The sequence below is a fragment of the Nocardia sp. NPDC003183 genome (assembly GCF_053590715.1).
Map to the genome: position 1 here is coordinate 343,871 of NZ_JBSFTG010000001.1, position 110,823 is coordinate 454,693.

Annotated in this window: 117 protein-coding genes (2 of these 117 only partly in view); 59 read left to right on the plus strand and 58 right to left on the minus strand. The window is 66.6% G+C overall.

Annotated elements, in window-relative coordinates:
- The 3 genes in view from mmsB to ACWDXS_RS01490 are tightly spaced (at most 17 nt apart) and all read left to right on the plus strand, a layout consistent with a single transcriptional unit that may run on beyond the window.
- Positions 1–166, plus strand: the 3' end of a protein-coding gene (gene mmsB, locus ACWDXS_RS01480) for a 3-hydroxyisobutyrate dehydrogenase (RefSeq protein ID WP_449960870.1). Its footprint begins 731 nt before the window's first position; only the last 166 of its 897 coding nucleotides appear in the window; its start codon lies off the left edge, out of view; its stop codon occupies positions 164–166.
- 17 nt (positions 167–183) lie between these two features.
- Positions 184–837 (plus strand): TetR/AcrR family transcriptional regulator, encoded by a 654-nt coding sequence (locus ACWDXS_RS01485; RefSeq protein WP_379314285.1) that lies wholly within the window; start codon positions 184–186, stop codon positions 835–837.
- Positions 816–1,331, plus strand: a complete 516-nt coding sequence (locus ACWDXS_RS01490) for an SRPBCC family protein (protein WP_449960873.1) — start codon at positions 816–818, stop codon at positions 1,329–1,331. The genes ACWDXS_RS01485 and ACWDXS_RS01490 overlap by 22 nt, the downstream gene beginning before the upstream one ends.
- An 18-nt stretch (positions 1,332–1,349) precedes the next feature.
- Here ACWDXS_RS01490 and ACWDXS_RS01495 read toward each other — a convergent pair whose 3' ends face one another.
- Together ACWDXS_RS01495 and ACWDXS_RS01500 are read right to left on the minus strand one after the other, a co-directional pair.
- A complete protein-coding gene (locus ACWDXS_RS01495; RefSeq protein WP_387447028.1) occupies positions 1,350–1,991 on the minus strand; it encodes a LuxR C-terminal-related transcriptional regulator in 642 nt (213 codons plus the stop codon).
- A gap of 23 nt (positions 1,992–2,014) precedes the next feature.
- Positions 2,015–3,412: a sensor histidine kinase gene (locus tag ACWDXS_RS01500; protein WP_449960877.1), complete on the minus strand. Its 1,398-nt coding sequence runs from the start codon at positions 3,410–3,412 to the stop codon at positions 2,015–2,017.
- Between the two features lie 168 nt (positions 3,413–3,580).
- Between ACWDXS_RS01500 and ACWDXS_RS01505 the strand changes: the two genes are divergently transcribed.
- Positions 3,581–4,672 carry an alpha/beta fold hydrolase gene (locus ACWDXS_RS01505; RefSeq protein WP_449960880.1) on the plus strand — a complete coding sequence of 364 codons (1,092 nt, stop codon included), beginning with the start codon at positions 3,581–3,583 and terminating at the stop codon, positions 4,670–4,672.
- Positions 4,673–5,330: 658 nt separating this feature from the next.
- Positions 5,331–5,870 (plus strand): DUF6328 family protein, encoded by a 540-nt coding sequence (locus ACWDXS_RS01510; protein WP_449960883.1) that lies wholly within the window; start codon positions 5,331–5,333, stop codon positions 5,868–5,870.
- 210 nt (positions 5,871–6,080) lie between these two features.
- Here ACWDXS_RS01510 and ACWDXS_RS01515 read toward each other — a convergent pair whose 3' ends face one another.
- A complete protein-coding gene (locus tag ACWDXS_RS01515; protein ID WP_449960886.1) occupies positions 6,081–6,647 on the minus strand; it encodes a hemerythrin domain-containing protein in 567 nt (188 codons plus the stop codon).
- Positions 6,648–6,741: 94 nt separating this feature from the next.
- Entirely contained in the window at positions 6,742–7,161 is a 420-nt protein-coding gene (locus ACWDXS_RS01520; protein ID WP_378989749.1) for a hypothetical protein, read from the minus strand.
- Between the two features lie 299 nt (positions 7,162–7,460).
- Between ACWDXS_RS01520 and ACWDXS_RS01525 the strand changes: the two genes are divergently transcribed.
- The 3 genes from ACWDXS_RS01525 to ACWDXS_RS01535 all read left to right on the plus strand — a co-directional run bounded on the left by ACWDXS_RS01525 (position 7,461) and on the right by ACWDXS_RS01535 (position 8,437).
- On the plus strand, positions 7,461–7,736 hold the full coding sequence (locus tag ACWDXS_RS01525) for a hypothetical protein (RefSeq protein ID WP_449960889.1): 276 nt from the start codon (positions 7,461–7,463) through the stop codon (positions 7,734–7,736).
- Positions 7,733–8,116: a DUF1304 domain-containing protein gene (locus ACWDXS_RS01530; protein ID WP_379316801.1), complete on the plus strand. Its 384-nt coding sequence runs from the start codon at positions 7,733–7,735 to the stop codon at positions 8,114–8,116. The genes ACWDXS_RS01525 and ACWDXS_RS01530 overlap by 4 nt, the downstream gene beginning before the upstream one ends.
- A 120-nt stretch (positions 8,117–8,236) precedes the next feature.
- Positions 8,237–8,437, plus strand: a complete 201-nt coding sequence (locus ACWDXS_RS01535) for a hypothetical protein (RefSeq protein WP_378989752.1) — start codon at positions 8,237–8,239, stop codon at positions 8,435–8,437.
- A 37-nt stretch (positions 8,438–8,474) separates the two neighbouring features.
- Here ACWDXS_RS01535 and ACWDXS_RS01540 read toward each other — a convergent pair whose 3' ends face one another.
- The 4 genes from ACWDXS_RS01540 to ACWDXS_RS01555 form a co-directional block, all read right to left on the minus strand.
- The gene (locus ACWDXS_RS01540; RefSeq protein ID WP_449960894.1) at positions 8,475–9,953 is read right to left on the minus strand and encodes an FAD-dependent oxidoreductase; all 1,479 of its coding nucleotides are present in this window, start codon (positions 9,951–9,953) and stop codon (positions 8,475–8,477) included.
- 105 nt (positions 9,954–10,058) lie between these two features.
- Entirely contained in the window at positions 10,059–10,613 is a 555-nt protein-coding gene (locus tag ACWDXS_RS01545) for a type 1 glutamine amidotransferase domain-containing protein (protein ID WP_449960897.1), read from the minus strand.
- A 46-nt stretch (positions 10,614–10,659) separates the two neighbouring features.
- A complete protein-coding gene (locus ACWDXS_RS01550; protein WP_449960899.1) occupies positions 10,660–11,127 on the minus strand; it encodes an SRPBCC family protein in 468 nt (155 codons plus the stop codon).
- Between the two features lie 225 nt (positions 11,128–11,352).
- Positions 11,353–11,712, minus strand: coding sequence for an Rv2640c family ArsR-like transcriptional regulator (locus ACWDXS_RS01555; RefSeq protein ID WP_378989757.1), 360 nt, complete (start codon positions 11,710–11,712; stop codon positions 11,353–11,355).
- Positions 11,713–11,811: 99 nt separating this feature from the next.
- On the opposite strand from ACWDXS_RS01555, the gene ACWDXS_RS01560 reads away from it, so the two are divergent.
- The 5 genes from ACWDXS_RS01560 to ACWDXS_RS01580 all read left to right on the plus strand — a co-directional run bounded on the left by ACWDXS_RS01560 (position 11,812) and on the right by ACWDXS_RS01580 (position 14,979).
- A complete protein-coding gene (locus ACWDXS_RS01560; RefSeq protein ID WP_378989758.1) occupies positions 11,812–12,330 on the plus strand; it encodes an ArsI/CadI family heavy metal resistance metalloenzyme in 519 nt (172 codons plus the stop codon).
- Between the two features lie 73 nt (positions 12,331–12,403).
- On the plus strand, positions 12,404–12,775 hold the full coding sequence (locus tag ACWDXS_RS01565; protein WP_378989760.1) for an ArsR/SmtB family transcription factor: 372 nt from the start codon (positions 12,404–12,406) through the stop codon (positions 12,773–12,775).
- Positions 12,772–13,860 (plus strand): ACR3 family arsenite efflux transporter, encoded by a 1,089-nt coding sequence (gene arsB, locus ACWDXS_RS01570; protein ID WP_449960903.1) that lies wholly within the window; start codon positions 12,772–12,774, stop codon positions 13,858–13,860. The genes ACWDXS_RS01565 and arsB overlap by 4 nt, the downstream gene beginning before the upstream one ends.
- A 12-nt stretch (positions 13,861–13,872) precedes the next feature.
- The gene (locus ACWDXS_RS01575) at positions 13,873–14,286 is read left to right on the plus strand and encodes an arsenate reductase ArsC (RefSeq protein ID WP_378989762.1); all 414 of its coding nucleotides are present in this window, start codon (positions 13,873–13,875) and stop codon (positions 14,284–14,286) included.
- A 75-nt stretch (positions 14,287–14,361) separates the two neighbouring features.
- On the plus strand, positions 14,362–14,979 hold the full coding sequence (locus tag ACWDXS_RS01580; protein ID WP_449960906.1) for a hypothetical protein: 618 nt from the start codon (positions 14,362–14,364) through the stop codon (positions 14,977–14,979).
- A 4-nt stretch (positions 14,980–14,983) separates the two neighbouring features.
- On the opposite strand, the gene ACWDXS_RS01585 is transcribed toward ACWDXS_RS01580, so the two are convergent.
- Positions 14,984–15,244: a hypothetical protein gene (locus ACWDXS_RS01585; protein ID WP_378989764.1), complete on the minus strand. Its 261-nt coding sequence runs from the start codon at positions 15,242–15,244 to the stop codon at positions 14,984–14,986.
- Positions 15,245–15,502: 258 nt separating this feature from the next.
- Here ACWDXS_RS01585 and ACWDXS_RS01590 point away from each other — a divergent pair, with 258 nt between their 5' ends.
- Positions 15,503–16,585, plus strand: coding sequence for a fatty acid desaturase family protein (locus ACWDXS_RS01590; protein WP_449960909.1), 1,083 nt, complete (start codon positions 15,503–15,505; stop codon positions 16,583–16,585).
- Between the two features lie 46 nt (positions 16,586–16,631).
- On the opposite strand, the gene ACWDXS_RS01595 is transcribed toward ACWDXS_RS01590, so the two are convergent.
- Complete coding sequence (locus ACWDXS_RS01595) at positions 16,632–17,093, minus strand: PaaI family thioesterase (protein ID WP_378630826.1); 462 nt, start codon at positions 17,091–17,093, stop codon at positions 16,632–16,634.
- Between the two features lie 89 nt (positions 17,094–17,182).
- Here ACWDXS_RS01595 and ACWDXS_RS01600 point away from each other — a divergent pair, with 89 nt between their 5' ends.
- Entirely contained in the window at positions 17,183–17,746 is a 564-nt protein-coding gene (locus tag ACWDXS_RS01600; protein WP_449960913.1) for a TetR/AcrR family transcriptional regulator, read from the plus strand.
- Between the two features lie 45 nt (positions 17,747–17,791).
- Here the strand turns inward: ACWDXS_RS01600 and ACWDXS_RS01605 are convergent, their stop codons facing one another.
- Both ACWDXS_RS01605 and ACWDXS_RS01610 read right to left on the minus strand, forming a co-directional pair.
- Positions 17,792–19,033 carry a PE-PPE domain-containing protein gene (locus ACWDXS_RS01605; protein WP_449960916.1) on the minus strand — a complete coding sequence of 414 codons (1,242 nt, stop codon included), beginning with the start codon at positions 19,031–19,033 and terminating at the stop codon, positions 17,792–17,794.
- 175 nt (positions 19,034–19,208) lie between these two features.
- Positions 19,209–19,904, minus strand: a complete 696-nt coding sequence (locus ACWDXS_RS01610) for an LmeA family phospholipid-binding protein (RefSeq protein WP_449960918.1) — start codon at positions 19,902–19,904, stop codon at positions 19,209–19,211.
- Between the two features lie 119 nt (positions 19,905–20,023).
- On the opposite strand from ACWDXS_RS01610, the gene ACWDXS_RS01615 reads away from it, so the two are divergent.
- Together ACWDXS_RS01615 and ACWDXS_RS01620 are read left to right on the plus strand one after the other, a co-directional pair.
- Entirely contained in the window at positions 20,024–20,872 is an 849-nt protein-coding gene (locus ACWDXS_RS01615) for an alpha/beta fold hydrolase (RefSeq protein ID WP_449960921.1), read from the plus strand.
- Positions 20,873–20,934: 62 nt separating this feature from the next.
- The gene (locus ACWDXS_RS01620; protein WP_449960924.1) at positions 20,935–22,062 is read left to right on the plus strand and encodes a metallophosphoesterase; all 1,128 of its coding nucleotides are present in this window, start codon (positions 20,935–20,937) and stop codon (positions 22,060–22,062) included.
- 30 nt (positions 22,063–22,092) lie between these two features.
- Here ACWDXS_RS01620 and ACWDXS_RS01625 read toward each other — a convergent pair whose 3' ends face one another.
- Positions 22,093–23,157, minus strand: coding sequence for a PQQ-dependent sugar dehydrogenase (locus tag ACWDXS_RS01625; RefSeq protein ID WP_449960927.1), 1,065 nt, complete (start codon positions 23,155–23,157; stop codon positions 22,093–22,095).
- Between the two features lie 69 nt (positions 23,158–23,226).
- A complete protein-coding gene (locus ACWDXS_RS01630) occupies positions 23,227–23,853 on the minus strand; it encodes a winged helix-turn-helix transcriptional regulator (RefSeq protein WP_378989773.1) in 627 nt (208 codons plus the stop codon).
- Between the two features lie 83 nt (positions 23,854–23,936).
- Here ACWDXS_RS01630 and ACWDXS_RS01635 point away from each other — a divergent pair, with 83 nt between their 5' ends.
- A complete protein-coding gene (locus ACWDXS_RS01635; RefSeq protein WP_449960930.1) occupies positions 23,937–24,830 on the plus strand; it encodes an alpha/beta fold hydrolase in 894 nt (297 codons plus the stop codon).
- On the opposite strand, the gene ACWDXS_RS01640 is transcribed toward ACWDXS_RS01635, so the two are convergent.
- Entirely contained in the window at positions 24,815–25,237 is a 423-nt protein-coding gene (locus tag ACWDXS_RS01640) for a PaaI family thioesterase (protein WP_379312983.1), read from the minus strand. The genes ACWDXS_RS01635 and ACWDXS_RS01640 overlap by 16 nt on opposite strands.
- A gap of 55 nt (positions 25,238–25,292) precedes the next feature.
- Between ACWDXS_RS01640 and ACWDXS_RS01645 the strand changes: the two genes are divergently transcribed.
- The gene (locus tag ACWDXS_RS01645; protein ID WP_387446981.1) at positions 25,293–25,910 is read left to right on the plus strand and encodes a TetR/AcrR family transcriptional regulator; all 618 of its coding nucleotides are present in this window, start codon (positions 25,293–25,295) and stop codon (positions 25,908–25,910) included.
- Entirely contained in the window at positions 25,900–26,616 is a 717-nt protein-coding gene (locus ACWDXS_RS01650; protein ID WP_449960934.1) for an HD domain-containing protein, read from the plus strand. Before ACWDXS_RS01645 ends, ACWDXS_RS01650 begins: the two co-directional genes overlap by 11 nt.
- 39 nt (positions 26,617–26,655) lie before the next feature.
- Here the strand turns inward: ACWDXS_RS01650 and ACWDXS_RS01655 are convergent, their stop codons facing one another.
- Positions 26,656–28,116 (minus strand): phospholipase D-like domain-containing protein, encoded by a 1,461-nt coding sequence (locus tag ACWDXS_RS01655; protein ID WP_449960937.1) that lies wholly within the window; start codon positions 28,114–28,116, stop codon positions 26,656–26,658.
- Between the two features lie 52 nt (positions 28,117–28,168).
- The gene (gene ald, locus ACWDXS_RS01660; protein ID WP_378989780.1) at positions 28,169–29,272 is read right to left on the minus strand and encodes an alanine dehydrogenase; all 1,104 of its coding nucleotides are present in this window, start codon (positions 29,270–29,272) and stop codon (positions 28,169–28,171) included.
- Positions 29,273–29,392: 120 nt separating this feature from the next.
- Between ald and ACWDXS_RS01665 the strand changes: the two genes are divergently transcribed.
- The 3 genes from ACWDXS_RS01665 (at position 29,393) to ACWDXS_RS01675 (ending at position 32,157) form a co-directional block, all read left to right on the plus strand.
- The gene (locus tag ACWDXS_RS01665) at positions 29,393–29,905 is read left to right on the plus strand and encodes an Lrp/AsnC family transcriptional regulator (protein ID WP_378989781.1); all 513 of its coding nucleotides are present in this window, start codon (positions 29,393–29,395) and stop codon (positions 29,903–29,905) included.
- Between the two features lie 60 nt (positions 29,906–29,965).
- Positions 29,966–31,243: an MFS transporter gene (locus ACWDXS_RS01670; protein WP_449960940.1), complete on the plus strand. Its 1,278-nt coding sequence runs from the start codon at positions 29,966–29,968 to the stop codon at positions 31,241–31,243.
- Positions 31,244–31,341: 98 nt separating this feature from the next.
- On the plus strand, positions 31,342–32,157 hold the full coding sequence (locus ACWDXS_RS01675) for a cyclase family protein (protein ID WP_449960943.1): 816 nt from the start codon (positions 31,342–31,344) through the stop codon (positions 32,155–32,157).
- A gap of 6 nt (positions 32,158–32,163) precedes the next feature.
- On the opposite strand, the gene ACWDXS_RS01680 is transcribed toward ACWDXS_RS01675, so the two are convergent.
- Both ACWDXS_RS01680 and ACWDXS_RS01685 read right to left on the minus strand, forming a co-directional pair.
- Positions 32,164–33,720, minus strand: a complete 1,557-nt coding sequence (locus ACWDXS_RS01680) for an FAD-binding oxidoreductase (RefSeq protein WP_449960946.1) — start codon at positions 33,718–33,720, stop codon at positions 32,164–32,166.
- 121 nt (positions 33,721–33,841) lie between these two features.
- The gene (locus ACWDXS_RS01685) at positions 33,842–34,633 is read right to left on the minus strand and encodes a GTP pyrophosphokinase (protein ID WP_379312973.1); all 792 of its coding nucleotides are present in this window, start codon (positions 34,631–34,633) and stop codon (positions 33,842–33,844) included.
- Between the two features lie 254 nt (positions 34,634–34,887).
- Here ACWDXS_RS01685 and ACWDXS_RS01690 point away from each other — a divergent pair, with 254 nt between their 5' ends.
- Entirely contained in the window at positions 34,888–36,948 is a 2,061-nt protein-coding gene (locus tag ACWDXS_RS01690; RefSeq protein WP_387446989.1) for an AMP-binding protein, read from the plus strand.
- Positions 36,949–36,979: 31 nt separating this feature from the next.
- On the opposite strand, the gene ACWDXS_RS01695 is transcribed toward ACWDXS_RS01690, so the two are convergent.
- The 5 genes from ACWDXS_RS01695 to ACWDXS_RS01715 all read right to left on the minus strand — a co-directional run bounded on the left by ACWDXS_RS01695 (position 36,980) and on the right by ACWDXS_RS01715 (position 42,688).
- Entirely contained in the window at positions 36,980–37,849 is an 870-nt protein-coding gene (locus tag ACWDXS_RS01695; RefSeq protein ID WP_449960950.1) for an alpha/beta hydrolase family esterase, read from the minus strand.
- 113 nt (positions 37,850–37,962) lie between these two features.
- Entirely contained in the window at positions 37,963–39,069 is a 1,107-nt protein-coding gene (locus ACWDXS_RS01700) for a PDR/VanB family oxidoreductase (RefSeq protein ID WP_449960952.1), read from the minus strand.
- Positions 39,066–39,965, minus strand: coding sequence for a metal-dependent hydrolase (locus ACWDXS_RS01705; RefSeq protein ID WP_449960955.1), 900 nt, complete (start codon positions 39,963–39,965; stop codon positions 39,066–39,068). Before ACWDXS_RS01705 ends, ACWDXS_RS01700 begins: the two co-directional genes overlap by 4 nt.
- Positions 39,962–41,740 (minus strand): N-acyl-D-amino-acid deacylase family protein, encoded by a 1,779-nt coding sequence (locus ACWDXS_RS01710; protein ID WP_387447029.1) that lies wholly within the window; start codon positions 41,738–41,740, stop codon positions 39,962–39,964. The genes ACWDXS_RS01705 and ACWDXS_RS01710 overlap by 4 nt, the downstream gene beginning before the upstream one ends.
- Positions 41,741–41,761: 21 nt before the next feature.
- A complete protein-coding gene (locus tag ACWDXS_RS01715; protein ID WP_449960959.1) occupies positions 41,762–42,688 on the minus strand; it encodes an alpha/beta fold hydrolase in 927 nt (308 codons plus the stop codon).
- A 212-nt stretch (positions 42,689–42,900) separates the two neighbouring features.
- On the opposite strand from ACWDXS_RS01715, the gene ACWDXS_RS01720 reads away from it, so the two are divergent.
- Positions 42,901–43,608, plus strand: a complete 708-nt coding sequence (locus ACWDXS_RS01720; RefSeq protein WP_449960962.1) for a TetR/AcrR family transcriptional regulator — start codon at positions 42,901–42,903, stop codon at positions 43,606–43,608.
- 47 nt (positions 43,609–43,655) lie between these two features.
- Here the strand turns inward: ACWDXS_RS01720 and ACWDXS_RS01725 are convergent, their stop codons facing one another.
- Positions 43,656–45,578: an acyl-CoA dehydrogenase family protein gene (locus tag ACWDXS_RS01725; protein WP_378989797.1), complete on the minus strand. Its 1,923-nt coding sequence runs from the start codon at positions 45,576–45,578 to the stop codon at positions 43,656–43,658.
- 106 nt (positions 45,579–45,684) lie between these two features.
- Between ACWDXS_RS01725 and ACWDXS_RS01730 the strand changes: the two genes are divergently transcribed.
- Positions 45,685–46,311, plus strand: coding sequence for a TetR family transcriptional regulator (locus ACWDXS_RS01730; protein ID WP_378989799.1), 627 nt, complete (start codon positions 45,685–45,687; stop codon positions 46,309–46,311).
- A 57-nt stretch (positions 46,312–46,368) separates the two neighbouring features.
- On the opposite strand, the gene ACWDXS_RS01735 is transcribed toward ACWDXS_RS01730, so the two are convergent.
- Positions 46,369–47,436: an alpha/beta fold hydrolase gene (locus ACWDXS_RS01735; protein WP_387446997.1), complete on the minus strand. Its 1,068-nt coding sequence runs from the start codon at positions 47,434–47,436 to the stop codon at positions 46,369–46,371.
- Between the two features lie 169 nt (positions 47,437–47,605).
- Positions 47,606–48,403 (minus strand): SAM-dependent methyltransferase, encoded by a 798-nt coding sequence (locus tag ACWDXS_RS01740; RefSeq protein ID WP_378989801.1) that lies wholly within the window; start codon positions 48,401–48,403, stop codon positions 47,606–47,608.
- Positions 48,404–48,574: 171 nt separating this feature from the next.
- Between ACWDXS_RS01740 and ACWDXS_RS01745 the strand changes: the two genes are divergently transcribed.
- Both ACWDXS_RS01745 and ACWDXS_RS01750 read left to right on the plus strand, forming a co-directional pair.
- Positions 48,575–48,706 carry a hypothetical protein gene (locus ACWDXS_RS01745; protein ID WP_378989802.1) on the plus strand — a complete coding sequence of 44 codons (132 nt, stop codon included), beginning with the start codon at positions 48,575–48,577 and terminating at the stop codon, positions 48,704–48,706.
- A gap of 207 nt (positions 48,707–48,913) precedes the next feature.
- Positions 48,914–50,143, plus strand: a complete 1,230-nt coding sequence (locus ACWDXS_RS01750) for a cytochrome P450 family protein (protein WP_449960967.1) — start codon at positions 48,914–48,916, stop codon at positions 50,141–50,143.
- A gap of 48 nt (positions 50,144–50,191) precedes the next feature.
- Here ACWDXS_RS01750 and ACWDXS_RS01755 read toward each other — a convergent pair whose 3' ends face one another.
- From ACWDXS_RS01755 to ACWDXS_RS01765, 3 genes are read right to left on the minus strand one after another with little or no spacing between them, the layout of a single operon-like run.
- Positions 50,192–51,415 carry a cytochrome P450 gene (locus ACWDXS_RS01755; RefSeq protein WP_378990013.1) on the minus strand — a complete coding sequence of 408 codons (1,224 nt, stop codon included), beginning with the start codon at positions 51,413–51,415 and terminating at the stop codon, positions 50,192–50,194.
- Positions 51,416–51,417: 2 nt separating this feature from the next.
- Positions 51,418–51,846 carry a roadblock/LC7 domain-containing protein gene (locus ACWDXS_RS01760; RefSeq protein WP_378989804.1) on the minus strand — a complete coding sequence of 143 codons (429 nt, stop codon included), beginning with the start codon at positions 51,844–51,846 and terminating at the stop codon, positions 51,418–51,420.
- Positions 51,846–53,096, minus strand: coding sequence for a sensor histidine kinase (locus tag ACWDXS_RS01765; RefSeq protein WP_378989805.1), 1,251 nt, complete (start codon positions 53,094–53,096; stop codon positions 51,846–51,848). Before ACWDXS_RS01765 ends, ACWDXS_RS01760 begins: the two co-directional genes overlap by 1 nt.
- Positions 53,097–53,521: 425 nt before the next feature.
- On the opposite strand from ACWDXS_RS01765, the gene ACWDXS_RS01770 reads away from it, so the two are divergent.
- The 11 genes from ACWDXS_RS01770 to ACWDXS_RS01820 all read left to right on the plus strand — a co-directional run bounded on the left by ACWDXS_RS01770 (position 53,522) and on the right by ACWDXS_RS01820 (position 65,006).
- Positions 53,522–53,680: a hypothetical protein gene (locus tag ACWDXS_RS01770; RefSeq protein ID WP_378989807.1), complete on the plus strand. Its 159-nt coding sequence runs from the start codon at positions 53,522–53,524 to the stop codon at positions 53,678–53,680.
- A gap of 160 nt (positions 53,681–53,840) precedes the next feature.
- Positions 53,841–55,031 (plus strand): lipid-transfer protein, encoded by a 1,191-nt coding sequence (locus tag ACWDXS_RS01775; RefSeq protein WP_378989808.1) that lies wholly within the window; start codon positions 53,841–53,843, stop codon positions 55,029–55,031.
- 33 nt (positions 55,032–55,064) lie between these two features.
- A complete protein-coding gene (locus tag ACWDXS_RS01780; protein WP_101462898.1) occupies positions 55,065–55,505 on the plus strand; it encodes a type II toxin-antitoxin system Rv0910 family toxin in 441 nt (146 codons plus the stop codon).
- A complete protein-coding gene (locus tag ACWDXS_RS01785) occupies positions 55,502–56,374 on the plus strand; it encodes a MaoC/PaaZ C-terminal domain-containing protein (RefSeq protein WP_449960973.1) in 873 nt (290 codons plus the stop codon). The genes ACWDXS_RS01780 and ACWDXS_RS01785 overlap by 4 nt, the downstream gene beginning before the upstream one ends.
- A 12-nt stretch (positions 56,375–56,386) precedes the next feature.
- Entirely contained in the window at positions 56,387–57,265 is an 879-nt protein-coding gene (locus tag ACWDXS_RS01790) for an SDR family oxidoreductase (protein WP_378630878.1), read from the plus strand.
- Between the two features lie 2 nt (positions 57,266–57,267).
- Positions 57,268–59,496: an acyl-CoA dehydrogenase gene (locus ACWDXS_RS01795; RefSeq protein ID WP_449960976.1), complete on the plus strand. Its 2,229-nt coding sequence runs from the start codon at positions 57,268–57,270 to the stop codon at positions 59,494–59,496.
- Between the two features lie 172 nt (positions 59,497–59,668).
- Entirely contained in the window at positions 59,669–60,352 is a 684-nt protein-coding gene (locus ACWDXS_RS01800) for a TetR/AcrR family transcriptional regulator (protein WP_378630881.1), read from the plus strand.
- Between the two features lie 84 nt (positions 60,353–60,436).
- Entirely contained in the window at positions 60,437–61,396 is a 960-nt protein-coding gene (locus ACWDXS_RS01805; protein ID WP_449960979.1) for an AurF N-oxygenase family protein, read from the plus strand.
- Positions 61,393–62,721, plus strand: a complete 1,329-nt coding sequence (locus tag ACWDXS_RS01810; RefSeq protein ID WP_449960982.1) for a lipase family protein — start codon at positions 61,393–61,395, stop codon at positions 62,719–62,721. The genes ACWDXS_RS01805 and ACWDXS_RS01810 overlap by 4 nt, the downstream gene beginning before the upstream one ends.
- An 80-nt stretch (positions 62,722–62,801) precedes the next feature.
- A complete protein-coding gene (locus ACWDXS_RS01815) occupies positions 62,802–63,836 on the plus strand; it encodes an alpha/beta fold hydrolase (RefSeq protein WP_449960985.1) in 1,035 nt (344 codons plus the stop codon).
- Positions 63,837–64,025: 189 nt separating this feature from the next.
- The gene (locus tag ACWDXS_RS01820; protein WP_449963372.1) at positions 64,026–65,006 is read left to right on the plus strand and encodes an alpha/beta hydrolase; all 981 of its coding nucleotides are present in this window, start codon (positions 64,026–64,028) and stop codon (positions 65,004–65,006) included.
- 109 nt (positions 65,007–65,115) lie between these two features.
- On the opposite strand, the gene ACWDXS_RS01825 is transcribed toward ACWDXS_RS01820, so the two are convergent.
- The 4 genes from ACWDXS_RS01825 to ACWDXS_RS01840 form a co-directional block, all read right to left on the minus strand.
- The gene (locus ACWDXS_RS01825) at positions 65,116–65,769 is read right to left on the minus strand and encodes a class I SAM-dependent methyltransferase (protein WP_379318251.1); all 654 of its coding nucleotides are present in this window, start codon (positions 65,767–65,769) and stop codon (positions 65,116–65,118) included.
- 277 nt (positions 65,770–66,046) lie between these two features.
- On the minus strand, positions 66,047–66,313 hold the full coding sequence (locus tag ACWDXS_RS01830) for a hypothetical protein (protein ID WP_378989817.1): 267 nt from the start codon (positions 66,311–66,313) through the stop codon (positions 66,047–66,049).
- Between the two features lie 67 nt (positions 66,314–66,380).
- Positions 66,381–66,659, minus strand: coding sequence for a hypothetical protein (locus tag ACWDXS_RS01835; protein WP_378989819.1), 279 nt, complete (start codon positions 66,657–66,659; stop codon positions 66,381–66,383).
- A gap of 66 nt (positions 66,660–66,725) precedes the next feature.
- Complete coding sequence (locus ACWDXS_RS01840; protein WP_449960989.1) at positions 66,726–67,967, minus strand: oxygenase MpaB family protein; 1,242 nt, start codon at positions 67,965–67,967, stop codon at positions 66,726–66,728.
- Positions 67,968–68,772: 805 nt separating this feature from the next.
- On the opposite strand from ACWDXS_RS01840, the gene ACWDXS_RS01845 reads away from it, so the two are divergent.
- Both ACWDXS_RS01845 and ACWDXS_RS01850 read left to right on the plus strand, forming a co-directional pair.
- Positions 68,773–69,516, plus strand: a complete 744-nt coding sequence (locus ACWDXS_RS01845) for an SDR family NAD(P)-dependent oxidoreductase (protein WP_449960992.1) — start codon at positions 68,773–68,775, stop codon at positions 69,514–69,516.
- Between the two features lie 46 nt (positions 69,517–69,562).
- On the plus strand, positions 69,563–70,195 hold the full coding sequence (locus ACWDXS_RS01850; RefSeq protein ID WP_378989823.1) for a TetR/AcrR family transcriptional regulator: 633 nt from the start codon (positions 69,563–69,565) through the stop codon (positions 70,193–70,195).
- An 86-nt stretch (positions 70,196–70,281) separates the two neighbouring features.
- Here ACWDXS_RS01850 and ACWDXS_RS01855 read toward each other — a convergent pair whose 3' ends face one another.
- Positions 70,282–71,139, minus strand: a complete 858-nt coding sequence (locus tag ACWDXS_RS01855; RefSeq protein WP_378989824.1) for an oxygenase MpaB family protein — start codon at positions 71,137–71,139, stop codon at positions 70,282–70,284.
- A gap of 187 nt (positions 71,140–71,326) precedes the next feature.
- Between ACWDXS_RS01855 and ACWDXS_RS01860 the strand changes: the two genes are divergently transcribed.
- Complete coding sequence (locus ACWDXS_RS01860; protein WP_449963374.1) at positions 71,327–72,973, plus strand: acyl-CoA synthetase; 1,647 nt, start codon at positions 71,327–71,329, stop codon at positions 72,971–72,973.
- Positions 72,974–73,010: 37 nt separating this feature from the next.
- On the opposite strand, the gene ACWDXS_RS01865 is transcribed toward ACWDXS_RS01860, so the two are convergent.
- Positions 73,011–73,451: a group I truncated hemoglobin gene (locus ACWDXS_RS01865; RefSeq protein WP_387447293.1), complete on the minus strand. Its 441-nt coding sequence runs from the start codon at positions 73,449–73,451 to the stop codon at positions 73,011–73,013.
- 385 nt (positions 73,452–73,836) lie between these two features.
- On the opposite strand from ACWDXS_RS01865, the gene ACWDXS_RS01870 reads away from it, so the two are divergent.
- Both ACWDXS_RS01870 and tatA read left to right on the plus strand, forming a co-directional pair.
- Positions 73,837–75,042: a PucR family transcriptional regulator gene (locus ACWDXS_RS01870; protein ID WP_378989827.1), complete on the plus strand. Its 1,206-nt coding sequence runs from the start codon at positions 73,837–73,839 to the stop codon at positions 75,040–75,042.
- Positions 75,043–75,418: 376 nt separating this feature from the next.
- Positions 75,419–75,682 (plus strand): Sec-independent protein translocase subunit TatA, encoded by a 264-nt coding sequence (gene tatA, locus ACWDXS_RS01875; protein WP_449960998.1) that lies wholly within the window; start codon positions 75,419–75,421, stop codon positions 75,680–75,682.
- Between the two features lie 123 nt (positions 75,683–75,805).
- Here tatA and ACWDXS_RS01880 read toward each other — a convergent pair whose 3' ends face one another.
- A complete protein-coding gene (locus tag ACWDXS_RS01880; RefSeq protein WP_387447295.1) occupies positions 75,806–76,612 on the minus strand; it encodes a PucR family transcriptional regulator in 807 nt (268 codons plus the stop codon).
- Here ACWDXS_RS01880 and ACWDXS_RS01885 point away from each other — a divergent pair.
- Complete coding sequence (locus ACWDXS_RS01885) at positions 76,574–77,092, plus strand: hypothetical protein (protein ID WP_449961002.1); 519 nt, start codon at positions 76,574–76,576, stop codon at positions 77,090–77,092. The genes ACWDXS_RS01880 and ACWDXS_RS01885 overlap by 39 nt on opposite strands.
- Positions 77,093–77,436: 344 nt before the next feature.
- On the opposite strand, the gene fadD5 is transcribed toward ACWDXS_RS01885, so the two are convergent.
- Genes fadD5 through ACWDXS_RS01900 form a run of 3 tightly spaced genes read right to left on the minus strand, consistent with a single transcriptional unit; the run spans position 77,437 to position 80,832 of the window.
- Positions 77,437–79,014, minus strand: a complete 1,578-nt coding sequence (gene fadD5 / locus ACWDXS_RS01890; RefSeq protein WP_378989829.1) for a fatty-acid--CoA ligase FadD5 — start codon at positions 79,012–79,014, stop codon at positions 77,437–77,439.
- Between the two features lie 28 nt (positions 79,015–79,042).
- Entirely contained in the window at positions 79,043–79,849 is an 807-nt protein-coding gene (locus tag ACWDXS_RS01895) for an enoyl-CoA hydratase-related protein (RefSeq protein WP_449961005.1), read from the minus strand.
- Positions 79,846–80,832 (minus strand): NAD(P)H-dependent flavin oxidoreductase, encoded by a 987-nt coding sequence (locus ACWDXS_RS01900; protein ID WP_379316900.1) that lies wholly within the window; start codon positions 80,830–80,832, stop codon positions 79,846–79,848. The genes ACWDXS_RS01895 and ACWDXS_RS01900 overlap by 4 nt, the downstream gene beginning before the upstream one ends.
- 232 nt (positions 80,833–81,064) lie before the next feature.
- Between ACWDXS_RS01900 and ACWDXS_RS01905 the strand changes: the two genes are divergently transcribed.
- Both ACWDXS_RS01905 and ACWDXS_RS01910 read left to right on the plus strand, forming a co-directional pair.
- The gene (locus ACWDXS_RS01905) at positions 81,065–81,319 is read left to right on the plus strand and encodes a hypothetical protein (protein WP_449961009.1); all 255 of its coding nucleotides are present in this window, start codon (positions 81,065–81,067) and stop codon (positions 81,317–81,319) included.
- Between the two features lie 74 nt (positions 81,320–81,393).
- Positions 81,394–82,539 (plus strand): acyl-CoA dehydrogenase family protein, encoded by a 1,146-nt coding sequence (locus ACWDXS_RS01910; RefSeq protein ID WP_378989833.1) that lies wholly within the window; start codon positions 81,394–81,396, stop codon positions 82,537–82,539.
- A 74-nt stretch (positions 82,540–82,613) separates the two neighbouring features.
- On the opposite strand, the gene ACWDXS_RS01915 is transcribed toward ACWDXS_RS01910, so the two are convergent.
- Genes ACWDXS_RS01915 through ACWDXS_RS01970 form a run of 12 tightly spaced genes read right to left on the minus strand, consistent with a single transcriptional unit; the run spans position 82,614 to position 93,605 of the window.
- Entirely contained in the window at positions 82,614–83,903 is a 1,290-nt protein-coding gene (locus ACWDXS_RS01915) for a TetR/AcrR family transcriptional regulator (protein ID WP_378989834.1), read from the minus strand.
- A gap of 40 nt (positions 83,904–83,943) precedes the next feature.
- The gene (locus ACWDXS_RS01920) at positions 83,944–84,546 is read right to left on the minus strand and encodes a hypothetical protein (RefSeq protein ID WP_378989835.1); all 603 of its coding nucleotides are present in this window, start codon (positions 84,544–84,546) and stop codon (positions 83,944–83,946) included.
- A gap of 15 nt (positions 84,547–84,561) precedes the next feature.
- Positions 84,562–85,746 (minus strand): MCE family protein, encoded by a 1,185-nt coding sequence (locus ACWDXS_RS01925; RefSeq protein WP_387447299.1) that lies wholly within the window; start codon positions 85,744–85,746, stop codon positions 84,562–84,564.
- A complete protein-coding gene (locus tag ACWDXS_RS01930; protein WP_378989837.1) occupies positions 85,743–86,855 on the minus strand; it encodes an MCE family protein in 1,113 nt (370 codons plus the stop codon). Before ACWDXS_RS01930 ends, ACWDXS_RS01925 begins: the two co-directional genes overlap by 4 nt.
- On the minus strand, positions 86,852–87,952 hold the full coding sequence (locus ACWDXS_RS01935; RefSeq protein ID WP_387447300.1) for an MCE family protein: 1,101 nt from the start codon (positions 87,950–87,952) through the stop codon (positions 86,852–86,854). Before ACWDXS_RS01935 ends, ACWDXS_RS01930 begins: the two co-directional genes overlap by 4 nt.
- Positions 87,952–88,965 carry an MlaD family protein gene (locus ACWDXS_RS01940; protein WP_387447301.1) on the minus strand — a complete coding sequence of 338 codons (1,014 nt, stop codon included), beginning with the start codon at positions 88,963–88,965 and terminating at the stop codon, positions 87,952–87,954. Before ACWDXS_RS01940 ends, ACWDXS_RS01935 begins: the two co-directional genes overlap by 1 nt.
- On the minus strand, positions 88,962–89,984 hold the full coding sequence (locus ACWDXS_RS01945) for an MCE family protein (RefSeq protein ID WP_378989840.1): 1,023 nt from the start codon (positions 89,982–89,984) through the stop codon (positions 88,962–88,964). Before ACWDXS_RS01945 ends, ACWDXS_RS01940 begins: the two co-directional genes overlap by 4 nt.
- On the minus strand, positions 89,981–91,423 hold the full coding sequence (locus tag ACWDXS_RS01950) for an MCE family protein (RefSeq protein WP_449961017.1): 1,443 nt from the start codon (positions 91,421–91,423) through the stop codon (positions 89,981–89,983). Before ACWDXS_RS01950 ends, ACWDXS_RS01945 begins: the two co-directional genes overlap by 4 nt.
- 9 nt (positions 91,424–91,432) lie before the next feature.
- A complete protein-coding gene (locus ACWDXS_RS01955; RefSeq protein WP_378989842.1) occupies positions 91,433–92,296 on the minus strand; it encodes an ABC transporter permease in 864 nt (287 codons plus the stop codon).
- 1 nt (position 92,297) lies between these two features.
- Entirely contained in the window at positions 92,298–93,149 is an 852-nt protein-coding gene (locus ACWDXS_RS01960) for an MlaE family ABC transporter permease (protein WP_378989843.1), read from the minus strand.
- Positions 93,150–93,195: 46 nt separating this feature from the next.
- On the minus strand, positions 93,196–93,381 hold the full coding sequence (locus ACWDXS_RS01965) for a hypothetical protein (RefSeq protein WP_378630924.1): 186 nt from the start codon (positions 93,379–93,381) through the stop codon (positions 93,196–93,198).
- Positions 93,381–93,605, minus strand: a complete 225-nt coding sequence (locus ACWDXS_RS01970; protein ID WP_378989844.1) for a hypothetical protein — start codon at positions 93,603–93,605, stop codon at positions 93,381–93,383. Before ACWDXS_RS01970 ends, ACWDXS_RS01965 begins: the two co-directional genes overlap by 1 nt.
- A gap of 582 nt (positions 93,606–94,187) precedes the next feature.
- Between ACWDXS_RS01970 and ACWDXS_RS01975 the strand changes: the two genes are divergently transcribed.
- Both ACWDXS_RS01975 and ACWDXS_RS01980 read left to right on the plus strand, forming a co-directional pair.
- The gene (locus ACWDXS_RS01975; protein ID WP_449961023.1) at positions 94,188–95,351 is read left to right on the plus strand and encodes a thiolase family protein; all 1,164 of its coding nucleotides are present in this window, start codon (positions 94,188–94,190) and stop codon (positions 95,349–95,351) included.
- 509 nt (positions 95,352–95,860) lie between these two features.
- Positions 95,861–96,859, plus strand: coding sequence for an oxygenase MpaB family protein (locus tag ACWDXS_RS01980; RefSeq protein WP_449961026.1), 999 nt, complete (start codon positions 95,861–95,863; stop codon positions 96,857–96,859).
- A 27-nt stretch (positions 96,860–96,886) separates the two neighbouring features.
- Here the strand turns inward: ACWDXS_RS01980 and ACWDXS_RS01985 are convergent, their stop codons facing one another.
- The gene (locus tag ACWDXS_RS01985; RefSeq protein ID WP_449961029.1) at positions 96,887–98,170 is read right to left on the minus strand and encodes an MFS transporter; all 1,284 of its coding nucleotides are present in this window, start codon (positions 98,168–98,170) and stop codon (positions 96,887–96,889) included.
- Between the two features lie 68 nt (positions 98,171–98,238).
- Here ACWDXS_RS01985 and ACWDXS_RS01990 point away from each other — a divergent pair, with 68 nt between their 5' ends.
- The 4 genes from ACWDXS_RS01990 (at position 98,239) to ACWDXS_RS02005 (ending at position 100,372) form a co-directional block, all read left to right on the plus strand.
- Complete coding sequence (locus ACWDXS_RS01990) at positions 98,239–98,646, plus strand: winged helix-turn-helix transcriptional regulator (protein WP_387447306.1); 408 nt, start codon at positions 98,239–98,241, stop codon at positions 98,644–98,646.
- Between the two features lie 173 nt (positions 98,647–98,819).
- Entirely contained in the window at positions 98,820–99,086 is a 267-nt protein-coding gene (locus ACWDXS_RS01995) for a hypothetical protein (protein WP_449961031.1), read from the plus strand.
- 233 nt (positions 99,087–99,319) lie between these two features.
- A complete protein-coding gene (locus ACWDXS_RS02000; RefSeq protein WP_378989850.1) occupies positions 99,320–99,826 on the plus strand; it encodes a hypothetical protein in 507 nt (168 codons plus the stop codon).
- Between the two features lie 57 nt (positions 99,827–99,883).
- Positions 99,884–100,372, plus strand: coding sequence for a hypothetical protein (locus ACWDXS_RS02005; RefSeq protein WP_449961034.1), 489 nt, complete (start codon positions 99,884–99,886; stop codon positions 100,370–100,372).
- 30 nt (positions 100,373–100,402) lie between these two features.
- On the opposite strand, the gene rox is transcribed toward ACWDXS_RS02005, so the two are convergent.
- On the minus strand, positions 100,403–101,842 hold the full coding sequence (rox, locus tag ACWDXS_RS02010; RefSeq protein WP_378989852.1) for a rifampin monooxygenase: 1,440 nt from the start codon (positions 101,840–101,842) through the stop codon (positions 100,403–100,405).
- A gap of 205 nt (positions 101,843–102,047) precedes the next feature.
- Complete coding sequence (locus ACWDXS_RS02015) at positions 102,048–102,461, minus strand: winged helix-turn-helix transcriptional regulator (protein WP_449961038.1); 414 nt, start codon at positions 102,459–102,461, stop codon at positions 102,048–102,050.
- Positions 102,462–102,558: 97 nt separating this feature from the next.
- Between ACWDXS_RS02015 and ACWDXS_RS02020 the strand changes: the two genes are divergently transcribed.
- The 4 genes from ACWDXS_RS02020 (at position 102,559) to ACWDXS_RS02035 (ending at position 106,378) form a co-directional block, all read left to right on the plus strand.
- Complete coding sequence (locus ACWDXS_RS02020) at positions 102,559–103,431, plus strand: alpha/beta fold hydrolase (RefSeq protein WP_378989855.1); 873 nt, start codon at positions 102,559–102,561, stop codon at positions 103,429–103,431.
- A 114-nt stretch (positions 103,432–103,545) separates the two neighbouring features.
- A complete protein-coding gene (locus ACWDXS_RS02025) occupies positions 103,546–104,319 on the plus strand; it encodes a MerR family transcriptional regulator (protein ID WP_449961042.1) in 774 nt (257 codons plus the stop codon).
- A 350-nt stretch (positions 104,320–104,669) separates the two neighbouring features.
- Positions 104,670–105,896 carry a lipase family protein gene (locus ACWDXS_RS02030; protein WP_449961045.1) on the plus strand — a complete coding sequence of 409 codons (1,227 nt, stop codon included), beginning with the start codon at positions 104,670–104,672 and terminating at the stop codon, positions 105,894–105,896.
- A 131-nt stretch (positions 105,897–106,027) separates the two neighbouring features.
- Positions 106,028–106,378: an HNH endonuclease gene (locus tag ACWDXS_RS02035; protein ID WP_449961047.1), complete on the plus strand. Its 351-nt coding sequence runs from the start codon at positions 106,028–106,030 to the stop codon at positions 106,376–106,378.
- Between the two features lie 33 nt (positions 106,379–106,411).
- Here the strand turns inward: ACWDXS_RS02035 and ACWDXS_RS02040 are convergent, their stop codons facing one another.
- Positions 106,412–107,392 (minus strand): zinc-binding dehydrogenase, encoded by a 981-nt coding sequence (locus ACWDXS_RS02040; RefSeq protein ID WP_449961049.1) that lies wholly within the window; start codon positions 107,390–107,392, stop codon positions 106,412–106,414.
- 83 nt (positions 107,393–107,475) lie between these two features.
- Here ACWDXS_RS02040 and ACWDXS_RS02045 point away from each other — a divergent pair, with 83 nt between their 5' ends.
- Positions 107,476–108,135: a TetR/AcrR family transcriptional regulator gene (locus ACWDXS_RS02045; protein WP_387447314.1), complete on the plus strand. Its 660-nt coding sequence runs from the start codon at positions 107,476–107,478 to the stop codon at positions 108,133–108,135.
- Positions 108,136–108,231: 96 nt separating this feature from the next.
- Here the strand turns inward: ACWDXS_RS02045 and ACWDXS_RS02050 are convergent, their stop codons facing one another.
- Positions 108,232–109,284, minus strand: a complete 1,053-nt coding sequence (locus ACWDXS_RS02050) for a hypothetical protein (RefSeq protein ID WP_378989863.1) — start codon at positions 109,282–109,284, stop codon at positions 108,232–108,234.
- A gap of 116 nt (positions 109,285–109,400) precedes the next feature.
- The gene (locus ACWDXS_RS02055) at positions 109,401–110,339 is read right to left on the minus strand and encodes an SDR family NAD(P)-dependent oxidoreductase (protein WP_387447316.1); all 939 of its coding nucleotides are present in this window, start codon (positions 110,337–110,339) and stop codon (positions 109,401–109,403) included.
- Between the two features lie 187 nt (positions 110,340–110,526).
- Here ACWDXS_RS02055 and arfB point away from each other — a divergent pair, with 187 nt between their 5' ends.
- Positions 110,527–110,823, plus strand: partial view of an alternative ribosome rescue aminoacyl-tRNA hydrolase ArfB gene (gene arfB / locus ACWDXS_RS02060; RefSeq protein ID WP_379313894.1) — the 5' portion only. It continues 132 nt past the right edge of the window; 297 of the gene's 429 nt are visible here — the first part of the coding sequence; its start codon is at positions 110,527–110,529; the stop codon falls past the right edge of the window.

Genomic DNA, 110,823 nt, shown 5'->3' on the forward strand with positions numbered 1-110,823 from the left:
AGACCTCACCCTGGCCGCGAACGCGTTGCAGGCCAACGGGGTCGACGGCCGGCTCGGCGAACTCGCCGCCGCGATCTACGCGCGGTTCAACCAGACCGACGCCGGGCGCGACTTCTCCGCCATCGTCACCGACATCCGGGACCGTTCCGCGGAGGCCGACCGGTGACCGAGGCAGACAGCTAGGTGCGAACCGACACGTCACCGCTCGGTCTGCGGGGGCCCGCCGCGCGGGCCCGCCGCAGACAGGCGGTGTTGGTCGCCGCGCAAGACGTGTTCGTCGCGCACGGCTACCACGGCGCCCGGATGGAGGAGATCAGCGCGCGGTCCGGGATCAGCAAACCGGTGCTCTACGACCACTTCGCGGGCAAACTCGACCTGTATCTCGCTGTGCTGCAGCACAATCTGGATCGGATGGTCGACGGCGTCCGGGCCGCCGTCGCCCGCGACACCGACCCACGGCAGCGGGTGCGCCGGGCGGTGATGTCCTACTTCGATTTCGTCGAACACGACGTCGGCGGGTATGTGCTGGTGTTCGAATCGCCGGTGCCCAGCGAGCCGTCGGTCGAGTGGCGGGTGCGCACCGCGATGCGCGACTGCGCCGCCCTGGTGAGCGTGGAACTGCGCGCGGGCGGGGTGGACGAGGCCAGGGCCGAGATCCACGCCTGGGCGCTGGTGGGTATCAGCCGCCTCACGGCCGGCCACTGGCTCGAGGCAGGGCGGCCGATCTCCAAAAGCGACGCGGTCGACACCGCGGCCGCCCTGTGCTGGAACGGATTATCGACAGTCGATCGACAACAGGAAGAACAAGGACAGTCATGGCTCAGGCTTTCGCATTGACCGAATCCGACGACGCGTTCCTCGCGAGCGCGGCGAACCGCTACGTCCACGTCATCGACATTGCCGCGCCGCCCTCGGCGGTGTGGGCGGCCCTGGTCGCCGATGACGCGCTGGTGTCGTGGTCCGGGCTGGTCACCGGCATGCGGTGGACCACACCGCGCCCGTTCGGCGTCGGCACCTGCCGCGTCGTCACCCTCGGGCGCATCGCCGCGCTGACCGAACGCTTCTACCGCTGGGATGACCAGCGGCGCATGACCTTTACCGTCGACTTCGCCTCGATCCCCGGCCTGCGCCGCTTCGCCGAGGACATCGAGCTGACGCCGACCGCCACGGGAACCCGGCTGACGTGGACCTTCGCCGTGGAGGGCAAGCCCGCGCTGCAACTGCTGCTGCGCTCGACGAGCGCGGTGACCGAGCGGATCACCGGCTCCATCGCCAAGGGCATCGCGGGCAGTGTCGCCGCGACAGCGCCGAACAGCGGCCCTGCCGTATGACGGTGTGTCGTCTGCGGCTCATCCCTTGAGCCGCAGCACCGCCAGCACTCTGCGATGGCGGGTATCCGACGGTGGCAGATCGAGTTTGGTGAAGATATTGCCGATGTGCTTCTCGACGGCCCGCTCGGTGACGGTGAGCGAGGTGGCGATGGCGTTGTTGGTGAGCCCCTGCGCCATCAGCTCGAGCACCTCCCGCTCGCGCGGGGTGAGCCGGGCGAGCGAATCCTGTTGCCGGGACGCGCCCATCAGCTGACTCACCACTTCGGGATCGAGTGCGGTGCCGCCGGTGGCGACCCGGTGCAGCGCGTCGACGAAGTCACCGACGTCGGCGACGCGATCCTTGAGCAGGTAGCCGACGCCGCTGGCTCCGGCGGCGAGAAGCTCTGTGGCGTACCGGGTTTCGATCCACTGCGAGAACACGAGCACGCCGGTATCCGGATATTTCCTGCGCAGTTCGATGGCGGCCAGCAGACCCTCGTCGGTGAAGCTGGGCGGCATCCGCACATCCACCACCGCGACATCGGGCCGGTGGGTGCCGACGACCTCGCTCAGCGACGTCGCGTCGCCGACCATCGCCACCACCTCGTGACCGCGTTCGGTGAGCAGCCCGGCCAGCCCGTCGCGCAGGATCGCGCTGTCCTCGGCGATCACCACCCGCAACGGTCCGTGCGCACCGCCCGCGGTCACTGCGGGCCCTCGTTCGGCAGGATCATGGTCACCACGGTAGGCCCACCGGCGGGACTGTCGACGGTGAGCGTGCCGTCGACAGCGAGAGCGCGGGCGGCGAGCCCGGCCAGCCCACTGCCGGTGACGGTCTGCGTGCCGGGACGGGGCGCACCACCGATTCCGTTGTCCCGCACGGTGACCGCGATGGACCGCACACTGTCGGGCAGCACCGACACCGCCACCCGGTTCGCGTGCGCGTGTTTGACCACATTGGTCAGTAGTTCGGCGACGGAGAAGTAGGCGATCGCCTCGATGGCCGGGCTCGGTCGCCGCAGGATCTGCACACGCAGGTCGACCGGCACCGCGCAGCGGGCAGTGAGCGTCTCCAGCGCCGGGCCGAGACCGAGTTCGAGCGCGGGTGGATGGATGCCGCGCACCAGTTCGCGCAGTTCGGTGAGCGCCTCCTTGGAGTTGGCGCGCGCCTCGGCGATGAGGTCACGGGCGTCGCCACCCGCGGCCAGTCGTTCTTCGGCCCTGCCCAACGCCATGGCGATGGTGACCAGCCGCGCCTGCGTGCCGTCGTGCAGGTCGCGCTCGACCCGGCTCAAGGTGGCGGTCGCGTCGTCCACCGCGGCGCGTCTGCTGGCCCGCAATTGCGCCAGTTGCCGGTCGCGCGGTGTCGCCGCCAACAGGTGCACGATCAGCATCCGATGCACCCAGCAGATTGCCCGGATCAGCCACGGCAGCGCGAAGCACAGCAGAATGCCGATCCCCGCCATGGCGAGCGCCCGCGGCCAGGTATCGATGTAGAACGTTCCGAACTGCGCGAGACTGTGGTGCTCCACGCCGTTGTCGTCCACCTGCACCGGATCGAGCAGCGCCCACGGCACGGGGGAGATCGCCGTGAACCCGACCATCGCGATCGTCACGAGGACGACCCAGCCCACCGCGACACCGAGCACCGACTGCGCGAGCAGGAACAACACCGCCCGCCAGCTCGGCCGATCGGTGAACGCGCTCTTCAGGAAACCGAACAAGCCGCTCGACCTGGTGAAATCCGGTGGTGATTCGACGTGGGCGCCGAGCAGCCCGCGCCCGAGGAACCGGTAGATCCGGCCCCACACCCGCCCGCCGAGCAGCACCCCCGCCAGCAACGGGATACCGATGAGCACGATCGACGCGTACAGCCCGCCGCCGAACCCGAAGAACAGGTAGCACACAGCCACACAGCCCAGAACGAACGACAGGACCAGATAGGCGAGCTCCTTCCACGTCCTGGCCTCGAACGGTGCGCGCAGGATCGCCCCCAGCGGGCCCGTCCGGCGCTGCGGTGTCTCCTGCGTGGCATCGAGCGCCACGGTGGGTTCGCCGGCGATGTCGACCACGAGTGTCTGCTCGGCTGGTGTCTCGGTCATGACTCCATGGTTGTCGTCGCGGGCTGGAAATACGATCGAGCTGTCCACCGAGTCGATGGTGTAGCGAGCTACACCATCGACTCGGTCGAGGAGAACGACCGCTGGCCGGATTGTCCGCGTCCGTGTTTGAATGCGGCGCAACCACATTCGTGGGTGGAGGAGGGCGCTATGGGTCAGGATGTCGACTTTCCGGGGCTGGCGGAGGGGGTGAGGTCTCGTTTCGTCGACGACGTCAACGGGTTGCGTGTGCACGTTCTCGAAGCCGGCCACAGCCGTTCCGGTCGTCCGCTGGTGGTGCTGCTGCACGGTTTTCCCGAACTGGCGTACTCGTGGCGCAAGGTCTTGGCGCCGCTGGCCGACGCCGGATTTCATGTGGTCGCCCCTGATCAACGCGGCTACGGCCGAACGACGGGCAGCGATGTCACCGACCTGGCGTCCTTCCGAACCGACAACCTGGCCCGCGACGCGCTGAGTCTGGTTCGCGCACTCGGCTATGACCGGGCGCATCTGGTCGGGCACGACTTCGGCTCTGTTGTCGCGGGATGGGCCACGCTCGGCGGCGAACACGTCATCAGCTCGTTGACGATGATGAGCGCGCCGTTCGCCGGTGCGGGAATCCCCAAGTCCTCGACCGAACTCGACGACGCCCTGCGCGCGCTGTCACCACCGCGCAGGCACTACCAGCATTATTTCGCGGGAACCTCGAGCGCCGCAGACATTTACCATGCCCCGCAAGGGATCGCCGACTTTCTGCGCGCGTATTTCCATATGAAGAGCGCTGACTGGCCGGGCAATGCGGACGCCGGAGAACTCCCGGGACCGACCGCGGCCGATTTGGCACTCCTGCCGCGGTACTACGTCATGGACGCGGGCGTCGGCATGCCGGAAACAGTAGCGCCGCACTTACCCTCACCGCAGGAGCGGGCCGGCTGTTCCTGGCTGACCGACGAAGAACTGAATTTCTACGCTCGAGAATTCGGTCGCACGGAATTCCAGGGCCCACTCAACTGGTACAGAGCTCTCACCCTGCCGCTCACAGCAACGCCGACCGTCCCACGTATCGAAGTGCCCACCCAATTCATTGCCGGCCGATGCGATTGGGGTATTTGGCAATCGCCCGGCGCGCTGCGCACCATGGCGGAAGACGTGTGCGCGCAGTTCACCGGTACCTATTTGGTACCCGATGCCGGGCACTGGGTCCAGCAGGAGCAGCCACTCGCCGTCATCGAACAGCTCTCGAGATTCCTCGACCACACCTGAGCCGGACGGCGCTGACTCCCTCGTCGGTCTCGCATTGCCCGGTCTCGAGCACGTCGACCTCGACGTCGGTGTGTGCCTGGTCGGTGTCGATCTGGCTATCGGGGCCGGCACGATCACGGCATAGCTCTGTTCCTGATCCCGCCCATGATCTCGGTCCACCATGACTGCAACGGACTGGGTTCGGGCCAGTGGACGAATGGTGCTTCAGGTTCCGATTCGGGCACGGGATCAACGAAGTCGAGTGCGAGATGGTCGGAATAGCGCATGACAACTTCCTCGGTCTTTCTGGAACTGTGCTTTCGCCGACGCTGCGGGGACTGTGGCCGGTGATCCGGTAGGACTACTACACCCGAGCGGGATTTCCTCGGCACCGGCAGGATTCGCGGTGTCCCGGCTGTTCCTGCGTTCTCACGAGCGGTTGGTAGTACCCATTTGAGCACGCGAGTATTCGTCTGTCAGGCGTTGTGACCGTCCTGTTGTAATAGCCCATGGGGTACGGATTCGACCGAGTATCCGACGTACTTTCTGTCGTGGAGGTGAATACTGGGGTGATCACTTCGGTGGAGGACGGCGGCGCGTTCTCGAGTCACCACCGCAAACTGGGTTCTCGGCTCGGCGATGGACCGTATTCGGAGCGCCGAGGCAGGAGGGTCTGGTGATGGATGACTCTTCCTGGAATCAGCGCGTTCGTGGCGAGACCGAGATCCAGCGGCTCGACCGGAACTGGGCAGCACTGCTGCAGGAATTGCGCGTGGTGCAGACCGGCGTTCAACTGCTCACCGGGTTTCTGATGGTGCTGCCGTTCCAGCCTCGATTCGAATCGTTGAGCACGTCGATGCGGGTGCTGTACCTGGTCGTTCTCACCGCCTCGATCTGCGCTACCGCGCTGCTGGTCGCCCCCGTGGCCGCGCATCGGCTGCTGTTTCGCCGGCATCAGCTCGCGTGGCTGGTCTCGGCGTCGAATCAACTCGCGCTCACCGGAGTGATACTGCTCGGCGTGGCACTTGTCGGAGTGGCGGTGCTGCTCTTCGATGTCGTGGCGGGCCCTGTCGCGGCGGCGGTAGCGGGGGTGGTGTTCGGTGCACTGTTCATCGGGACCTGGCTGGTTCGACCCTGGCTCGCACATCGCCGATCAGCGCAGGGCGCCTTCGACGACCAGCAACTCGGTGTCGAACGGGCCGACCCACCCGAACACTGACTCCTCCGGCGCCGGAGTGGTTGGCGGTTGCCGGGGCCGTCGTGTGGGACAGCGCCCGAACGGGACGCGCTGACCCCGGCAACCGCCCGCCCGCCGGTCAGGAGGTCGGCCATCCTGTTCCCGGCGGCGGTCTGTGGTTCGATCTACAACCGCGCGATACCCGAGCGCATCAGGTCGAAACAGGGGCGCCGATTTCCCCGACGTCTCGAATCAGTTCTGCTTCAGACTGCCCACGGCGAGCGATCCGTTCGCCAGGGGCTCCTGCTCCTCCACGGCGCGGACATAGCTGCCGGGATCCTTGTCGACCGGCCGGACACCGGCGTAGTGGCGCGCCTCGTAGGCGGCGAACGTGACAGCCAGCCGGTGGCGTTGCAATACCGGGGCCAACCGGCGGAATTCGGTGAGGCCTTCGCGTTCTTCCTCTGCCATGTGGTCGCTGTTGGCGAGGTTGGCCGCTGCGACGGCGGCATACCAGTCATCGGTGCCCACGTGGTGACGCGCGACGTCGGCCACCGCGTCTCTGATCTCGTTGTGATCGTGGATGGCATCGAGCGTCTCGTCCTCCACCGCGCTCGTGCGCCTGGCCGCGATCCCCGTCTCGAGCAGCGCGGGGTAGAAGATCTCCTCTTCGGCCTGCGCGTGTAGCTCGAGGAAAGCCGCGAGTCTGTCCCAGATCGATGACAGCGCACCGGTGTCGGTGCGATCGATCTGTTCCACGATCGCGAACAGCCGCCGCTGCTCGTGGTGGTCATCAAGGATCAGCTGGGTAATGTCCACGATTCCTCCCTGATTGTCAGGTCAGCATGGATGGTCGGGGCAGCTTGCTTCGTCGCCGGTAGCCGACGATAACGCACCGCCGCTGCCTTCCTGGTCAGCGCCGTTGTTGTCCCCGCGCGACGGTGCGCGGCGCGGGCCAGTCCAGCGGGATCCCCAGGATGGAGCCCACACCGCGGACCGCCGAGATCACCGCGCGCACCTCGTCGATCCCCTGTCCGAACGCTTCGGTGCGATCGTCGATCCGGAAGGGGCAGAGAAACGTGTGCGGTCGATCGGGGTCTTGGCGGGGTCGTCCGAGCGTGATCACCACCGGACCCCCGGTGGTGTGCACGGCCTTGGCCGCCAGCGGCGGACCGAACTCGCGGGCCTTCGCGGCGGATGCCGAGGTGCCGACTACCGGCAGGGGAGGATGCACGGGTACTCGCGAGTGGTCCGAGTCGTCAGGGCGGCCCGACGAGCTGACGAGCGTCGCGGCGTGCGAAATGTCGATCAACGCGGCATAGATGGCAGCCAACCTGTCCGGTCCGCGAGCTTCGCGAACGGGACTGCCGACAACGCGGTACGTGCACCGCCATCCCTGTGTCGCATGGTCTTGGCGAGGATCGCCGACCTGTACACGCAGTGCACGGTGTCCGGCCTTCACGGTGCTCGCGATGGCTATCTCGTCGAGTTCAGTCTTCACAGATCCTCCAATGGTTGTGCGCAATCGCGACGGACTTCGCTGCGCGCAGACCCGCGGATGGGTGTTACCGCCTATAGGCTGGATCGGTTCATCTCCGACGTACCACTTCCACGACGAGAAGGGGATACACGTTGTCGACTCACAGAATCGCGTCCGCCCTGGCGATCGGCGTCACCATCGCTTTCGTGGCGGCCGGAACAGCGGCCGCTGCGCCCCGATCACTTCCCTCGACGCAGTTGCACCACGATGAGAGCGGCCAGATCGGCAAACGCGCAGCCGAAGCCATCGGCGACAGCGACGAAGGCGGTAAGCCGGACAGCGACGCCGGCGGTAAAGGGAAGGGCAAGGGGAAAGGCAAGGGCCAAGGCAAAGGCAAAGCCGGAGGCCCGGGAGAGGCGGATCGATGACCGCGATCGGGTTGATCTTCACCGGAGTCGCTGTGCTGCTGCACGGCTACATCTTCGTGATGGAGTCACTGCAGTGGACGTCGGCGCGGACGCGAGCGACCTTCGGAATATCCGCCGCGGAGGCCGAGGCCACCAAGGAAATGGCCTTCAACCAGGGGTTCTACAACCTCTTCCTGGCCGTCGTGGCGGCGATCGGCATGGGGTTCACCGCGTTCGGGGACAAGGGAATCGGGCTCGCGCTCGTGCTGGCCGGGGCCGGTTCGATGGTGGCTGCCGGCGTGGTGCTGCTCGCATCCTCGCCGGACAAGGCGCGTCCGGCCCTGATCCAGCTGGTACCACCACTGATCGGTTGTGCCGCCTTGGTGATCGCCCGGCTGTGAGCGCGTCATCCACGGCCCGACATCGGCGCGGCTGTTTGGGACGCGGATTTCGAGGTAACACGACGATGCGGCCGTAGGCCGCGCGAGCAGGTCATCACATCGTCGGAGGAGGAGAAGTTCATGGATCCCCTGGACATCATCGCTCAGTGGCGTCGCGACATCGAGCTCGCCGATAGCGGTGGCGAGGAAGCCGCGATCCAGCGGTTGCGTGGCGAGTGGTCCGTGTCGGCAGGCCTCGACCCGCAGGACGCACTGACCCTGACTCCCGAGAGCGACGAGTTCGGTCGGCGTACCGGAACCACCGACGACGATCGGACCTGATCGGCTCGGCGTAGCCGGTCGGCAGCGCGCGGGACGATCAGTGGGGAAGCGGTGCGGTCGCTGGGCCCTCCAGCACCGCGCCGTCCGGTGCGAAACGGGACCCGTGCAGCGGACAGTCCCAGGTCTTCTCCGCGTCGTTCCAGTTGAGAATGCCTCGCAGGTGTGTGCAGACCGCCGACACCGTGTGGGTCGCACCGGCGACGGTGCACAGCGCGGTCGGGTGCAGGCCGCGACGCTCCACCCTGCCCTCTCCCTCGGGCGGCGTCGTTCCCGCGTCGGTGCCGAGCAGGTGCAGCCATCCGGTCGACAGGTGCCGTGCCACTGCGGTATTGGCCTGCACGCCCGCGACCAGGGACTTCACCGCACCGGAACGCCAGCCGTCGTAGGCTCGCGACCACGCGGGCTGCCGCTCGGTCAGCCTGCCGGCCAACACCAGTGCGGCGGCGACGCCGTTGGTCATGCCCCACTTGGCGAAACCGGTCGCGCACTGCACCTCGTCGGCACCGTGCTGCACCGCGCCGACATAGGGCAGTTCGGAGATCGGGTGGTAGTCCTGCGCGGACCAACGGGCGATGAGCCGCGCGCCGGGGAACCAGCGATTCGTCCAGTCCAGCAAGTCCCGGACATGATCGGCCTCGGAATCGACGCGGCCGACGTCGTGGCCGCTACCACCGACCAGCAGGACGTCGTCGGCCTCGGTGGGGCACCAGCGCAGCGAACGGATCGGCCGGCCTGCGCTGATGAACATCTCTTGCGGAATCGGTCCGGGAACCTGGAACGCGGCCAGGTAGGACCGCTGGGCCGTGAGTTGTGCCGCGAGGCCGAGCCGGTCGAACACCGGTGATCCGGTCGCCACGATCGCGTTCGCCGCCGAGACCTCGCCCTGGTCGGTGCCGATCACCACGCGACCTTCGCGTCGGCGAAGTCGCCGTGCGCGCGTCGATTCGAAGATCCAGCCGCCGCTCGCCTCGATGTCGGCCGCGAGCGCGGTGAGAACCGCGACCGGATCGACCTGCGCTTGCTCCCTGAGCCGGACACCGCCGTGCGTGGGGAAAGGGACGTCGAACTCGTCGATCAGCTGGGTGGGCAGTCCTACCGCTCGGGTGGCCTCGTACTCGGCGCGGACCGCCGCGAACTCGCCGGCATTCTGTGCGTAGGTGGCCGCGGGAACGCGCTGAGTCGCGATCTGGTGGTCGATACAGAAGTCGAGCAACCAGTCGAAGCCCGCCTGATTCGCGGCCAGATACGTCGACAGAGCGTCGGTGCCGTGCCGGCGGGCGATCGCCTGCGCGCGGGTTCCCTGCAGCAGGGAGATCTTCGCGGTGGACGCGCCGGTTGTCACGGCGCCGATCTGGCGTGCCTCGAGGACGGCGACCTGGCGGCCCTGCTCGGCCAGGAGCAAGGCGGTGGTCAGTCCGACGATCCCGGCACCGATCACCACCGTGTCGACCTCGATGTCACCGGCGAGCGGAAGCCGGGCCGGCGTCGGCGTACCTGCGAACCACAACGATGTCATGCGGGCCGCATACCCCGATACGCCGAACGAAACGACGCAATTCGACAGCGATACCAGCGCCAGGCAACCGCCGCGAAGCGGAAGTGCCGCTTACCCGGGCCGAGTTCAGTGTCTGCCCTCGGCGAATTCCTCGACGATCTTGGCGCAGAAGGCGGGCAGGTCGGCGGGATTTCGGCTCGACACCAAGCCGTTGTCGGTCACGACTTCCTGGTCGACCACGGTGCCGCCGGCGTTGCGGATGTCGGTGCGCACGCTGGGGTAGGAGGTGAGGGTACGGCCGCGGACGGCGTCGGCCTCGACGAGGATCCACGGTCCGTGGCAGATGACGCCGATCGGTTTGCCGGTGGCGGCGAACCCCTTGACGAAGGCGACCGCCGCGGGGTCCTGGCGGAGCTTGTCAGGGTTGGTGGTGCCCCCGGGGAGCAGGAGCGCGTCGAAGTCGTCGACGGCTGCTTCGGCGACGCGTCGGTCCACCGGGAAGGTGTCGCCCTTCTCGACGTCGTGGTTCATGGCCTGGATGGCGCCGTTGGCCAAGGAGAGCAATGCGGTGGTGGCGCCCGCGTCCTCGACGGCGTCGCGTGGCTGGACGAGTTCGACCTGTTCGACTCCGTCGGTGGCCAGGATGGCGACGTGCTTTCCGGTCAGTGGTTGCTGAGGCACCGTGCACTCCTTCGGATCAATGGGGTTGCGTTCGTGGGCATGGCCGTCACTCGTCCCGGCCCTCGGCTCTCGAATCCGGGTACCCGCCCTCGGCGAGGTCGGCGAGCCGCGACAACGACTCGCGATTACGTGGCACGAGCGGCAGCGCCTGGACCGCGTGCGGCAACAACCGGCTCGGTCCGCGAACGGCGCGTTCGGTCATCACGGCCTCACACGACGTGGGATCGATGGCGCGTAGCTCCACCCGGACTACCGCGGCGCCGATCGGCCAGAGCCTGGCGTCGAGTTCGATGCTGTGCGGCGAATCGATGGCGCGGACCGACGTCGTGTCCTGGACGGTGCACGGCCACGGTCCGACACTGTGATGAATGCGAGCTCCCACCTCCGGCCATGTGTCGTCCACGTCGCGGATGTGGGAGGCGCCGACGACCCAACTCGCATAGGACCATCCATCGGCGAGCACCGCGAACACCTCTTCCACCGGGGCATGGATCGTGCGCGTCACCTGGACCATGTCGTGGATCGCCTCCTCGGCCGCGTTGTTCTCGCTCGGTCACATCGACGCGTACCTGCTCCTGCCTGCACGCTCGAACGGAAAGCGTCAGCTCGTAGCCGGCGGCGGTGCGCGATACCGGGCTATACCCGGTTATCGGCCACCCACACCGGAGTTGATCCACCGGCCGTGGTGATCGTCAACCGTCCAGCCGGACGTGCCCGTGGCGGTGCGCTGCGCGGCGAACTAGGTGCAGCAGTTCGGATCCAGGACCGTGCACAGCGCGGACAGTGCGTCGCGGCGGGCACGGTGAATCGTGTTCATCCCGCGCCGCTCGGACTCCACCAGGCCGGCCTTGCGTAACTGGCCGAGATGATGCGAGACCGTGGACTCGCTCAGGCCGACCGCGGCGGCGAGATCGCCGCCGTTCTCCTCGCCGAGCGGGCTGGTCAGCAGCAGCGACAGCAATTTGACCCTGGCCGGGTCGGCGATCGCCTTGAGTCGCAACGCCACCTCCAGCGCGGCGGCGTCATCGACGGGCCCCGCCGCGACAGGGGCGCAGCAGACGGGGGTGGACATGTCGATCACGGGGAGTGCCTTGGGCATGAAACCGACCCTACCCGCGGTATTGACATATGTCGAAAAGGTGAGCAGACTCGGCACTACAAGTTCTTCGATATATGTCACACAAGTGGAGGTTCGATCATGTCTCGTATCCAGCTGGCCCTCAACGTCGACGACCTCGACACCGCCGTGCGGTTCTACTCGACCCTGTTCGGCACCGAACCTGCCAAGCGCAAGCCCGGCTACGCCAACTTCGCGATCGCCGAGCCCCCGCTCAAGCTCGTACTGATCGAGAACGCGGGTCAGGGCGGGTCCATCAACCACCTCGGCGTCGAGGTCGACACCTCCGAGCAGGTGCGCGGCGAGATCGCCCGGCTCTCCGCCGCGGGCCTGTTCACCGAGGAGCAGATCGCGACCACCTGTTGCTTCGCCACCCAGGACAAGGTGTGGGTGACCGGGCCGGGCGCTGAGCGGTGGGAGGTCTACACGGTGCTGGCCGACAGTGAAACCTTCGGCACCGCGCCCGAACTCGGCCTTACCGACGCCGAAGCAGTCGACGTCTGCTGTGGAACCGCCGCCGAAGCCGAAGCTGACGGTGCCTGCTGCGGAACCGAGGCCAAAACGAAGGCCGTGGCCTCCGGGGCGAGCTGCTGCGGCTGACCCGATCCGAGAGCGAGCGAGTTCACTCGACGTTCGCTTGCTTTCTTGATTCGATATCGATCAATATCGACATATGTCGAATCAAGACTTGCCGCTGAGTGTGGCCTCACCCTCGTGTGAGGCCACACCTCGCACCCGCCCACCGATGAGCGGCGAGACCGCCGCCGAACTGGCCGTGCTGTTCAAGGCGCTCGCCGACCCGGTCCGGCTGCGGCTGCTCTCGGCGATCGCGTCCCGAGCAGGCGGTGAGGCCTGTGTGTGCGACCTGTCGACCGGTATCGACGTCACCCAGCCGACCATCTCCCACCACCTGAAGGTGCTGCGCGAGGCCGGATTGCTCACCAGCGAACGCCGTGCGTCCTGGGTGTACTACCGGGTCGTCCCGCACGCGCTGGCGCGGCTGTCGGACGTGCTCGCGACCGAGGCCGGAGCGGTGACCGCGTGAGCACCACCACCGACCACCCGGCCGTCGTGGGAAAACTCTCGACGCTGGACCGGTTCCTACCGGTCTGGATCGGCGTCGCGATGGCTGCCGGACTGCTGTTCGGACACATGATTCCCGGTCTGGGCGACACGCTGAGCGCCGTGGAGATCGACGGCATCTCGTTGCCGATCGCGATCGGGCTGTTGATCATGATGTATCCGGTGCTGGCGAAGGTCCGCTACGACCGCCTCGACGCCGTCACCGGCGACCGCAAACTCCTGATCAGCTCCCTGGTGCTGAACTGGATCCTGGGCCCAGCGCTGATGTTCGCCCTGGCCTGGCTGTTCCTGCCCGACCTGCCCGAATACCGCACCGGCTTGATCATCGTCGGCCTGGCCCGCTGCATCGCCATGGTCATCATCTGGAACGACCTCGCCTGCGGCGATCGCGAAGCCGCCGCCGTCCTCGTCGCGCTGAACTCGGTCTTCCAGGTCTTCATGTTCGCCGTGCTCGGCTGGTTCTACCTCGCGGTCCTACCCGGCTGGCTCGGCCTGGAACAAACCACCATCGACGTCTCCCCATGGCAGATCGCGAAATCGGTGCTGATCTTCCTGGGCATCCCGCTACTGGCCGGGTTCCTCACCCGCCGTCTCGGCGAACGAGCCAAGGGCCGCGACTGGTACGAGTCGACATTCCTGCCCAAGATCGGGCCCTGGGCGCTCTATGGGCTGCTGTTCACCATCGTGATCCTGTTCGCTCTGCAGGGCGACCAGATCACCTCCCATCCACTCGACGTCGTCCGCATCGCGATCCCCCTGCTGGCCTACTTCGCGATCATGTGGGGCGGCGGCTATGCCATGGGCGCGGCCCTCGGCCTCGGCTATGAACGCACCACCACCCTCGCCTTCACCGCCGCGGGCAACAACTTCGAACTGGCCATCGCCGTCGCGATCGCCACCTACGGCGTCACCTCCGGCCAGGCGCTCGCCGGGGTCGTCGGTCCGCTGATCGAGGTCCCTGTCCTGGTCGGCTTGGTCTATGTCTCCCTGGCCTTGCGCAAACGGTTCGAGCCCACCACCCACACTTCGCCGGCCTCGGCCGGCTGAAAGGCACCACCCATGACTACCAAGCCCAGCGTGTTGTTCGTCTGCGTGCACAACGCGGGTCGCTCCCAGATGGCCGCCGGATTCCTCGCCCATCTCGCCGGTGACGCGATCGAGGTCCGGTCGGCGGGTAGCGCGCCCGCCGACACGATCAATCCGTCCGCGGTCGCCGCGATGGCCGAACTCGGCATCGATATCGCCGAGCAGACCCCGAAGATCCTGACCTCCGACGCGGTGGAAACCTCCGACGTCGTGATCACCATGGGCTGCGGCGACACCTGCCCTTGGTACCCCGGCGTGAGCTACCGGGATTGGGTCCTGGACGACCCCGCGGGCAAGGGCGTCGATGCGGTCCGCCCGATTCGCGACGAGATCAAGTCCCGCGTGCAAGCCCTGATCGGGGAGTTGTTGCCACAGACCATGCGGTGATTTCGGCGCCGGTGCGTATTCGGTCCGGGTCGGGGTAAGCGCTTCGTACTTCTGTTCTCGATGATCGGAGGCGTCATGGTGGATCACGACGAGAAAGTGCCGACCGGGACCGTCGGGCGACTGCGTATTCCGCGTAGCCGGGGCGCGCTGGGCGGGCTCGCGGTGCTGCTCCTCGGCATCTGGGGCGCACTCATCCCGTTCGTCGGGCCGTACTTCGATTTCGCGTACACCCCCGACGAGCCGTGGGTTTGGACCTCGGCGCGCGGCTGGCTGCAGGTCCTGCCGGGCGTTGTCGCGATCGTCGGCGGACTGCTCATGCTGATGAGCAGGAACCGGGTGGTCGCGAGTTTCGGTGGCTGGCTGTCGGTCGCGGCAGGCGCGTGGTTCGTGATCGGGCCGTTCCTGGCCGATCTGCTGCGTCTCGGGGACATCGGCGAACCGGTCGCCACCTCGGATCTGAAGCGCGCGCTGCTGCAGCTGACGTTCTTCTACGGACTCGGCGCGCTGATCCTGTTCTTCGCCGCGAGCTCGCTGGGCCGGCTATCGGTGCTCAGCACCAGAGACATCGCGTTCGCTGAACGCGCGCGCAGTGTCGAGCAGCGTCGTGTGATCGAGAAAGAGGGACCCGCCACCGGCGGTTACGCCGCGCCTCGACAGCCCTACCCCGCCGATGTGCGGCATCGGCCGGTCTGACGGGCTAGGCCGTTTTGACGGTGACCATCGTGTCGGCGCTCGGGAAGTCGAGCACGCGCAGGCGTCCGGTGACCAGGTCGACGGTGTCGGCGACCACTCGGCCTGCGCGACGGGCGTCGTCGGCGAAGCTGGTGCTGACCACCCGGTAGCTGCGCTTGGCGGTGAGCACGATGTCGCCCGCCCGTAGCGACCCGGCCGCGGTCGGGGGCTCGGTCGGGACCGTCGCCTGTGCCGGTTTCCGTATGAGCTCGATCAATTTCAGCAAGCTGTTCTCCACCCTGTGAACGTCCGCCAGGACGCCCCGTTCGCCGGATTCGCGAACGGTGTCGAGCTTTCTTTACCCGCAGGCGTCACGGTTGAACCCTCGAATCCGCGCCGTCCGCTCGGGCGGCGCGGATGCGTCCGTGGGTCACCGTTCGGTCGCGTCGGCCCGTGGGCGCGTCCGGAATATCACCCCGCAGTCCGATTCGATGTCATACCAAGGGATTACGGCCGACGAGAATTCGGTCGATAGCTTCGGGAGATGACGACACCTGCTCTGGTTCCCGAGTCACCTCCACGGTCGCCGCGGCGCCGCGCCGACGGCGATTACGCCCGCCTGTTGCGCAGAATCTCCGACGCGGGGCTGCTGCGCCGCCGCCCTGTCTACTACGCGACGCGGCTGAGCCTCGTCGGGACCGCGTTCGTGGGCGGCTGGGCGGCGTTCGTCCTCGTCGGCGACTCGTGGTGGACCCTGCTGGTCGCGGCGTTCATGGCCGTGACGTTCGCGCAGGTCGCGCTGGTGATGCACGATGTCGCCCACCGGCAAGTGTTCCGGCTGCGTCAGCCCACCGAGCTCGTGGGAAGGATCGCGGGCAACGCCGGAATCGGCCTCGGCTACGGCTGGTGGCAGGACAAGCACACCCGCCATCACGCCAATCCGAACCACGAGGAACTCGACCCCGATGTCGCACCCGACATCCTGGTCTGGTCACAACAGCAGGCACGTTCCAGCCGCGGTCTGCCGCGTCTCATCGGACGGGCGCAGGCGTTCCTGTTCTTCCCCCTGCTGTTGCTGGAGGGCCTCAACCTGCACCTGGCCGGTGTGCGGGCGCTAAAGAATCGTTCGGTCAAACATCGCGGCTGGGAGGGCGCGCTGCTGTTGGGTCACTTCGCCCTCTACCTGACCGCACTGTTCGCGGTCCTGCCCGCCGACAAAGCTCTTGTGTTCCTCGCCGTCCACCAGGGCCTGTTCGGCCTGTACATGGGCTGCATCTTCGCCCCCAACCACAAGGGCATGCCGACCTTGACCGGTGACGACCGCCCCGACTACCTCCGTCGACAGGTGCTGACCTCCCGCAATGTGCGCGGCGGTGTGGTGACCGACCTCGCCCTCGGCGGGCTCAACTATCAGATCGAACACCATCTGTTCCCGAGCATGCCGACGCCGAATCTGCGTCATGCCCAGGTGATCGTCCGCGACTACTGCGCCGAAATCGGCGTGCCGTACCACGAGACCGGCCTGATCGCCTCGTACCGCGAGGCGCTGACCCACCTGCACCACGTCGGCGCGCCCCTTCGTGCCCCCGAGCCCCCGGATGCCGACGTGCTCCGCCGCGATCGCTGAATCCGGCCCCGGTCACGCTGGTGATCGGGGTTCGCCCCGGCTGAGGTCAGCGATGAATGATGCAGGTGGTGGTGGCGTGGGCGACGAGTTTGCCTGCCTCGTCGAACACCTTGCCTTCGGCTGTGGCCGTGGTGCGGCCGACATGCAACGTCGTGCCGGTGCCGATGAGGCGGCGCCCGTCGGTCGGGACAGATCGGATGTAGTTGACCTTCAGCTCCAGCGTGCCGTATCCGACCCCGGCATCCAGTGCGGAATGAACCGCGCAACCCATCACCGAGTCCAGCAGGGTCGCGCAGATACCGCCGTGGGTGGTGCCGAGTGGGTTGGCGAAATCGGGCCGCGTGACGAGGCTGAACGACACCCGCCCGAACTCGAGTTCCTCGACCGTCATGCCGAGCAGCGTGCCGATTCCGGCTCGATCGGGCATCGCGGTCGCCGCGCGCAGCAGTTCGAGTCCGCTCATGGTGGCGAAATCCGGGGTTTCGGGGTTGTGCGTTGCGGTAGTCATCGTGCCCTCTCTGTGGATAGACCAATCGTTCTATCGTCGACGACGATACCGTAGGATGAACTGATCGGTCTATTGCGGAAGGGTTGCCGATGAACACAGTGGCGGGGCCACGAGAACGCCTCATCCGCAGCGCGATAATCATGATGCGGGAACACGGAGTCGCCGCGACCGGGCTGACCGAGCTCCTCGCCCACAGCAAGACCGCCCGAGGCTCGATATACCTGCACTTCCCCGGCGGCAAGAACGAACTCATGGAGCAAGCGACCCTGCATGCCGGGCAACAGATCAGTGCGACGATCGACGCGCTGGTCGCTGCGTCGTCACCGGCGCAGGTCGTTCTCGGACTGGTGGAAGTCTGGAAGCGGGTACTCGACACGTCGTCGTTCACCGCAGGCTGCCCGATCGTAGCCGCCGCGCAGAGCGGCGCCGACTCGCCGGCCGTGCAAGCGGCGTCGGCCACTGTTTTCGCCGACTGGACCCGCCGACTGGCCGATATGCTGATCTCGACGGGCATGGACTCCGCCGCGGCAGCGTCGGTCGGTAGCGTCATCGTCAGCACGATCCAAGGCGCGATCATTCGAGGTCGCAGCGAGAAATCTCTTCAGCCGCTCGACGACGCGGGGATCAACCTCGTCAAACTTCTCGAACTCTGAAAGTTCGCCGCACACCCGATCGGCGTCGACCTGAGACCGGTGGCGCTAGCCCGTCGGTGTGAAGAGAGCGCGGACGAGAGGCGTCGCTGGGTTCGGAGGTAGCAGATCCTCGGCATTGGCCAGTACCGATTCCAGCGGCAGCGTTCGGTCGGCGTGGTGTGCCGGGTTCTCCATCACCGCGTCGGCGTCGGCGATGCCCTGCTCGATGGCGAGCCGAAGATCGGCCGGCAGCTGAGCGGTCTTCTCCGGGTTCACCGGCTGGTCGAACCGCAGTGGCGTAGGCGTCGAGTAGTCCGCGCGGTCGTATCCCGTTTCGATCAGTACCCGCAGTGCCGGCTCCATCAGGGCGGCCGCGGGTTCTGTCACCGCCGAGTGGTCGGTGTGCTTCCCGAGTGCACGCAGCGGATACAGCAGCGGCAGCGTTCCCTGCGGGTTGGGCAGCGAAATGTAGGTCGTATCGCCGTGGTGCTGGCAGTTCCCGGGATGCGCGGCGCAGTTCTGTTGCGCGATGTAGTCGGAGCGGTCCGGGTATCCGTAGACGGCCGCGCCCGCCTTGGGTTGGCTGCCCGCGCCGTTGCCCTTGGGTTGCAGATACGACGGGTGGATCAGGACAGTGCCCAGCACGGCATTCGCGTCGGCGAGCACATTGAGTGGATACGCCGGAAAGTCCGAGATGCCGTCGTACTGCATCGCGATATCCGTTGTCCGGATGCCGGTATCGGTGGGGGTGGGTGGGCCGAAGCTGATGTCGGCGATCGGGAGCCGACCGAAACGCACCGGCCGTTCGATGATCCCCCCGTTGGGCCGGTTCGGATTCGCGATGAGTACGAACGACAAGCGGTCCTTGTCCGTCTGCGACAGTTCGGCCGAGGCAGCCTTCTCCGCGCTGGCCACTGTCGCGCCCTGTGAGTATCCGAAGATGACAACGGCGCCGCCCGGATTCGAATCCATGACTCGCGTCGCGATCGCGTCGAGGTTCGCCACACCGTCGGCCACCGAGGTGTCCCACTTCGCCGACGACGCGTCCGGGCCTTTCGACGAGATGACCGGCCACAGCGCCGCGTCGTACGGGACGGGAACGAAGGCGACGCCGGGACACTCGTTGTCGGTGCAGCCGCGAGCGCCGGGATCGATGAAGTTCTGGTACGCGTTGCTTTCGAAGTTGTGCGCCACCGCGGGGTCGCTGGTACCGGTTCCCGGAACGATCAGCGCCGTCGTCGCCAAGGCCACCGTGCCGAAAGCCTGTGCCTTGACCCAACTCACGCCCAGCGCCGTCAGCACTGCCACGGACGCGCCGTCGCGGATCATCGACCGCCGTCGACGGTCACCACCGAATCCGGTCGCGACGGGCGGTGTATCGGCAACTCGCGCTCTCGACGCCTGCATCATTGACTATCCCTTCGATGGGAGGAAGTGCGAGGTCAGGGCAATTCTGGCGGACCGTGCTACCGGGCAAGGAGTGTTACGGAAGATCGTCGAAACGCACGTCGTGGGCTACGGCGGTCGCGTGTAGACCGTCGGCGCCCGGTTGGATGGCGGTCAGGCGGGCACCGAGCGGCAGTGCTTGCAGCGGCACGACGAAGGTCAGCGATTGGCGCAGCAATGCCAGGGAGATCGTCGGTCCGCCTGCCGCCGCCTGGACCGAGACCGGGGTGACCTCGATGCCCGCCTCGGTCGGTGCGACGGTGACGAAAACCGTCGCGGGCACCGAGATCCCCGCCACCGAGAACGACCCGGTGGCGCGCAGCCCTTGCGGACTGTCGGAGATCGACTCCACGCCCGCCGGCGCGAAACCCAGCACGACGTCGTAGGGGACCACCGCGGTCGCGGTCGCTGTAGCCGCGACAAGTTCGGACGTGCGGTTGTTGATCAGGTCGCCCAGCGGTGCGGAGACGTCGGTCAGTGCGACGTCGAGATCGTGGACGGAAATGTTGTGCCCACTCCAGTCGCCGATCCGGATGTCGATGTCGGAATAGGTACCGGCGACCGCCTGGGTCAGGAACGGAAACCCGGCGATCTCGACATCCGGTCGCTCCGCAAGGTCGTACTCGGCGGCAACCTGGCGTCCGATCTCGTTCTGCGCCACTACAACTGCGACCCGATCGCCCACAACCAGCCCGATCGCCAGCACAACGATCAGGATCAGCAGGGCACGCATACATTCACCATCTCGGCCATCCCCCCATCATGCTGTGGATCGCGACCGAATGCTGCCCTCGACCCGCCAGATATTCCTCTACCGTGGGTGGTTGCCGCGTTCACCGAAGGAGAGCCGAGTTGCTGAGCCCGTGGGATGGCCGACCGACATTCGTGTTCGTGCACGGCGCGCACGGCAACGCCGGATACTGGACACCTCTCCTGCGTGAACTCGGACTGTGTGGACACAGAGCGATCGCCGTCGACCTCCCGGGCCACGGCGCCGACGCCTACTTCCCGATGTCCTACCAGGCCCCGCAGGACCTCGCCGCATTCACGGAACTGCCGGCGCCGACGGCTGCGGTGACACTGCAGGACAACGTTTCTCACGTCGAAACCATCGTTCGCAGAGCCGGGGTGTTCGGGCCGGTCGTGCTCGTGGGGACCAGCGGTGGAGGCGCCACGATCAGCGCTGTCGGCAACGCGATTCCCGAGGCGCTCGCCCGCGTCGTCTACATCTCCGCCTGGTGCTGCGTCGAACTCCCCAGCGTGGCCGCCTATCTGGCAACCCTCGGCCACCACGACGTCGCCACCGTCCCGGTCAACTGGCGTACGGCTGACCCGGACACGCTGACGGCGCTCAAGGACGGTCTGATGGCCGACGCCACCGACGAGCAATTCCGCGCCTGCCTGAACCTGCTGGAACCGGCGGATTCCCCCTCTGTACTGACCGCCGATTCGCGCGTGCACGCCACCACCTGGGGAAAGATCCCACGCACCTATATCCGGCTGTCCCGGGACCGGGCGATCCCACCCGAAATGCAGGACAAGATGATCGCTGAAGCCGACGCCCTCACACCCGGCAATCCTTTCGACGTCCACACGGTCGACACCAGCCACATGGGGATTCGCCTGCACCCCACCGAGATAGCGGACATCCTCGACCGCCTCACGAGTTCGGATGACCGTGCCGGCGATGCGACGACCTGAACTGAAATGATCTGGGGTGGCGTGCTGCCCGGACGGGGTGGCCCTGGGTGGAACGGGACTTCGTGAGCTCCGCTGTAGTGCTGATAGTGATCGTGTTGGTTGCGGCGGTGATGTTCGCGGTGCCGTGGTGGGTGCTGGTTGCCGCGCCGACCGGGCGCAGTGGGTTGCGGTATCGGGTCGGGACCGGGGTCTGCGTTGCCGGCTTCGTCGGTCTGCCTGTCGCCATGTTCTTCGGGCACGGTCCGCCGCAGTTCGACCCGGCGGCGATTGCCGGTGACGTGCTGCTCGGGGTGTTGTGGGTGGTGTTCGTCTGGTCGGTGATCGGGTCGGTTGTCCGGGGTGTGCTGCGCGTTGCCGGGGTCACCGGGATGCGCGTTACCCAAGGGGTGGCTCTGGGTGTGGTGGTGGTGTCGGCGGTGCTCACGGGGTACGGGGTGTACGAGGCGCGGCGGGTGCCGCAGGTTCGGACCGTCGACATCGCGATCCCGGGCTTGGCCGAGGGACTCGACGGGCTGCGGGTCGTGGTGCTCACCGATACTCACTTCGCCGCGATCGACCGGGAGGGATGGTCGCGAGGGGTCGTCGACGTGGTGAATGCGCAGCGGCCCGACATCGTGGGGCTGGCCGGGGATCTCGTCGACGGTTCGGTGGAGCAGCGCCGCGATCAGGTCGCCCCGCTCGCCGACGTCGAAGCGCCGCTCGGCCGGTTCTACATCACCGGCAATCACGAGTACCTCGACGACGCCCAGAGCTGGATCGACTACATGGCCGGCATCGGCTGGCAGCCGCTGCACAACGCGCACCGGACCATCGACCGCGACGGTGACCGGTTGGTTGTCGCCGGTATCGACGACCCCACCGCCGATGTGCCCGGACACGGTCCCGACCTGCCCGCCGCGCTCGCGGGCACCGACCCCGCCGCACCGGTCGTCCTGCTGGCCCACCAGCCCGCACAGGTCACCGACAGTGCCGCGGCCGGGGTGGAACTGCAGATCTCCGGGCACACCCACGGCGGTCAGATCTGGCCGTTCCACTATCTGGTCCGACTCGATCAGCCGGTCGTCTCCGGCCTGAGCAGGCACGCGAACACCCAGCTCTACACCAGCCGCGGCACCGGCTACTGGGGTCCGCCGATGCGGGTGTTCGCACCGAGTGAGATCACCGTGCTGGTGCTGCATCCCCAGCGGTGAACGCCTGCGGCACAGGATGTTTCGCCGCGCTCAGGTGCCGAGTCCGAGCCGGACGATGCGGTCGTCCCTGTCGGTGGGATCACCGCGGCCGTCGGTATTGTTCGTCAGCAGCCACAGGGACCCGTCCGGCGCGACGGCGACATCGCGAAGGCGTCCGTACTCGCCGACGAGGAGCTCGGTCGAGTGGGCGAGGTCGTCGAGCGGGATTCGGCGCAGTCGCTCACCGCGCAGATTCGCGAGGTAGACGGACCCGTCGACAGTCGTCATCCCGCTCGGGCTGGCCTCGGACGGTTTCCACTGCTGCACAGGGTCGAGGAAACCCGCCCGCCCCGCGATGCCTTCGACCTCGGGCCACCCGTAATTTCCGCCGGGTTGGATGAGATTGAGTTCGTCCCAGGTGTTCTGGCCGAATTCACTGGCGAGCATCCGCCCGTCCGGCGCCCAGGTGATGCCCTGCGGGTTCCGGTGGCCGTAGCTGTAGACGAGTGATTCCGGCAGAGGGTTGTCGGCGGGTGCCCGCCCGTCCGGTGTCATGCGCAGGATCTTTCCGCCGAGGGACGCGCGATCCTGGGCCGTTCGGCGATTACCCGCGTCGCCGACGGTGGCATACAGCATTCCGTCGGGTCCGAAGGCGATCCGGCCGCCGTTGTGGTTGGTGGCGGCGGGTAGGCCGGTGAGAATCGGTGTGCCGCTGCCCAGCCCGAGGTTGCCGGGCTGCCCGGTGAGGTCGAATCGTTCGATGCGATTGTCGTCGGCGGTGGTGTAGTAGGCGAACAGGTGCCCCTCGCGCACCGCGATGCCGAGCAGACCGCCCTCGCCGGACGGCTCGACGTCCTCGATGACCCCCACCTCGTATTGTGTTCCGTCGGTACCGATTTCGAGGATACGGGCGCTGTCACGTTCGCTCACCAGTGCGGTCGAGCCGTGGAAGGCGATCGACCACGGTGCGTCGAGCTCCTCGGTGACGGTGGAGTCGGGGCCGGACGCGCCGGTCCGGGTGGTTGCCTGCTCGGCCCGCTCGCTGGGGGCGCAGCCGCACAGCAGAGCGATGGCCGAGCCGAACGCCACGAGACACGCTCTGGTGCGGAACTCCATGTCTTCGAGACTAAACCCGCTGTTCGATCGCTTACCAGGTGTGGCGAGCGCCTGAAACCGGTGACCGCGTCAGGCGAAGACAGCGCGCGCAACGGACTCGTCGCCATCGATCGCGACCAATCCGAGCGCGAGGGCATCGCTGAGAGTGATCGCGCCGGCGGCGAGGCCGAGGATGTAGCCGGGGTCAGCGCGGACAGTGGCGTCGAGTGCGCGGCCGTCATGCGCGCCGACCTCGAAGCCCGAGCGCGACGCGCGGAGCTGGAAGAGTGAGTCGCCGATCTCGAGACCGACTGTCGCCGACGGACGAACCTCGATACGGGCATCGAGCAAGGCGGGGACGGCGAGGGCTAGCCATCCGGGGCGGAAGGCGTCACCGTCGGCGGGACCACGAACCATCAACGGTGTGGACCAGCGAATCAGGCTCTCGATCGGTCGGCGCAGCTCGGCACCCCACGGCGTCAGGGCGTACTCGACCACGCTGCCCTCGCCGGTCAGTCGCCGCTCGACCACACCCGAGGCCTCGAGGTCGCGAAGCCGGTCGGCGAGCAGGTTGGTCGCGATGCCGGGCAGGCCCTCGATCAGGTCCCGGTAGCGAGCGGGGGCAAGGAGAAGCTCGCGGACGATGAGCAGGTTCCACCGGTCACCGACGACTTCGAGGGATCGGGCGAGCCCGCAGTACTGACCGTAGCTACGCATCGTTTCCTACCATCGCTTGATCTTCTCAAGTGCACGTGAGATCCTCAAGTATACCCTGATGCCGAGCCCTGAGGGGGGCCACCATGGTCGACACCACCAAGCGCGTGCGGCCCGGTTGGGTCGACGACGAACTGTTCCCGTTCGAGAGTCGATTCGTCGAGATCGACGGGCACACCGTGCACTACGTCGACGAGGGATCAGGCCCCACTCTGCTGCTCCTGCACGGCAATCCGACCTGGTCGTTCCTGTGGCGCGACGTGATCGGTGCACTGCGCGCCGACTTCCGTTGCGTCGCACTCGACTACCCGGGATTCGGGCTGTCCTCGCCGCGGCCCGGCTACCGCTTCCTGCCCGAGGAACACGCAGCGGTGGTCACCGGGTTCGTCGACGCGCTCGGCCTCGAGGGAGTCACCTTGGTCGGGCAGGATTGGGGCGGCATGATCGGCCTGGCGGTCGCGCAGCGGCGGCCGGGCGTCTTCGATCGGCTGGTTCTCGCCAACACGTGGGCCTGGCCGGTCAACGGGGTCCTCCACTTCGAGGCCTTCGGTCGCATCATCGGCGGCCCCGCGATCCGCTTCCTGGTCCGGCGGCTCAACCTCCTCGTGAACGGGTTCATTCCCACCGGCCATCGACGGCGAAAGCCGACCGCAGCCGAAATGACGCACTACCGTCAGGCGCTCGGCACCCCTGAGCGGCGCCAAGCCAGCGCCGTGCTTCCCGGCCGGGTTCTCGCGAGCCGGGACTTCTTCGCCGAGGTCGAGGCCGGGCTCGGCGACGTCGCTCATCTGCCGACGCTGATCGTGTGGGGCGATGCCGACATCGCCTTCCGTGCGCAGGAGCGCGAGCGTCTGGAAGCGACGTTCACCGACCACAAGACGGTGATCGTCGAGGGTGCGGGCACCTACGTCGAGTCCGACGCACCCGAGGAGTTCGTCGCCGCGATCCGCGACTGGACGGCGATTCAGCCCACTTTGTAAGTGCCGCCGCCCGCCGCGATCAACCGACCGTCATCGGTGGCGACGATGTCGACCCGGCAGGTGCTGAGCCGGCGGCCCGCGCGCAGGCGGGTGCCGATGATGTCGATGCTTTCGGCGCGGGCGGGCTGGATGAAGTCGATCGACATCGAGACGGTGACGCCGCGCAGCTGCTCGGGCAGGCGCGCGCCTGCCCAGGACGCGGCCATGATGCCGATATCGATGCAGCTCGCGAGGGCGCCGCCGTGAACCATGTCGCCGACCGTGACGAGTTCGTCCCGGAACGGCATGCGCAGGCGGGCCCGGCCTTCGTCGATGTCGATGAGCTCGATGCCCATGTGCTGGACGAAAGGGGATTGGGGCAGGAACAGCGACATTGCTTCGCTGCCGGTGCGGGGGGAGGTGATCATCGAGACTCCTATCGGAAGTTGACTACGATATCGGAATGAGACTACGGTATTTCGTATGACGTTGGAACCCCCGACAGACCGACGAAAACGCCGGACACACACCGCCGTTCTCGATGCCGCGCAGATCCTGTTCCAGCGAGAGGGCTACCGCGGCACCACCATCGACATGCTCGCCGGTGAGGCCGACGTCGCGGTCAGTTCGATCTACGCCAACTTCCGTGCGGGCAAGGCCGATGTGTACGCCGCGCTGGCGTGGCGCATCGCGACCCGCCATGCGGAGGCGATGTCCGCACCGACCGGCGACGAGCCGATTCCGCGCGACGAAGTGGCCGCCGTCTTCGACCGCTACGTCACGTTCCATCGGGAGAACCCGCTCGCGCTGCGCATTCTGGCGCTGACCGACGTCGATATCAGCGAATCCGAACTGGCGGCGAAAGCCAAGACGCAGATCGACGGTGTGCTGGGCGGGTTGGTCGAATCCTTCGCCGCCGCAGTGCGGCGCGGGGGATGCGATGTCGAAGCCCGTGCGCTGGTGCTGGTTTCGTGGGCGGCGGTGAACGGTGCCTACTCGTTGTTCCAGCGACGGATGGTCGACCGATCGACCCTGGATGTCATGCTCGGTATCGCCCGAGCCGATCTTCTTTCCCATGTGGGCGGCCACGATGAAGCGTGACGGCGAGCTCAGCCGACGGCAGCAGATCCGTACTGTGAGTGCGGCATCGGTCGCGCAGACCATGGCCCTGCCCCATCTCGTTCGCGGGCTGCGCCGCGGCGGCGACGTTTCGGGGTGGCCTGCCCCGGTACCGCCGGATTCGCGGCTGTGTCGCTCCGCGCTCGACGAGGCGACGGAAGTGCTCACTCCGGCGCTGCTCGCGCACAGTCTGCGATGCTGGGAATTCGGTACGGCCTTGGCGCAAGTGGACGATCTCGCGCCCGATCCTGAGGCGCTCTACCTCGCGTGCGTCCTGCACGATGTCGGAGTGGGTGCGCCCGACGATGCGACGACGGGGTGTTTCGCCCTGCTCGGCGCCGACCGGGCTCGCACGTTCGTCACCGACCGGGGCGCTACCCCCGAGCTGGGCCAGTGCGTCCATACCGCCATCGCCCGGCACATGGATCCGCGTACTCCGCGCGACGACGGCGCCGAAGCGAGGTTGCTGCACGACGCCGCCCACCTGGACGTCGTCGGGCTGCGCGCCCACCACCTCGATCCCGGTCGGATCGCCGAAATCCACGCCCGCCACGGACGCGACGGATTCAGTAGCGAGTTCGCCGCCGCGATGCGCCACGAAGCGCGCGTCCGCCCACGCTCGACAGCGGCGACACTGTGGTGGGCGGGAATGCCGATCGCCATCGCGCTGAATCCCCTCGATCGCTGACGGCGGTCGAGGGGGCAGGCAGCGATCAGGAAACCCGGATCAGTCGGTGCGGACACCCCGGGCCGGAAACAGGCTGTCCCACAGTCGCGTCGGGGTTCGCTCGGGATCCATCAAGTCGTTCTCGGCCAGGGGACTGTCCTCGTTCTCGACGGTCGCCGGCTCGAATCGTTGCAGGGTCCGGCCGTCGCCGCGCAGTGCCTCGACGGTGCGCACCAGCGAGGATGTCTCGGCGAGCGTGGCGTCGAACTTCGCGGGTTCGGCGTCGAGATGTTCGCACAGCAGCGTGCGCCGGATGCCGAGGATGGTCTCGCGCAGTTGCTCACCGTCCGCGGTGGCAGGGGTGACCTCGACGGCCAGATCGCATTCGGTGTCGAATCCCATCGAACGGTTGTTGAGATTCGACGATCCCACCCGCAGCAGGCGGTCGTCCATCACCAACACCTTGGCATGGACATAGATGGGCGCACCGGCGGCGGTGACGGGATAGTAGACGCCGAGCCGATTCTCGGTGTCGGCCTTCCACAGCAGGTGCAGCAGGCGGCGGCGGGCTCCATCCATGGCCTGTTGCTCGAGCCAGCCGTCGGCGTTGCGGGGCAGTACCAGCACGACCTCCGGGCCGTTGCGCTCGCGCAGGCGGGTCGCGATCGCCTCTGCGAGCGTGCGCGAGGCGAGGTACTGGCTTTCGATGTAGAGCGACCTGGTGGCGCCCGCGATCGCCGCCAGATACAGCGCCTCGATCTCACGAACTTCGGCGCGGTCGGCGAGTTCGGGCAGCGTCCGCGCGATACCGACATCGACCGACCGCATCGTCGGTTCCAGGCCCTGCGGCCACGGAGTGTCCCCGGCGATCTCGCCGAGCGGGTCCAGTTCCCGGCCGGTGGCCGCTTTCCATCTGGCACGAGCCAGCTCGCCGATGGCTTTCGCCGCGTCCCCGTCGACGGCGGTGGTCGCGTCGTGCCAGGGACCGTAGCGGTTGCCGTTCGGCGCGGTCCGGAAACCGTTGTCGTCGCGGTGGTCGCTGGTGTCCCAGCGATCGACAGTCATGTCGATGCCGCCGCAGAACGCGAGCCGGTCATCGATCACCACGATCTTTTGATGATGTGCCGACCCGATCGGGTGCGCGGCGTCCATTTCGAAGTGCAGCCGACGGTCGGTCAGCCAGTTGACGACGAAGATGGGTGTCATCCCGCGGCTCATCGCGGTGAAGGCGCCGATGTTCCATTTCAGCAGATAGATCTCGAGGTCCGGGCGATGCCGTGGCAGCCAGGACAGAAATTTGCCCAGCCGCTCTGGTCCTTCGAGGGTCTTGCCGTGTGGTTCGAATTTGATCCGGGTGTCGAAATCCCAGCCGATCAGCACGATGCGCTTGCTGGCTTGCAACATCGCCGACTTGGCATGGCGGAAGTAGTCCGCCGCGTCGACGATGCATGCCAGCCGGTCCGCCTCGGCGATCTGCCAGCAGGTTTCGCCGGGAGAAAGGATCGGTTGCTCGTCGCGCATGGGTAGTCAGTTCTTTCGTCCGTCCGGCCACCCGTCCCCGCAGGTGAACGATTCACACTACTGCGTGGACCCCCAGGTCGTGGGCCGCGGCGACCGCGGCGTTGGTGAGGTTGCCCGCATGGGTGTTCAGGCCCAGCGCGAGACCGGGATCTTCGGCGCAGGCGCGTTCCCAACCCTTGTCGGCCAAGGCCACCACGTAGGGCAGGGTGGCGTTGGTGAGTGCGTAGGTCGAGGTGTGCGGTACCGAGCCCGGCATGTTCGCCACGCAATAGAACGTCGTTTCGTGGACCGGATAGGTCGGCTCCGCGTGGGTGGTGGGGTGGGTGTCTTCGAAGCAGCCGCCCTGATCGACCGCGATATCGACCAGCACCGAACCCGGCTTCATCTGCGCGACGAGGTCGTTGCTCACCAGCTTCGGGGCGGCGGCGCCGGGGATCAGCACAGCGCCGATCACCATGTCCGCCGCGCGGACCTGCTCGGCGATCGCCAGCTTCGACGACGCCAGGCCGCGCACACGGTTGTTGTAGCGCCAGAACGACATCCGCAACTTGTCGAGATCGGTGTCGAGCAGGGTCACGTCCGCGCCCATACCCAAGGCGATGTTGGCCGCGTTCTGGCCCGCGACGCCCGCCCCGATGATGACCACCTTGGCCTGGTCGACACCGCCGACACCGCCGAGCAGCACTCCGCGACCACCGTAGGGCTTCATCAACGCGTGCGCGCCGACCTGCGGCGCCAGACAGCCCGCGACCTCCGACATCGGATACAGCAACGGCAGCGCCCCGGACGGCAGTTGCACGGTCTCGTAGGCGATGGCCGTAACCCGGTGCGCCAGTAGCTGTTCGGTCAACGGCCGATCCGCGGCCAGATGCAGGTAGGTGAACAGGGCGAGTCCTGCGCGCAAGCGGTGATACTCCTGGGCGACTGGCTCTTTGACCTTCAACACCAGGTCCGCCCCGGCCCAGACGTCGTCGGCCGCGGTGAGGATCTGTGCTCCGGCCGCGAGGTATTCGGAGTCGGGAATCGACGATCCCACCCCGGCCCCGGCTTCGATGATCACGTGGTGACCGTTCGACACCAGTTCGTGCACGCCGATCGGTGTGATCGCCACACGAAACTCGTTGTTCTTGACTTCCTTGGGGACACCGATGCGCATGGAAGCTCCTCCTCGAGGATGTTCGGGTTCTGACACGAGCATCAGCGATAACCACAGCAATCAGCGATAAACTCTGCACAATCAGCGGAATCAGGCGTCTCAGCTGAGTATCCTGCGGTGATGGCGTCGCGACAGCAACCCCGACCGCGCCCCGTGCAGCCGTTCCGGGGGTCGCCGTCGAGCCTGGACGACATCGACCGCCAGCTGCTCGCCGAACTCGCCGAGGACGCGCGCGTACCCAACAACGTCCTGGCCGCCCGGGTGGGCATCGCCGCGTCGACCTGTTCGCTGCGGCTGCGCAGGCTCCGCGAACTCGGTGCGATCCGCGGCTTCTACACCGACATCGCCCCGGAGGCGCTGGGGCTGCCCCTGCAGGCGATGATCTCGGTCCAGGTCCAGCCGGCGGCGCGGGCGCGAATCGGTGAACTCAGCGCCAAGCTCGCCGCGCTGCCGGGTGTGGTGAATGTGTACTTCCTCGCCGGGACGGTCGACTTCTTGATCCAGGTGTCGGCGGCCTCACCGGACGCGTTGCGCGAGTTCGTCACCCAGGAGCTCAGCGCGACCCGCGAATTCGCCTCGACCGAGACGAGCTTGGTCTTCGAACACATTCGCAGCCCACCGCCCACCCGCTGAGATCGGATCACGCCGAGCCTGTGCACTGTGCCCGCGTGGACTCTCTGCGACGATGTGCCCATGAGCACCACCACCCGACCGGGTGTGATCACGGCAGGCACGCTGGTTCTGTTGTCGTCGCTGTACTTCGCGCAGGGGCTGCCGTTCGGCTTCTTCACCCAGGCGCTGCCGGTGGTGTTGCGCGAATCGGGCTATTCGCTGGTGGCGATCAGTGCCTCGGGGGTGCTGTTCCTGCCGTGGGCGCTGAAGTTTCTCTGGGCGCCCTACGTCGACCGCTACGGCACCCGGCGCACCTGGCTGCTGGTGTTGCAACTGCTGTCGGCCGCGGTCGCGCTGGTGCTGGCCTGCCTGGATCTGTCGTCCTCGCTGCGATGGTTGTTCGCGGGCATCGTGGTGGTGAATCTGCTGTCGGCGACCCAGGACGTGGCGACCGATGGTGTGGCCGTGCGATTACTCGGGCCGCGTGAGCGTGGGCTGGGCAACGGGATCCAGGTCGGTGCCTATCGCATCGGGATGATCGTCGGCGGTGGCGCCCTGCTGTGGTTGTTCGCACTGGCCGGGTGGCGGGCACTGTTCCTGGCCATGGCGGCGTTGATCGTGCTCACCACGGTGCCGGTATGGCTGATGCGCGAGCGGGTCGCGGACCGGCTGCCGGCACCGAAGCCCACGCGGTTGCTCGGCGCCTGGTGGACCCGATTGCGCCGCCCCGGCATGCTGGCCTTCATCGCGTTGATCGGCGCCTTCAAATTCGGTGACTCGATGGCCGCGGCGCTCACCGGTCCCTTCCTGTCCGACGCCGGACTCGGCCTCAGCGAGATCGCGCTGATCAAAGGCGTCCTGTCCTCGGCGGGTGCGCTGGCGGGCGCGGCCATGGGCGGCTGGCTGGCCTACCGCTACGGCCGTCGGCAGGCGCTGCTGATCGGCGGTGTCACCCAGACCGCGAGCATTGCGCTGTATCTGGTCGCGTCCCTCGGCCTCGGTGGCTTCGAACTTCTGGTCGCGGCAAGCCTGGCCGAACACATCTTCGGCGGTGCCGCCACCGTCGCCGTCTTCGCGCTCATGATGGACGCGTCCGAATCCGAGCACGCGGGCAGCGACTACACCCTGCTCGCCTGCGCGATCGTCGTCGTCCAAGGCATCGCCGGGATGGCCGCGGGTCTCATCGGCGACCTGGCCGGATATCCCACACTCTTCGCCACCGGTCTCATCCTCTCCGGACTCGGTTGCGCCGCGATGATTCTCGGCCTGTCGCGGGGTCTCGGTCCCACCGGCCTGCACCGAGCCCTCGTGCCGACGGACAGTCCACGACACGACGGCGACCGCAGCGCCGTCCGGTAGCCCGGCGAACGCGGTCCACCTGGTCGACCGGAAATCCCGGCCTTGCCATCGACGCCGATCAGAGGCCGTACCGGGCTCGCTCGGCTATCTTGAGTCCGATGTGCTCGCCGGAGATCGTTCGTCTCGCCCACGAGAGTGCGCCGCAGCCGAGTCGGCGGGCGGTGTTCGGTCTCGCGGGCCTCACCGCATTGGCCGCGGTGGCGCCCGCCCCTGCGGTCGCCGCGCCGCGCTCCGGCGTCGTCGACCTCACCCACACGCTCACGCCGCAACTGCCGGTGTGGCCGGGTAATCCGCCGATGGCCATGGTCCCGGTGGCCTGGCACGCGGCGGGTGGGTTCGGGCAGTTCGCGCTCAGGTACTGGGAGCACACGGGAACCCATCTCGACGCGCCCGCGCATCGGATCCCCGGCGCCACGACCACCGATGTCCTCGCTGTCGAGGACCTCGTCGCGCCGCTCGTCGTCCTCGATATCAGTGCCAAAGCCGCCGTCGACGTCGACGCGGTGGTGACCATCGCCGATATCGACAGCTGGCGATCACGGCACGGTGACATCCCCGAGCGGGCCTTCGTCGCGATGTATTCCGGCTGGGAACATCGCCTCGACCGACCGTCGGCCTTCCTCAATCTCGACGAGCGCGGCACACCACACGCGCCGGGATTCTCCGCCGAGGCCGCGCGATACCTCGTCGCGCACTGCGGAATCGTCGGCGCCGGAGTCGACACGCTCAGCCTGGATTGCGGTGCCGATCCCGAATACGGTGCGCACACAGCCTTTCTCGGCGCGGGGCGCTACGGGGTGGAGATGCTCGCCAATCTCGCCACGGTCCCGGCGACGGGCGCGACGATCGTCGTCGGCGCACCGAACCACGCGGGCGGCACAGGCGGACCGTGCCGGGTGCTCGCACTCACCTGACCACCGTCACCAGTCCGGTCGACCGATCGACAGTCGGTGCCGGAAAATGTTTCCCGGATCCGCGGCCGCCTTGACTCGGAGCAGTCGCCGATAGTTGTCGCCGTAATAGAAGGCGTGCCACGGCAGGCCGGAGGTGTTCCATTCGGCATCGGCCAGATCCGGGTCCGGGTAGTTGATGTAACTGCCGCCGTAGGCCTTGTTCGGCACCGGAACACCACCGGTTTCGGCGTGGACGTCGCGATACATCTCGCGCGCCCAGCGCACATACCGGTCGTCATCCGACGGCAGTCGCCACGATGCGTGGATCAGCATCTTCATGAACGAATCCCGGGCGGGCATCGCCGTCGCGTCGCCGGCGACGGCATTGATCGCGCCGCCGAACGGCAGGAATTCGAGCTGGGACTCACCGAGGAAACGGAGATCGGTGATGGAGCGGTAGAAGATTCGGAGTTGATCGGCCGAGTACGCCGTGCGCAGATAGGCGGCTTTGACCTTGACGCGCGTGGTGTTCACGCCCTTCGCGTAATACACCTGGTTCACAGTGTCGGCGTAGGACAGCTGGGCGAGCGGGGTGAGAATGGGCGGCGGGAACACGCCGTCGCTCACCGCGGCGACGAATTCGTCGAAACGGGTTCGCGCGTGCGGTGTTCCGGCATCGAGCAGGATCAGCATCTCGGCCGCGCCGGTGCCGGTCGTCCGGATCATCAGCGGCGCGTAGAGACCGGCGAAGTCATTGCCGGGGGCGCTGTGGCGTTCGAAGAACCCGAGATAGTTGGTGAGTAACCGGACGAACGAATCCTCGGTCGTGATCGGCAGGATCAGTCGCGCGTTGAGCATGCTGCCCGGCGGCTTCGGTAGCGCGTGTGCCGGGTCCGCGCCGTCTGATTCGGGCGACCGGAGCAGATACCGGGTCACCACACCGAAATTGCCGCCGCCGCCACCGGTATGCGCCCACCACAGATCGCGGTCTGGGCCATCGCCGGTCGCGACCACGATGTTCGCCGTGCCGTCGGCATCGACGGTGACGACTTCCACCCCGGCCAGGTGATCGGCCACGAGTCCGAAGCGCCGCGACAGCGGGCCATAGCCACCACCGCAGACGTGACCGCCCATCCCGACGCCGAGACAGATCCCACCCGGCACGGTGACGCCCCAGCGGTGCAGGGCGTTGTAGACGGTGCCGATGTCGGCGCCGGCGTCGACGGAGAACGCGCGGTGCCGCTCGTCCCAGAACACCGCGTTCAGCCGGCCGAGGTCGATGATCGAACGGGTCCGGTCGTTGTCGACGAAATCATCGAAGCAATGTCCGCCCGAGCGCGCCGCGATCGGCGAGCCCTCGGCCACCGCCCCGGCCACCGCGCGACGAACCTCCTCGGCGCTGGAAGGCACGAAGATCTTCGCGGGTCGAGCCACGAAGCGCCGGTTGTAGCCGCGCGCGGCCAGCGACTGGAACTCGCTCGTGCCGAGCACCGGCTCCTCGGCGCGGCTCACGGGCACACCCAGCGCGGCCGCTGCGCCACCGGCCGCGGCCGCGGCGATCAACTGTCGACGGGAGAGCGCCACCGGGTTCCTTTCGCGCCGTGTTCGAGGATCTGCTCGGACAGTAGCGGAATCGCCAGGGCGTGGACGCCAGAAATGCGGCGCGGTCGCAGTGGTTGTGAGGTCGATATCGAAGCCGGTGGCGTCAGGTCGGCGGATCGGTGGGGCGCAGGTAGACGGGGTGGCCACCGGTGAGGCTGTTGTACAGCACGCTGAGGTCGAGGGAGTCCGTGGTCGGCTTCGTCTTCGGGGGTGCGCTCCGGTCGACCTGGCGGTGGAGCGCTTCCATCTTCTCGTCGAGCTGGGTGGCGACCTCGGCGGCCTGGGCCAGGTCGGTGCGCAGGTTCGGCGGGACCTCGCCGCGGTACTTGTAGTAGATCTTGTGCTCGAGGCTGGCCCAGAAGTCCATCGCGATCGTGCGGATCTGGATCTCGACCGGAATCAGCTCGGTGCGGTCGGAGCGGAACACCGGGATCGACACGATCAGGTGCATGCTCTGGTAGCCGTTCGGCTTGCGGTGGGTGATGTAGTCGCGCTCCTCGAGGACCGTGATGTCTTCCTGACCGGCCAGCATGTCCCGGATCGTGCCGATATCGGAGATGAAGCTGCACACCACCCTGACCCCGGCGATATCGAGCACGTTCTCGCGGATCGCCGCCAGATTCATCGCGTAGTTCTTGCGACGGACCTTCTCGAGAACACTCTCGGGCGACTTGAGCCGCGACCCCACATGCTCGATCGGGTTGTACTCGTGGGTGTTGTTGAAGTCCTCCCGCAAGATGTTGATCTTGGTCGTCACCTCGTCGATCGCGAACTTGTAGCCGAGCATGAAGTCGACGAACTGCTCCCTGAGGATCCGCAGGTCATCGATGCCGACGTGGCCTCCGTCGCCGAGCGGGCCGTCATCGGAGCTGGGGTCGCGCTGCCACTGTTTCATCGTCCTCCATTGTGCCGTCCTTCCCGCGAACACCTGGACCAGTGCGTGCGGCATCACGTTGGCACCTCTCACAGCTGCTGGGTGATCCGGTTCGTTCGGTGACCAGAATCCGTAGATATTTCGTTTGCCCACGGGCGGGCAGGCCGATGATGACTTCTGGTGCAGTGCCTGACGACGGGCACCGTCACGGCACGGGGGCCGAGGCGAGCAGGCACTACCCGGCAATGTGGCCGGGCTGAGGAAAGCGCGCAGCAATGCCCAGTGATGTCGTCGATGTGTCCGTGGAGTTCTCCATCCCACGCCGGGCTCTGTGGGATGTGTTGCTCGAACCGCAGAGTTATCCGCGGCTGTGGGCCGGGATCGGGGGGTGCGATCGGCTGCTCCAGCCGGACGGGAGCACCGTGTGGGAGGTCAGAATCGGGGACCGGGCCGCGGGCGTGCGGCGAACGGGGCTGGCACTGACCATCGGTCGCTGGTACGAGAGTTTCGAACTGCACAACCCCGAATCGGGCAGTTTCGCCCTGGTCCGGCTCACCGGCGACGAGCAGCGCACCCGGGTGAGCGTGACCGTCTTCGCGGCGCCGCGGCTGCACCCGACGCTCGCGGGGGTGACGAACTCGGTGATCATCGGGTGGGTCAAGGACGGGCTGCGGCGCGCGGCCGATGTCGTGGGTGGCGCACGGACCTCGGTGGTGGCCAATGGCAACCGGGCACCGATCCGGCGCAAGTCCGAAATCGTGCGCTGGTGGGTGCAGTCGGGTCAGGTGTCGCCGCCATTGACCTCGGCCAGGCAGCTGCGCTCGCTGTACCGGTGGGGATTCAATCTGGCGGGCGGCTACGCCGCAGGCGCCGCGCACAGCCCGGACCAGGTCGCGCTCGTCGACGACACCAGCACCGCCACCTTCGCCGAAACCGACAAGCGGACCACCGCGTTGGCGGGTGCGATGTACGAGGTCGGGCTGCGTGCGGGCGACGCGGTGGGGCTACTGGCCGGAAATCATTGCGGCATGGTCGAATCGATGGTCGCGGCGGGCAAGCTCGGGGTCGACGTCGCGCTGCTGAACTCGGGACTGTCGGGGCGGCGGATCGAGGACATCGTGCAGCGGCACCGGCTGTCGGCGTTGTTCGTCGACACCGATCTGGCGCATCTGGTGCAGTACCTGCACACCGATCTGCCGCGCTTCTTCACCGACGACGCGCCCGCCGACCCGACCCGGATCACGATCGAAGACCTCATCGCGGTCCGCCACACGAAGTTCCCCGTCCCGACGGTGCCCGGACGTCAGATCGTGCTCACCTCGGGCACCAGCGGCACCCCGAAGGGAGCGCGGCGTCCGCACCCGAAGGGTTTCGACACGTTGGTCGCGCTGCTGTCGCTGATTCCGATCCACGCCGGCAGCACCATGATGATCCCGGCGCCGCTGTTCCACACCTGGGGGCTCTCCGCGCTGCAATTGAGCACCGCGGTGCGAGCCACAGTGGTGCTGACCCAGGGCTTCGACGCCGAGGAATGCCTGCGCCGCGTCGCCGAACACGGGGTGCACACGCTCATCGCGGTGCCCACGATGGTGCAACGCCTCGTCGATCTGCCCGAGCAGGTGCGACAGCGGTACGACCTGAGCAGCCTGCGGCATGTGATCAGCTGTGGCGCGCCGCTCGCGGCGGTCACCGTCGACCGGTTCCTCGACGACTACGGCGACGTCCTCTACAACCTCTACGGGTCCACGGAGGTCTCCTGGGCCAGCGTGGCCGGGCCCGACGACCTGCGCGCCGCACCGACGACGGCCGGACGTCCGCCGCTGGGCACCAAGATCGCCATCCTCGATGCCGAGCACAAGGCGGTGCCGGTCGGCGTGGTGGGGCGGATCTTCGTCGGCAATCACATGCTGTTCGACGGTTATGTCAGCGATTCCCCGCCCGAGGAATCCGACGGCATGATGGACACCGGCGACCTCGGCTACCTCGATGCCGAGGGCAGGCTGTTCGTGGCGGGCCGCGACGACGAGATGATCATCTCGGGCGGTGAGAACGTCTTTCCGCGCCCGGTGGAGGAGGCGCTGGCGCACCTGCCGCAGGTCACCGATGTCGCGGTGGTCGGCGTGCCGGATCGCGAATTCGGGCAGCGTCTGGCCGCGTTCCTCGTCAAGCACGAAGGCTCCGGGCTCGACCCTGACATGGTGCGCACCTACGTTCGAAACCGCCTCAGCCGCTTCTCTGTTCCGCGCGACGTCACCTTCCTCAACGCGCTGCCACGCGGTGAGACCGGCAAGGTGCTCAAGCGCTTGCTGGTCGATCCGGAGGGGCTGGCCGGCTGAGCCGCCACGGCCTGCCCCTCCGTCGCGGTCGCTACGGGCGTGGGTTGGCCTGGAACAACTGCCACATCCGGTTCAGCATCTCGGTGCGCCGCGTGCCTGTCGGCCAGGAATGGCTGCCGCCGTTGTAGACCCGCCACAGCACTTCGGTGCCGGATTCGCAATCCCAGTGCCGGGAGTCCTTGACGTCGGTGCCGCCGTCGGGCTGCTCGTTCTGGCACGGACGGTTTTCCCAGCTCCAGTACATGACGTGGCTGTAGGCGATGGGTTCGATGACGGTGGTGTCGTTGGCCGAGGCGAACACGCCCCACGAGACCGCGCGCGCGGGATCGCATCCGGTCGGTGGTGGCGCCGGTGCGTACACCGCGCCGGACGCGAAGACCTCGGGCGCGGTGCAGGCCGCGCGCGAGGCCATCTGACCACCGTTGGAATGACCGGTCAGATGGATGCGATTCGGCGCCGCACAGTATTTCGTGCTGACGTCGGTCACGACCTTCTTGATGTGGGTCACGTCGGCTGCGTCGGCGTTCCAGCCCCAACCGGGCGTGCCGTCCGGCTTGTTCTCGGTCTTGATGCCACGCGGGTAGACGACGATGAACTTGTGCTGATCGGCCAGGGCGTTCCAGCCCGACACCGCCTCGATTCCTTCGGGTCGGTCGTAGCCACCGTGGATCGCGACAACCAGCGGAGCACCGGCGGATACCCCCGCGGGAACGTGGACGCGGTAATACCGGCCGTCGAACGGGACATTGTCGGGGACCGGCGTCGTCGAACATCCGGTGGCCGGGCTTTCGAGAACCGCGTTGTCGGCGGAACCGGGCGCGGCCGCCGGCACCGCGAGTAGTAGGGCTGCGCAGGACGCGCCGAAGAGCGCGGCCAGGCGTTTCGTCAGAGAGGACGCCACGGAAACTCCTTGTGTGCGAACAGAATTGCACGTCGCACACTACGCGTACAGTGATGTTCTTCGATGCCGATTCACGGACACGGGCGGAGTCCGGCGCGCCGGGCCACTCGGGCTCAGAGGTCGAGGACCAGGCGTTTTCCCGCGCAGCGCGAGACGCAGGCCAGGGTGACGCCCGCGGCGTGTTCCTCGGGGGTCAGCGCGCCGTCGCGGTGGTCGGGGGAGCCGTCGGTGACGTGGACGACGCAGGTGCGGCAGAAGCCCTGGCGACACGAGTAGGGCTGGTCGGGGCGGACCGCGAGCAGTGCGTCGAGCATGGTCTGGTCGGCGGCGACGGGCACGACCTCACCGGTGCTCGCCAACTCCACTTCGAACGCGGTGCCGTCGACGACCGGTGCGGGAGAGAACCGTTCGGAGTGGAACTCGATGCCCGGCATCGTGCGCACCGCGGCGACGAGGGCGGCCGTCATCGGGGTGGGCCCACAGCAGTAGATCGCCGTGTCGTGATCGACACCGTCGAGAAGGTCTGTGGCACCAGGTGTTCCGTGGTCGTCGTCGGTTCGCACCACGACGTGTCCGGAGAGTTCGGCGAGCTGGTCGAGGAATGGCAGGGTGTCGCGGCTTCGCCCGCAATAGACCAGCGTCCAGTCGATGCCGAGCCGGTCGGCGGCGCGCGCCATCGCCAGGATCGGGGTGATGCCGATACCACCCGCCACGAAGTGCAGGCGTTTCGCCGAGGAACCACGCCCGGGCGGCGCGAACGGGAACGCGTTGCGCGGTCCGCGGACCACGACCTCGGTACCGACCGGCAGTTCGTCGTGGACCTCGATCGACCCGCCACCGCCCTGCGGAATGCGGCGCACCGCGATGCGGTACTCGCCGGTTTCGGCCGGGTCGCCGCACAGCGAGTACTGCCGCAGACGCCCGGACGGGAGTTCGATGTCGATGTGCGCGCCCGGCGCCCACCGGGGCAGCGCAGCACCGTCGGGGGCGCGCAGGCCCAGATCGACGACGGCCTGGTCCTGTGCCACCAGCACCCGGTCGGTGACGACCACCGGGAAGCGGGCGTCGTCGGCCCTGGTGAGGATCGGTCGGCGATTGATCAACGTCGACCAGCGAACTCGCAGGTTGGCCACGGTGTCGATCACCTTGGTGGTCGGATCGTGATCGTGCTTGCCGTACAGGTCCGGCGGGATCGCCTCGGGCGCGGGATACACGGTCACTGTGCCGCCGCCCTGGCCGCCGGGGACTTGGCGAGGTAGGCGATCGCCTGCTCGGTGGAGCCGACGTTCGCCGGGTCGTAGCGCGGATCGAAGGTGGACCCGGCGCTGATCAGCAGCGCCGGAATGCCCGGCAGCGCACCGCGCCACATCGCCCCGAGGATCTTCCAGATCAGCGTGGGGTAGCCCATCTTCGGTAGTTCGGGATCCTGATTGACCAGGAACTTGGTGCCGCGCACGAGCAGACTGAGCAGGATCGGGATGACGATCAGCATCATCGCCGCACGGCGCAGGTAGCCCGCGCCGAAGTAGATCGCGACATCGTGGGCGACACTGCGGTGTTCGACCTCCTCGGCGCCGTGCCAGCGGAACAGGTCGAGCACACGCGGTTCGGCGCCGTGTTTTTCCAGGTCGGCGTTGAGAATCCAGTCGCCGAGCCAGGCGAAGAAATGCTCGAGGCTGGCGATGAACGCCAACCGCTCGACCAGCCGGGTCTGCGCCTGTTGCGGGCTGCCCTCGCGCGCGCCGAGGGAGTTACGGAACACGTACTCCATCTGGCGGGTGTAGGGCGCGGTGTCGATGTGGTGGGTCGTGAACACCTGGTCGAGGACCTTGGCATGGGTTTCGGCGTGCATCGACTCCTGACCGATGAATCCGAGCATGGCCTCGCGCACCTTGGCATCGCGCACGTAGGGCAGCGCGTCGCGGTAGGTGGCGCAGAACATCCGCTCGCCCTCGGGCAGCAGCAGATTCAGCGAGTTCACCACGTGCGAGGCGATGGGCTCGGACGGCATCCAGTGCAGGGGCGCCGAGGTCCAGTCGAACTTCACATTGCGTGCCTGCAGCGCCACATCAGGTGCGCGCACGGTCCTGGCCGTGCGACGGAACGGGAGTTTCATCGGGTCTCCTGTGCGAGGGGAGCGGAGTTGTCGTGGCCAGCGCGCAGGAACCGCCCGGTTCCCCAGTCCGCGCCGATGCCGGGCGCTACTTCGCCCGCGCCGAAAACCCGGCGGCCGTTGACGACGGTGGCCACGACGGCGCGGTCGTTGCGGTTGACCATCCGGTCGAGGCCGAATTCGGGCAGCGGAGCTTCGTGGAGCTGATGTACCTGCTCGTCGAGCCCGGCCGGATCGATGACCACCAGGTCGGCTCGACCGCCTTCGCGCAGGTGACCGGCGTCGATCTGATACCAGTCGGCGAGCTCGCCGGTGAGGCGGTGGACGGCACGTTCCACGCTCAGGAACGGCTTGCCGGCTTCCTGTGCCCGCAGCACCCTTTCGAGCAACCGCAGCGGGAAGTTGTAGAACGACATGTTGCGCAGGTGCGCCCCGGCGTCGCCGAAGCCCATCTGCACGCCGGGGCTGGCGGCGAGCTTGTTCAGGTACTCGGGGCGATCGTTGGCGATCGTGGTGCGCCAGCGCAGCGCCGGACCGTACTCGACCACCATGTCGAGGTAGGCGTCGACGGGGTGCAGCCCGCGGTCCTTGCCGACCTGCCCGATCGACTTGCCGACCACCGATTCGTCAGGGCAGGCGATGATCTCGGCATCGAAGAAGTTGCGGTGCCAGATGCGCGGGGTGAACTTGTTGTCGTACTGCTTGCGGAACCAGCGACGGTAGGGCTCGCTCTGGAGCAGCTCGTTGCGTTCGACCTGGTCTTTCAGATGCAGGGCCGCGGCACCGGCGCCGAACTCCTCGAACACCACCAGGTCGATGCCGTCGGCGTAGACGGTGAACGGCACGGGCAGGTGCTGCCAGCGGAAGTCGGTGCGCGCGAAGCGATTCAGCAGCGGCGCGGCGTAGAGCATGAACCACACCAGCGGCGGGTAGGCCTTGGAATCGGCGGCCGAGAGCAGCGAGGTGCGCAGCTTGGGCCGGCCGATGCCGGCGCTGCCGACGAAGAACTTGGCGATGTTGGGGTTGAAGCCGACCGTGGGGGCGCTCTGCAGCACCCGATCGCGCCGACGCAGCACCTTGTTGAGCGCGCGCACCTCTTTGCCGCGGGTGTAGGTAGACGGCAACGACCGCGACCGGTATTCCTCGCCATCGATCTTGTCGAGCTTGTTCGTCATCGACGACAAACCGAGGAAGCCGGCGTCGACCGCCGCGTCGAGCAGGCTGGTCATCTGCTCGATTTCGGCGGCGGTGGGCTTGGTGTCGCGGGTGACCGCTCGCCCGAGCCCGAGCACGTGCGTGCGCAGATCGGAGTGACCGAGGAACGCCGCCACATTGGGGCCGAGGGGCAGCGAATCGAGTGCCTTCGCGTACTCGGCCGGGTCCGACCAGGTGCGGTGCTTGTCGAGGGCGCCCTGAACAGCGTCGCGCGGCACGGCTTCGACGCGGCTGAACAGGTCGGCGCAGTCGGCGTTGGAGGCCAGGACGGTCGAGAGCGAGCAGTTGCCGACGACGACCGTGGTGACGCCGTGGCGCAGCGACTCCGACAGTTCGGGCTTGAGCAGCATCTCGGCGTCGTAGTGGGTGTGCACGTCGACGAAGCCGGGCAGCACCCACTTACCCGCGGCCTCGATCACCTCGGTGTCGGTGCCGATCGGTAGCGCGGTCGCGGAGACGGCCTCGACGATGCCGTCACGGATGCCGATATTGCGCCGGGCGGCGGGGGCGCCGGTGCCGTCGAACCAGAGACCGTCGGTAATGACGATGTCGAAGTCGAGCATGTGCTTTTCTCTCATTCGTCGTTACTTGGGCTGAGCTTGGATGAACGCGTCGGCGTAGCCGGCGATCGCGGCGGGGTCGGAGTAGGGCAGCCAGTGCCCGCGCGACAGGTCGTGGCGCACGACCTGATCGGCCCACTTCGCGGTGTCGTCGTAGCCCGCGGGGCGCACGGCGATGTCACGGGTGTTGACCAGCAACTGCACCGGCACGGTGGTGCGTCGTTCCCGTGGCCCGAACATGCGGGCCAGGATGTTGGCCCGGTAGAAGCGCAGCCCCGAGATCATGTCCTGTTTCAGGGTCGGCGCCAGCGAGATCTGCTCCGCGGAGGTGCCCTCGACCGCGCGAAGGAACAACTTCCAGACCTTCTCGGTGCCCACGAGCCGGAAGAACAGGTCCGGCAGGATCGGCAGCATGAAGAAGGTGGTGTAGGCCGAGGACAGGCACTGGCTGAGCGCGCCCCAGATCCCACGCGGGGTTCCCGACAGCACACCACGGCGCATCCAGGTGGCCAGGTGGTCGAGGTTGGGGCCCGAGATCGAGGTGAACGACGCGACGTACTGGTCCGCGCCCGGTTCGCACACCGCTTCCCAGACCTGGACCGAGCCCCAGTCATGGGCCACGACGTGCACGGGTTCGGTGGGGCTGACGGCCTCCACCACGGCGAAGAAGTCGGTCGCGAGCCGGTTCAGCTCGTAGGCCGACACCTGGGTCGGCGCGCTGGATTGGCCGTACCCGCGGGTGTCGTAGGAGATCACGCGGTATTTGTCCGACAGCAGCGGAACGACGCCGTCCCAGAGGTGATGGGTATCGGGCCAACCGTGGACGAGAACCACCGGAATGCCGTCTTGTTGGCCGAATTCGTAGACAGCGAGTGAAATGTCGCCGTTGCGCACCAGATGCGTTCTGGATGACGCTGCCCCGGGAGTGTGGTTTCCGGTTTCGCGCGTCATACGAGACTCCTTCCGGCACGGGGCTTCGTTGCTCCGTGCGCAATCAATAGTACCGCCGGTACCATTTTCTGGTACGCGTAGTACCGGGAATATCTTGAGGATCGGAAAGGCCGCTGTCAACACCCCCTCGGAGTCCGCCCGCGATACGGCGGCCTGTGCCTCGCCGGGCGCCGCTATCCTGGCCGTACGCGAAGGGCGGATCAGGGAGAACAGTGACTACATCGTCTAGACCGGCTCGCCGGTCGCCCGTACGGTTGCTCACCCGCGAACAGGTCATCGCGGGCGCGGTGCGGTGCATCGACCGCGACGGACCCCAGCTGAGCATGGAGGCGCTGGCTCGCGAGATGGGCGTCGCCAAACCGCGTCTGTACCGCATGTTCGCCGACAAATCCGAGCTCGACGGCGCGGTCTCGGACTGGCTCGTCGCGCAGATCTACGCGGCCGTCGCGCCGGATCTCTCGCTCATCATGCAGCCGCCCAGGGTCACGATCCATCGGTTCCTCACCGCCTACGCCGGGGTCATCGCCGAACATCCCGACGTGTTCCGGTTCCTCGTCCTCACCCAGAGCGTCTCGGGCGCCGACCCGGACGCTCGCCCGTTGGACATCGGTCGGCGCCTGTCGCACGATCTGGCCGAGCGCAGCCGCAGTGTGCTGTCCTCGGTCGCGCTCGATACCGACGGTATCGATCATCTGCTGCGCGGCATCGTCGGATTCGTCATGGCCGTCACCGACCTGTGGCTCGACACCGATCCCGTCCCGCTGCCGGACCCGACCGCACTGTTCGTCGATCGGACGACCAATGCGGTCGTGCAGTTGTTCGACGGCTTTCTCCGCGAGAAGGGCGTCGTCATCAAGCCCGATATGTCGGTGGCGGCGACTCTGGCCACCATCACCGAGAACGCGCCGTTGCCCGACTGACCCCGGTTGCCTCCGCGCGATGCACGGAGGCAACCGCCGTTGCTGGATCAGGCCTTCATCTCGTAGGTCCCGGCCAGCGCGCGCGCCCTGCCGAGTACCCGTTCGAAACGGGATTCGTCGAAGGCAGGCCGGCGAACCAGGTCGAGGGCCCGGCGCTGCTGGGTGGGGGTGGCGGTCGGCTTGTTGTGCAGGTTGAGCGCGTTCGCGGAGAAGGTCCGCACGAAACCGTCGAAGATCTGGTCGATCACTGCCCGGTCGGTGTCGTCGATGCGCGCCTGCTCCAGCACCAGTTGCGCGTAGGGCACCGCGGTGAACAGCTCACCGAACGCGAACAGGAAGTCCACGTCCTTCTGCTGCGACGAGGTCGGGGCGGCGACCGCGAGCAGCGCCTGCAGCGCGAGAACCTGCTCGAGGAACACCGCCACATTCGCAACGTCGCGGAAGCTCTCGAACACCGGGCGCCAGTCCGCGAAGCGAATGCGGCCCAGGCCACTGCTCGGGCCCTGCCGGAACAGGAACTCGTCGTCGGCGGTGTCGTGACGGGAGGGCACCGGAGCGTAAGCGGCGCTGGCGAATTCGGCACGCAACGGCTTCACGACCGCGCCCAGACGCGGGGTGATCTTGCGGCTCGACCACGTCAGGGCGCCGGCGACCGCACGAGTGGCTCCCTTGGGTGCCACCGAGGCGCCCGGCAGTGACTGCATCGCGGCCAGACCGGCGTCGGCGGGGTGGAACATGTAGTTGGCCATGAACTTCAGCGACAACGCCATGTTCACGTGGACGGTGCCCTCCAGCCGCGGCAGGCCGAACATGGCCGTCATCGCGACCGGGAAGTACATGTCGTTCTCGAACCCACGCGCGGCGATCACGTCGGCGAGATCTTCGATCACGCGCTGGCCCTGCCGGGTTACCGACATCTTCTCGATGGCGTTGAACAGCAGGTAGCGGCGGTCATCGGGCGAGGCCGAGCGCATGTAGTCCACCGCGCGTGCGCTGTAGAGCTTCATCGCGGCGATGCGCGCGTAGGAATCGGTGATCAGCGCCCGCACCTGGGGGAACTCGGTGACCCTGTGCCCGAACAGGATCCGGTTCTCGGCGTGGTTGATCGCCTCGTAGAAGGAGTGCTCACAGGCGCCGACCGCACCGAAGCCGAGGTTGAACTTGCCCACGTTGACCGTGTTCATCGCCGCGTGGAACGCGTCCTCGCCACGGTGGAGGATGTCCTCCTCGGCGACGGGGTAGTTCTCGAGATCGAACGCCGCGACATAGATCTGGCTGTTGACGACATTCTTCTTCAGCTTGTACGCGTCGTGCTGGGAGTCGGCGACGAAGAAGAGATACCCCTCGTAATCCTGCTGCGTCGGCTTGCCCCGCAGTGCCGCGGCGCTGTCGATGATCGGCTTGTCCGAACGGCGCCCGAACACCGAGACCATCGAGGCCAGGTTGCCGTTGCCGATGTAGTGCTTGCCGCCGGTCGCGGTGTAACCACCGTCGGGCTGCGGGTCGACGATCATGTCGGTGGAGTACACGTCGGCGCCGTGTTCCTTCTCCGACAGGCCGAACGCGAAGATCTCCCCGGAGTCGAGCTGGGCAGCGGCCTTCTTCTTGGCCACGGCGTTGTCGCTCTGCCAGATCGGGCCGAGGCCCAGGATGGTGACCTGCCAGACGTACCAGTAGGTCATGCCGTAGAAGCCGAAGATCTGGCTCAGCATGGCATTGCGCGCGGTGTCCCAGCGCTTGTCCGGGTCACCGGCGGCCTCGGCCGCCGGGGTGAGGAAGGTGGCGAACAGCCGCTCCTTCTTGGCGAAGTCGAGGAAGTCCGACGGCCAGACGCGGGACCGGTCGTCGTCGAGCAGCTGGGTCTTGCCGCGGCTCTCGAACCAGTCGACCGTCGCGCGCAACAGCCGGCGCGTCTGCGGGTCGAACTGCGCGAAGTCGGCGGTGTTCGGGTTGAAGAAATCCTGGGGCATCGTCGCTCCTCTTGCGGGCGTCCAGCACGGTCGGACGGTTCATTCGCCACTGTAGCATTTTCGTACATCAGTGTAGGAATGCCGAGGTGGTTGCTATGGTGGGCGCATGGGTAGCGAGACGGCACTGCAGCGGCGAGGGCGGGCCGCGCACCTCGGCCCCGAGCGGCGCAGACCGCAGGTGCTCGACGCGGCGCTCGCCATCGCCGCCGACGACGGCATCGCCGCGGTCACGATGGGCGCGGTCGCCGACTACATGAAGGTCACCCGCCCGGTGATCTACGCCTGCTTCCCCGACCGGGTCGAGCTGATCGACGCGCTGATCCAGCGCGAGGAGAGTTTTCTGATCTCGGGTGTGCTCGACGTGTTGCCGCCGCGCGCGACCAACGCCGACGAGACGGTGTTCGTCGAAGGTTTCCGCACCCTGCTCAACAAGGCGGCCGAGCGCCCCGATGCCTGGCGCCTGATCTACGGCAACCCCGATCCCGCCGTCGCCGGTTCCTTCGGACGTGGTCGTCAGCTGGCAGTCGAGCGCTGCACGGCGTTGCTCCGGCCGACGTTGCTGGCCTGGGGAGTCGACGACGCCGAACGCAAATTGCCCGCGCTGGTGGAGTTATGGGTCTCGGCCGCCGAAAGCGCGGTCCGCACCCTGTTCGCCCACCGCGACGAGTGGAATCCCGATGACCTCGGCGCCTTCGTCGGCTCGGCGGTCTACCGCGCCATGCGCAGCGCGTGACGCCCGCGGAGTAAGCGGCGCGCGGGGGTGCGATCGATCGACCCCGGGGCCGTCGGGTCAGTGCGTGGGTGAAGGTGTGCGGGTGGACAACCGCACACTGTCGAGGAAGTCCGCGATCGTCGCCCAGGTGGTGTCGCGGGCGGTGGGGCCCGCGATGATGCCGAGATGGCTTCCCGGGACCTCGGTGAACCGAACCTGCGCCGCGCCGGTGAGGACTCCGATGCCTGCCGCGACCGACGCCGACGAGGCCAGTGCGTCCTTGGTGCCGCCGATCAGCTGCGTCGGCGCGGTGAGTCCGGTCAGATCGATCGCGCGATGCGGGCCCAGATGCACTGTGCCCTTGAACATTTCGTTGCGGATGATCAATTGCCGGTAGGCCTGACGATAGAACCGGCCCGGGTAGCCCGGCATGGTGTCCATGAACCGGTCCACCGATTGCATGCGGGCCAGTGCCTCGGTGTCGGCGATATTGCGGGCGATGTACCAGGGCTTGGTGAGTTCACGGTCGATCGACTGGATACGGAAACCCGCCCGCACCCCGTACTTCGGCACGCCGCCTGCCACGCGGACCGGCACGGTGACCTCGCGGCCGCCGGTGAGCTGCCCGAATTTGCGGGCCAGCGAGATCTGACCGTTGCGGCGCTGATCGAACGGGGTTCCCACCGCGGTGACCGAACCGATCGGCAGGTCGGCGTGCCCGGCGGCGGTGAGCACGCTGATGGTGCCGCCGAAGGACCAGCCGATCAGGTCGACGGGGGAGTGGCTGTTGTCCGCGCTGACCGCCTCGATCGCGGTGGGCACGATGTCGTCGACCCATTCCTCGAAGCCGAGATCGCGGTCCGCGTAGGTGATCTCGCCGTAGTCGAGCACATAGACCTCACGTCCCAGCTCGAGCAGGAATCGCACCAGGCTCTGGCTGGGTCGCATGTCGTAGCAGGAGATCGTCACCGCCAACGGCGGCACGAGCAGCACGGGATCGCCGGTGGCGGGGGTGGAGCGCCGGTAGCGCAGCAGCCTGCGGTGCGGTTCGTCGTAGACGATGTCCGACGGCGTCGGCGCGTACGGCTCGACGCCGTCGTTGAAGAGCGCGACCACGTTGCGCAGTGCAACCGACAGGGGGCCCATGTAATTCTCCGGAACGTCGAGACGATGGGAGAAAACTAACTGTAACTCCCTGTATCACCATATCTTGTCCCTGAGGCTTCCTCCGAATCCGCGGGCGATCCACGCGGCCGCGCCCCATACGAGCAGGGCTCGGATGGGGCGTGTCGCGGGTGGCGGTCGGCGGTGTGGGTCAGGGTTTGCGGGCGACCGCGCCGTACGCCGAGATCGGGAGGACCTGGCCCACCTCGGCAGTTTCCGGACGCCACTGGGTGATCGAGACGACGCCCGGTTCGACTACTTCCAGCCCGTCGAAGACGCCGCGGATCTGGGCCTGCGGGCGCGGGACGTACGGTGTGCCGCCGGTGCCGGTGTAGTTCTCGCACAGGGTGACGTAGGCCTGGCTGTCGTCGGTGCCGTCCCAATAGATCAGGTAGCTGCCCGAGGGCACTGCGCCGACCACGGTGCCCACGATGCGCAGCAGGTCGTCGTAGGTTTTGGCGTGACCGAGAACACCCATGAACATCACCGCGATCGGCTCGTTGAAGTTCAGCACATTGCGCGCGTCGGCGACGATCTGTTCGGGGTCGTGGAAGTCGGCGTCGATGTAGGTGGTGACGCCTTCGTCGGTGGTGCTGGTGAGCAGTGCGCGCGCGTGGGTGAGCACCAGAGGGTCGTTGTCCACGTAGACCACCTTGGCGTCCGGGGCGACGCCCTGGGCGACCTCATGGGTGTTCTGCATCGTGGGCAGGCCGGTGCCGATGTCGAGGAACTGCTTGATGCCGCGTTCCTTCGCCAGGAAGCGGACGGCCCTGATCAGGAACTGCCGCGACTGCACGGCCATGGTCGAGATGTCGGGGTCGACCGCCAGCCCGGCGTCGCCGGCGATCTTGTCGATCTCGTAGTGGTCTTTACCGCCCATCCAGTAGTTCCAGATCCGTGCTGAATGGGGGATATCGGTCCTGATCATCGGGGTCTGCACGTCGGCCATGAGCCTTGCTCCTCTGCAACTTTGACAGTGGCGCGCCCACCCAGGGGAGAACCACCAGCGACATAGCATCTGATCTGGCTGCGACAGTACAAGATTGGCACTGAAACGGTCGGGTCAATCCGTGAACGTTCACCGCTGCGTGCGACGGCCGGAATCGGGTAAAGCCGCTCCATGACGACACTGCGCAGGAATGCTGTAGCCACCGTGTCCGTCGCCGCCATCGATCTGATGTGTGGCGCGCAGGCCGATCCGGACACTCCCATCCGGGAAGCCGATCTGACGGGTGTTCTCGTGCCCAAGTGACACCGGAAGCCCGGTCCGTGGGTATCCGTTCCGGCAGCGCCGATAGTTCGATCTCACTGTGTGATCCCCATTCCAAGTGTTCACTGCGACAGAGACGTTCGGCCGGTAGCATCGCTAACGGCCCGTAAGGGCTAGTCCAGCAAGATGTTTCGCTGCGACCTCGGAAGACGGGGTCTGCGAGGCGCCGGGTGATCGAGAGGTTTCACAATGGAAACGGTGACGAATCGGGTCGTAATGGACCCGACTGGGCAAGACATTCAGGGTGAGAACCTCGAGATCAGGTCGCATGGTCCCGCCACCAGGGTCGAGCTGCCGGGCGGGGTGCAGGCATGGTCGATCACCGACGCCGCGCTGCTGGAGAAACTGCTCGTCGATCCCCGGGTCTCCAAGGACGCGAGCCAGCACTGGCCCGCCTTCGTCGCCGGTGAGATCCCCCCGGATTGGCCGCTGTACCTGTGGGTTTCGGCGCCGAACATGTTCACCGCCTACGGCAGCGATCACCGCAGGCTGCGCAAGCTGGTGGCGCCGGCCTTCACCGCGCGGCGCACCGAGGCCATGCGCGCACAGGTCGAGCGCATCACCACCGAACTGCTCGACGAGCTGGCAGCCACCCCGGCCGGTCAGACCGTGGACCTGCGCGAGCAGTTCGCCTACCCGCTGCCGATCCAGGTGATCTCGGAGCTGATGGGCGTGCCGGAATCGCTGAACCCCGGCCTGCGCACCTGCATCGACGGCATCTTCGACACCTCGCTCACCCCGGAGCAGTCGCAGGCCAACTACATGGAGATGTACCGGATCCTCGGTGAACTGGTGGCGTTGCGGCGCGAACAGCCCGGCGACGACATCACCAGTCTGCTGATCGTCCAGCGCGACGAGGACGAGGGCCAGCTCACCGAGGAAGAGCTGGTCGGCACGCTGCTGCTGGTGATCTCGGCGGGTCACGAGACCACCGTGAATCTGCTCGATCAGGCCATCACCGCTCTGCTCACCCGGCCCGATGTGCTCGCGGGCGTGCGCGAGGGCACGATCACCTGGCCCGATCTGGTCGAGGAGACGCTGCGATTCGAATCACCGGTCGCGCATCTGCCGTTGCGTTTCGCGGTGGAGGACATCGACATCGACGGTATCCAGTTCGCCAAGGGTGACCCGATTCTGGCGAGCTACGCCGCGGCCGCGCGTGACCCGAAGCTGCACGGCGACACCGCGGACGAGTTCGATCCCACGCGCGAGAAGCAGTCGCACATGGCATTCGGCTACGGCGCGCACCACTGCCTCGGTGCGCCGCTGGCCCGCCTCGAGGCACTGGTCTCGCTGCCGGCGCTGTTCGAGCGGTTCACCGAGCTGAAGCTGGCCGCTCCCGTGACCGAACTGGGCACTGTGCCCAGCTTCATCTCCAACGGCCACCGCCACCTGCCGGCCTACATCCACGGCGCGTAGCGCCGAACTCGCTAGGCCGACCCGCGCGGGTCGGCCTAGCGAGCGGATTCAGTTGCCGGGCACCACCAGCGGTGCGGTGCTCGGGAACACCACCGGCAGGCCCGCCAGCGCCCGGTGGAAAGGCCCTGGCCGCCAGACCAATTCCTCCGGCGGCACCGCGAGCTCGAGTTCGGGCAGCGCGTCGAGGAGCTGGTCGATGGCTTCCTGGGCGATCAGGTAGGCGGGGGACTTCGCCGGGCAGCCGTGCGGGCCGGTGCTCCACGCCAGGTGCGCGCGGTTGTCGAGGAAATCGCCGGTCCCGATCGCGGGATCGTTGTTGCACGCGGCCATGCTGATGACGACCGGCTGATGCGCGGGCAGCCACACATCGTCGACCAGGATCGGCTGTCGCGGATACGTGGTGCAGAAGTTGGCCATCGGCGGGTCGGTGTAGAGCACCTCGTCGAGTGCGTCGCGGGTGGACAGGCTACCGCCGAGCAAGCTGCCCGCGAATCGCTGATCGGTGAGCATCAGCCGCACCGTATTGAGAATCAGATTGAGCATCGGCTCGATCCCCGCGCCGTACATCGTGAGTACCTGGTTCATCAGCTCCTCGTCGGTGAGCCGCTGCGGATGCTGTACCAACCGGGTCGTCACGTCGTCGCCGGGTTCGCTCTGCTTGAGCCGCACCAGGTCGTAGAGCGCGTCCTCCATCATCTGCGTACCGCTGGCCGCGGTGTCGCCGCCCTCGAACATCTGCGCCATGCCGGTCGCGATGTGCCCGCCGATATCGGCGGGCACACCGAGCATCGCGTTGATGGTGGCGAAGATGACAGGAAAGGCATACTGGCTCAACAGATCCGCGCGGCCGTCCGCGCAGAAGGAGTTGATCACCGGCATCGCGATCTGCTCGACGGTGCGATGCAGCTGGTACAGGTCGACACCCGCCAGGCCCGCGACAGTGACCTGCCGGTGGCGCGTGTGCTCGGCGCCGGCGGTGCGGATCGCGTTGGGGCGGTAGCGCATCATCGGCAGGACAGGGCAGTCGGCGGGGATGTCGCGCTGCCACATCTTCGGGTCGGCCGGAAAATGGTCGGGATCGTTGAGAATCTGTACCGCGGTGCGGTAGCCGATCACGAGGGTGGCGGGGACCCCGGGCACCAGATCGACCGGTACCAGCGAACCGAAGCGGTGCCGCATCTCGCGGTAGGTGCTCTGCGGGTCGGCGGCGAATTCCGGCGAGTACAGCGGCACCCGGTCCTGGCCGCTGCGCGAGTCCGGCGAAACATCCAGTGTCACAGCGAGTACTCCTGAGTCGAGGATCGGTGCCTCGGCGACGCGCCGAGTTCGTGGCCGACCCTGGCGGCCAGCTCGTTCATGCGATGGGCGATGAGCGCGAGGTCCACATCGCCGGTGGTGGCGACGCCGAGCAGGGTGCCCGCGCCCGCGGCGGTGATCAGTACCATGCCCTCGTCGTATTCGGTCATGTTCTGGCGCACGGTGTTCGCCAGTCCGCCGCAGAACTCACCGAGCACCTTGCCCAGCGAGCGCAGCCCGCACGCGGCGGCCGCGAAACGCTCCGCGTCGTCGATGGAGATGGCGCCCGAGTGCGCCACGCGTAGGCCGTCCTCGGATAACAACACCGCGAAGCGGACGCCGTCGAGCGCCAGGTCGTCCAGCAGCCACGCGAGGCGGTTGGTGCTGTTGGAGATCGGAGTACTCATCAGCTGTCGTGCCCTTTCGTCGAGCGTGCGGCCGCGGCGCGGCCGTGTCTGGAGCCGCTGTGCCAGGCCGCCGCGAGCTCGGGGCGCGCGAGCACCTCGCCGGTGTCGGCGCGCTCGTCGGCCGGGGCCACGGTGCGGCGCGTGCGTTTGGGCAGCCCGCCGGTGGTGCGGTCGAGCTCGGCCACGTCCAGCTCGGGCGCCGACGCGCTGATCTCGGAGACAGGTGGTGGTGGCGCGACCGGTTCCGGCGCCTCGGCATGCTTGGGCCGGTGCACCTCGGTGGCGGTGACGAGCAGCGCCGCGGGAACGAACACCATCGCCCTGGTGCCGCCGTAGATATTGGGTCCGTCGACATAGGCGGCGAAGCCGTAACGGCGTGCGAGCGCGGCGACACCGGGGAACCCGACCCGCGGTGACGGGCCGAGGGCGTTGATGTCGACGACGCGCTCGCCCGAGAGCACCTGGCGCGCCTCCTCCATCTGCTCGTGGCTCATCCGCACGCCCGCGTCATCGATGATCACGGTGACCCCGTGATGGCCCTGCTGGTAGGAGATGTCGACGAACGACGACGGCGGCGAGTAGCGCAGCGCGTTGTCGAGCAGGGTCGCGACCGTGTGCACCAGCGGCTCCACCGCCCGGCTCATGACCACCAGTTCGCAGTGGCCCGTGCGCACGCGCAAATAGTCGCGCACCCGGCCGGTGGCGCCGCCCACCACGTCGCCGACGGTCTGTTGCGGCCAGCGCCTGCCCGGCAGCCCGCCCGAGACGATGACGTAGGCCTGGGCCTGACGGATCATCTGCTGGACGGTGTGGTCGATCCGGGTGAGCGTCGCGTAGACCTCGTCGTTGCGGTTCTCCCGCAGCGCGTTGCTCACGACCTGGCCCACGTCGGCGCCGAGACTCACCACGGTGGTGCCGAACGCGCGCACGGCGTTGCTGGTGGCGGCGCGGGCGTCGGCGGAGACCTGGGCGCGCGTCGCCTCGTGTGCCGCCTCGACCTGTGCCACGGTGCGCTGTTCGGCCGCGCGATCGGCGAGTGCCGCGTCGTGTTCGCACGCCCGGAGTTCCTCCGCGTGGGCCAGCGACATCTGTTCCATCGCTGTGTTCTTGGCGTGGAGATCGCGCTCGGCCGCCGCCAGGCGGGCGCGGATCTGACGTTCGTTGCGCAGGGCCTGCAGCGCGACAGCGACCGCGCCGAGCAGGACCAGTGTTGCGATGGAGAACAAGAAGACCGCGAGCGTCGGAGTCATCGGTTCCTTTGTCGTCTGTACCGACCGAAGAGCCGTGGTGGCCGGGTCCTCGCCGGTCTCTCCGACGAGACTTCTCGCCGCGACCAGCCCTCACACCGAGTGCGCCGCACCACAATTGGGCACCGCGCACGTGAGTTCGGTCGAAACCGGACTCGCTGCCCGGCGTTTCGGCGATGCGGACACGTTAGCAGTGCGAATCGCCGAGTGCACGAAACGGGTTGCTGCAGAACGTGACTCGCATTGTCGTGGAGAGCCGTGAATTGATACCGACGGTTGATCCTCGGCGTGTACGGTTGAACGCATACAGGTCAGCCGTGGACCAGCGGCGACCAACGCGTCGTCGCCGCACCCGGCCTCGAGTCCTGGCTCATCCTTCTCTCGTCTCCCCGCTGCGGCGCCGTCGATCGATTCGAGGAAGAACCTGCATGACCAGCGATCTCGACGACGACCCGTCCGACGTGCCACCCGCCGACCCCGAGGAAGAGGACCCGACCGTTCATTGGCCCGAACCGAGCCCGCTGCAATCGTGGTGGACCGACATCATGGGCGCGAAGAAACCACGCCGGTTCGGTCAACAGACCTGACCTCGGCAGCATGACCCCAGGGCCGCACCGTTCTCGGTGCGGCCCTTGTCGTGTGCGGGCTGTGTTCGCCGGGGTATTGACCTGGACGCGGTGTCCAACCTAAATTACATGGACACCGTGTCTCAGGTATTCGGGACACACGGCACACGGGAGTGCGTTCATGACACAGAAGGTGTTCGTCGTCGGCGTCGGCATGACGAAGTTCGAGAAGCCGGGTTCGCGGGAGTGGGACTATCCGGACATGGCCCGTGAGGCGGGGACCAAAGCGCTCGCCGACGCCGGAATCGACTACGACCGGGTGCAGCAGGCCTATGTCGGCTATGTGTACGGCGAGTCGACCTCGGGTCAGCGCGCGGTCTACGAGCTGGGGCTGACCGGTATTCCGGTGGTCAACGTGAACAACAACTGCTCGACCGGTTCGACCGCGCTCTACCTGGCGGCGCAAGCGGTGCGCGGTGGGCTCGCCGAGTGCACCCTCGCCTTGGGTTTCGAGAAGATGCAGCCCGGCTCGCTCGGTTCGACCTACGACGACCGTGAGCAGCCGATGATGAGGCACCTGCTGGCGCTGGCCGAGCTGCAGGAATTCGCGATGCCGCCCGCGCCGTACATGTTCGGTGCCGCGGGCAAGGAGCACATGGAGCTCTACGGCACCACGGCCGAGCAGTTCGCCAAGATCGGCGTGAAGAACCACCAGCACTCGGTGAACAATCCGTACGCGCAGTTCCAGAAGGAATACAGCCTCGAGGAGGTCCTCGCGGCGAAGCAGATCTACGGCCCGCTGACCAAGCTGCAGTGTTCGCCGACCTCCGACGGTTCCGGCGCGGTGATCCTGGCGAGCGAGGACTTCGTCGACCGGAACAACCTGGCCGACCGCGCGGTCGAGATCGTCGGGCAGTCGATGGTCACCGACCTCGCCTCGACGTTCACCAGCCCGACCGCGATCAACCTGGTCGGCTCCTCGATGTCGCGCACTGCCGCCGAAGCGGTGTACGCCGAGGCCGGTTTCGGGCCCGAGGATGTCGATGTCATCGAGCTGCACGACTGCTTCTCCACCAACGAACTGCTGACCTATGAGGCTCTGGGCCTGTGCGCGCCGGGGGAGGGCGGCCGGCTCGTCGACGACAACGCCACCACCTACGGCGGCCAGTGGGTCGTCAACCCGTCGGGCGGTCTGATCTCCAAGGGCCACCCCCTCGGCGCGACCGGTCTGGCCCAGTGCAGCGAACTCACCTGGCAGCTGCGGGGCACCGCTGACGCCCGCCAGGTCGCCGACGCGCGAATCGCCCTGCAACACAACATCGGTCTCGGTGGCGCGGTCGTGGTGACCGCCTACCGCCCCGCCAACCGCTGACTTTCCCCTACCGAATCACACCAGGAGAACCCCATGGCATCTGTGTCCGTTTCCACCGCACTTCCCGTCGCCCCCGAGCTGGCCTGGGCCCGGCTCAGCGATCTCGCCAACTGGGAGGAATGGCTGACCATCCACCAGGGCTGGCGTGGCGATCTGCCCGCCGAGCTCGCCGCGGGCGCACGCTTCACCGAGGTCGTGTCGGTGATGAACATGGCCAACAAGATCGAGTGGACCGTCGCCGAAGTGGTGCCGAACTCGTTCCTGCGCATCACCGGCGCCGGCATGGCCGGTGTCACCATCGAATTCGCGTTGAAGGTCGACGCCACCGACACCGGCTCCTCGGCCGCGTTCGACGCGAGCTTCAAGGGCGCGATGATCGTCGGCCCGATCGGCAAGGCTGTCGCCAAGCACGCCGAAGCCGACCTGAAGGAGTCGATGGCCAAGTTCACCGAGCTCGTCGGTTCGGCCGCATGACCACCTCGGAATCGGCCGGAGTCGTCTTCGACGGCTCCGCCCTGGGGGAGTGGACCGACGAAGAGCGGTTCTCGGTCACCGCCGAGCGGATCGCGGAATACGCCGCGGCGACCAATGATCCGGTCCCCGCGCACCTGTCGGGTCAGATCGCGCCGCCGGTGTTCGCGGTGGTGCCGGTGTTCACCTCGATGGCGCCCGCCGCGCTGTCGGTCGCGCCGGTGGAGCTGCTGATGAAGCTGGTCCACGGTGAGCAGGACTTTCTGTTCCACCGTCCGATCCGGGCCGGTGACGAACTGGTGGTGCGGGCCAAGCCGATCGGCTACGTGGGCCGCCCGAACGGCTCCACGGTCGTCATCTACGCCGAAACCCGGGACGCGGCGGGCGAACTCGTCAACGAGCAGTGGATGACCGCGTTCTTCCGCAAGGTCGACGCCGGTCCCGGTGAAGGGGAGCTCGCGCCCACCCACCGGATCACCGACGAGGATCGGGCAGGCGATCCGGCCGCGTCGGTCACCGCCCACATCGACGACGACCAGACCTTCCGCTACTCGCCGGCCTCGGGCGACCCGATGCCGATCCACCTCGACGACGAGATCGCCCGGATGGCCGGGCTTCCCGGCATCATCAACCACGGTCTGTGCACCATGGCGTTCACCTCGTGGGCCGCGCTGACCGAACTCGCAGGCGGCGACACCGCGCGCCTGCGCAGGCTGGCCGTGCGATTCGCCAAGCCGGTGCTGCCCGGCCAGGACATCACCACCACCTTCTGGCCCACCGAATCCGCTGATCCCGGCGTGCTGGCCTACGCCTTCGAAACCGAAGCCGCGGGCCAGATCGCGATCACCGACGGTCGCGTCGAAATCAACTAGGAGACAAGACTCATGGGAAAACTCGACGGTCGTGTCGCGGTCATCACCGGCGCCGGTCGTGGCATCGGCCGCGAACACGCGCTGCTGTTCGCCCGCGAAGGCGCCAAGGTCGTGGTCAATGACCTCGGCGGCGCCAACGACGGCACCGGTACCGACGCGGGCCCGGCCCAGCAGGTGGTCGACGAGATCGTCGCCGCCGGCGGTGCCGCGGTCGCCAACACCGACAACATCGCCACCTGGGACGGCGCGAAAGCGCTGGTCGACCAGGCGGTCAGCGAGTACGGAACGCTGGACATCGTGGTGAACAACGCGGGCATCCTGCGTGACGCGTTCATCGCGGGCATGGATGAGTCGCAGTGGGATTCGGTCATCGCGGTGCACCTCAAGGGCCACGCCGCCACCCTGCATCACGCCGCCGCGTATTGGAAGGCACAGTCCAAGGCCGGTACCCCGGTGTCGGCGTCGGTGATCAACACCGCCTCGGCCTCGGGCACGTTCATGCCCAACGCCGGTCAGGGCAACTACGGTGCGGCCAAGGCCGGCATCGCCGCGCTCACGCTGGTCGCCGCCGACGAACTCGAACGCTACGGCGTACGCGTGAACGCGATCGCCCCGATCGCGCGTACCCGCCTGACTCTGGCCACCCCTGGCATGGGCGCGTTGTTCGCGGCCGAGGTGCCCGAGGGTGAGTTCGACGCGTTCTCCCCGGCCAACATCTCCCCGCTGGTCGCCCATCTCGCCGAGGCCGACTGCGCGATCACCGGCAAGGTGTTCGCCGTGCAGGGCGGAGCGATCGTCGAGCTGGCCGGCTGGCACGACGTGCGCACCGTCGAGACCGACGGACCGTGGACCATCGACGAGGTGGCGGCCCAGCTGAAAGAGACCAACTAGCCATGGCGCGCAACAGTTATGAGCTCGGGGTCGGTGTCAGCGAGGACCATCTGGCCCTCGCCGACGCGGTCGCCGGTTTCGTCGAGCGGACCATCACCGCCGAGGTCGTCCGGGCCGCAGTCGAGTCGACCGACGCGGGCAAAGTCCTGCCGTTCTGGGACGGCCTCGTCGCCCAGGATCTGCTCAGCCTGCACATCGCCGAGGATCTCGGTGGTCAGGGCGCCGGTCTGCTGACGCTGGCCGTCGCGCTCGAACCGCTCGGGCGTGGCCTGCACACCGGGCCGTTCGTGCCGACCGTGCTCGCCGCCGCGGTGTTGGCCGCCGCGGATGACATTCACGCCGAGGGCAATCCGAGCCTGGCTCGGCTCGCCGGGCTGGCGGACGGGTCGCGCACCGGCGCGGTGGCCCTGACCTCGAACCTGACCGGCACGCTCACCGACGGCACGTTGACCGTCAGCGGAACGGCCGACGGTGTGCTGGGGGCGGTGTCGGCCGATGTCGTCATCGCGCCCGTCGCGGTGGCCGGCGAACAGCGGTGGGTCGTCTTCGAGAACATCGAACTGACCGTCGGCGCGCAGGACGGCATCGATGTGCTGCGCGGTTCGGCACGGCTGCAGGCGGATTCGGTCGAGGTCTCCTTCGACCGGGTGCTCGAGGTGAGTGCGGCGCGCGTGCGTTCACTCGCCGCGGTGGTGTTCGGCGCCGAAGCGGTCGGCGTGATGTCGTGGTGTGTGTCGACCGCGTCGGAGTACGCCAAGACCCGGGTGCAGTTCGGTCGGCCGATCGGTCAGTTCCAGGGCGTCAAACACAAGTGTGCCCAGATGGGCATCGCGCTGGAGAAGGCGCGTGCCGTGCTGTGGGATGCCGCCTATGGTCTCGATCGCGACGACGACACCGCCGAGTACGCCGCGGCCGTCGCGGCGCTGATCATCCCGGACGCCGCGGTGCAGGTCGCCCAGGAGTGCATCCAGGTGCACGGCGGGATCGGCTTCACCTGGGAGCACGACGCGCACCTGTACTACCGGCGCGCTCTCGCGCTGCGCGGGCAGCTCGGCGCGCGTGACGAACGAGCCGAGGCGGTGGCCGGCTACGCGCTGTCGGGGCTGACGCTGTCGAGCGAGCTGGAACTGCCCGCCGAAGCCGAGCGGATCCGGGCGGCGGTCCGGGCCGAGCTGGCCGAGATCGCGGCGATCGATGACGAGGACGACCAGCTCGTCGCGCTCGGCGACGGTGGCTGGAATCTCCCGCACCTGCCGCGGCCCTACGGCCGCTCGGCCTCGCCGCTCGAACAGGTGGTGATCGCGCAGGAGATCAAGACCTCCGGTATCCAGATGCCGCAGTTGCTGATGGGCACCTGGGCGGTCGGCGCGTTGGTTCCACACGGTGACGAACGGCAGAAACAGGAACTGGTCGTGCCGACACTGCGCGGCGAGCTGGTGTGGTGTCAGCTGTTCAGCGAGCCGGGCGCGGGTTCGGATCTGGCGAGCCTGACCACCAAAGCCATCAAGGTCGACGGTGGCTGGCGGGTGAGCGGACAGAAGATCTGGACCACGGTCGCGCAGTTCTCGGACTGGGCGATGCTGATCGCGCGCACCAGCCCCGACAAGCCCAAGCACGAAGGCATCACCTACTTCGTGCTCGACATGTCGAGCCCCGGGATCACGGTGCGCCCGCTGCGGGAGATGACCGGATCGGCACTGTTCAACGAGGTGTTCCTCGATGAGGTGTTCGTTCCCGACGAGAACGTGGTCGGGGCGGTCGACGACGGCTGGCATGTGGCCAGGACGACACTGGCCGGTGAGCGGGTGGCGCTGAGCCAGAAGATGGAGGCCTACGCCACCGATACCGACCTGCTGCGCTTCGCGATCGGCCGCGATCTCTCGCCGGTCGCGCGCTACCGGCTCGGCGAACTCATGGCCGAGAGCCGAGCGGTGGACGTGATCAGTTCACGGGTGGTGCTCAAGCAGCTGTCCGGCATCGACGTATCCACCACGTCCAGTGTCGGAAAGCTGTTGGGAATGGCGCTGGGACAAGCGATTTCGGAGTACATCGTAGCCGAACTCGGTGTCGCCGGCGTGGTGTCGGTGCCCGGTGAGCGCAGCGACCACGCGATGGAACAGCTGATCGCGGGCCGTGCCACCACCATCTACGGTGGCACCACCGAGGTCCAGCTCAATGTCATCGGTGAACGGATGCTCGGCCTGCCACGCGACGCCGCGGCACAGGGGTGAGCGCCCCGGGCGTCGGGCAAGCGCCCGGCGCCCGGGCGATCGCCGGCGCCCGTGCGCGGCCGGATCGGTGGAATCGCTGGACTACAGTTCGTCGTTGTATTCAGCACAGCGTGGTATTCAGCAGAGCGCCGAACCGGCATCTGCACCGCACGGACCCGGTGAAGGAGATGACGTGACCGCACAACGCACCGACGGCAGAGCCAGCCGCTGGGACCGTCACCGCGCCGACCGTCGCGAACTCATCCTCGCCGCCGCCCTCGCGGCCGTGCAGGCCCAAGGCGCCTCGGTCGGCGTCCAGGAGATCGCCGATCTGGCCGGCGTCCCACGCTCGGTGCTGTACCGCCTGTTCAAAGACCGCCAAGACCTCGATGAGCAGCTGCGCACCCGCATCATCGACGACCTGATGGCGGTACTCGCCCCCACCCTGAACCCCGAGGGCACCGTCACCGAGGCGATCGCGCGTTCCGTCGACGCCTACGTGGGCTGGATCGCGACCAATCCGCGCCTGCATTATTTCCTCGGCGCAGGATCCGGTGCCAGCAAGGATCACAACTCGCCGATCGTATCCGGGACCAAGATCGCCATCGCGGGTACCGTGCGCGAGGTGTTCGAAAGCGCGCTGCGGGCACAGTCCGCACCGGTGGCGGTGGCCGAACCGATGTCGTTCGGCCTGGTGAGCTTCGTCGACGGCAGTGTTAACCGGTGGTTGAGCCGGTCGATGCAGCCGATGGACGCCGCGGAACTGTCGTCCTACCTGCAGATCGCCATCTGGGCGATCATCGACGCCAGTCTGCGCGAGGTCGGCGTCACGCTCGATCCGCGCACGTCGATCGCCGAACTGACGGCGCAAAATTAGATGTAACACGCAGTAGCGTCAACCCTTGTGTGGTACCGCTGGTACCACTAAACTGGGTAGTGGAACCGCACCGAGGAGACACCGATGACGCTGTCCAGCTACCACGAGGTCCTGCAGAGCCTGTCCGAAGGCTCGGTGACCAAACACTTCGATCCCTACGTCGACATCGACTGGGACTCGCCCGAGTTCGCCGTGCATTCCGACGACCCGCGCTGGATCCTGCCCGAGGTGGACCCGCTCGGCCGTCACCCCTGGTACAAGGCCCAGCCTGTCGAGAAGCGGATCGCGATGGGACTGTGGCGCCAAGCCTGCATCGCGAAGGTCGGCATCGACTTCGAACAGCTGCTCATCCGTGGGCTCATGCAGTACCTGCCGTCGGTGCCCAACGGTGATCCGGAATTCCGCTACATCACGCACGAGGCTGCCGAAGAGTGCAACCACACGATGATGTTCCAGGAGATGATCAATCGCATCGGCTATCGCGATGTGATCGGCATGGGCTCGGTCGATCGTAAGCTCACGTTGATCATCTGGCCGGCGGTGAAGTTCTTCCCCGGATTCTTCTTCGCCCTGGTGCTCGGTGGCGAGGAGCCGATCGATCACCTGCAGAAGGCGTTGCTGCGCAGCGGCACCGACCCACATCCGATGGTGCACCGGGTGATGGAGATCCACGTGGCCGAGGAGGCCCGGCACATCTCGTTCGCGCACGAATATCTTCGGATCAACGTGCCCACGATGAACGTCGTGTCGAAAACCGTCCTGTCCGTGGCCTTCCCGATCATCATGCGGGTAATGCTGGCGATGATCGCGACACCACCGAAGGAGTTCGCCGAGAAGTTCGGGATTCCGGGCGAGGTGATGCGAGACGCGTACTGGCGCAACGACCACTCGCGCCATATCAAGCGGGATGTGTTCACCGATGTCCGCGCGCTCGCGACCGACATCGGTCTGATGAATCCTGTCGCCAAGCGCTTCTGGCAGCTGCTCGGTATCGACGGACCGGTGTCGCGCTACCGCAGCGAGCCCGCGCGCAGGACCGCATGAGGGCCGAAAGCTGGTCCGCGCCCACGGCCGCCGTGCTCCCGGACAAGGATCCTTTCTTCGCGCCGAGGCCCGGATTCGAGACCCTTGCCGAGGGTACGATCCTGCGTTCGCGGCCGGTCGAGCTCGCCGCGTTCGGTGTGATCGGCATGAAGGTGCGGGCCTGGCAGCTGCTGTATCGCACGACCGATCTCCACGGCATGCCCGAGGCGTCCGTCACCACAGTGGTGACGCCGAGGGACGGTGTCGCGCCCGGCGCCCCACTGCTGTCGTTCCAGTGCGCGATCGACGCCATCTCGCCGCGGTCGTTTCCGTCCTACGCGTTGCGGCGCGGCTCTCGCGCCGTCGGCACCTTCGTGCACGTCGAACAGCTGTGCTTCGCCGATGCGCTGGCCAGGGGCTGGGCGATCTCGATTCCGGATCACGAAGGCATGCTCGGCGCATGGGGAGCGCCGCGTGAACCGGGCTACCGCGCACTCGACGGCATCCGCGCGGCCCTGGCCTTCGAGCCCGGCGGTCTCGACCCGCAGGCGCAGGTCGGGCTGTGGGGGTACTCGGGCGGCGGGCTGGCCACGGCATGGGCCGCGGAGATGGCGCCGACCTACGCGCCGGAGCTCGACATCGCAGGCGCCGTGCTCGGCTCCCCGGTGGGCGATCTGGTCTCGACCTTCCATCGCCTCAACGGCGGGCTGCACGCGGGCTTGCCGACCCTCGTCGTCGCCGCCCTGCGCCGGGTGTATCCGGCGTTCGAGGAACTCGTCGCCACCCATTTCAGCGACAAGGGTCGCGCGGTACTCGACAAGGCCGCCGAGTCGACGACCGCCGCCGCGGTGCTGCGGTTGGCCCGCTACAACGTCGACCGGCACAGCGGCACCCCGATCGCCGAGTTGCTCGCCATGGAAGCGATGCTGGCCGTCTTCGCCGATCTCACGTTGGGGGACCGGGCGCCCTCGGTGCCGCTGCTGGTGGTGCAAGCCGTGCACGACCAGATCATCGCGGTGGACGATATCGATGCGCTGGTGCAGCGCTACCGCGAGCAGGGCGCGCACGTGACCTACCTGCGTGATCGGGCGAGCGAGCACATCTCGCTGCTGCCGCTGTCGACGCCGCTGAGCCTGAACTGGCTCGACGACCGATTCACCGGCGTCGCGGTGACACCGTCGCAGACCCGGACGGTGCGCAGCGTGCTCGCGCTGCCCGCGGGCCGTCGGGGGTTCGGCGCCCTCGCGCGGGTCGTGCTCCGGGTCCTCTTCGGGCGGCCCATCACGGCCTCGTCGGCCGGTCACGGCAGGGAGCGCACAGTGAACAAGGCTCGTCACGCAGCCTGAAGCAATAACTTACTCACTGGTAAGATAAGAAATAGTGGGTCTGCCGGCAGGCAGTAACTGGTGAGGTAAGGGGTTTACCGATGGGGATCGTTGCCGATCTGCCGCGCGCGGTGCGCAATGTGTGGTCGGTGTCGTTCGGCGGTGGACTCGAGTCCTACCGCCCCGCACCGTCGACAACGGTGTACGACGGCGCGCACCGGCACCTGAAGCGCTACGACCGCACCACGCGGGCGAAGGGCAATCCGGTGCTGCTGGTGCCGCCGCTCGCGGTGACCACCGCCTGCTTCGACCTGCGGCCCGGGCAGAGTCTGGTGCGCTTCCTGCTCGACCAGGGCAGGCAGCCCTACGTCATCGACTACGGCGAATTCGGTTACGCCGACCGCGATCTCGGCCTCGAGGACTGGACCGAGGACATCCTGCCCGAGGCGATCGCGCGGGTCAGTGCGGAACACGACGGCCGTGGCGTCGACATCATCGGCTGGTCGCTGGGTGGTGTGCTCGCGCTGCTGACCGCGGCCGCCCACGCCGACCTGCCGATCGCCTCCATCACCTGCCTGGCCGCGCCGATCGACCAGGCCCGCACCGCGTTCCTGATCCCGCTGCGCTTGGTCGCCAAGGTCACCGGTGGTCGCGAGATGGCCGTGGCGACCAAGGTGATGGGCGGCATCCCGCAGGAATTCGTGCGGCTCGGCTTCCGGATCCAGGCCTTCGACCGCGAGCTCGCCAAACCGATGTTCCTGGCCCGCAACGCCTTCGACACCGAAGCGCTGGCCAGGCTGGAGGCCACCGACCGGTTCATGGCCACCATGCCCGGCTACCCGGGCCGCTCGTACTGGCAGATCTATCGCAGCCTGGTGCTGCGCAACGAACTCGCCGGCGGGTCGATCCGACTGCGCTCGGATCTGGTGATCGAACTGTCGAAGGTCACCTGCCGGGTGTTGCTGGCGGGCAGCCCCAGCGACGTGGTGGTGCCCGCCGCCTCGGTGCGCCGCGGCCTCGATGTCCTGCCCAACGCCGCCGAGGTGGAGTTCGTGGAGGTCAGCGGCGGACACCTCGGACTGGTTTCCGCCGCCGACACCACCTGGCCCGCGATCGAGGAGTTCCTCAGCCGCTGACCCGCCCCCACATCTGTGCCTGCGGAATTTCGGCCGCTCCACCAAACCGCGGGCCGGTGCAGTCCGAACCTCTCTTCATGCCTCACGTCCGCCGTGGGGTGACCCGCACTGATTCGAGCAGTAGACGAGAGGTTCGCGCTAGTGAGAAGAACACGTCGATCGATCCGTACGGCCGCGGTAAGCGCCGCGCTGGTGGGCGCGCTGGCCTCGGCCGCGCTGTCGCCGAGCGTCGCTGTCGCCCAACCCGAGACGGCCGGGGTGGTCTCGGCAGTCGATATCGACAGCAGACGCCAGCTGGTGACCGTCTTCTCGCCCGCGATGGACAAGCCGATTCCGGTGCAGGTGATCCGAGCCGCCGATACCGAGAACCCGCGGCCGACGATGTATCTGCTCAACGGTTCCCAAGGCGGCCCGAATCAGAGCGGCTGGGACGCGCAGACCGACGCCGTGAGGTTCCTGCGTGACAAAGACGTCAACGTCGTGACCCCGGTCGGCGGCGCCAGCTCCTACTACACCGACTGGGTGCGCGACGACGCGGTGCTCGGCCGCAACAAATGGCAGACGTTCCTCAACGAGGAGTTGCCGTCGGTGATCGAGGGGTTCCTCCGGGCCGACGGCAATCGCGCCATGGTCGGTGTGTCGATGAGCGGCACCTCGGTGCTGAACCTCGCGATCGCCAAGCCCGGCTTCTGGAACAGCGTGGCGTCCTTCAGCGGTTGCGCGCAGACCTCGGACCCCATCGGCCAGGAATTCGTCCGGATCACGGTCGAGAACTGGGGTGGCGGGCAGAGCATCGAGAACATGTGGGGCCCACGCAACGGTCCCCTGTGGCGTGCCAATGATCCGCTCGTCAACGCCGAAGGGCTGCGCGGCACCGAGGTCTATCTGAGCACCGGCACCGGGATCCCCGGCGCACCCCACGACACGCCGGCGGACGCGCGTGTCCAGGACGGCAGGATCCCGCTCCCGGTCCAGCTCGCCTTCGGCGGCCCCATCGAGGCGGCAGTGCACTTCTGCACCGTCAACCTCGCCAACCGGCTGCGCGAGTTGAACATTCCGGTCACGCTGGACGAACGCCCTGTCGGCACACACTCCTGGGGATACTGGGAGGACGACCTCCGCTCGTCGTGGCCCTTCCTGGCGCAGTCGGTGGGCAGCCGGACGAACTGAGCGCCCGGCGTCACCGAGCATCGCGAACCATCGATAGCCCAGCGCGGCAACGGATCCCGATGACCTGTTGCAGGGTCATCGGGACCACCTTCGTCACGGCGACGGGGTATCAGGCCTTCGTGGCGACTACCAGCACGTTCTTGCCGAACAGCTTGCCGGTGACGGCCTGCAGGAGCTTGCTGAGCGGGAACACCACGCGGTCGTAGAGCTTCAGCGCTCGTGTGTTGATCGTGCCGTCGTCGCTGCCCGCGAACTTGTAGGCCAGGGTGGCGAAGAAGCCGATCGGGTCGCAGTAGCGCGACTCCACGATCTCCAGACCCGCGTTACGGAGAATGCGGTTGAGCTGAGTTCGGCGATAACGCCGATAGTGCCCGACTTTGGTGTCCATCGAGGTGAACAGCACCTCGAGCGCGGGCACATAGATCACCAGCGTCCCCCCGGGCCGCAACAGCGAGGTCAGGTGTTCGGACGCTTCCTGGTCGTTCTTGATGTGCTCGAAAACGTTGAAAGAATAGATCAGACCGTACATTTCGGCTTCGGACGGCTCGGCCTCGCAATCGACGACCTTGTAGCCTTTCGACAGCAGCAGCTTCTGCAGCTCGGCGTCGGGTTCGAGACAATCCGGGATGATCTGCCGCTCGGCCAGCATATCGGCGTAGGTGCCCCTACCGGCACCGAAGTCCAGTATGCGCAGGTCCGGCGACGTGACATGTTTATCTACGCAGTCGATCAGAAATTTGTTGTAATTGACCGCTTCGGTCATCGCCTCCAGGTTGTCACACCCGGTGTACGCGAATTCACTGCTGGTCACGCTTGATCCCCTCAATGCATCGATGGGCGGCAATGGCGGTCAGCGTAGTCCGACTACATTGCGGTGCCACGACATCGGGCAACATTGTCCGCGCCTCGGTCGGCGTCAGCGGCGGGGCGGCCGTGGCGAGAGAGGCCGGAAGGGGTGAGCGGTTGCGGGTTCGGCGCACCGGGCGCGGTGCTCGCGCCCGGTGCGCCGAACCTGTGTCTGCGCCATCATGGTGGTGTCGTCAGTCCGGCCGATCGAACCGGCGGCGGTCGGTCATCGTGGTCAGCGCGACCGGCCCGGTCCAACCACAGGGTGAGTCGCACATTCCGGTCACGATCGCGGTGGTCGATCCGTCGCTGTAATAGACGGTGTGCGTGCTGGCCCGCGCCGGATAGCCGCACGACGGGCACTTCCCGAAGTAATCGAGCACCTCGCGAATCCCGGACGCCGACACCGGTTTCGGCGTCCATGGCGGTGCTTCCGCGCGTTCGACTGAACTGTCTCGCATCGTCGGTTCGCTCCATCGTCGCGATGACGATGGGTCCGTCATCGCGGCAATTCGAGACAAGAGCCTTTCAGTAGTGCTGGGCTCCGGGCGTGCACGGGCTCGCCGAACCCGTCAATGTCGCCACGTCGCAGACTCCGCCGGTCAGGATCTGAAACGGAGTGACGCCGAGCAGGACGATCAACCCGATGATGTCACCTTGCCCGGCCAGCACTGCCGCCGAGTTGGCCGCTGCCGAACCCGAGTCGGCTGCCGATGAGCCTGTTTCGGCTACCGCGGTGCCCGCCGCGGCTCCGACGAGACCGGCTACCGCGACCGAGGCCGCGGCGATACGAAGGGTGTTGCGCATTGTGTGCTCCTTGCTGGGGAGTGGGAACTCCCTGGAAGTGGGTCGGTGCAGAATTACGGCGACAGATCAGCGCGGTGGCTTGCTCATATCGCGGTTCATCGTCGGGAGTTCGATGCTGATCGGCATGCGCAGTTCGGACAGATAGATCAGGGCGGCCTTGCGCAAGAACTCGTCGAGGAGCCAGTAGGGATCCTCGAGCGGCGGGACCACGCTGAGCGCGCCCTCGCGCACGGCGATGAACGGACCCCATGCAACCTGGAGCAGGGGATCCCAGACCGGTTCCCGCGGAATCGAGAGCCCGTCGGCGGTCTTGTCGCCGAGCAGGAAACGAGTGAACGCGCCGAGCACCGGCTTGCTCAGAATCGACAGATCGATGTTGGCGCCCAGGCTGAGGAGCCGATCGGCCAGCTTGGCGCCCTCCGGCGTCGGCGCGATGATGGGGTCGAGGATTTGTGCCGCTTGGGCATTGGCGTCGGGCCATGACTTGGGGATGTATTCGTCGCGTACGCCCAGCAGGTGCCCGGCGACCTGCCAGGAGTGCAGGAACGCGTCCGATTCGTGTGCCGGGATCGGCACTTTCCAGGAATTGAGGTGCTTCATCACGGTTGTCGGCAGGCTGTGCCAGGTGACCATGATGTCGTTCTGGCTGATCGGTTTGTCCTCTTCCGCGGAGTGCACCCAGTGCGGGGACTGCGGCAACAGGTGACGCACCGCCGCGTGCACCAGTCGGGTTTTGACGCAGGTGACGATCATTTCCCCGTCGGGGGCATAGGCATTCGCGCTACCGATGTCATAACCGAGTTTCGCGGTTTTGGTGATGCGGTCTTTGAGATCGTGGCCGCCCTTGGAGTAATAGACCGCGCGCGCCTCTTTCGGGATGACGGTGCTCATCATGCCGCTGGCGAACCCGTAGAGGACACCGAGATACAGTCCGCGCTTCTTGTTGAACGCGATCGCGGTATCCAACTTGCCGGTGTCGGTCCACTGCGGCAGTCGGCGGGCGTACTCCATGAAGTCGCGCAACTCCGAGGGCAAGCCGGCAGGCAGCGCCTGACCGTTCTTGGTCCAGGTCCGCAACAGTTCGTTGATCTTGGGGACTTCGCCTCGGTCGACGAGTCCGGCGACGAGTTCGTCGGCTTCGGGATCCCAGACCGTCAACGGGTCGACGCCGGAACCGGATCCGGCCACCGATCCTTCCGGCGACCACGTCCACGGATCTGCCCGTGCGATCGCACCCAATCCGATGGTGCCGACAACGCCGAGCATTCCGCCGACCTTCAGCGCATTGCGCCTATTGAGTCTATCCATGACATTACTCCTCATTGAGCACGTTCAGACTCCCAGGCCGCAGCGCGAGTACTCGATCCTCTTCACTGAATCAGCCTAGAATAGTGAGTAACTTAACAGGCGGTAGGCGCTGTGTCCACGTTATGCGGATTGACGCCGGATGGCGGTTCGGTCGCAGAGAGGGGGAGGTGGGGTTGAACCCTCAATAGAAGGCTGTGACCTGCACACTTTTTCATTCGGTAGGGCGTGTGCGCAGTTCGAGTGTGGTCACCGACTGATGGACTCAGAGTTGCGGGATGGTGAGTAACTTAGCTGGACAGCGCACTCGGGATCGAGATCGTCGGCTCCGGTTGTTGGGCTCCCGCTTCAGTTGCTCGCTGGCTGATGTAGAAGCGGTCAGCACTGTATAGCGGCGTGTACGTGCGGATGGTCGAGTCCTGAGTTGCTTCCCTGTACGGCCGATCTGTCGGAGAACGTCGATTGATCGCGTGAGCTGGCGGCGGAAATTATTGAGAATTATCAGTAACATAATGGCAAAGATCCGCTGCTTCGTCGCGCATCCCGGATCTTGAGCCTGTCCACCGCCTGTGCGAGAATCATGGCTAACTTATTGGACCTGTCGCCGACCGGTGGCGACAGCGCGTGAGGAGTCAAAGATGTCCGCTCTCGTCGTCGACGTACTTCGACCACCGTCTGGCTGGAGAACTCGCGGTGGGGGACCATCACCGGCGGGCTCCGCTGCCCTGCTCGCCGATGTGTTCGGCGAGCCGGCCGATCCTTGCCGCTCGACGATCGTGGCGTCGGCTGACGCGGGATCGGCGCAGCGATGACCTATCGGCGTTGTGCCCTGATCACCGGCGGTTCGCGAGGGATCGGCGCGGAGGTCGCGCGGCGTCTGGCCGAACTCGGCTACGACCTCACGCTCTCTGCCCGCGATGGAGCGGTCCTGGACAGCACTGCTGAAGAGCTGCGCACCGACCACGGTGTCGACGTAGTGACGGTGATCGCGAACATGAACGATCCCGAACAGTTGCTGCGCCTGGCCGACACGCACGCCGACCGGTTCGGTCGCCTGGACGTCTTGGTGCACTGCGCCGGCACCGGCACCGCCGGTCCGGTAGCGACGATGAGCGCCGCCGGCTACCACCGCATGTTCGACATCAACGTTCGCGGCCCCCTGACCCTTGTGCAGCACTGCCTGCCATTGCTGCGCGAGACGGCGAAGGGCAACCCTGGCGCAGGTGCGAAAATCGTTGCGCTGGCCTCGATCACCGGTGTCGCGGGGGAGCCGGGCTTGGCCGCCTATGGGGCGTCGAAAGCCGCTCTGGTGTCGCTCTGCGAAACCATTTCGCTGGAGGAATCCGCGAACGGTGTCAGTGCGACAGCTATCTCACCTGGCTATGTCGATACCGATATGACCGCGTGGAAACGCGACGAACTCGACCGCGCGGCGATGCTGACGACCGGGGACATCGCTGAACTGGTGCTGGCCATCACTCGTCTGTCCGCCAACGCCGTGGTTCCCAATATCGTTGTCTCCCGGTCGGGGAGCCAGCTGTGGCGAGCATGATCGACCGCGCATCGCCTGCTGAGCCGGTGGGAACGAGTACGGCTCGATGACCGCGATACGCGGCGAAGTGAGGAATGCGCACATCCTCACCCGCGCGGACCGCGGCGCGGCCCGTGCCCGTCGCCGAGAGGTCGTCATCCGCGCCGCGCGTGACGTCTTCGTCGATCGTGGTTTCCATGGCGCCAGCATGGAAGAGATCAGCATCAGGGCCCAGGTGAGCAAACCGGTGCTCTACAACCACTTCACGGGCAAGGTTGACCTGTATTCCACTGTGCTGCAACGCTATCTGGACCACATGGTCGGTGGGCTGCGTGATGCGCTCCGGACGACCGCCGGGTACGAGAACAAGGTGCGGTGCACGGTCTCGGCCTATTTCGACTTCGTCGACGAGGACGACGGTGCGGGATACACGCTCGTCTTCGACACTCCGGTTCCGAGTGAGCCGAGCGTCGAGGGTCGGGTACGGATGGCGATGGCCGAATGTGCGGCACTGGTCGGTGTCGAACTCGACGCGGTGGGGATGGATCCCTACCGCGCCCGGGCTTGCGCATTCGGTCTCGTCGGCGCCAGCCACCTGGCGGCCCGCTACTGGTTCGACGCCGGTCGCCCGATTCCTAAGATCGACGCGGTCGACACCACCGTTGCGCTGTTCTGGACAGGACTGTCCGGAACAGGGTAGTGCGAATACCGGTGGGGTCGACGAAGTCGCCGCGGCGATGCGGGAAGCGTCCGAGGACCTGGCCCCGATGCACCGTGTGTGTCTGCTCAGATCAGATTCTTGCCCTGAGATCTACGCTCACGCATGTCGTCCAGGTAGCGCTCGAAGGGCTGAGCTCGCCAAGTGTCCGGCAGCACCTCGAGCAGTCGGCCGAGCGTCCGCATCACGATTTCGAACACTCGTTGCTTGCGCGGGCTCCATGGCAGGCCCAACTCGTCGCGGAACTGCTGTGGCAGAAACCCGGTGGTGAAGAAGCGATTCGCCCGACCGAACGCGACGCGCACGCTTCGACGCCATGCCGCCAGCTCGACAACGTAGTTGAGCAAGTAGGTGCGGACTTCGTCGTCGAAGGACAGATCGCCGAGCATCGAGTCCCAGTACCGATCGAAGGCCGCGCGGTCGGCCGGCCACAGTTCGGCCGGCATCTGCAAGGTTGTTCCGAATCTGGCGGCATCGCGATACATCTCGTCGGCATCCTGCTCGTTCATCCCGCCGAAGAGCAGGTTCACCGTATCCAGGACTCCTCGGTACAGGCAGGCGGCTACCCACAGTTGCAGTTGAGGGTCGAAGGCGTTGTACCGAACAGGGCTGTGTGGTCCCGAGCGCACCTGCCGGTGCGCGGAGCCCACCGCGGCACGGTATGCCGCCTGATCTTCGTCGGTGCCGATCATCGCCACCGCGAGGTAGGTGAGCGTGGTACGACCGCGCTTGGCTGGTCGTGTCGCGTAACTGCCTGATTCGACAACACTTTCCACCACGCCGCGTCCCACCGGGGGCAGGCTCAGCTGCATGATCACGTTCGCCGGGCCGCCCAGCAGCGCGCCGGCACCGTTGAGGTAGCGGTGTCTGCGCGCGATGTCGCCCGAGACATCCTGCGGCCGACCAGCTTTTGCTGAACGGGTCATGGCCGGCCTCCGAATCGAAAGGATGAGAGATTCATGCGCTCATGTTCTCACCGAGCCCGGGGCCTCCACAATGCTTTTCGGCGATTAAGTTACTAATGATTCCGGCGAGGTCTACGATCGCCATCGGCTGTCGGTGCGCAGATTCCGATCGCTGGTCCCCCAGTACCCGAACACTTCGGAGGTGTCCATGTCGGTGATCCCGAGCATGTCAGCGGCCCTGGTCGCAACGATGGCCGACGGCTTGGCTGCCGTCGGAGTGCTGCGCAGAAGCGGCGCGATCGAACTTCGGCACCCGCTGGAGCTGCTGCGTACCGCCAGGGATGCGACAGTGCTCGGTCCGGTCGTCACCGCGTTCGCGCACGCGGCTCGCCGCAACGGCACCGCGACGGCCATCGTCGACGAGCTGGGGCCGCTGACGTTCGCGGAGCTCGATCGCAGGTCGAATGCGGTGGCCAACGGCCTTGCCGCGCGGGGGATCGCGAGTGGCACTGTGCTGGCCGCGCTGTGCCGGGATCATCGGGGGATGGTCTTGTCGCTGCTGGCCGCGGGCAAGCTGGGCGCGCGCATCGTGTTGCTCAATACGGGAATGGCGGGCCCGCAGTTGGTGTCGGTGACCGAACGCGAAAACGTGGGTGCGATCCTGCTCGACGCCGAGTTCCTTCACCGCTTCGAGGATCTTCCGAAGAAGTTACCGACTATTCTGACCTTGGATGACGGTTGGGTGGACCACGGGCAGCCCACGCTGGACGATGTCCGAGCGGGCCAGCACATCCGACCGCCGGTGAGTCCCAAGCAGCCCGGCGGGATCGTGGTGCTGACCAGCGGCACGACCGGAACACCGAAAGGTGCGCCGCGAGGCAAGGTGTCGCCCTTGCAATCGGCGCAGTTCCTCGACCGGATCCCCTTGCCGACGGCGAGTACGACCGTGCTCGCGGCGCCGGCGTTCCACGGCACCGGTCTCTCGCAGCTGACTCTCGGTTGGGCGCTGGGAAGCGCGATCGTCTTGCAGCAGCGCAGATTCGACCCGCGACGCACGCTGGCCGATATCGAACACCATCGGGCGGGAACGTTGGTGCTGGTACCAACGATGTTGCAGCGCATCGTCGATCTGGGCGAGTCCGTGCTGGCCGAATACGACACCTCCTCGCTGAAGGTGATCTTCGCGGCCGGATCCGCCATCTCGCCCGACCTGAGCAGGCGCACGGCGCTGGCGTTCGGTGAGGTGCTCTACAACCTGTATGCCTCGACGGAGGTCGCGGTGGCAGCCGTCGCCACACCCAGCGATATGCGGGAAGCGCCCGGCACCGTGGGCCGTCCACCTGTGGGCTGCCGGGTCGCGATCTACGATGACGACCGCCGCCGGATCACCGAACCGGGCGTGGTCGGCACCATATTCGTCGCCAGCGCACTGAGTTTCGGCGGCTATACCGACGGCACAGGCAAGGAGATCGTCGACGGAATGCAGTCCAGTGGCGATGTCGGTCATTTCGATGCGGCGGGAAGACTGTTCATCGATGGTCGAGACGACGACATGATCGTCTCCGGCGGGGAGAACGTCTTTCCGCTCGAGGTCGAAAACCTGCTCGTAGAACGACCCGACATTCTCGAGGCTGCGGTCGTGGGGGTGGACGATCGCGACTTCGGAAAACGTCTGCGCGCGTTCGTCGTGCCCGCGCCGGGTGCGTCGTGCGACGCGCAACAGGTGAAGGATTACGTCAAAACGAACCTCGCGCGACACAAAGTCCCTCGGGATGTGGTGTTCGTAGACGAGCTGCCACGCAATGCCACCGGCAAACTGCTTCGCCGCAAGCTCGAGAGCACCGATCCGCAATGAGATCCGGGTCGCGGCTTCTTCCGTGCGTCCGGTCTGGTCACGGCGGGGTGGGTGACTCCCGAGACGTGGCGATGTCACCCGCCAACGGTGCGACCGCGCCGATCACGTGGTCCGTGAGATCGCGATCGAGCCCGGCTGCGCTGAGCGCATCGGTGAGATGGCCTGCGACCAGGTTGAAATGGTCCACGGTGATGCCGCGGCCACGATGCACGGCTCGCATGGGAACGCCGACGTAGGGCACCGGTCCGCCGAGTAGTGCGGCGAAGAATTCGACCTGCCGGCCCTTTGTTCGAGTGAGGTTGGTGCCGGCGAAGAACGGCGACAACCGCTCATCGGCGAGGATGCGTCGGTAGAGATCGTCGACGACCGTCTCCAGGGCGCCGCGACCGCCGATCCGCTCGTAGAGCGGCACGTTGTTGTGCGATGCATCGGGATCGTTGTCCGGCGCAGGGGTGCTGCGTCGATCCGGTTCGTCCATGGTGGGAGTCCTCGTTTCGCGAACATCACCGACGGGGTGGCCGGTGACAGTGCCTGAGGTGTTTGTCTTGCATGAATTGACAGTAACTTAGCTCTCCGGGGGTGGCCTGTCTCGGATTTGGCGCAGTCCGTTCGTGAAGTCCCGAGCGGCGGTTTGTCTTGCGGTGTTCTGTCTAGATGCAGTTCAGATAACCGAGTTGATGCCGCTAACCAGCACATCGGCGCTCGGGCTGATGCGGTCGAGGCGCCGTCATTCGACGGGATCGGCCCTGGATCGAGCTGGAATAGGCATTAACATAACCTTGTGTTGGCGCCTTCGGCATGGGAGACTGCTTGCCAGCCATCGCTGCCGTGAGGCGACGTTGAACGCAGTGAGGAAGTCAAAGATGACTACCGACTATTCACCCAGAATCGATTCCGCGCGGCCCCGTGCGGCCACGGCCGAGTCCTCCATCAGAGTGCGGGCGCTCGCCGACGAGTTGGTCTCCCGAATGCTGGAGAGCATGGCTGCGCGCCTCGGCGGCGTCGACGGCGGTGCCCTGGCCGCCATTGATGTGCTACCGGGGACTGCCCTGGCCACACTGCCGGCCCGTAGACGCGGCGATACCGTTCGACACCGCACCGCCGGGCCGCCGCGAGCGCGTACCGAGGTGCCCGGCGAAGTGATCGATCAGGCGATCGGTCAGGGTTTCACAACGAGTTTGGAGCTGATCGCCTCGAGTGTGGTCGGCACCGACGAGCAGAAGCTCTCAGTCGTGCGCCAACTGGCGACCGAAATGCTGGACAGCGTGACGGCCGCGATATCACTCGCGTACACCGACCAGCTCGAGGTCGAGGTCGTCGAGGATCAACGGGCCAGGAACTCCTTGGCGGTTGCGTTGCTCGCCGGGCAGGATACGTCGACGGTGACGCGGTGCAGTGGTTTCGAGGTCGCCGAGAGCTATTCCGTGCTGGCGGTGCATTTTCCGTCCGGTAGCGACGACAGGCCCGACACATTCGTTACACAGATGGATGTCCGGCGAATGATTCGAAATATCCGGGCGGCCCTTGATCGTCATGGGTCGGTGCGCGCGCTGTCGCGGCTCGATGTGCGCGGTGGCATCATTCTTGTTCCGTCAGCAGAGGTCAGGGACCTCGACACGCTCTTGACCGTGCTCTCCGCGGCGGCCGGCGTCGATATGACCGCAACCTGCGCGGAGGCATCGCCGGCGAAAATTCCGGAAACCGTTGATCAGCTGTGCGAACTCCTGGATCTCGCACAAAGAATGCAGCGCCCGCCCGGTCTGTTCCGTTTCGCTGATCTGGCAGTCGAATTCCAGCTCACCAGACCGTCTGCTGTACGACGGCATCTCGATGCGATACTGAACCCGCTCGACGACCATCCGATTCTGATGGAAACCTTGTGCACGCACCTCGACAACAATCTGAATCGTCGCCGAACCTCGCGACAGCTCAGTGTTCATATGAACACCATCGATTACCGGCTGAAAAGTATCCGCAAACTGACGGGCTTCGATCCTTCGTCGGCCGATGGGCTCTGGTATCTGCAGTCGGCGCTGGTCGTGCGTAAAGCGAACTATCAGGACAAATAGAGCCGGCCGCAGTGCCATCCGTGGGGCGGATATTTCGGAGGGTCGTGGTACTCGGGCACGGGTCGCCACGCGGCGGTGCCATGTGCGCGGAGTTGATCAGCCGCCTGCGCACTGGATACGTGCAGGCGTTTGCCGGCCCCGGCATCGCCGATCATTGTCGCTGGTGGGAATGCTGCCAGGGGATGTATCGACGCGGGCGGCCATGGCGTGCCGGCTGATAGATCTCGGAACAATGGCCGAGCGTGTAGGTGGCTTCGCCGGGTGTTGACAACACTTTCGGGACCACGCCATCGTCGGCGCGGCGCCTGCGAGCGAACGGGGTAGTCGGCGTTGCCGCATCGGTTCCGAGTCCACCATGTCGATACAGGAGGTAAAGATGGGTCAGTTCAGCGTCTGGCATTGGTTGATAGTCGCGGCTGTGTTCGTGCTGTTCTTCGGTGCGAAGCGTATGCCGGATGCCGCCCGCGGGCTGGGGCGGTCGCTACGGATCTTCAAGAGCGAGGTGAGTCGAATGCAGTCCGAGGACGCGGATTCGGCGAACGAGCGGTCGGCCCGAGAGAACGTAGGGCTGCCGGCACCGGAGCAGGCGTCGGCGACGCCTTCCGCCGAACCGGTGGCTCAGCCGACGAAAACGCTCTGAGCATTGTGTCGCAACCGAAGTGGGCGACTGTTTACTTCGGTACGCCGATGATGACGAGGGCCGCGATGACCAGAATGATCGTCTCGCTCCACCCGATGTTGCTGAACATCTACGGAGGCTCCGTCACTCTCTCGGGTTGTCGTCGCGGCAGTCCTGGGCGACCATCGCCGACCGCAACTGCCACAGATCCGACGCCCGCGCCGGGTTGAGTCCGGTGAGCCGGGCGATTCGGCGAAGTCGATAGTCAACGGTATTGGTGTGGATATCCATGATCCGCGCGGTCTGCGCCCGATTCAAGTTGTTGGCGATGTGGACCCGCAGTGTCTTCCGCAATTCGGGATATGCCTCCAACGGCGCCAATAATTCACCGAGCAGGGAAAGGCCGAGTCCTTGCCGCGAAAGCTGGTACTCCAGTGCGAGTTGGCCGAATCGATAGAGGCCGGGTGCGCATTCGAGTCGCTCGACGACATCGAGCATCTCGTGTGCCGTTTTCGCCGCAGACGCGACGTCGGCGGCGGGCGCGGCGACCACAGCTGCGACCAGTTCGACCTGCGCCGCCCCCGCGAGCGCCTCGACCAGTGAATCGAGTTCGTCCTCGGCCACCGCCTCGGTCGGGATGAGAACGGTCCCACCGTCGATCGACAGCCGGGCCAAACCCTGCCCGTCGCTGTGCTGGGCCAGGGCTTTCCGCACCCTGTGCAGGTAGTGCAAGGCAATTCCCGTGTCCGGGTTCGCGCGCATCGCGATGGCGAGCACCGAGTACGTGTCAGCGATAGGGATGCCGCATCTGCGGGCGGTGGCGGGTGTCCACTGTCCGGCCAGCAGGGCGGACGTGAGAGTCCGCTCGGCGTCCTGGCCGAACGTCGCTGCGCCGTGCTCGCCGAGGTACGCGTGGGTGACTGTCAGGCAGAGCTGATCGCTGATCGTCATGGCGATCTGGAATCCATCGATCACAGTCTCGCGAGTGCAATCCTGATATCGGGCAATCAACTGGCCGGCAACTATCCGTATGCCTTCATGGAAACCGCGCAGCACAAGGTCGATGGGTACGCTGTCGCACGCCAATCCGGCGGCGATTGTCGCGAGTGCTCCGAGTTCGTGCGTGATGTCGCATCCTTCCAGCATTCCTTGCGCGATCTCGAGGGCTATCCGGGTGATTGCTCCGATTGTCGATGCCATCGGCGTGCCGGGCGAAATATCGCACTGCGCCACATTGTCGATGAAATGGGAGACGAGTTGATCGTTCAGCGATGCCACATCGTGCAGCGATGGCCGCCGTTCGGCACTGTCGGATGGGATTGTCATCGTTGGTATCCCTTTCCACGCCGACCAGGCGCCGGGATGGGAACCGCTCTGCTCGTCGCATCGCCGTTCGGCTCAGTGGTGAGTAGTGCTGCAGCACGATACTGATGCCGGGCACGAAGTCGGCTGGATAGAGCGGGGCAATAGATGTAGCGGTGAGCAAATAGTCGGGCCGTATCAGGCAGGCGGGTCCGCACGAGCGAACCGGCTACGTCGGCGGTCGCTCGTGCGGGTGCATCATGTTCCGAACAAGCGATGCGGAATGAACAGTAACATCATTCAACGCGATGGCTCTATTGTGTGAATACACAGTGGAAATCCGACACTAATTCACGCAAATAATTGGAAATTCATTGTGGTCGAGTCGGCGACTGTCCGGGGGCTCATCGAGATCGGCGGTGGTCTCCTCGGAGGAGACCACCGCCGCAACCCGCAACGGAGTCGTAGCTACCTCAGCTGGTGACCACGGGTGTCAAGCCTGTCGAACCGTGCAGTTTGCGCAGCTCGTGCTTGACGACCTTGCCGCCCGCGTTGCGCGGCAGGGCGTCGACCACCACGAGGTCCTTCGGGTGCTTGTAGCGGGCGAGATGGGTGTTGAGATGCGGTTCCAGGTCGGCGAGACTGATGCCGCCGTCGTCCTCCACCGCCACGATCGCGACCGGGACCTCGCCCCATTTGTCGTCGACGCGGCCGATCACCGCCGCCTCTCTGATCCGTGGGTGCGCGAACAGCACGTTCTCCACCTCGGCGCAGTAGATGTTCTCGCCGCCGGAGATGATCATGTCCTTCTTGCGGTCGACGACGTAGACGAAGCCTTCCTCGTCGAGGCGCACGAGATCACCGGAGTGGAACCAGCCGCCCGCGAACGCGTCGGCGGTCGCGCGCGGGTTGTTCCAGTACTCGCGCATCAAAGTCGGTCCGCGATAGACGATTTCGCCGATCTCACCCTGGGCGACATCGTTCATCTCGTCGTCGACGACTCGGGTGGCGATGGTGGGAATCGGCTTGCCGACAGAGCCGAGCTTGCGGATCGCGTCCTCGCCGTCGAGGACGCAGGTGATCGGCGACATCTCGGTCTGCCCGAAGACCGCCACATTGAGCGCGTTCGGGAAGGTCTGCGCCATGGCCTGCAGCACGGTGTCGGAGGCCGGAGCCGCGCCCCAGCTGATCACTCGCAGCCGCAGATCACGCTGTGCGACAGTCGGATCGGCGCACACCACCTGCCACTGGGCGGGCACCAGGAACACCGAGGTCGCGCGCTCGCTCTCCCAGGCATCGAGCACCTCGGCCGCATCGAACGCCTTGAGCGGATGGATCACCGTCAACGCACCGAGTACGAAACACGATGCGATGCTGCCCAAGCCGGCGATGTGGAACAGCGGCGACGCGCAGAAGGCGATGTCGTCGGAGCTGTAGCGCATGGCGCGGATACAGGTGAGCGCCTGCGAGCTCATGTTCAGGTGGGTCAGGACCGCGCCCTTGGGGTTTCCGGTGGTGCCGGAGGTGTACATGATGAGAGCTGCGGTGTCCTCGGCGATGTCGCGCGGCTCGTGCGGTTCGCCGGTCTCGGCGATGAGGTCCTCGTAGCCGAGGACACCGTCGCCGGTCGGTGCGCCGACCACGATGTGAGTACGCAGATCGGGGGACTGGGCGCTCACCGCCGTGGCCAGCGGGGCGAGCACCGCGTCGGTGATGATCACCGCGGCGCCGCTGTCGGCGACCAGGAAGGCGATCTCGGGCGGAGTGAGCCGGAAATTCACCGGCACCGCGATAGCGCCCAGAGTGTTGATCGCGAATACCGATTCGAGGTACTCGATGTTGTTGAGCATCAAGATCATCACGCGGTCGCCGGCCTTGACGCCACGGCGATCGAGCGCGTCGGACAACCGTTCCACCCGCCAGTGCAGTTCACCCCAGCTGGTGGTCTTGCCGAGGTAGCGCAAGGCGGGAGCGTCCGGGATGGTGGTGGCATGGATCGCGATCTGGTTCATCCAGTGATTGCGGCGCGAGCGCAGGGGTTCTGTGGACATCGTCGTCTCCTCGAAGGCGCGGGAAGGGTTAGGCCGGTTCGGCGATCGGATGCACGGCGCCGGTGAAGTTCGGCGCGCGACGGGTCAGCATCGCGGTCATTCCTTCGAGGAAGTCCGCGGAGGTCAGCAGCTCGATCTGTCCGTCCTTCTCCCGCGTGAGCGCGGCGTCGAGTTCGGTCAGCGTCGCTGCGTTGATGGCAGCTTTCGTCAGTTGCAGCGCGCGGCGAGGACCCGCCACGAGTTGGGCGGCGACGGCGTCGATCTGAGCGTCGAGTTCGGCGGCGGGTACACACCGGGTGATCAAGCCCGCCGCAGCGGCGTCGGCGGCGGGCAATCGGGCGCCGAGCAGCGCCATTTCCGCGGCCCTGGCACGACCCATGGCCGCGGCGACGACCGCGGTTGCTCCGCCGTCGGGCATCAGCCCGATCGAGGTGAACGGCAGCAGCAGGTAGGCGCTGTCGGCCGCGTACACGAGATCGGCGGCCAGTGCGATCGACGCGCCGACGCCGGCGGCCGGCCCGTTGACCCGCGCGATGACGGGAAGCGGCGAGGCGATGATCGCGCGGATCAGCGCGTTGGCGGTGTCCATCACGACCTGCGGTGAGGCCTCGTTGCCGCCCGCGGCCGCGGCTGCGGCCAGGTCGGCACCGGTGCAGAACGCCTTGCCCGCGCCGGTCAGCACGATCACCCGAACCGAAGGCCGAGCCGGGGCAGCGCTGACGAGATCGCCCAGTTCGGTCATCGCCGCGAGATCGATCGCGTTCAGCCGTGCTTGGCGGTCGATCGTCAGGCGCAGGACGCCGCCTTCTTCCTCGACCAGAATGCTCTCGCTCATCGGGCCACCGTTTCGACGATCGACTGTGCCAGACGTCCCGCGATGAGGGTCTCGGCCTCGCGCACGATCCGCGCCACCAGATCCGCACAGGTGGGGATGTCGTGGATCAAGCCCTGGCACTGGCCGACGCTCCAGATGCCCGCGTCGAGGTCACCGTCCTCGTAGACCTTGCGGCCGCGCGCGCCCGCGACGAGTTCGCGGACATCGTCGAACGTGCCACCGCCGCGCTCGATCTCGACGACCTGGCGGCTGACGGCGTTGTCGGCGACCCGGGCGGTGTTGTTCAAGGTCCGGAAGATCAGCTTGGTGTCGAGCTCGGTGTTGGCGACGATCTGTTCCTTGACCACGTGCGCGATGGGCGATTCGACCGTGCACAGGAACCTGGTACCCATATTGACGCCGTCGGCGCCGAGCGCCATCGCGGCGACCAACCCGCGAGCATCGGCGATGCCGCCGGAGGCGATCATCGGGATCTCGATCTCGCGCGCGGCGGCGGGAATCAGGACCAAGCCCGGTGTGTCGTTCTCGCCGGGATGACCGGCGCATTCGAAGCCGTCGATACTCACCGCGTCGACGCCGACCTGCTGGGCTTTGAGCGCGTGCTTGACACTGGTGCACTTGTGCAGCACCTTGATGCCCGCGTCTTTGAGGTAGGGCAGGTGGGTCGCCGGGTTGCCGCCGGCGATCTCGACGATCGGGACGCCCCCATCGATGATCGCCTGGCGGTACTCCGCGTAGGGCGGCGGCGTGATCGAAGGCAGGATCGTCAGATTCACACCGAACGGTTTGTCGGTGAGATCCCTGGTCCGAGCGATTTCCTCGCGCAGTGCCTGCGGGGTCGGCTGGGTCAGGCCGGTGATGATGCCGAGTCCACCGGCCTCTGAGACCGCGGCCGCGAGTTCGGCACGGCCGACCCACATCATCCCGCCCTGCACGATGGGGTGCTCGACACCGAATGCCTCGGTGAATCGGGTGCGCAGCATTGAGCCTCTCTCCGCTCGGGAGTTCTGCGCCGGTTGCGGGGAACCCATGGCCTCTTTGCATCCGGCGAGAATCATGATTAACTTATTGAGAATGGGTGTTAACTTATCCGAGCTGGAGTGTTCCTGTCAACGAACTCGGCCCAAGCGCGAGAATCGCTGGGCTCACCCTGGCCGATCCGGTGGTCGGGGGTGCGTCGACGGGGCGATCCGATTCCTTCGAAAGAAGTCGCCGATGGCTGAATCCCTTGTCACAGAGGCTGTTGACAAGCAGTTTCTCGAGACCCACCGTCCCGTTGCCAGTGCGGTTCGCGGCCGTCGGCCGGTCGGCGATGCCGCCGTGGCCGCCGTGGCCGCACCGGGCTGGGTGGGAATCGGCGCCGAGGGCGGAAAGGCCGCTGTGCGGCGATGGGCGAAACATCTGATCGTCAACATCGACGAATCCCGCGCAACGCGGGCGAGGCACCCCAGCGCGTGTTCTGCGGCCTGATGATGGCCGACCACGTGGCGTCAACGCGCCGGTAACTGATCCTCAATCCAACGAAACAAGGGAGAACAATCACTATGGGCGTCGAATTCAGCCCGGAACAGCAGGATTTCGCGGCAGCGGTCGCCGCGTTCGCCAAGCGTGAGGCGGGCACCCGGGAAAAGCGTGACGCGCTCACCGACCATGATGCCGAGCAGCACAACGCGGATGTCTACGGCAAGATGGCCGAACTGGGCTGGCTCGGCCTGACGGTGCCCGAGGAGTACGGCGGCTCCGACGCCACGATGGTCGACATGTGCATCCTGCTCGAGGAGAGCCTGCGCGGCATGCTGCCGATCGGTGCGATCGGGCCGACCCTCATCACCGGTGGTGCCTACGCGAAGTTCGGCACCGAGGCACAGAAGGACGTGGTCCTGCGCGGCATCGTTCGTGGTGCGTCGCAGTCGATTTCGATGTCGGAACCGGAGGCGGGCTCCGACGTCGGCAACATCACCGCCAAAGCGGAGAAGACCAACGACGGCTGGCTGATCAACGGTCAGAAGACCTGGTGCTCCAACGCGCACATCTCGGAGAACATCCTGCTGGTCGTGCGCACCGATCGCAGTGGCGGCAAGCACGAGGGACTCACCATGTTCCATGTGCCCGCCAACACGCCGGGGCTCAAGATCAGCCCGATCGAGCTGATGGGCAACCAGAAGGAGACCAACGACCTGTACTTCACCGATTGCCTGCTTCCCGAGGACGCGGTGGTCGGCGAGGTGGGCAACGGCTGGCGTCAGCTGATGACCGGGCTGAACTTCGAACGGCTCATTCTGGCCGCGATGAGCCTCGGCGCTGCCGAGCGTGCCTTCGAGGACACGCTGCAGTTCATCAGTGAGCGCAAGCAGTTCGGCAGGCCGATCGGTTCCTTCCAGGCGCTGCGGCACCGCGTGGCCGACCTCGCGACCGAGATCGAATGCACCAAACTACTGGTCTACAGCGTGGCTGCCGCGGTCGACGCCAACCCGACCAAGACCTTCGCGCGCGAAGCATCGATGGCCAAGCTCAAGGCCACCGAGACGTCCAAGCAGGTCGCGCTGGCCGGGATGCAGATGATGGGTGGCTACGGCTACGCCCGGGAGTTCGACATGGAAAAGCATGTCCGTGGCGCCCTGGTCTCCACGATCTTCGGCGGTACGAGCGAGATCCAGCGCGACATCATCGGTAAGACGTTCGGTCTCTGACACGGAGGGGAAAGGGGCGTCCGACCGGTCACGGTCGGACGCCCCTGTCGATTGCGGCGCGAGTCGCTCGCTGCCTACCGTGGCAGGGGCTGACCGAGCAGAATGGTCTCCAGCAAACGGATCACCGTCTCCTGCGGACTGATTCCATGGTCACCGAAGGTGCGCCCGAGGTCGACCACGAGGCTGAAGGCCGCGTGCACGAGGATCCGGGCCTCGCCGATGGACAGGTCCGGCCTCGCTTCCACCACCAACTTCGCCCATTCGGTGATGATCAGCTGCTGGAGATGGCGCAGGGTCACCTGATCGGGTTGGTCTACATGGCTGAACTCGGCGTAGTAGACGAAGGTCAGCGCGCGCTCGGCGAACGAGCCGGAGACATAGAGCTCGATCAGTGTGCCGAGTGCTTCGGCCGGAGTGTCCGCGGCGGCTGTCGCTGGCGCGATCGCTCCCGATACCCGGTCGGCGGCGCGCCGGAACGCGGCTACCAACAGGTCGCTCTTGCTGCGGTAGTAGCGGTACACCGCCGATGCGGCCGACAGATCCGCGGCGGCGGCGATATCTTCCATGCTGACATTCGGATAGCCGCGCTCGTGGAACAGCTCGACAGCCTTGCCCAGCAGCAGATCATGTTTGAACGGCTGCGGTTGCTCGCCCCTCGAACCGGCAGTCTTCGTGCTGTCGTGTCCGCTGAGATCAGCGTCGATCAACGTCCAGCTGGTCGCATGGAGCAGCCGGGCGAGGGCCTTCACCGGAATGGTGGCGTGGTGGTCGCCGATGCTGCTCGCCACGGCAAAGATCGAGACTGCGCGAACCGCCCGGTCTCGACCGTCCAACTCGGGTCGTACCTCGCCGATCAGCTTGCGCAGCGTGGCGATCGCCGCGGCGAATTGATCGGTGAACTCCTGAAGATCGGCCGGCTCGAGATAGCGGCGCTCCCAGCGAGCCAGCGCCACGGTCGGCCGATTGGCGATGGTCAAGCCGATGATGGCGTCGAGCACATGGTCGACGCGCCGGCGCGGCTCCCAGTCGGCGGCCTCGGCGGGCAGCTCGACCGCGCCGACAGCGATCCCGGACAATCGCAGAAGTTCCTCCCGGAACAGTGCGTATTTGCTCGGAAAGTGCCGATACAGCGCGGTGGAACTGATGTCGAGGCGCCGTGCGATGTCGTCCATGCTGACACCGTGGTATCCGTGCGCGCCGAAGGCGGCGGCCGATTCTGCCGCGATCTGGGCACGACGATTCTTCGGCCTGCGCCTGACTTGGCGAGTCGGCGCATCCGCGGGGGATTCGTCTGCCTGGCTGCTCGTCGTCTTACCCTTTGTTCCGCGCGGGGACAGTGAGTTCCCGATGATCTTGCCTGTCATGCTATCGCCTGGCGGCGTGAGGTCGATCCGCCGGACCGCGTCATGGGGCGGGAGGCGAGGTCAACGGGGAGTTCACCTTCTCGACGAGCCAGCGGCCGTCGTCATTGTGCAGGTTGAACACCATCGACAGCTGACTCGGCTTGGGCTTGTGCTCGGTACCCAGGCTCGAGATGGTCGTTCCGATCACCACGATCGCCTCAGCGGAGTTCTCGTCGCCGGAACGCAGCGCGCACTGGGTATCGGTCACCTTCGAGATGACCTCACCCTGGGTGAGGGCGTCGCGCAGCTCGGTGCTGGTGGATTCGAACTGTTTCTTCCAGTCACCCGTCGCGCCCGCGAGGACAGCCTTGAAGTAGGTGTCGAGGCTCTTGCTGTCGTAGTCGGCCAAGGCCGGCGCGTAGTGGCACGCGGCCTCGCGGGCCTGCTGTTGGGCCGCGAGGAGATCGGTGCTGTTCTTGTTCTCCACGAACAGGAACACCGAGGTCGCCACCGAGGCGCCGAGGACGATCGCGGTGGCACCGCGCAGGCCGAGAGTTCTGCGGTCCATCGCCCACCACTTGGCCTCGGTGGCCGTCTTCGCATCGACTGTGTCCGCGAGCCCTTCCGATGGTGCTGTGCTGGTAGATGTTTCGTCGCTGGTCATTGTTTTTCGTGCTCCTTATCTTGGTGCGGGCACCGAGGGCTGGGACAGTTCGTCACCGGTCACACCGGGCGGCGGTCCCGCACCGTTGTCGGGGCCGGCGGGTCGTGGCGCGTTCGCCGACCCACGGACCTGCAGCGCTGGGTTGTCGGTGACGCAGTAGTTGTAGAGGCGCACCCTGGTATCGGCGGTGGCCTGTGTCGGCAGGATCGGAACAGTGTCGTAGTCGCAGGTCGGTCGCGGCCACGGATCCACGAGGGTGAAGAAGGCGTTGTCGTGGGCGGGGATCCCGACCGCCTCGGAGAAGCGGCTCAAGGTGGGAAACAGCAGCTCGATCGCGGGTTGACGCAATTTGGCCGCCCGGGTGATCGCCACGAAGTTCGTCACCAGGTCCGTGATCGGGTCGTGGGTGCGGGAGATGAAGCCCCCGAGCGTCGCCAGCTGACCCGGCCCCTCTTGGAGCAGATGCCGCAATTCGGCGTCGGCGGCGGAGAACTGCTGGAACAGGGCGCTACCCGCGTTGGTGAGGGTGCCGAGGTCGGGTTGCGCGTGCGCGGTCGTCGCGGCGATGACTTCCAGATTGCGCAGCAGCTGCTCGGTCTGCGGAAGCAGATCGGTGAGCCCCGCCATCGCACGACTGATCCCGGAGATCATGTTGCGCAAGCCGTCCGGTCCGCCCGCGAGCGCTTTGTCGAGTTCGTTGACGATGACATTGAGGCGGTCGGGGTTCAATCCGCCGACCAGGCCCGTCATGTTCGCCAGAACCGACTGCACCTGCACGGGCACGGCGGTGTCCGCCCGGGCGATGACGGAACCGTCGCGCAGAAAGGGTCCGGTGTCGGTATCGGGGCGAAAATCCAGGTACTGCTCGCCCGCGGCCGACAATCGGGCGACGGCGACTGTGCCGCCGACCGGAATCCGGGTGCCCTCCTCGATCTCGGCTACCGCCGCGACGCCGTCGCCGGCGACCCGCACGTCATCGACCCGGCCGACCCGAACGCCACGGAATGTCACGTCGCTGCCCGCGGTGAGCCCACCCGAGATGGCCAGTTCGACGGTGACAACGTAGCGCGAACTCGTCGGGTCGATCCGCAGCACGGCGCCGCCCAGGTAGAGACTGCCCAGCACCAGGACGACGACCAGACCGGCATTGGCGACCGCGATGCGACGGCGAACCAGCCACTCCCACAACGGTGAATTCATCGGGGCCCCTCGTGGGTCGGCTGCTGCGGTGTGCTGGTGAGGCGGCCGGTCACCTTGGCGATCACGTCGGTGATGCTGCCGAGGAACGCCGGCACATCGGTGCCGTCGGGCCAGCGGCTGCCGGCCGGATCGGTGATCGCACCGATATCGAGGTAGGACAGGATCGCTCCGACGGCCAGGGTCGGCCCCTGCATGCTGTCCATCACCGAGGGGTAGACGCTGTGGAAGCCCTCGAGCGTGCCGGTGAGGTCATCGCCCATCTGCGCGAACCCGGACATCAGATTCTGGATGCTCTGGAACAGGCTGACGAACTGCGGCCCGTTCGTGGCGCTGAAGTCGCCGAGGGCGTCCATCGTCACGGCCACCTTGTTGATCAGCTCGACGATGGCCTGGTTGTTCTCGGCGAACAGCCCGATCAATTGCGGGAAGCTGTCGGCCGCGGCGCCGAGTTCGGCTTTGCGCCGCGCCAATTCGCCGGTCAGTACCGACAACCCGGCGAGTGTCGCGTCGAGGTCGCCGGTGCGTGCGTTGAGCGCGCTGATGACCGAGGTCATCTCCCCGATCAGGTGCTGCAATTGGGGCGCCTTGCCCGCGAAGATGGAATTGAGCTCGGAGGTGACCTTGGCTGCCTGATTGAGTCCGCCGCCGTTGATCAGCATCGACACCGACATCATCAACTGCTCGACCGAGGCGGCCGATGCGGTGTGCTCGGCGCCGATGGTCGCGCCCGCACGCAGCGGTGGCCCGGCGGCCTCGGCACTGGGCAGGGTCATGGCGACGAAGATGTCACCGAGGGGTGTCGCCTGGCGCAGCTCCACGGTGGTGCCCTGCGGCAGCTGGATGTCGGTGCGGATCAGCATCTCGACATCGGCGAGGAACGCGGTCGTCGAAATTCCGGTGACGACACCGATATCGGTGCCGCCGATCTTGACGTGGGCGCGATCGGGCAGATTGAGCGCGTCGCGGAATGTGGCGTGCAGGGTATAGCCGGGCCCGCCGATGCCCGGTTCGGGCATCGGCAGTTCGGCCACGGTCATCGAGCAGCCGCTGCTCGATGCGGCCACGGCGGCGGCGCAGAAGGCCGCGGCCAACGTGGTGCGCAGAGTCATTTCGTCAGTCCCAACAGCGCGGCGGTCAACCCGAAGTCCGGGCCCATATCGGAAATCTTGCCGGTGCGGCAACCGTCCAGCCGCATCTGCACGCGCTCGCAGAACAGCGAGACCACCTCGCTGTCGAGCACGATCTTGTCGAGCAGACCGTGCAGGCGCAGCGCCTGGTGTTCCCGGCTGATCGCATTGTCGAAGTTCTGGAACATCAGCGGACCGACGTCGATGATCTCGGTCAGATTGCGGGCATTGGCCCGCATCTGGGCGGCGATCGCGACGAACTTGGTGAGCGCGCCCGCGAGCTGATCCTGATTCTGGCCGACCACCGAGGAGGTATTGGTGATGAAGTCGTCGAGCTGGGTCAGCACCGCCTGCAGACCGGGGGACTGCTGCCCGAACAACGCGACCAATTCGGTGATGCGACCGCTGAAATCGCGGACGGTCTGATCGTTGTCGGCGACGATCTGGGTGATCTCACCGAGTTCGATGATGGTGTTGGCGATCTGATCCTTGTTGGCGAAAGTCAGCTCGAAGGCCGCCGACAGTTGGTCGAGCGTTTCGCGCAGCCGGTCGCCGTTGCCGTCGAGCAGTGGGAAGAGCACCCGGCTCGCCATGGGCCCGCTCTGGCTGTCGCCCTTGAGCGCCTCGCCCAGCTGATCGAAGTTGGCCAGGATCCGGTCCAGCTCGACCGGTGTCCTGGTGCGCTCCAGCGGAAGATGCGCGCCGTCGGCCAGCTCGGGTCCTGCGCCGGTATAGGCCGGAGCGAGCTCGACATGGCGGTTGGTGATCAGCTGCGGCGACACCAGCGCCGCCATCGCTTCGGCGGGAATGCGCACGTCGCGGTCGACCGACATCACCACCTCGACGTAGCTGCCGCGCGGTGTCACCGAATCGACGACTCCGACCGGCACCCCGAGCACCGAGACCTCGTTGCCCGCATACAGTCCGGCCACGTTCTCGAAGTCGGCGCTGATGCGCTTCTGCTCGCCGAGTACCTGGTTACCCAGTCCGGTCAGGCTGTCGGGCAGCAGGGCGCAGCCCGAGGCGAGGGTCGCGGCCAAGCAGAGCGCCGCCAGCTTGCTCGTGCGTTCGGTCCTCATCAGTTGCACCCCTGTACAGCCTGTGCGAAGCACAGCCAGTTGTCCGGAAGGATCCACGGTGCCCAGATCTCGCCGTAGGGACCGTTGCCGAGCAGATTGTTGAACTGGCGCAACGTGACCGGGGCGTACTCGTAGATCCGGTCCAGGTTCTCCTTGTTCTTGGTCAGGCCGTCGGCCATCGTGTTGAGGTTGGCGATCAGCGGTCCGAGTTCACCGTTGTTCTCGATGCCCATGTCCTGCAGCAGCCTCGACATGTCGGCGACGTTGTCGAGCAGCTGGGTGAGCAGGGTCTGGCGCTTCTGCACCGCCGCCCCGATCGCTTCGCCCCTGGTGAGCAGCACCAACACACTGTTGCGGTTGTCCGAGACCAGTTGCGAGACCTGATCCATGCTCTTCAGCAGTGTGTCGACCTCGTCACGCCTGCTGTTGATCACCTGGGCGAGTGAGCCGATGCTGTCGAGGGCCTGCACCGCCATGGCGGGTGAATCGCCCAGCTGGGCGCTGAACACATCGAGCGCGGTGCGCAGTTTGTTCGGGTCGATCCGTTCGATCCGCTCGAACGAGGAGGTGTATTTCGGGTCCTGGATAACCTTGCTCAGGTTGTACGGCACCTCGGTGCTGTCGAGCCGGATCCGGTTGTCGGGGAGCTCTTTTCCGTCACCGGGCCGCAGCACGATGTGCAGCCTGCCGAGGATGGTCGACATCTTGATCGCCGCGTGGGCGTTGGCGCCGAGGCGGATGTCCTTGCGGATCCGCAGTGCCACTTCCACCCGATCGTTGACCAGTTTCACCGCCTGGACCTCACCGACCTCGATGCCGGAGACATCGACCGTCGCGCCGGGCCGAAGGCCCGCGGCCTGGGCGAACTCGGCGTGCACGGTCTTGTCGCCGAGCTGGACCTGGTTGAGCAGATTCGAACCGCCGAGCAACACCAGCACCGCGAGGGCCGCGATCAGGCCGAGCCGCAGGTGCCGGTTGTGCCGCAGAAATGCTGGAACGCGTGGTTTGATCATCGGCACACTTCCGATTGTGAGGTGCCGCCGACCTGGGAGAACAAGCCCTCGGGCAGGAGAACGCCCCACAGGGAGACGTCGAGGCGGCAGATGTAGGCATTGCCGTAGGTCCCGTATTGGGTGAACCTGGCGACGCCGTTGAGGAAGTCCGGGAATTCGACCGCAGCGCGATCGAGCGCGGCGCCGTTGTAGAGCAGCATCATCACGCCTGTGGTCGCGTTGCGTTGCGCGTCGGCCAAGCCGGGCTTGACCTGTTCGATGAGCGAGACCAACCCGTTCGTCGCTCCCGCCACCCGTTCGACCGAACTCTTCAACGATTCGCCCTCGGTGTAGAGCCCTTCCATCAAACTGCGAGTCTGGGTGATCAGGGTCTCCAGCTCATCGCTGCGGTTGGCCAGACCGGCCATCACCGAGCTGAGATTGCTCAGCACGTCGCCGATGATCTGATCGCGTTCACCGAACGTGCTGGCCAACTGGGCGGCCTGGGTGATCAGCGCGGCCAGCGACACCTCGTTGCCTTGCAGTGCCTGGATGAGGGTTTCCGACAGCGAATTGATCTGGTCGGGTTGCAGCACACTGAACAGCGGCTCGAATCCGGACAGCAGCGCCGAGACATCGAACGACGGCTCGGTCCGCTCGAGCGGGATCTGTGAACCGGCGGGGACAACGGTGCCCTCGCCGGTGCCCGGCGCCAGCGCCAGGTAGCGCTGACCGATCAGATTCTGGTATCGCACCAGGGCTTTGGTGGTGTCGGTCAGGTGCTGGCGCGACTCGATCTGGAAGTCGACCTTTGCGATGTAGTTATCGGTGAAGTCGATCTTGTCGATCCGGCCGACCCGTACACCCGCCATCCGGACGTCGTCGCCGATGCGCAATCCGAGGACATCGGTGAAGACCGCCGAGTAGCTCGTCGTATTGCCGGGGACACTGCGTTGCAGGGTCGACCAGATCGTGTAGGTGAGCAACGTCGCCAGTACGGCGAAGAAGCTGAACCCGAGGAGCGCTTTGGTGGATTTCACTGTTGGACACCACCTTCGGTGTCGGGGACGATGGGAATATTGCCCAGGATCGACCCGAGCAGCAGCAGCTGGCTGAACGTCGGTGTACCGCCGACCAGCGCCGACACCGCGGCGATGCCGCTCAGCCGAGGCTGCGCCGCCGGGGTGGCGGCGGGCGCGAGATCGTGGGATGCGGCGGGCGCGGTGATCCCCGGGATGGCGGGCAGTCCCGGAATGGCGGGCAGACCCGGAATCGTCGGCAGGCCGGGCACCGTCGGCACGGTGATGCTCGGTAGCGCGGGCAGACCGGGAATCGGCAGTACCGGTGCCGGTCCGGCGGACTCGAGCCGCTTCGGGAGCATCTGTGCCGGATACTCCTGCGGCGGTGCGACTTCGGGCACGGACGGTCCGCCGCATCGGGGCCCGGCCATCGCACCGTAGTGCGGGCAGTCCTTCGCGGTGTATTGCTGGAAGGGTGTGAACGTCACGTCCATGCGCCAGGTCATCTGTTTGCGCGGGCCGAAGTTGAACACCTGCTGCAACCTGCGGAACGACGTGTTGAGGTTGGCCGCCGTCGACTGGAGCGCGCCGGGATCCTTGGCGATGCCACCGAGCAGCTGGTCCAGGCCGGAGACCAATTCCTTGCCCGAATCGGGATTCGCGGCGAACAGGGCGTTGACCGATTCGATGGTGGAATTGCCCTGGGTGAGCAGCTCCACCAACTGGGTGCGGTGCTCGTTGAGCGTGCGCGCAGAGGTCACCGAATCGGCCAGCACGCCGACCAGCTCCGGTGCCGACTGGCTCAGTGCCGTTGCCGCCTGACCGAAATTGCCGAGCAGGTGGCCGATTTCGGGGATCTGGTGGACTGTGGTGAGCCAGGTATCCAGGCGCTCCACCGTGGAACCCGGCACGCGGCTGCTCGGGTCGAGCGCGGCGGACAGGGTGGCCAGCACCCGGCCGAGCTTCTCGGGCTGGATGGTGGCGAGCACATCGCGCAGTGTGTTGAGTGTGGACTGCAGCGCAATCGTGGCGGCGCTGGTGTCCTCGCGGATGGTCGCGCCCTCGCGCAGCCCCTCGGCGGTCCCCCCGTTGTCCACGAGCTGGAGCGAGGAGACGCCGAAGATGTTGTCGGGTACGACGCGCACGGTGACCGTGTTCGGAATCGTCTGCGCGAGGCCCGGTTTCAGCTCCAGCGTGGCGTGCTGGCGTTCGCCCTTGGCGACCATCTCCACCGAGCCGACCGCGCCGACCAGCATGCCGCGGTACTTCACGTCGGCACGCTGGGGTAGCCCGTCGCCGGTGCTGGTGAGGTCGGCGCCGACCACCACCGTGTCCTCGAACTCGCCGTTGTAGCGCAGTGCGAGCAGATACAGAGCGACCGCGAACGCGGTGATCACCGCCAGTCCCGCGAGCGTGAGCTGCAGGGGTTTGGGGCCGCGGCCGCTGAGATCGAGAATCATTCGATCGACCTATCCCGAGATCCGGAATCCGGGGTCGATGCCCCAGATCGCAAGGGTGAGAAACAGATTGGTGAAGACCATGACGACGATGACCATCTTGATGGCCCGGCCCGCCGCGACCCCGACGCCTTCGGGGCCCCCGGAGGCGACAAAGCCGTAGTAGCACTGGATGAACGCCGCGATGAGGACGAACACCACTACTTTGAAGATCGAATAGAACACGTCCCCGCCCAGCAGGAACTGGAAGAAGTAGTGGTCGTAGGTGCCCGCGGTGGTACCGCCCAGGAAGAGCACCGACAGTTTTGTCGCGATGTAGGCGACTGCGAGGCCGAGTGTGTAGAGGGGAATGATGGTGATCGTCGCCGCGATCATCCGGGTGGTCACCAGATAGGGCAGTGGCCGGATCGCGATGGATTCCAGGGCGTCGATCTCCTCGGAGATCCGCATCGAGCCGAGCTGCGCGGTGAATCGGCAGCCGGACTGGATGGCGAAGGCCAGCGTGCCCAGGATCGGCGCGATCTCACGGGTGGTGGCGAAGCCGGAGATGGCCCCGGTCAGCGGTCCCATGGTGAGCAGGTTCAACGCGGTGTAGGACTCGACTCCGACGGTGATGCCGCCGAACGCGCACAGCACGATGACCACGCCGACGGTGCCACCGCCGACGATGAGCGAGCCGTTGCCCCAGCCGACGTCGGCGACCAAGCGGGCTACTTCCTTGCGGTAGTGACGCAGGGTGAACGGGATGGCGATCAGGGCCTGGAAGAACACGATGGCCTGGTGGCCGAGGCGCTGATTGGCTTGGACAGGGATCTTGGCTGTCGCGCTGATCGCGCGGACCGGCCGCAGTGCGGGCGGGACGTACTCGGCGGCCATCTCACACCACCTTCGCGGGGAAGAAGCTGTTGTACAGCTGGGTAACGATGATGTTGGTGGCGAACAGCATCAGGGCGGAGGTGACCACCGCCGAGTTCACCGAGTTCGCGACACCACCGGGACCGCCCTTGGTGTGTAGTCCGATGTCGCAGGCGATGATCGCGGTGAGCGCACCGAAGATCGCCGCCTTGAACAGCGCGACCATCAGGTCGTTCGCGACCGCGAACGAGGCGAACGAGCTGATGAACGATCCCGGCGTGCCCTGCTGGGCATAGACATTGAACAAGTAGGCGGTGGCGAAGCCGACGAACACGATGAACCCGCACAGCAGCATGCTCACCAGTACCGCGGCGGCCAGTCGCGGGGCGACCAGCCGGCGCACCGGGTCGACGCCCATCACCTTCATCGCGTCGATCTCCTCCCTGATCGTGCGGGAGCCCAGATCGGCGCAGATGGCCGAGCCGACCGCGCCCGCGATCATCAGGGAGGTGACCAGCGGTGCGCCCTGGCGGATGATGCCGAGTCCGGCGACCGCACCGATGAAGGTGGTGGCGCCGACTTGGTTGACCAGCGCGCCGACCTGGATCGAGACGACCACCGCGACCGGAATCGCGACGAAAACGGTCGGCAACGCCGAGACGTTGGCCATGAAGGCGCACTGTTTGATGAACTCCTGGAACGGAAAGCGCCGTTGCACGAGAGAGAGAAACAACTGCGCGATCGTTGCCCGACCGAGGAGGACCTGCCTGCCGAGAGTCTCGAGCGACTGCTGAGGATGCCGTCGCCAGAGCCCGGTGGCGCTGTCGATGAGCCGTCCGATCTCGGACGGTTCGGTGGCCGGTTGCGGCGTCACGCTGCACCGATCCTTTCTTGCTGCGGGGGATTGTGTTCCCGGCTGCTCAGAGCGAGCTCAGCCAGTGTTCGAGGAGGACGACGAGTGCGCCGACGGCCGCCAGACACAAGGCGATGACGCAGAGCAGCGCGATCCACATGCCCACTCGGAGAACAGGATTGACCTGTGTCCGCCCGCCGAGGATCTTGACGATGATCACGATGATGTCGATGACCCATACCAGCGCCATCATCAGGTCATCGTCACATTCGCGAAGACGAGTACGGGCCAGCACACGATCGATCCGAGGAACGAGACGATCAGGTCGGCCCCATGGAGGTCACGCAGATGACTGGTGTGGGTGAGTGTCCAGATGACCCCGACCAGTCCGTACGGGATGCCGATGATGATGAGCGTGCCGAGAAATTCGGACACCTTCATCTCATAGCTGAGAAATCTGTCCAGCCGTCGCAACATGGTGGTACCGGTGTCCTTCCTCGGGACCTTGGACGACGTCAGGCCTGCCGGCCGCCGTCGTTGGCGGTGCGATGTTGTTGTCGAGCGTTCTTTGGGGGTGGACCCGAAGGGTGATCGCCGTCCCCTGAGTCATGCAAGAAGTGTGGAGGCTTCCAGAGCTCAGGAGGTCGATCACCGAAGATCAAGTTACTACCCATTCTCATCGCTGTGATGAGAATTACCGGTAACATATCTCATAGATTCGGGATTGCCTATAGGGCACCGAATCGAGTGCTGTCGCAGGTTGCGCCCGCGGCATCCTGCTCGCCGGTCGTCTACTGGCGGGTTGGCGCGGGTCCTTGCGAGCGGAGGGGGCATCGCATCGGCATCGGACGCCGCTGAGGGGTGCGTTCCGGTGCCGATGCGACCCGCGCATCATGCCCCCAACTCGTGATGCTGCGGAATGAAGAGTAACATAGATGTGCTACACAAAGGCTAACTCACTGGCTATATGGCTAGTCATCGATGGCCCATGGTAAGAATGGAAGTTAACTTACTTGATTGATGTCGTCGTGTGCTCGGCGACCGTGCAGGAGGTTCAAGATGTCAGCTGTCATCGTCGATGTGGTTCGTACGCCGTCGGGTCGAGGTAAGTCCGGCGGAGGACTGTCGTCGGTGCATCCGGCCACCCTGCTGGCCGGTGTGCTGGCAGAGTTGGTCGCGCGCACCGGGATCGATCCGGCCCTCGTCGACGACGTGATCGGCGGCTGTGTCACCCAGAGCGGTGAACAGGCCAACAACATCAGCAGGACCGCGGTGCTGGCGGCGGGCTTCCCGGAATCGGTGCCTGCCACCACGGTTGACCGACAGTGCGGTTCGAGTCAGCAAGCCGTGCATTTCGCCGCCCAGGGTGTGCTCGCCGGCGCGTACGACGTGGCGATCGCCTGTGGCGTCGAGTCGATGAGCCGCACGCCGATGTTCTCCAACACTCAGGGCAAGGACTCGCTGCGTGGCCCGCTCGCCGCTCGCTATCCGGCCGGCCTGATCGGGCAGGGGATCGCGGCCGAGATCATCGCGGCCCGTTGGAAACTGGACCGCGCGGTCCTCGACGAGTTCGCGGCCCGCTCGCATCGGCTGGCCGCCGCCACCGCGGCATCCGGCGGGTTCGATGCCGAGCTCGTTGCCGCTGGAGAACTCGTCGCCGACGAGACGATACGCACCGGGACGACTGTCGAAGGGTTGGCGGGTCTGCGCCCAGCCTTCACCGATCCCGCTCTCCTGGACCGGTTTCCGGAGATCAACTGGTCGGTGACCGCTGGCAACTCCTCGCCGCTCACCGACGGTGCGTCGGCGGCGCTCATCATGAGCGAGGCGATGGCGGCGAAGCTGGGGTTGACCCCCCGCGCCCGCTTCCACTCCTTCGCCGTTGTCGGCGACGATCCGACGCTCATGCTCACCGCCGTGGTTCCCGCGACGCGCAAGGCGCTCGACCGGGTCTCACTCACCGTGGACGACATCGATGCCTTCGAGGTGAACGAGGCGTTCGCACCGGTCCCGCTCGTGTGGCAACACGAGCTCGGCGCCGACCCGGCCAGGGTCAATCCGCGTGGCGGCGCGATCGCGCTCGGGCACCCGCTCGGCGCTTCCGGGACCCGCTTGCTCGCGACGATGCTCAACCATCTCGAACAGACCGGCGGTCGCTACGGTCTCCAGACCATGTGCGAGGCAGGCGGATTGGCCAACGCTACGATCATCGAACGCCTCTGAGTCTGCGCGGTGAACGCCCCCGCTGGACGCGATGTGCGGTCGGCGGGGGCGTCGAACTGATTGCCGGTACCGCCGCGGTTCGCGAGGTTCCGCGACTCGATGACGGGCGAGCAGTCGGTCGACGGCGTCGTGCGAAGGATGGGGCGCAAGACTCGCGGCGGTGGGGGCAAAGGGCCTGGACGTCCCACGCCGCGAGCCTTGCGCTCCGGGAGCGAACTCCCGGAATGCCACCTATCGGCGGCAGTCGTGTCCACCTGGCGCCGCAGTGCATGCCCGCTCCGTAGCGCTGGTGAATGCGCATCAACTTAGTTATACAAAGCTGCGGTGTCAATCCTTTGTAGGCCCTATTTTGGGTCCGCTTTCCTCTCTGTTCATTCGAGGAATAGTCGGTAACATAATGGGTGTGCCGAGGTATCCTTGGCGCCGAACCGCGTTCGCGAGGTGCGTCGGGCTGCTGTGCATCGCCTCGGCTACTCGGTCGCGCGGCACATCTCTGGGAAAGGATGACGATGAGCACGGCAACCAGGCCTGGCGACCCCGATTACGTCGACCCGCACAGTGATTCCTACGTCGACGAAGGGGCCGGACCCGCGTGGCGTCGGTCGGCCACCCCGGCGGTGGAACCCGCCGCGACGGAGCATGCGCTGACTCTCGACCGGGTTCGCCTCCATATTCCCGACACTCACCGGTCCCCACGCAAACGGCCCGCCCAGCTGGCCGATGCCTTGGACTTCTGGATGTTCGCGGGCGCGGCCGCGAACGTGGCGATGCAGTTCGCACACCAGGGGGTCGCGGCGGGTGTGATGGAGAGTCCGGTCGAATCCGGTGCGCTCATGGTGCATCCGTGGAAACGGCTGCGGACCACCTCCGCCTACCTCGCGGTGGCCGTTCTCGGCACCGACGAGGACAAGTCGGCCATGCGCGAAGCGGTCAATGTCGCGCACCGCCAGGTCAGATCGCGGCCGGATTCGAAGGTGAAGTACAACGCCTTCGACCGGAACCTGCAGATGTATGTGGCCGCGGCGATCTACATCGGCTTCGAGGACACGCACCAACTGCTGTGCGGCAAGATGACCGACGACGAACTCGAGGCGTTCTACCAGGGCGCCGACACCTTCGGCACCACGCTCCAGGTACACCCCGACATGTGGCCCAAGACGCGGGCCGAGTTCGACGAGTACTGGCTCGAGGCGTGCAAGCAGGTGGTGTGCGATGACGAATTCCGCGCCTACATCGACGATCTGCTGCACCTGCGGATGATTCACTGGTCCATCCGGGTGATGTTCGGCAGCCTCCTACAGTTCCTGACCGCGGGCTTTCTGCCGCCGCATTTCCGCGAGCAGATGGCGATCGAGTGGAGCGCCGCGGATCAGCGCAGATTCGAGCACCTGTTCCAGTTCGTCGGCTTCGTCAACCGCTTCATCCCGAAGTTCATCAGGTTCGCCGGCACCAACGCGATGATGCGCGACGTGCGCAGCCGCATCAAACGGCAGAAGTCGCTCATCTGACCGAACGGAAGCGCGCAAGGTGCGGGCTCATCTGATTCGGGAGCCGGTGGTGCCGAGGGCGGCGGCGGTGAGACAGGCGAGGGCGGCGGTGATCCACAGGGGAGTGTAGGAGCCGTTGAGGTCGCGGATCAGGCCGCCCGTGAGGGCCATCGCGCCCGCGCCGAGTTGGTGGAAGACGCTGATCCAGCCGAACGTCAGGGCGCTGTCGGCACCGAAGTAGTGCCGGCACAGAGTCAGTGTCGGTGGCACCGTCGCGACGTCGAGGACGCCGAACACCACAGCGAAGACGACGAGGTCGGGGGACCACCCGCTGGTGAACAGGATGGGGAGGAGGGCGAGGGACACACCACGACCGAGAAAGAATACGGCGAGAAGCAGTCGCGGTTCGATCCGGTCGGTGAGCCAGCCCGCGGAGACGGTGCCGAGGATGTTGGCGACGCCGATGATCGCCAGCAGGCCCGACGCGGCCGTGGCGGCCATGCCGTGATCGTGCGCGGCAGGGGTGAAGTGACTCCACATCAGGCCGTTCGTGGTCGCACCGCACAGTGCGAACATCGAGGCCAGCACCCAGAACCGGGTGTCGCGCGAGGCGCGGAGCAGGGCGGTGATCGTGCGGGCGAACGGGTTGACGCGGCGATCGGTGTCGGCAGGCTCGGTGTCGGGGTTCGCCCCATAGCGGACCGCGCCGATCGCGGTGGGGCTCTCGCGCAGGAAGAGCAGGACGCCGAGCAGGGCCGCCGTCGCGACAGCTCCGCAGGCGAGAACAGGCGCGCGCCAGTCGGCTCGCTCGAGCAACACGGACAGCAGGGGCAGCATCGCAAACTGACCGAATACGCTTGCCGCGGTGAGTAATCCGGTAGCAAGACCGATCTTGCGGTAGAACCAGCGATTCGCCACGGTCGCGGCGAACACCGTCGTGATCGACCCGGTCCCGACCCCGATGGCGAAACCGAACCACAGCACGAACCAGAAGACCGACGGAGTCCAGATCGCGGTGAGGACCGAACTCGCGATCAGCGCGAGCAGTGCGTACGACGTCACCCGGCGGATGCCGTAGCGGTCCATCATGGCCGCGGCGAACGGCCCGACCACCCCGTAGAGCACCATGTTCACCGCCACCGCGGCGCCGATTCCGGTGCGACTCCACCCCTTCGTCTCGACCAGCGGTTCGGTGATCAGCCCCGCGATCGTGGCGAAACTCCCCGCCGCGACGAGCGCGAGGGCCGCCACGGCCACGATCGTCCACGCGGGATGAAAACGGGGCGCCCGCCGGATCGCGCGCTGCTCGATATCGACTGCGGAAATGCCCACCGGAATCCTTCGCGTTGGCTCGACGTCCTTACTCTCGTTTCTAGCAACCAACGGTCAGGATCGACAGTATGCACAATCTTGTCCATATGGACGAAATGGATATCATCGAGCGTATGGCAACCACGGAGGAAGTCCGGGCGCCGATCGTCCGAGCGATGCGGAGCTGCCCCGTCGAGGTGAGCATCGCCGTCCTCGGCGGCGCCTGGAAGATGACCATCGTCAAGCACCTGCTCGACGAGCCCCTGCGCTACGGCGAATTACGCCGCAAGGTCGGCGAGGTAACCCCCCGCGTCCTCACCCGTCAGCTCCGCGAGCTGGAACAAGACGGCATCGTCAACAGACATTCTTTTGCCGAAGTCCCACCACGCGTGGAATATTCGCTCACCCCGACCGGGCAGGCACTGCGCGGTTTCGTGTCCGAGCTGAACCGCTGGGGTGCGGAATACGTCGAGAGTATTGCCCGTCCCGACCGGTGAGCACTGACGGGATGGCGCCTGCGGAAGGTCCCCGACCTGGCTGGCCATACGCCTGTATCCGAGTAGGTTGCAGACAAGAGCAGTAGTGGGAGGTATCTATTTCTGAGATCCTCAGCAACGCTTGACAACTGGTCCGCGACCGCGTTGTCCGAGCTGAACTCGAAGGAGGACGGATGAGCGTTTCCTGGAAGGACGTCCAGGCGTTCCGTGGTCGAGGTGAAGTCGCGAACGCGCTCGCCAGTCGTGCGCAGGACGTCGATCGCTGGGCGGAATCCAAAGGCTACGAGGTGCGCGATGATGGCTCCATCCGTGACGTGTGGCGCGCGACCGGCCGGGACATCGAGCTGACCGGAGCGGAGTCGGTGCGCCGATACAAGGTGGTGTTCGACCTGCGATCCGCCATCGATGCGGTCCTCTCGGATGCGCAGCCGCACGAGTAGCGACGTCAGTACGGGCGAGGTCATCCAGATTTTCGGCGGTCGCGGCGTCGTCTGCGTGTGTCCGAATACGGAGATCTTGCGTGCGGCGGCCGGCACACGGGCTGGTCGCCACAGGTGGTAGGCGCAGCGGGCTGCTGACTGATAGCGGGTCGTGAGGCAGAATGTGGACGTGAGCGTTAGAAGTAAGCCGAAGTTCGGGGCGGGTGTCGCGGCGCCTGTCTGCGGTTAGTTCGATGTCGGACCAGGAAACAGGGCCGGGGTTCGCGCGCGGACCCGGCAACAGTCGATTCGATGCGGTGGAGCGGCTGCGTCAGAAGTTGGCAGAGACGAGGGCTGCCGAGACGGGTCCGCGCCAGGGCGACGACGCGCCGTCGAACGTCGTGCGCCTGCCCAAGCCGCCGCGGCGACGTCAAGAGGATATCGGTGCGGCTCCGCGCTGGTCTCCGGTTCCCGATGGCGCCTACGATCCTGCGGCCACCCGCCCGGTGACTCGCGCGGAGTTGCAGCGCGAATCAGGATCGTTGCCGGTCAACGATGTGACGCAGGCCGGCGCCGAGTCGGGCGCGAATGCCGAGCGCGATGCGAATCTCATCGATTTCGACGCGTCGCGCCGTAAACGTGTCGGCGGGGAAAACCGCCCCGGCGGCGGTCGGCGGATGGTGCGGCCGCGCAGGATCGGCCCGACCCGCAGCGATGGCGGTGATGCCGGTCCGTCGCGCCCGGACGAACCTGGCCGCTGAGTCGTTTCGGCGCCCACCTGCTCCACCCGTTCATCGCGGCCCCGGCATCATGGTGTGATGCGAATCAGCGTCACCGGGCACACGAACATCTCGGCCGAAACGATCCCGCTCGTTCGTGCGGCCATCGCCGACCTGATCGCCGACACACCGGGTCTGGTCGGCATCTCGTGCCTTGCCCGCGGCGCGGACAGCGTATTCGCGGAAGTGGTTCTCGACGCGGGCGGGCAGCTCGAGGTGGTGGTGCCGTCGCGCGACTACCGGGAGTCGAAAGTGAAGCCGGATCACCTGGCGCAGTTCGACGGGCTCATCGAGCGGGCCACGACGGTTCGGGTCATGGACTTCGGCAACGCGGGCCGCGAAGCGTATGAAGCCGCCAACGAGGTCCTGGTCAGCGAGGCCGACCGGATGATCGCGGTGTGGGACGGGAAGGCCGGCGAGCGTGCCGGTACCGGGACCGTGGTCGCGCTGGCGCGTGCGCGGGGCATTCCGGTCGATGTGGTGTGGCCGAACGGTGCCGTACGGGATCAGCCCGGCCCGAAGCAGTAGCCGGCTCCACTGGTGTGGATGGCGCGGACGTCATCGAGACGCATGTGCGGGCTTGCCGAACCAGTGGGAGAGACAGGTGTTCAGGTCCTGCTGGTGCTCTCCGATCCAGGCGACGTGGCCGTCGGGACGTAGCAGCAGCGCTGGAACATCCAGTGCCGCAGTGGGATCCGCGATGATGTCGACCCGGTCGGACCAGCCGTCGACGGTCAGGCGTTCGGTGCGGTCCAAGACCAGACCGCGGCCCTGACGTAGTCGGTCGTAGAGGTGGCCCTGTTTCAGGTCGAGGTCGGGCAGGCGGCGGCCGAGTAGATCGGGGCCTGGGCCGAAGTCGTACCGGATGGCGGTCGCGGTGATCTTCTCGATCAGGTAGCGGTTCACCTCGTCGAAGCCCATCAGTTCGGTCAGCAGCCTGCGGACGGCCTGTGGGCCCGGCTCGGTGGACGCCAGTTCGACCTGGGCACGGGTGTTGTCCAGCACGTCCGCGGCGACTGGATGACGCTCGGAATGATAAGTGTCCAGCAGGGTTTCCGGCGCCCAGCCGTGGATCTGCCCAGCCAATTTCCAGCCGAGGTTGACGGCGTCCTGAACGCCAAGATTCAGCCCCTGACCGCCGGCGGGTGGGTGGATGTGCGCCGCATCGCCCGCCAACAGCACCCGACCGACCCGATAGCGCTCGACCAACCGGGTGGCATCGCCGAAACGAGACAGCCAGCGCGGGGAGTGCACGCCGAAATCGGTTCCGGCGATCGCGCGCAACTGCTGTTGGAAATCCGCGAGCGTGGGCGGTTCCGTGCGATCCTCGCGCACCCCCGCGGCGGGAACAACGACGCTGTAGATGTCCTCCCCGAAGGGCCTGAGACTGAATACCGCATGGGTCGCGCGGATTTCGGTCACCTTGGCGACGATCTCTTCCTGCGAGGCACCCACTTCCATCTCGCCCATCAACGTCTCGGTCCGCGCGGGCTCACCGGGGAAATCGACACCGAGCAGTTTGCGCACCGTACTGCGCGCACCGTCACAGCCCACGAGATACCGCGACCGCACCTGCTCACCGTCAGCCAGCTCGACAGTTACGCCCTCGTTGTCCTGCTCGAAACCGGCCACCGCGCAACCACTTCGGACCTGCGCACCCAGCTCGATCGCATGGTCTTCGAGCAGGTGATCGATGATCGGCTGCGGAATGCCCAGCTGATAGGCGTACGCGGAATCCAGCCCCTCGGGCGTCGGTGTGGCGATGGCGGCGAAAACCCCGCCGACCGGACGCTGCCGTCCGCGTTCGAGAAGACGATCCAGCAGCCCGCGCATCGCCATCAGCTCCAGGCTGCGCACATGCAGACTGACCACCCGGACGAACGACGACACGGACTCGGGTTCCTTCTCCAGCACGAGAACCCGCACATCGTGCAACCGCAGCTCAGCGGCCAGCATCGCACCGGTCGGCCCACAGCCGGCAATGATCACATCGAACATGAACCACCCATTCGCCCGAATTCTCGCCGATCCCGTCGCCGCATCCCCGCCACCGCGCGTGCAGGCAGCGCGCTGATCCCGGATTTCCGCAGGTCCTGGCCTCGGCCGCCCATTGTGCGGTACCTCCAGCGCTCGCCGCAAGCGATATATGCCGAGCCCGAGGGTGTGTTGCCCGACCGATCTGCGAAGGCGCCCGCTGGGGAAGCTATTCGGTGGTCGGGTCGGCGTGTGCGTCATAGACGGCGCCGGCGCGGTCGATCTCGGCCATATGATCCTCTGCCCAAGTGCGCAGTGCCGCCAAGGGGACCTCCAGGGACGAGCCCAGTTCGGTGAGCCCATAGTGCACGCGTGGTGGCACCGTCGGTTCCACTCGGCGGGTAACGAGACCGTCCCGGGTCAGGTTGTGCAGGGTCACCGACAGCATCTTCTGGGATACACCGGGCATTCGCCGCCGCAGCTCGGCGAACCGCACTTCATCCGGGGCGGCCTGTGCGAGGACCTTGACCGCCATCGACGTCCATTTTGTGCCGATGCGGTCCAGCAACTGACGTGTCGGGCATTGCGCATCGAACAGATCGCCGCGATCCGGTGCCTTCACCTGCGCTGATCGAGTAGTCACCTGGACCTCACCACCTGTAGTCGACGTGCCGTCTAGGCAGCGTACCTGAGATTACCTATCGTTCCCTGATAACTAATAGTTACTGACCAGAGGTCCCATGTCCCGCACGCCGCCGCTCCATGCCGCGCCTATCGAGCTGCGCCAGATCGAGACCAACGGCATCCGCGCCAATGTCGCCATCGCAGGCTCCGGGCCCGCAGTCGTTCTGCTGCACGGCTTTCCGCACACCTGGCGATTGTGGAGCGAGATCATCGGCCCGTTGTCCGCGCAGTACCGGGTGGTTGCCCCGGACCTACGCGGGTTCGGCGCCACCAGCCGTGCGTCGGACGGCTACGACGCAGGCACGCTGGCCGCCGATATCGCCGGGATCCTCGATGCCCTCGGCGAACCCACCGCGGCCGTGGTCGCGATCGACGCAGGCACCCCGGTCGCGGTCCTGCTCGCCCTGCGGCACCCCGACCGGGTACGGCGGCTGGTGGTCATGGAAGCACTGCTGGGCAGGCTTCCCGGCGCCGAGGACTTCCTCGTCGCGGGTCCGCCGTGGTGGTTCGGATTCCATGCCGTCCCCGGTCTCGCCGAAACGGTCCTGCTCGGCCACGAGGCGCGGTATATCGAGTGGTTCCTCACCACCGGCACCCGAGGCCGGGGCGTGCGGGAAGATATCCGCGACGCGTTCGTCGATGCCTACACCGGAGATGACGCCCTGCGCTGCGCCTTCTCCTACTACCGCGCACTGCCGACCAGCGCTCACCAGATCGATCACGCCGTGGCGACCGACCGGCTCACCGTACCCACCCTGGCGATCGGTGCCCACCCGGTCGGCGACGCGCTGGAGCGTCAGCTACGCCCCATCGCCACCGACCTCACCGGACACATCATTCCGGATTGCGGTCACATCATCCCGCTGGACCGCCCGCACGAACTGCTCAGCCTCATGACACCCTTCCTCGCCGCCGACCAACCCGACTGAAGACCACTCGGTCCACCGACCGAATTCAACCTCGGCCGCGGGTATTGAGGTTCACGTTGCGTGCATGTTTAGCGTCGAGGTGCCGGATCGGCCGGTCGAGTTCCAAGTAGGAGGATGGGTGTGTTCTGGTCTGTTGCCGAAATTGCCCGCATGTCTGGCGTGACGCCGCGCACGCTGCGGTACTACGACGAGATAGGGCTGCTGCCGCCCGCTGGTATTCGCAGCAATGGCTACCGCGTCTACGAGCAGGGGCAACTGCTGCGGTTGCAGCAGATTCTCGTGTTGCGGGAGTTGGATATGCCGCTCGATGCCATCGCGGCGATTCTCGACGGGCAGACCGATCACGTGCAGGCGCTGCGCGAACAGCACGCGAAGGTGACCCACAAGCGTGATCGTCTCGCCCGGGTAGCACACACGCTTGCCCGCACCATCGAGGAACTCGAGATACAGAACGGAACAGTTGTTGTGACCGAAATCAACAGGCCGGAAAACCTTTTCGAAGGTTTCGACCCGAACCGGTACGAAGCTGTACGAGGCGACGATTGGCCGGATCAGGAGCAGACCCGGCAGCGGTCGCAACAGTTCATCGACTCGCTCAGTACCGAGGACATCGAACAGATGCAGCGAGATACGACCGCAGCGATGATTCGGATGGCCGAATTCATGTCATCCGAGACGGCGGTGAGCGACCCGTCCGTACAGGCGGAGATCGAGACGGCATACCAGCTCATCCGCGCGACTTGGGACCCGGGCGCTGGCGCGTTCAAGGCGCTGGCTCGTACCTATGATGATCCGGGCCATGCCGAGAATTTCGACCGGATCGCTGTAGGGCTTGCAACGTACTACCGCGACGCAATGGTGGTCTTCGCCGACACCCGGCTCACCTGAGCTAGGCGGCAGCTGCCGCAGGGGCGAGTCGTGTCCAGGGGGGCTTGTGCGACGGCTCGACCAGCAACACGCGGTCACGCTTGTCGACAAACAAGGCCCTGCCCCCATTCGCTTGCCCGGCAACCTCGAATATCTTCGGCTAGTCCGGATCCCATGGGGTACAACGCTATCCAGCCTGAACACCAGATGTCGTGCCGCTGTTCGAGTAGGTGGCTTTGTCGGATATTGCTATGCGGCATCCCCATCGACTACCCGGTCACCAGATCGCTGGTTCGGGTGTCAGGTCCTGTCGAATGCACTACTCTCGCGGGAACGCAAAACTAGAACAGGTTCTCGGGGTGGGGTGTTCGATGCGGGCAGTGCAGATCGCGACATTGCGGGCGGCCCTTGGCGGTGTGGTCTTCGCGCTGGTAGCGGCGTGCGCGGGTTGGGCTACGGCAGTGCCGCTGCCGGAACAGGATTCGTTCTACGCCCAGCCTGCGGGTCTCGCCGACCTGGCCGATGGGACAGTGCTCGCGTCGCGGGTGATCGAAACGGAGTCGTTCTCGCAGCCGCTGCCGGCGGATGCCTGGCAGGTGCAGTACAAGACGATCGACAATCATGGGGCACCCCGGGCCTACATCGCGACAGTCCTTGTACCGCATCGAGAATGGATTGGTGACGGCCCGCGTCCGCTGCTGTCGTACCAGGTAGCCGAAGACGGCGTCGGCTCGAAATGCGCACCTTCGTATGCGCTGCGTGGTGGGATCGAGGGCGTCCCCAGCGGCGCGTACGCCGAGACCGGCATGATTCGGTTTGCACTGCAACAGGGTTGGGCTCTGGTCGTACCGGACTATCAGGGTCCCGACTCCGATTTGTTCGGTGCCGACGGATATGTCCACGGCGTGCTGGACGGTATCCGCGCGGCCAGAGCGTTCGCGCCCGCGGCTGTCGACCCCGCGGCGCCGATCGGCATGTGGGGATACTCCGGCGGTGCACAGGCCACCGCTATCGCCGCGCAAGCGCACACCACCTACGCCCCGGAACTGCGATTGTCCGGTGTGGTGCTGGGCGGGGTCGTCGCGGACCTGGAAGCCACCATGTCCGGCTTCAGCGGTGGAATCGCCGGTGGCGCGGTTGTGGTCGGCCTGGTGGGGTTGGACCGGTCCTATCCCGAAGCTGATGTGGCTCAGTACCTCAACGAATCCGGCCGCAGGATGCTGGCCGCGAGCCGGGCCGATTGCGTGCCCCACGCCGCTCTGGCGTACCCGTTTCTCAATGCGGCGGCGCTGGAAGCTTGGCCTGGGTCGATCACGAACAACGCCGAACTGAGCACGGTGGTGCGAAAAGCCAGCCCCTTGTTCCGTCCGGGCGAACCTGCCGTGCCGGTGCTGCTCCATCACGCTGTCGCTGACGAGTTCGCGCCGATCGGTGCCGCCCGGGCACTGGCCGGAAAATACTGCGCCGCTGGGATTCCGGTGCAGCTGGTAGAGAATTCCGTCGGCGAGCACGGTACCGAAGCCATGCTGGGAATGCCGACGGCCCTGACCTATCTGGCCGACCGATTCGCCGCGAAGCCGGCAGCAAGCACCTGCTGAGCGGCACCGGTCCGCGACGGCCCAGGGGATAGGGGAACAGACTCAGGCTCGGTGTCCACGGTGCGGACTGTGCCGGAGATAGTGGCCCGGCCTCCGGCCAATTGATCATCGCTACGCGTATCCTGACCGTCGTGCCGACTGGGGGTAGCAAACAGGTCCGCGCCGCACGTAAGCGCAAGAAGCGGATGGCGGCCGTCTCCCACGACCTCACGGACGCGCAGTGGGACGCGCTCAAAACGTCCTGGGGTGGGTGCGCCTACTGCAAATCTCCCGTCACCTCGCTGCAGAAGGACTGCGTGCAGGCCCTCTCGCGCGGTGGCCGCTACACGCTCGGCAACGTCGTGCCCGCGTGTGGGTCGTGCAACGCCAGCAAGTGCAACGCCGAGGTGACCGGCTGGCTGCGCCGCAAGAAGCTCGACGAACGCTCGTTCCTCGTGCGCCACTATGAGATCGCGACCGAGCTCACTACGAGGTTCGCCTAGCCGCGTACAGGATGTTCGGAGCAGCAAGCGATCTCACCGACGCTTGGTGACCGATGGAATGAGCACGATTCTGCCGAACACCTCGCCGGCGTCCATTCTCCGGTGAGCCAGCACAGCTTGCTCAAGGGAAAGTATCTCGTGCACAACTGCTTTCAGCTCGCCGCGAACCGCGGCCGCGAATAGTTCGGCGGTTGCTGCTCGCCGGTCGGATATAGGCACGGTATCGGCACTGAAGGTCGCGAACGACGTCGATCGCCGGAAAGCCTTGATCATCTCCACGCCGAAATCCGCGGGCGGCATGCCTGCCATAACACCGACGACCACCATCCGACCGTTGGGCTCGAGCTTGGTGAGGAACGACGGTAGATCCGCACCGGCGGCGATATCGATGATGACGTCGTAGCCCGCAGGAGCGTTGTCCGCACCCCGGCCGGCGCGGTCCAGCACGTGTGTCGCGCCGAGACCGCGCAGGCGATCGCCGCGCGCAGGTGAGGAAGTGGTGACCGCGACCGCACCCGCACCGCCACGAGCCGCGAGCTGGACTGCCACCACGCCGATTCCGCCCGCCGCGCCACGCACCAGCACCGACTCTCCGTGCGTGAAATGCGCATGGCGTAAAGCGAAGTGGGCCACCATGGCCGAGCTGCCGAGGGTCACCGCGTCCACAGCCGACAGGGCCTCTGGAACGGGAACGAGCGTCTCGGCGGAAGCGACGGCGCGCTCGGCATAGCCGCCGCCCTCACCGGTGAACGCCCACACGCGCTGACCGATCCACCCTGTGCCGACGCCCTCGCCGACCGCGGTCACAGTGCCGACGACCTCTTGGCCCAGAATGTGACCTGGCGTGATCCCGAAGGTGGCCAGCGCGCCACTTCGGACAAGAGCGTCGACACCGCCGACACCGATCGCCTCGGTCGTGATCAACACCTCTCCGGCGGCCGGATTCGGGTGCGGGAGTTCGACCACCGCGAGGACCTCTGGACCTCCGAATGCCTGGACCACTACTGCCTTCATCGGCGTCTCCGTGTTCTGTTCGAGGGGAACTGACCAGTGGGACCGTAACGGACGCCCCCGTCCGTTTAGCTAAAGTGAGAGCGGTGACCACTGGTTTGCCTCACACCCTGCGTTCGGATGCCAGGGACAACCGCGAACGCATTCTCGATGCGGCCCGCGCGGTGTTCGTCATCGACGGCCTGGATGTGCCGATGCGCGAGATCGCCCGGCGCGCCCAGGTCGGCCCCGCCACCCTCTATCGCCATTTCCCGACCAAGGAGATGCTGGTTGCCGAGGCGTTCACCGATCAGATGCTCGCTTGCCGGACTCTCGTGGACGAAGGGCTCGCCGACCCTGATCCCTGGCACGGCTTCTGCCGCACCGTCGAGAAGCTCTGCGAGCTGCAAGCCCGCGACCATGGATTCGCCGCAGCCTTCATGTCCGCCTACCCGCACGCGCTGGACTTCGCCGCGATCCGCAACTCCTCGCTCACCGGCGCCGCCGAACTGATCCGCCGCGCCAAGAACACCGGCCACCTGCGCCCCGACATCGTGGCGGACGACCTCATCCTCATGATCATGGCCAACAACGGCATCCATGCGGGCACATCGGCAGCACGAATCGCGGCCTCGCGCCGCTTCGCTGCCCTCATGATCGAGGCGTTCCGGGCCTCACCGAGTTCTGTACCGCTACCGCCGGTGCCACGATTGATGCCCCCGATGCCCCGACGCAAGCCTGGCAGAAACGCGGATGCTCGGAGGTAGGGCTGTGCCGACCACGGGCAGTGGGCGGCCGAGTCGGTTCGTGCGGTGAGCGAGTGAGGTCCACCGACTGCGCCCGCTCGGGCTCGGGCGAGGCGGTCAGTAGTTGAAGTCGGGTGCGTCGATGGGAACGACTGGGGGCCAAGGGTTGTGGTGTAATTCGCCCTCGGGGATGCGGACGCCGTGGAACCAGCCGTGGGTGGGGTCGGTGCGGGAGGTTTCGCTGGCGTCGATGTAGTCCAAATGCAGCCAGGACCATTGTTCGTGCGCGGGGCAGGGGCCGGTTCGCGCCCCGGGATCGCTGACTACGTCGGATTGGACCAGAACGTCGAGGTGGTAGGCGGCGGAGAACCAGCGTGCGGTGTCGCGTGCGGCGGGGTCGGGGTCGCGGTGCCAAGTGGTGCTCAGCGCGCGCTCGTCACCGAGACCACCCGCGCCTATCGAGCGTGCGGCCAAACGTCGGACCATGGGCGCAGATTCGGTCAGGTCCGCGCATATACCCTGGGTGACAAGGGAATTGGCGTAGTGTCCCGGTCCGTTCACCGAGATCATCACCCCACCGGGGATCCGGCGGTCGTGATGACGGCGCAGATGGGCACCGGTATGGAACAGCTGCACACTGCCTTTGAACAGGCGCAGCACCCCGTCGCTACCGCGCAGCGGGATCGCCTCGGTATAGATCACGTCGGGCCGCACGGGTGCCAGTTCGGTGAGGTACAGCGATGCCAGTTCGGTGCACAGACGGGCGAATGCGGGGCCTGGCCGGGCGTGAGCCAGACACCGGCTGTTGAAGATCACCAGAAAGGCACTGCTCATTCCGCGCGCGGCCCGCTCCTTCCAGGTGCGTCGGTCTGCGGCGATGCGGGCTGAGATCGCGTGCGGCCCGGCCGCGAGCGTCTGTTCGCCGACCCAGCACAGATCCATCGCCAATCCTCGCGCTGGTGTGCCGGACTTGGTGGCCATCCGTCCGAAAACACATGGCTGGTGCCGGGCCGCCCAGTCCAGAAACGCCGCGCGTTTGGTCTGCTCATCGGCGGCGGACAGCAGAATCTCGTTGGCGGCGTCGATATCGGGGCCGAACGATGTTCCTGCTGGAAATCGGGGCAGTTCGGAGAGTGTGTCGAGCGAGATACCGGCCGGAATCGATGTCATCGTTGCCTCGGTGTCGGGGGCGATGAAGCTTCTGGACCGGCCAAGTCTGCCCTGCGGTCATCCCGATCGCACGCCGCCACTCCGTGTGGCGGAACGCGGTGCCGAACCGAAATGGGTCACTGCCGAGTCGGTGCGGAAGGACACACGAATGGATCGACGCCAGCGAGTGCCGCACTGGCGGCCCACAGTTCGGCAGCAGTGTCGTGGTCGGTCATGTGCGCGTGGGGCGTTTCGCGATGCGGTTGCCCTCGAAGACCGAACACCCTTGGCCCCCAGAGTTGCCCGCCGTCTATCTCGCTGTCGAGAACGGCTCGGACAATGGTGGCGGCCGCCGCGTGTTTACCGTGTAGCGCAACACCCGCGGGTAGTCCGCGCAGGCGCTGGGCGGTGGTGCGAACGAACAGCGGTGGCCGAGACGGCGTCAGTGAGTCCAAGGCACCGCCGGGGTGGACGACAATGCTGGCGATGTCGGCAGCATGCGCGCGCAGACGACGATCCAGTTCGAAACCGAACAGCATTTGGGCCAGCTTAGATCGCCCGTAGGTGCGCTTGGGCCGATAGTCGTGCTCGGATTGCAGATCACCGAGATCGAGTCGCTCCGACCGCGCGGCGAAGCTGCCCACCGTGATCACCCGGCTGTTCGCTGTCGCGGCCAATAGTGGTGCCAGATGTGCGACCAGTGCGAAGTGCCCGAGATGGTTTGTCGCGAACATCAATTCGTGTCCGTGAGCACTCATGCGACGATCGGGACCGGACAGCAGGATTCCCGCATTGAGCACGATCGCGTCCAGACTGTCGACATCGAGGGCGCCCACCGTCACCGACAGTGCGGACAGATCCGAGAGATCCAGACGCACGCACCGCAGTCGAGCATCGGGAACCCGTGCCCGGATCGCGCGTACCGCGAGGTCGCCCTTGGTGGTGTCGCGGCAGCCCAGCACCACCGTGGCACCGTTGGCCGCGAGCTGCTCGGCGGTGAAGTATCCGATGCCCGCGTTGGCACCGGTCACCAGAATGTTCTTTCCCTCGGCTCGTCGGCCGCTGTGCCACGTCATGTCATCGACTCTGACAGCGGACCCTTGCGCCGCCCTTGCACGCTACTGTCCTGGCGTGCGAAGGGACGGCCTGGTTGTTTCCCGCCGACAAGGTCATCGCTATCGTGAACGACAAGGTCACTGTCCAGTCGGACCTGGGCCGACCCGGCCGAGGTGGCTGTTCGATCGGAGAGAGTGGCGTCGGATCATGGCAGAGGACCTGACCGTGACTCGGGGGCTGGTGATACCCGCGTCCGAGTTGCGCGAGCGGTTCTCACGGTCGTCCGGCCCGGGAGGGCAACACGTGAACACCACCGACAGCCGGGTAGAGCTGTCCTTCGACCTCGCCAACTCACCCTCGGTGCCGGAGTGGCTGCGCACCCGGATGCTCGACCGCCTGGCCACCCGCCTGGTCAACGGTGTCCTCACGATCGCCGCATCGGAGCAGCGCGCACAACTGCAGAACCGCGCGGCCGCCCGCGAACGCCTGACCTCGCTACTCCGC

Coding starts and splice junctions, on each gene's coding strand:
- ACWDXS_RS01490 (WP_449960873.1), top strand. CDS start 816: ATGGCTCAGGCTTTCGCATTGACCGAATCCGACGACGCGTTCCTCGCG.
- ACWDXS_RS01500 (WP_449960877.1), bottom strand. CDS start 3,412: ATGACCGAGACACCAGCCGAGCAGACACTCGTGGTCGACATCGCCGGC.
- ACWDXS_RS01505 (WP_449960880.1), top strand. CDS start 3,581: ATGGGTCAGGATGTCGACTTTCCGGGGCTGGCGGAGGGGGTGAGGTCT.
- ACWDXS_RS01510 (WP_449960883.1), top strand. CDS start 5,331: ATGGATGACTCTTCCTGGAATCAGCGCGTTCGTGGCGAGACCGAGATC.
- ACWDXS_RS01530 (WP_379316801.1), top strand. CDS start 7,733: ATGACCGCGATCGGGTTGATCTTCACCGGAGTCGCTGTGCTGCTGCAC.
- ACWDXS_RS01535 (WP_378989752.1), top strand. CDS start 8,237: ATGGATCCCCTGGACATCATCGCTCAGTGGCGTCGCGACATCGAGCTC.
- ACWDXS_RS01540 (WP_449960894.1), bottom strand. CDS start 9,953: ATGACATCGTTGTGGTTCGCAGGTACGCCGACGCCGGCCCGGCTTCCG.
- ACWDXS_RS01550 (WP_449960899.1), bottom strand. CDS start 11,127: ATGGTCCAGGTGACGCGCACGATCCATGCCCCGGTGGAAGAGGTGTTC.
- ACWDXS_RS01555 (WP_378989757.1), bottom strand. CDS start 11,712: ATGCCCAAGGCACTCCCCGTGATCGACATGTCCACCCCCGTCTGCTGC.
- ACWDXS_RS01560 (WP_378989758.1), top strand. CDS start 11,812: ATGTCTCGTATCCAGCTGGCCCTCAACGTCGACGACCTCGACACCGCC.
- ACWDXS_RS01565 (WP_378989760.1), top strand. CDS start 12,404: ATGTCGAATCAAGACTTGCCGCTGAGTGTGGCCTCACCCTCGTGTGAG.
- ACWDXS_RS01575 (WP_378989762.1), top strand. CDS start 13,873: ATGACTACCAAGCCCAGCGTGTTGTTCGTCTGCGTGCACAACGCGGGT.
- ACWDXS_RS01580 (WP_449960906.1), top strand. CDS start 14,362: ATGGTGGATCACGACGAGAAAGTGCCGACCGGGACCGTCGGGCGACTG.
- ACWDXS_RS01590 (WP_449960909.1), top strand. CDS start 15,503: ATGACGACACCTGCTCTGGTTCCCGAGTCACCTCCACGGTCGCCGCGG.
- ACWDXS_RS01595 (WP_378630826.1), bottom strand. CDS start 17,093: ATGACTACCGCAACGCACAACCCCGAAACCCCGGATTTCGCCACCATG.
- ACWDXS_RS01600 (WP_449960913.1), top strand. CDS start 17,183: ATGAACACAGTGGCGGGGCCACGAGAACGCCTCATCCGCAGCGCGATA.
- ACWDXS_RS01610 (WP_449960918.1), bottom strand. CDS start 19,904: ATGCGTGCCCTGCTGATCCTGATCGTTGTGCTGGCGATCGGGCTGGTT.
- ACWDXS_RS01625 (WP_449960927.1), bottom strand. CDS start 23,157: ATGGAGTTCCGCACCAGAGCGTGTCTCGTGGCGTTCGGCTCGGCCATC.
- ACWDXS_RS01630 (WP_378989773.1), bottom strand. CDS start 23,853: ATGCGTAGCTACGGTCAGTACTGCGGGCTCGCCCGATCCCTCGAAGTC.
- ACWDXS_RS01635 (WP_449960930.1), top strand. CDS start 23,937: ATGGTCGACACCACCAAGCGCGTGCGGCCCGGTTGGGTCGACGACGAA.
- ACWDXS_RS01640 (WP_379312983.1), bottom strand. CDS start 25,237: ATGATCACCTCCCCCCGCACCGGCAGCGAAGCAATGTCGCTGTTCCTG.
- ACWDXS_RS01645 (WP_387446981.1), top strand. CDS start 25,293: ATGACGTTGGAACCCCCGACAGACCGACGAAAACGCCGGACACACACC.
- ACWDXS_RS01650 (WP_449960934.1), top strand. CDS start 25,900: ATGAAGCGTGACGGCGAGCTCAGCCGACGGCAGCAGATCCGTACTGTG.
- ACWDXS_RS01655 (WP_449960937.1), bottom strand. CDS start 28,116: ATGCGCGACGAGCAACCGATCCTTTCTCCCGGCGAAACCTGCTGGCAG.
- ald (WP_378989780.1), bottom strand. CDS start 29,272: ATGCGCATCGGTGTCCCCAAGGAAGTCAAGAACAACGAGTTTCGTGTG.
- ACWDXS_RS01665 (WP_378989781.1), top strand. CDS start 29,393: ATGGCGTCGCGACAGCAACCCCGACCGCGCCCCGTGCAGCCGTTCCGG.
- ACWDXS_RS01670 (WP_449960940.1), top strand. CDS start 29,966: ATGAGCACCACCACCCGACCGGGTGTGATCACGGCAGGCACGCTGGTT.
- ACWDXS_RS01675 (WP_449960943.1), top strand. CDS start 31,342: ATGTGCTCGCCGGAGATCGTTCGTCTCGCCCACGAGAGTGCGCCGCAG.
- ACWDXS_RS01685 (WP_379312973.1), bottom strand. CDS start 34,633: ATGAAACAGTGGCAGCGCGACCCCAGCTCCGATGACGGCCCGCTCGGC.
- ACWDXS_RS01690 (WP_387446989.1), top strand. CDS start 34,888: ATGCCCAGTGATGTCGTCGATGTGTCCGTGGAGTTCTCCATCCCACGC.
- ACWDXS_RS01705 (WP_449960955.1), bottom strand. CDS start 39,965: ATGAAACTCCCGTTCCGTCGCACGGCCAGGACCGTGCGCGCACCTGAT.
- ACWDXS_RS01710 (WP_387447029.1), bottom strand. CDS start 41,740: ATGCTCGACTTCGACATCGTCATTACCGACGGTCTCTGGTTCGACGGC.
- ACWDXS_RS01715 (WP_449960959.1), bottom strand. CDS start 42,688: ATGACGCGCGAAACCGGAAACCACACTCCCGGGGCAGCGTCATCCAGA.
- ACWDXS_RS01725 (WP_378989797.1), bottom strand. CDS start 45,578: ATGCCCCAGGATTTCTTCAACCCGAACACCGCCGACTTCGCGCAGTTC.
- ACWDXS_RS01730 (WP_378989799.1), top strand. CDS start 45,685: ATGGGTAGCGAGACGGCACTGCAGCGGCGAGGGCGGGCCGCGCACCTC.
- ACWDXS_RS01735 (WP_387446997.1), bottom strand. CDS start 47,436: ATGGGCCCCCTGTCGGTTGCACTGCGCAACGTGGTCGCGCTCTTCAAC.
- ACWDXS_RS01740 (WP_378989801.1), bottom strand. CDS start 48,403: ATGGCCGACGTGCAGACCCCGATGATCAGGACCGATATCCCCCATTCA.
- ACWDXS_RS01745 (WP_378989802.1), top strand. CDS start 48,575: ATGACGACACTGCGCAGGAATGCTGTAGCCACCGTGTCCGTCGCCGCC.
- ACWDXS_RS01750 (WP_449960967.1), top strand. CDS start 48,914: ATGGAAACGGTGACGAATCGGGTCGTAATGGACCCGACTGGGCAAGAC.
- ACWDXS_RS01760 (WP_378989804.1), bottom strand. CDS start 51,846: ATGAGTACTCCGATCTCCAACAGCACCAACCGCCTCGCGTGGCTGCTG.
- ACWDXS_RS01765 (WP_378989805.1), bottom strand. CDS start 53,096: ATGACTCCGACGCTCGCGGTCTTCTTGTTCTCCATCGCAACACTGGTC.
- ACWDXS_RS01770 (WP_378989807.1), top strand. CDS start 53,522: ATGACCAGCGATCTCGACGACGACCCGTCCGACGTGCCACCCGCCGAC.
- ACWDXS_RS01775 (WP_378989808.1), top strand. CDS start 53,841: ATGACACAGAAGGTGTTCGTCGTCGGCGTCGGCATGACGAAGTTCGAG.
- ACWDXS_RS01780 (WP_101462898.1), top strand. CDS start 55,065: ATGGCATCTGTGTCCGTTTCCACCGCACTTCCCGTCGCCCCCGAGCTG.
- ACWDXS_RS01785 (WP_449960973.1), top strand. CDS start 55,502: ATGACCACCTCGGAATCGGCCGGAGTCGTCTTCGACGGCTCCGCCCTG.
- ACWDXS_RS01790 (WP_378630878.1), top strand. CDS start 56,387: ATGGGAAAACTCGACGGTCGTGTCGCGGTCATCACCGGCGCCGGTCGT.
- ACWDXS_RS01795 (WP_449960976.1), top strand. CDS start 57,268: ATGGCGCGCAACAGTTATGAGCTCGGGGTCGGTGTCAGCGAGGACCAT.
- ACWDXS_RS01805 (WP_449960979.1), top strand. CDS start 60,437: ATGACGCTGTCCAGCTACCACGAGGTCCTGCAGAGCCTGTCCGAAGGC.
- ACWDXS_RS01810 (WP_449960982.1), top strand. CDS start 61,393: ATGAGGGCCGAAAGCTGGTCCGCGCCCACGGCCGCCGTGCTCCCGGAC.
- ACWDXS_RS01815 (WP_449960985.1), top strand. CDS start 62,802: ATGGGGATCGTTGCCGATCTGCCGCGCGCGGTGCGCAATGTGTGGTCG.
- ACWDXS_RS01825 (WP_379318251.1), bottom strand. CDS start 65,769: ATGACCGAAGCGGTCAATTACAACAAATTTCTGATCGACTGCGTAGAT.
- ACWDXS_RS01830 (WP_378989817.1), bottom strand. CDS start 66,313: ATGCGAGACAGTTCAGTCGAACGCGCGGAAGCACCGCCATGGACGCCG.
- ACWDXS_RS01835 (WP_378989819.1), bottom strand. CDS start 66,659: ATGCGCAACACCCTTCGTATCGCCGCGGCCTCGGTCGCGGTAGCCGGT.
- ACWDXS_RS01840 (WP_449960989.1), bottom strand. CDS start 67,967: ATGGATAGACTCAATAGGCGCAATGCGCTGAAGGTCGGCGGAATGCTC.
- ACWDXS_RS01845 (WP_449960992.1), top strand. CDS start 68,773: ATGACCTATCGGCGTTGTGCCCTGATCACCGGCGGTTCGCGAGGGATC.
- ACWDXS_RS01850 (WP_378989823.1), top strand. CDS start 69,563: ATGACCGCGATACGCGGCGAAGTGAGGAATGCGCACATCCTCACCCGC.
- ACWDXS_RS01855 (WP_378989824.1), bottom strand. CDS start 71,139: ATGACCCGTTCAGCAAAAGCTGGTCGGCCGCAGGATGTCTCGGGCGAC.
- ACWDXS_RS01860 (WP_449963374.1), top strand. CDS start 71,327: ATGTCGGTGATCCCGAGCATGTCAGCGGCCCTGGTCGCAACGATGGCC.
- ACWDXS_RS01865 (WP_387447293.1), bottom strand. CDS start 73,451: ATGGACGAACCGGATCGACGCAGCACCCCTGCGCCGGACAACGATCCC.
- ACWDXS_RS01870 (WP_378989827.1), top strand. CDS start 73,837: ATGACTACCGACTATTCACCCAGAATCGATTCCGCGCGGCCCCGTGCG.
- tatA (WP_449960998.1), top strand. CDS start 75,419: ATGGGTCAGTTCAGCGTCTGGCATTGGTTGATAGTCGCGGCTGTGTTC.
- ACWDXS_RS01880 (WP_387447295.1), bottom strand. CDS start 76,612: ATGACGATCAGCGATCAGCTCTGCCTGACAGTCACCCACGCGTACCTC.
- fadD5 (WP_378989829.1), bottom strand. CDS start 79,014: ATGTCCACAGAACCCCTGCGCTCGCGCCGCAATCACTGGATGAACCAG.
- ACWDXS_RS01895 (WP_449961005.1), bottom strand. CDS start 79,849: ATGAGCGAGAGCATTCTGGTCGAGGAAGAAGGCGGCGTCCTGCGCCTG.
- ACWDXS_RS01900 (WP_379316900.1), bottom strand. CDS start 80,832: ATGCTGCGCACCCGATTCACCGAGGCATTCGGTGTCGAGCACCCCATC.
- ACWDXS_RS01905 (WP_449961009.1), top strand. CDS start 81,065: ATGGCTGAATCCCTTGTCACAGAGGCTGTTGACAAGCAGTTTCTCGAG.
- ACWDXS_RS01910 (WP_378989833.1), top strand. CDS start 81,394: ATGGGCGTCGAATTCAGCCCGGAACAGCAGGATTTCGCGGCAGCGGTC.
- ACWDXS_RS01915 (WP_378989834.1), bottom strand. CDS start 83,903: ATGACAGGCAAGATCATCGGGAACTCACTGTCCCCGCGCGGAACAAAG.
- ACWDXS_RS01920 (WP_378989835.1), bottom strand. CDS start 84,546: ATGACCAGCGACGAAACATCTACCAGCACAGCACCATCGGAAGGGCTC.
- ACWDXS_RS01925 (WP_387447299.1), bottom strand. CDS start 85,746: ATGAATTCACCGTTGTGGGAGTGGCTGGTTCGCCGTCGCATCGCGGTC.
- ACWDXS_RS01930 (WP_378989837.1), bottom strand. CDS start 86,855: ATGACTCTGCGCACCACGTTGGCCGCGGCCTTCTGCGCCGCCGCCGTG.
- ACWDXS_RS01935 (WP_387447300.1), bottom strand. CDS start 87,952: ATGAGGACCGAACGCACGAGCAAGCTGGCGGCGCTCTGCTTGGCCGCG.
- ACWDXS_RS01940 (WP_387447301.1), bottom strand. CDS start 88,965: ATGATCAAACCACGCGTTCCAGCATTTCTGCGGCACAACCGGCACCTG.
- ACWDXS_RS01950 (WP_449961017.1), bottom strand. CDS start 91,423: ATGATTCTCGATCTCAGCGGCCGCGGCCCCAAACCCCTGCAGCTCACG.
- ACWDXS_RS01955 (WP_378989842.1), bottom strand. CDS start 92,296: ATGGCCGCCGAGTACGTCCCGCCCGCACTGCGGCCGGTCCGCGCGATC.
- ACWDXS_RS01965 (WP_378630924.1), bottom strand. CDS start 93,381: ATGATGGCGCTGGTATGGGTCATCGACATCATCGTGATCATCGTCAAG.
- ACWDXS_RS01970 (WP_378989844.1), bottom strand. CDS start 93,605: ATGTTGCGACGGCTGGACAGATTTCTCAGCTATGAGATGAAGGTGTCC.
- ACWDXS_RS01975 (WP_449961023.1), top strand. CDS start 94,188: ATGTCAGCTGTCATCGTCGATGTGGTTCGTACGCCGTCGGGTCGAGGT.
- ACWDXS_RS01980 (WP_449961026.1), top strand. CDS start 95,861: ATGAGCACGGCAACCAGGCCTGGCGACCCCGATTACGTCGACCCGCAC.
- ACWDXS_RS01990 (WP_387447306.1), top strand. CDS start 98,239: ATGCACAATCTTGTCCATATGGACGAAATGGATATCATCGAGCGTATG.
- ACWDXS_RS01995 (WP_449961031.1), top strand. CDS start 98,820: ATGAGCGTTTCCTGGAAGGACGTCCAGGCGTTCCGTGGTCGAGGTGAA.
- ACWDXS_RS02000 (WP_378989850.1), top strand. CDS start 99,320: ATGTCGGACCAGGAAACAGGGCCGGGGTTCGCGCGCGGACCCGGCAAC.
- ACWDXS_RS02005 (WP_449961034.1), top strand. CDS start 99,884: ATGCGAATCAGCGTCACCGGGCACACGAACATCTCGGCCGAAACGATC.
- rox (WP_378989852.1), bottom strand. CDS start 101,842: ATGTTCGATGTGATCATTGCCGGCTGTGGGCCGACCGGTGCGATGCTG.
- ACWDXS_RS02020 (WP_378989855.1), top strand. CDS start 102,559: ATGTCCCGCACGCCGCCGCTCCATGCCGCGCCTATCGAGCTGCGCCAG.
- ACWDXS_RS02025 (WP_449961042.1), top strand. CDS start 103,546: ATGGGTGTGTTCTGGTCTGTTGCCGAAATTGCCCGCATGTCTGGCGTG.
- ACWDXS_RS02030 (WP_449961045.1), top strand. CDS start 104,670: ATGCGGGCAGTGCAGATCGCGACATTGCGGGCGGCCCTTGGCGGTGTG.
- ACWDXS_RS02040 (WP_449961049.1), bottom strand. CDS start 107,392: ATGAAGGCAGTAGTGGTCCAGGCATTCGGAGGTCCAGAGGTCCTCGCG.
- ACWDXS_RS02050 (WP_378989863.1), bottom strand. CDS start 109,284: ATGACATCGATTCCGGCCGGTATCTCGCTCGACACACTCTCCGAACTG.
- ACWDXS_RS02055 (WP_387447316.1), bottom strand. CDS start 110,339: ATGACGTGGCACAGCGGCCGACGAGCCGAGGGAAAGAACATTCTGGTG.